Genomic DNA, 113,291 nt, shown 5'->3' on the forward strand with positions numbered 1-113,291 from the left:
ATACAGCTTCGACGAATGCCGCGTGATGCACACGCAGAATATCGTCCTGCCGCACGTGAGGATTGCCGATCTCCACGCCCTGTGGACCAGGCTGGAGGCGGCGGGCCTGGGAACGCCCAATCTCGACCAGGTCGGCGACATCATCGCCTGCCCGGGTCTCGATTATTGCAGCCTCGCCAATGCGCGCAGCATTCCCGTGGCGCAGAAGATTTCCGAACGCTTCGAGGCCAATGGCAAGGGCGATGCGCTCGGCCAGCTAAAGCTCAAGATTTCCGGCTGCATCAATGCCTGCGGGCATCACCACGCGGGCCACATCGGGATCCTCGGCGTCGACAAGAAAGGCGTCGAGAACTACCAGCTGCTGCTCGGCGGCAGCGAGGCCGAAGACGTGAGCCTCGGCAAGATCACCGGCCCGGGTTTCTCCGAGGACGGCATCGTCGACGCGGTCGAAACCGCCGCCGACGTCTACCTGCGCGAACGCCAGGATGGCGAACGCTTCCTCGACACTTACCGACGCATCGGCATGGAGCCGTTCAAGGAGGCGCTTTATGGCTGATATCCTGCGTTATCGCGACGACGAGCCGGTCGATCACCCGGCAGTGACCGTAGACAGCTTCGTCGGACAGACCAATGCCAGCGCGGTCCGCATCGAACCGGGCGACGATGCGCGCGAACTGATTGCGCATCTCGATCGGATCCAGCTGGTCGAGGTCAATTTTCCGGCATTCGGCGACGGCCGCGGCTACTCCTCCGCCCGCATCCTGCGCGAGGCCGGTTACGAAGGCGAATTGCGGGCGGTGGGCGACGTGCTCGTCGACCAGGTCGCCTATATGCGCCGCTGCGGCTTCGACGCTTTCGAACCGGACCAGCCGCTCGACAAGGCCGATGTCGAGGCCGCGCTCGACCGCTGGCCCGAAGTCTACCAGCAGGCCGCCGATTCGCGCGTGCCCATCTGGAACAAGAGGCACGCATGAACCAGATGCGCGCCATCGACCGGATCGACACCTCCCCGCGGTTCACGGACCACGACGCGATCCGTCTCAACCGGATGTTTCGCGGCAGCGAGACGGAAGAATGGCTGCGCGCGGTGATCGAGGGCAATCTGGCGGGCGACACCGCAGCCGTTTCGAGCTTCGGCGCGGAAAGCGCGGTGCTGCTGCACCTGATCGCGCAGATCGATCCGGCGACCCCTGTCCTCTTCCTCGAAACCGGCAAGCATTTCGCCGAAACGCTTGCCTATCGCGATGCGCTGGTCGAGCAGCTGGGGCTGACCAATCTCGTCAACCTGCATCCCGACCTCGAAGAGTTGCAGGCCAAGGACGAGACAGGGCTGCGCTGGTCTTACGATCCCGACGGCTGCTGCGAAATCCGCAAGGTCAAGCCGCTGGCCAAGGCGCTGGCTAATTACGATGCGAGCTTCACCGGTCGCAAGGCATTCCAGGCGGCAACGCGCGCCAACCTGCCGCGTTTCGAAATCGATACTTCCGACGACCAGGGGCGGCTGAAGATCAATCCGCTGATCGACTGGAGCGCCGAGGACATCGATGCCTATTTCGAAAAGCACGGCCTGCCGCGTCACCCGCTGATCGCGCAAGGCTATCCGTCGATCGGATGCTCGCCCTGCACGAGCAAGGTCGCGGCGGGGGAAGACCCGCGCTCCGGCCGCTGGAAGGGCTGGGACAAGACCGAATGCGGGATCCATACCCCGGGCGAGGAAGAGACCGACCTGCCCCCGGGCTACGAACCGTTCCTCTGAGCCGATAACGGAAAAGGGCACCGGGGCGCGAACCCCGATGCCCTTTCGCATGCGTGGCTGATTTACTCTGCCGCGGCAGGTTCTGCGGCGGGTGCCGCAGCATCCGCACGGGCTACGGTGACTGTCTCGCCCTTGGTGTTGGTCGAAGTCCAGACGCCGGCTTCATCGATGCCTTCGGTGCTGCACTCCATCTCGTCGCTATCGCCCTCTTCGCGGAACTGCTCGTCCTTGACCGAGCAGTATTGCTCGGGAGAACGCTGCTCCCACCTGCCGCTCTCGACCTGACCGTCGGGACCGGTCGATGTATAGGTTCCGTCGGGCGAGAGTACTTCGGTGTACTCGCTGCCATCGGCCAGAGTGATCTTGTAGGTCCCTACGGGCGACTGTCCGTCGGCGGCCATGACTTCGGTTTCCGCGACGGCTTCTTCGGTCGGCTCCGGCGCAGGCTCTGCCTGCGAACAGGCAGTAACAATCGCCAGCGTGGCGACAGCAATGATTTTCTTCATGATTTCCCCTTCACGGTATCGAGGGCAACGACCGTTCGCCGCGTGCCCGACTCGCGAACCCGGGGGGACAGTATTCGTGAAGCGTGGATTCACCAAATCGGCGGTGTCAGAGCCAACCTTGCTCGCGGTACCAGCGCGCCGTCGCAGCGAGGCCCTGTTCGCCGGAAATGCGCGGGGTCCAGACGGTTTCGGGCACGTCGCGGTCGAAGCGAGAGACCCAGTTGGGATGGACCATGTAGCCTACCCGGTCCTCGGTCAGCTTGGCCTTGTCGCCGCGAAATTTCCGGTCGAGCGCGGCGGCCTTGTAGAGCCAGCGTTCGGGGATGTGCGGTGCGAACACCGGCCGGCGAACCGCCTTGCCGATGGCCCGGGCCAGTTCCTTGTGCGCCCAGCCGCCCTCGCGCCCGTCGTCGGGTTCGAAAAGGCGCCGCCGTATGGTGTCCCCAGATTGCGAAGAGGCAGGACCGGCCAGGCAGACGAGGAGTTCCGCCAGGTCGTCCGCGTGGATGATCGACGTCGCGCCTCCCGGCGGCAGCGGTACGAAACCCCACTTCGCGCCGCGAAACAGTTCGAACATCTCGGTGTCGCGTGGGCCGTAGACAGCGGGTGGCCGCACGATGGTCCAGTCAAGCCCGCTTGCCTGCACGACTTCCTCCGCCTTCGCCTTGGAAGCGCCGTAGCGCGACAGTTCCGGCTTGCGGGCCGAAAGCGAGGATACCAGCACCAGTCGCTTCACGCCCGCCGCCTTGCACGCCGCGACGACATTGCGCGTGCCGTCCACGTTGACGGTATCGAACTGGGCCGGATCGGGCGTGTTGGTCAGCCCGGCGATGTGGATCACGCAGGCAGCGCCATCGATCAAGCGGGCGAGCGCATCACGATTGGCCAGGTCGCCCTGGACCCACTCGATGCCGGTCCGCCGATCATCGGGGATTCGCCGGGCCAGCGCCCGCGCCTCCAGTCCCTGCCGCTCGATCGCATCGCACACCGCCTGCCCGACGAAGCCGGTTCCGCCGGTGAAAGCGATAATTCCCGGCGCGGTCACAGCATGACCAGATGGTCGCGGTGGATCACCGCCGCCCGCGGGGCGTAGCCGAGAATCGTACGCAATTCGATGCCGCTGCGGCCCTTGATCACCTCGACCTCGTGCCATTCGTATTCGACCACGCCCTTGGCGATCATCCGACCGTCCGGCGCGTGGACGGGAATGACGTCGCCGCGTTCGAACTTGCCCTCGACCCCCGTGATCCCGGCGGCGAGCAGGCTCTTGTTCTCGCGCAGGGCATCGACGCACCCCTGGTCGACCGTGATCGATCCCGCAAAGCGCAAGCGCCCGCCGATCCATGCCTTGCGGGCGCTGTCGCCGCGCTTGGGCAAGAACAGCGTCGCGCTGTTGGCAGCCAGCGCGCGGCTCATCGGCACGTCCTCCGAGCCGTTCATGATGGCGAGCGCAATTCCCGCACGTTCGGCGATTTCGGCGGCGAGCAGCTTGGAGGTCATGCCGCCGGTCCCCACGCTCGATCCGCTTTCGGCGGAAGCCATGGCATGGATCTCGTCGGTCACGCCGCGCACCTGCGACAGGCGCTCGGCCCCCGGTTCGTTGGGATGGCGATCGTAGAGGCCGTCGACATCGGTCAACAGGATCACACCATCGGCAGTGCACGCCTGCGCGACGCGTGCCGCCAGCCGGTCGTTGTCGCCGAAGCGGATCTCGCTGACCGCGATCGTGTCGTTCTCGTTGACGACCGGGACGACCCCTTCAGACAACAGCCTGTCGAAAGTCGCCGAAGCATTGAGATAGCGCCGGCGGGATTCGAAATCGTCCAGCGTCAGCAGCATCTGCGCGGCGAGCAGGTCCTGCTCCGCCAGCAGGTCCGACCAGGCGCTGGCCAGGGCGATCTGCCCGACCGCGGCGCACGCCTGCGCTTCGGACAATGTGCTGCGTCCGCCGCCTTCGATGCCCATCTTCGCCGCACCCAGCGCGATCGCGCCCGAACTCACGATCACGACCTCCTGCCCGCGGTCGCGCGCAGTCTTGACCTCAAGAACGACCGTGCGCAGCCATTCGGTGCGCAACCGCCCCTCGCCATCGACCAGCAGGTTGCTGCCGATCTTGATGACGAGCCTCTTGCAGGTGTCGGGCGAGCGGAAGTCCAGAAGGGTTTCGATTGCCATGGGTGTGGCAGTTAGCCGTTGCAGGCCCGCTTTTGAAGGGTTCAGTCGAGGGGCGACCAGTCCGCCTCGGTTTCGCTGTCCTCGACTTCGGCGCCATGCGTTTCGGTGGAGGTCTTTTCCGGCAGGTAGCCGAGCACTGCATCGAGCAGCGGCTCGATCCCTTCGCCGGTCGCGCCGGAGATCGCGAAGACTTCGTCCGCACCCGCAGCGAGCAATTCGTCCGCGAAACCGGCCGCAAGCTCCTCGTCGGCAAGGTCGAGCTTGTTCAGCGCGACGAGCCGCGGCTTGTCCGAAAGACCCGCGCCATAGGCTTCGAGCTCGCCCTCGACGACCCGCATCGCTTCCACCGGATCGGCATCGCCGGTCCCGGAAATGTCGATCAAATGGATCAGCACCCGGCAGCGTTCGATATGGCCGAGGAAACGGTCGCCGATACCCGCGCCGTCGGCCGCGCCCTCGATCAACCCGGGAATGTCGGCCAGGACGAATTCGCGTCCCTTGTGCCGTACCACGCCCAGCTTGGGGATCAGCGTCGTGAACGCGTAGTCGCCGACCTTGGCCCGCGTGTTGGTGATCTGGTTGATGAAGGTCGACTTGCCCGCATTGGGTAGGCCGAGCAGGCCTACGTCCGCCAGCAGCTTCAGCCGCAGCCAGACCCACATTTCCTCGCCTGCTTCGCCCGGCTGGTGCTGGCGCGGGGCACGGTTGGTCGAGGACTTGTAGCTGGCGTTGCCGCGCCCGCCCATGCCGCCTTCGAGGAACACGATCCGCTGGCCGACCTCGGTGAAATCGGCGAGAACGTCTTCCTTGTCCTCGGACAGGATCTGCGTTCCCACGGGGACCTTGATCACCAGGTCGGGCGCACCCGCGCCCGTCTGGTCCCGGCCCTGGCCGTGATTGCCGCGCTTGGCCTTGAAATGCTGCGAATAGCGGAAATCGATGAGCGTATTGAGGCCCGCCACGGCTTCGATGACAATGTCGCCGCCCTTGCCGCCGTTACCGCCGTCGGGTCCGCCGTATTCGACGTACTTCTCGCGCCGGAAGCTGACGGCGCCGGGGCCGCCCGCGCCGGACTTGAGGAAGATCTTGGCTTGGTCGAGAAAATGCATGGGCGCCAGATAGGCATTCGCGCGCCGAAGCGCCAGCGGTGCGTGGTGATTGGCGCGATGGTGGAGCCGAGCGGGATCGAACCGCTGACCTCGTCATTGCGAACGACGCGCTCTCCCAACTGAGCTACGGCCCCGTTCCATCGTCAGGCGCGGCCCCTCGCGAGCCAGCGCGGATGCGCGCTTTAGCGAAGGCCCGTGGGCCTGCAAAGGACAAAGTGCAGCTACTGAGGATCCGGGCCTGCAGTCGGGCCGTAGGCCGCGCCGGTTTCGGGCTGCGGGGCAGTCGGATCGACCGTGCGCACGATCGGCCCGCTGACCGGTGCCTGCCCGGCGCTGGACGCGGCGGACTGCTGCACGCCGGTATTGACCACCGTCCCGGTCGCCGTCGACGGCGCGACAGGCACACTCACCACCGGTTGCGCGCCCGCGATCGGCTGGGTCGCTGGCATGGTCCCGACGGTCGTCGTTCCTGCCGGAATGTTGACGGCCGGGTCGAGCGGATTGACGTACCCGGTCGCGGTGGTGGTCACCACGGGCGGACCGTAACGTGAATCCCAAGCCGCGAGATCGACGCGGTACTGCTCGTAGGCGCGGAAGAAATTCTCGAACACGCCCTCGATACGCGGCAGCGCGATCGCCGAGAAACTGTCGAGATTACCCTTCTCGACCGCGAGAAGCTCGGTGCTGACGCTCAGGGCCACGTCGCAGAACGCATCCTGCGCGGGCGGCAGGGCGAAATAGTTGTAGACCTGCGTCATGTAGGAATCCTGCACGTCGCGGTAGGTCGCACCGTACTTCTGGCGGAACTCGCTCGCCAGCGCCCGATTGGCTGCCGACAGGGCGCTCGCATGGTTATCGAGCAAAGCCTTGTAGTTCGGCAGGATGGCGGCGTGCTGCGGGTCGAGGCAGTTGAGCGCCGCGACATTGAGCGCGCTGCGCAGGTTCCAGGTCATCTGGGCAGGCGTCAGATTGGCGTTGACCGTCTGGCGGACCCCGTCGAACCCGACGCGCGGTATGACCATCGTGCCGACTGCGCCCATCGGCGGCAGCGGACGCGGCGGGATCACGACCGGCGGGGGAGGAGGCGGCGGCGGAGGCGGAGGCGGAGGCGGCGGGGTTGCGCAGGCTGCGAGCGCAGCGACCGCCCCGGTTACCGCAGCGAAGCGAAAATGCTGCCGTGTGAATTTCATGTCGCGCCCCTGTTCTCTCTCATCTTTCGATCATCCACCAGAGAGCCTTTCTCTGGGATGAAGCATCCCGTTCCTAGCAGCGGCGCAGACAAAGAAAATGCCCGGAACGTCGGGGACGCTCCGGGCACGATAAGGTGAGTCTTTTGTGCGACTATTCGCGTGTTCGGGTTACTCCCGGCTGCCCATGAAGCGCAGCAGGAAGAGGAACATGTTGATGAAGTCGAGGTACAGGGTCAGCGCGCCCATGATGATGGACTTGCCGGCCCACTGGGTGCCCTGCACTGCCATGTACTCGCGCTTCAGGCGCTGCGTATCGTAAGCGGTGAGGCCTGCGAAGATCAGCACGCCGATGAAGCTGATCGCCAGGTCCAGGCCCGACGACTGCAGGAACATGTTGATCACCATCGCGATCAGCAGGCCGATCACGCCCATCACCAGGAAGGTGCCCATGGCGGACAGGTCTTTCTTGGTGGTGTAGCCGAACAGGCTCAGGCCAGCGAAAGCGCCCGCCGTGGCGAAGAATGTCGCCGCGATCGAGGAGCCGGTGTAGACGAGGAAGATCGTCGATAGCGACAGGCCCATGAGCACCGCGAAGGCCCAGAACATGATCTGGAGAGTGCCGGTGCTGAAGCGGTTTGCGCCGAAGCTCATCGCGAAGACGATGGCCAGCGGCGACAAGGCCACCAGCCACATCAGCGGACCGCTGGCAAAGCTCGCCGCGAGGCCCGATTGCGCGGTCAGCAACGCGACCACGCCGGTCAGCAGCACGCCGGACGTCATGTAATTGTAGATCGAGAGCATGTGCTTGCGCAGCCCTGCGTCGAACGTGACGCGGCCGGCAGCATCACCCGTGCGGGGCACGGAAGCCGAGCCGAAACCCTGCCGCTCCGTGCGCTGGGGTTCGTTCCAATTGGCCATGTTAGGTCAACTCCTGTTGCCGGCCTCCGAAAGCGGGGCCGATACAGGTGGCAATATCGGGAGAAACCCACGCGGTTTCAAGCTAAACCGGACTCAGTTGCGCCGATTGCAATTAACCGTCTTTCGAGGATTTCCCCGCCATTTCCACGCTGCGATCGCGGGCTGCCTGCAAACACTCGCGCATCAGAGTGCGCATCGCATCGCCATCGTCGAGCACGTCGAGGCCCGCCTGGGTCGTACCGCCGGGGCTCGCCACGCGCCGCGCCAGCTCGCCGGGCGAAGCCTTGGCACCCGCCGCCAGCCGCGCCGCGCCTTCGACCATCTGCACCGCCATCCGCTCCGCCTGTCCGGGATCGAGGCCCACGTCCGCTCCGGCCCGGGCGAGCGTCTCGATGAAGCGATAGACGTAACCCGGACCCGATCCGGCCAGCGCCGTGAACGGGTGAAACAGCTCCTCGCTCTCGAGCCATTCGGCACTGCCCAGCCGGTCCACGAGCCGGGTGATGCCAGCGCGCGTCTCATCGTCGAGATCGTCGGACCACAGCCCGCAGGGCGAGGCACCGATCGCGGCGGCCAGGTTGGGCATCAGCCTCACGAAAGCCCCGGCGCGCGGGAAGTGCTCGCGCAGCGTCGAAACCGGCGCTCCGGCCAGCATCGACATTAGCACCGTTTCGGGACCGACGACGTGTTCGACCGTGGGCGCGACGGCGTCGAGCAATTGCGGCTTCACGCCGAACATCACGAGGTCGAATTCGCCCTGTGCCGGTGCCTCGGGCAACAGGGTCACGCCGTCGGGTGCGCTCTCGCGGCCCGGATCGATCGCGCTGAAACGGCCAGGTTCCAGCCCGCTCGCCAGCCAGCCGTCGAGGATCGCTCCGGCCATGTTGCCGAGCCCCACGAACAGGATCGCGTCGATGGTCTTCATAGTTCCGCCTCTGTTGTCGAGGCGCGGGTTAGGCTTCGCCCGCCGCATCCACAAGGGCACTGTCGAGCGCCGCGCGAGGAGCCTTGTCGCCCCACATCACGAACTGGAATGCCGGGTAGAACCGATCGCATTCGTCGAGCGCCGTTTCCACCAGGGCCTGCGCCTGCGCGATGCTGAGCAGGCCATCGTCGCCCAGAATGGTCGCATTGCGGTACAGCAGGACGCTGCCATTCGACCAGATGTCGAAATGGCCGAGCCACAGCTGCTCGTTGACCAGCGAGAGCAATTCGTAGGCAGGTTTGCGCTTGGCTTCGGGCACGCGGATGTCGGGCAGGCAGATAACCTGCAGCACGTTGTCCTCGGTCCGCCAGATGCAGCGCAGCTGATATTTCGCCCAGCTACCCTGGATCTCGCCGAACACTTCCTCGTCCGATTCGCGCGTGAAACTCCACCCGCGCGCCTCGAACAGTGCCGCCAGCATGTCGAGCGGAGCCGCGTCGTCTCCAGGTGTGTAGGTATCTTCAGCGGCCCGCATTTTCTTTTCCCGTCACGTCCATCGAAATGGTGGATGCATCGTTAACCGGGCCGCTGGCAACGCACGGCCTCGATGCCGCTGTTGAGAAGTGACCTGCGCTGTTCAAACCCTGTGCAAAACGCCCCGGACGGCGCGTGTACTCACTTGAGTTCGGCAATCGCCTGACCTTCGGGGCTGGTGTAGGAGAAGGTCGAAATACCCTTTTCGTTCAGAGCCTTGATTGCCGCGCGTGCAGCGGCTTCGCTGGCATAGGGCCCGGCGAGCAGGCGATTCGCCTGGCCCCAGGTGACGGTGTGCGGCGTGAACTTGCCGAGCTCGTCCGGAGCCTGGCGCGCGAGCCGCCGCCAGTCGAACTTGAGCGCCGAGAGGTCCTTGCCGGTCGCAACCTGCACCCAGATCCGGCTCGGCTCGCTGGGCGGCGGCGGCGCGACGACCTCGCGCTTGGGCTTGATCGTGGTAATGTCCACCGCACCCTGCCCCGGGCGTGCCTGCGGTTGCGCAACGGTATCGAGGCCCGAAAACGCGATCGAGACGCTCGGTTTCGCGGTTTCGGGTTGCGGCCGGTTCGCGGCGGGAATGGCGGGCTGAGAAACGGGCGTCGCGGGCGCGACCGATTGTTGCGAGATGACCCGGTCGAGCTGCGTCGCCGACGGCGATGTCTGGACGGCTGGACCGGGCACGGGCGCGGCGGGCCGATCCGCCGGAACTGCGACCCGGCCGATCAGCGTGCTCGCCGGCTTGGGCTCGGCGATGGCGGCAGGACCGGCAGCAGGCGGAGACAGCGGCGGGCCGACCGGCGGCAATTCGGCGGATGGGTCGGGCCTGACCTGCGCGGTGCTCGCCGGGCTCGCCATCGGTGGCTGTGCGCTTGGCGTGCTGGCGGGTGCAGGCGCCGCGATCGGCGTGAAAGTGGGTGCGGTGGCCGGGCGATCGACCGGCGCAGGTGTGGCGGGCGTAGCCGTGCGCCGGGAGCGGGACTGTCGCTTTGCAGGAGCAGGCGCGGCGGTCGAGGCAACCCTTTGCGGAGCCGCGGCCGGAGCGGTCGGGCGCGCCGCGGGCGTGGCGGGCCGGTCGAGCGCAGGGCCTTGCGGCGTGAGGCTGGCATCGGCCTGTCGCCCGGGGCTCGTCGACGCCGCGCCGGCGGTGCGCGAGTAACGCATCAGGCGGGGATCGTCCTGGCCGATAAGACCGGCCTGCGGAAAACGTCCGAGATTGGCCGCGGCAGCCTGTTGCGATTTGGTCAGCTGCGGCATGAACTTGAAATAGGGTTCGAGCTGGCGGGCCATCGCCTGTGGCATGACCGCATCGACGATCTGCTGCGCCTGGTCGGGCTTGCCGAGAATCGCCAGGCCGAAGGCACGCGCGCGATAGGCACCGAGATCGCGCCGTTGCAGCAGCGGCAGCAAGGTCTTCTCGAAGCCCGCGGCATCTCCGCCGATCGCCTGGCTGATGGCCAGCCGCCGGGTGATGTCGTCGTTCGCTCCGCGCGCGAGAAGCTTGCGATATTCCTCCTGCGCGTGGGCGTTGTCGCCGACTAGGTCGTAGGCCAGCCCGCGATCGCCCGCGAGGGTATCCGAGGACACGCCGGCACGCTCCGCCTCGGCGAAGAGACGCAACGCCTCGACCGGCCTTTCCGATCGCATGAACCCGGCCGCCATGCCCAGCTTGGCGCGCGGATTGCCCGGCGAGAGTTCGTCGGCACGTCCGAAGAAGCCGATCGCTGCGTCGATGTCCCCGACCTGTAGCGACGCGTTGCCCGCTTCCAGCAGTGCCTCGACGCTCTGCGGGTTGGCCGCGAGGCGCTGGAGAGCGCGATTGAGATCGCCGACATTGCTCGAGCCCGTCGGTTGCACCACAGCGCTCGCCTGTGCCCACGCGTTTGCAGGCATGACGAGAGCGGCACCGGAAAGGGCGGCGGCAGACAGGAAAAACGCGTTACGCATCGTGAGGCATCTAGTTGCTCTGGCGGGCGTTCGCCACGGACGGCGAGACGCTCCGTTCACCAGGCTAGACGAGCGAAGCTGGCTGCCAGATTTACTGCCGCCTCGAGCCGCCCGACCCTACTGGTTGTTCTGCCGTCCGAGGAAACGCGGGATGGACAACGACGAACTGCTGTCGTCATCGTCATCATCCTCGTCGTCGCTTGGTGTCGAGCCGCGCGAAAGGTTGGCCATCCGTTCGAACAGCGTGCTGCCCTGTCCTGAACTGCCCGCCGGGGGACCGCCGGCACCCGCTGCCGGGCCCTCGCCGCCGCCAACTGCGCCCGAGCCACCGCCCAGGATGCCGCGGCGCCGTCCGGGCTGCTTGCTCTGGAGCAGGCCGTCGCTTTCGTCCATCTCGTCGGAGCCGAGCAGCAGTTCGTCGGAACCGCCGTCGGCGTCGGCAATCTGGCCCATGCCGTCGAGATCGAGCGTGTCGCGCTCGCCGCCCGGCTCACCGTTACCGAAGCCCGGAGCGGCGACGCCGCTCGCATGGCCGCTGTCATCGGCAGGGGGCGAAAGGCGGTCGGACTCGTCGAATTCTTCATCCGCATGGTTGCGCAGACCGGCCAGCGGATCGACGATATCGTCGACGTCGTCGAATTCGTCGCCTTCGTCGGTATAGTCCTCGGCAGAGCCCAGACCGAACGATCCACGTTCATTGTCGGCAAGCACGTCGCGACCCTCACCGTCACCCGCCCCGGCCTCCGCAGCGGCGCCCAGTTCCAGCGGTTCGTCGTCCGCGACCGTTTCCTGCTCCATCGAGAGGTCGAGCGCGGGGCGCTTGGGCACGCGGCCGCCGCTCAGCGTGAACGGACGCGCCGTCGCTTCGCCGGGGACGGCGGTGTGATCGATGCCGGTAGCCACGACCGAAACGCGGATCTTGCCCTCGAGGTCGGGATTGAATGCCGAGCCCCAGATAATGTTGGCATCGTCGTCGACCAGTTCACGGATGTGATTGGCGGCTTCGTCGACTTCGAGCAGGCGCATGTCCTCGCCGCCGATGATCGAGATGATGACGCCCTTGGCGCCGGCCATGCTGACACCGTCGAGCAGGGGATTGGCGATGGCCTGTTCGGCCGCCTGCAGCGCGCGGCTTTCGCCTTCCGCCTCGCCGGTGCCCATCATTGCCTTGCCCATCTCGCTCATCACCGAACGCACGTCGGCGAAATCGAGGTTGATGAGGCCCGGCATCACCATCAGGTCGGTGATCGAGCGGACGCCCTGCTGCAGCACCTCGTCGGCGAGCATGAAGGCTTCCTTGAACGTCGTTTCCGCCTTGGCGACGAGGAACAGGTTCTGGTTGGGAATGACGATCAGCGTATCGACGTGCTTCTGCAGTTCCTCGATGCCCGATTCCGCGGCCTTCATCCGGCGGGTACCTTCGAACAGGAACGGCTTGGTCACCACGCCGACGGTCAGAACGCCCATCCGGCGCGCGGCCTCGGCGATGACCGGTGCGGCGCCCGTGCCCGTGCCGCCGCCCATGCCTGCCGCGATGAAGCACATGTTGACGCCTTCGAGCGCCTTTTCGAGTTCCGCGACGGTTTCTTCCGCGGCAGCCTTGCCGACTTCGGGGCGTGCGCCAGCGCCAAGCCCGCCGGTGATGTCAGGGCCGAGCTGGATGCGCGCATCGGTCGCCGAATTGGACAGCGCCTGCGCATCGGTGTTGGCGACGAGGAACTCGACGCCCTCGATGCCGGCGTCGATCATGTTGGCGATGGCATTGCCGCCCGCGCCGCCGACACCGATCACGGTGATGCGGGGCTTCAGCTCGTCGTCGCTCTCAGCGGGGCCGATATTGATGCTCATTGGGTAATCCTTTGCGGAGCCTGGGGCACGGAATGCACGTGCTGCTTAACTTGGCACAAACGGTTAACGCTACGGATAGGACTTGCGCCCTTATCCACAAGCATCATCGTCAATTGCGCCTGTTTTGACACTCAGAAATACTCTCGAACGGCGCGCCAGACGCGCTGGGCCAGTTCGGCGCCCGAATAACGGTGGGTCGGCTGGTAACCCGAACCGATCGAGCGGATGTCCACCGGATCGTCGGCGGCGTAGAGACACAGCCCCGCCAGCGTCGCGAAACCGGGCACGGAATGGGCTTCGGGAAGCCCCCTCAACGCCGGCGGCTTGCCGATCCGGACCGAGCAGCCGAGCGCGCTCTGCGCGTATTCGGCGATTCCGGCGAGTTCGGCTCCGCCGCCGGTCAGGACGACCTGGCCGCCACGGCGCGAAGTGAAGCCCATCGCCTTGAGCGTACGGCCAACCTCGTCGGTCAGCTGCGACAATTGCGCGGTCACGATCGCGACCAGTTCTGCCCGCGGGATGCGATTGTTCTCGTCCGCGCCGCGCGCGTGCGGGCCGGTGCCCTCGTCTCCCGGCCCGTTGATCGGGATCATCTCCCGGTGGTCGGACGGGCTGGCGATGGCCGATCCCGCGACGCATTTCAGTCGCTCTGCCTGGAAGCGCCGGATCCCCAGCGCGGAGGCGATCGCATCGGTGATGTCGTTCGAGCCGAACTGCACCGTCTTGAGGCCGGCGAGCATCCCGCCCGCGTGGACCGAGACATTGGTGACCTCGCCGCCGATCTCGACCAGCCCGACACCCATTTCCCGCTCCTCGGCGGTGAGGCAGGCGTAGCTCGCCGCGAGCGGGGCCGCGACCACCGCCTCGACATCGAGATGGGCATTCTGGACCGCCTCGATGAGGTTCTTTACCGGTGCGCCTTCGGCCAGCATCACGTGGATATCGACGCCCAGCGCCTCGGCGTGGAGGCCCTTGGGATTGGCGACGCCGTGCGCTCCGTCTAGCGTGTAGTGCGCGGGCAGTGCGTGCAGCACCATGCGTCCGTCCGGGTGGATCGTCTCGCGCGCTGCGACCAGCAGGTGCTCGATGTCCTCCTGCTCGATCCGGCGTCCGCCGATGTCGATCTCTACCTTGCTGATGGAGCTCGAAAGGCCGGCACCCGCGCAGGCGATCCAGACGCTGGAAATGCTCGTTCCGGCGTTCTTTTCCGCCCGCTCGACAGCATCGCGAATGGCGTAGGTGGCTGCCGCAATGTCGGTGACATAGCCGCGCTTGATCCCGCGGCTGGCACGGTGGCCCGAGCCGAGCACGATCATCTCGCCCGTTTCGGACATCCCGAGGATCATGGCCGAGACGCGGAAGCTGCCGATGTTCACCGCGCCGAAGACGCGGGCGATGCGTGGATTGGCCATCAGCTGCCTCCTTCCTTCGCGGCGATCACCTGCTGAGCGCGCCCCGGCACCCGCATGTAGATCCGTTCGGGCACGCGCATGTCGAAGCTCGCGACCTTGCCGCCGATCAGCCTGTTCGTCCCGTCGAGCCGGGCGAATGAGACCAGTGCGGTTGCCGCCTTGTCCTCGCCATGCGGGAGAGCGAGCATCTGGCCGGTCTTGAAAGTCAGGTTCCAGCGGCGGTTGCCGACCCACTCGGCCTCGCTCACCTGCGGCTGGAGCGCCGGCGCGGCATCGAGCAGCTTGGCAAGATCGGGAACCTGGTTGGCAGCGCCGGGGCCGGAGAGGACCAGCATGTCCTTGGCCGCGGCCGGCTTGATCGGTTCGAGTTCGTTGCCTTCGAGGTCGATCAGCACCATCCGTCCCGGCTTCTTGAGCACGGCGTGTGGCACACGCTCGACGATGTCGATCGCCAGCATGTCGGGCAGCTGGCGCGAAACGCGCGCGTCCTTGACCCAGCTGAGCGCCAGCAATTCGCTGCGGAGCGTTTCGAGATCGACCAGCGGCATCGGCCGGTCGCGCTCGGCCAGCGCCCGCTCGTATACCTTGAGCTCGTTCATGCGCTCGACCCCGGTCACCCGGACCCGGCGCACTTCGAAGCCCGCATCCGATGCCAGCGAAGCGACCTGGTGCTGCGCCATCGCGGGGACGCCTGCCAGGCTCGCGACGAACCAGGCGAGCGCCACCGCGGCACCGATGATGATGGCGAAGAATATCCGCTGCATCTGCTCCTCGGTGAAGGGCAGCAATGCCATCGCCGAATCCATCATCGAGAAGGTTTTCGCCTTCGCCTTGCGGCGCGTATTCGAACGCCCACGCGCGGCGGCGGCTCGCCGAACGGTCTGCCCTCCGCGCTTTACCTTAGCCATTGCCCTTGCCCCCGGATCCTGCCCCATGATCGCGCAATGCGGCGGCGACGATCATTTCGACCAGCTCGCCATATTCGATGCCATTGTGTTTCGCCTGCTCGGGCACGAGGCTCAGCGGCGTCATACCCGGCTGCGTGTTCGTCTCGAGCACGAACAACCCGTCCTCGCCGCGCTCGTCGTCCCAGCGAAAATCCGTCCTGCTGGTCCCCTTGCAACCGAGCAGGCGATGCGCCTCCAGTGCATATTTGCAGCACAGGCGCTCGATCTCTTCGGGAATTTCCGCCGGATAGACGTGGGTCGTCACCCCGTCGGTGTACTTGTGTTCGAAATCGTAGAAGCCGGACTCGATGATGAGCTCGGTCACGCCGAGCGCTTTCGGACCTTCCGCCGTATCGATCACCGCCGCGGTCAGCTCGTGCCCGCGGATGAAGGGTTCGGCGAGCAACTGGTCGAATTTCTGCCACGGGCCTTCGGCATCGCGCATGATCGGATTGCCGACGTTGCTGTCTTCCGTGACGATCGCGACCCCGACCGAGGAACCTTCGTTCACCGGCTTGAGCACATAGGGGCGCTGCATCGGGTCGCGTTCGTAAAGCTCCGCGCTCTTCACGATCCGGCCGCCGGGCATCGGCACCCCATGCGGGACGAGCGCCTGCTTGGTCAGTTCCTTGTCGATCGCGATGACCGAGGTCGCAAGGCCCGAATGGGTATAGGGCACACCCATCAGGTCGAGCATTCCTTGCACCGTGCCGTCTTCGCCCGGCACGCCGTGGAGCGCGTTGAAGACGACGTCCGGCGCGGCCTCGGCGATGCGCGCGGCGACCTGCCGGTCCATGTCGATGCGGGTGACTTCATGGCCGCGTTCTTCCAGCGCCTTGGCGACGCCTTCGCCGCTCATGAGGCTGACGGGACGCTCGTTGGCCCAGCCGCCCATGAGGACGGCGACGTGGAGCTTGCGGTCGAGGATGTCGCTCACGGCCGGCCCACCCGCTGGATTTCCCAATGCAGCTCGATACCGGAATTCTCGTACACGCGGCGCTTCACTTCCTCGCCTAGCCCCTCGATATCGGCGCTGGTCGCATCGCCGGTGTTGATCAGGAAATTGGTGTGTTTCTCGCTCACCTGCGCACCGCCCACGGCGAGACCCCGACACCCGGCCTCGTCGATCAGCTTCCAGGCCTTGTGGCCCTCGGGATTCTTGAATGTCGAGCCGCCGGTCTTGGATCGCAGGGGCTGCGATTCCTCGCGCGCCTGCGCGATGCGATCCATCTCGCGGCCGATTTCCGCCGGATCGCCCGGTTCGCCCTGGAACCGCGCCGAGACGACCACCGCGCCCGCAGGCAGCGCCGAATGGCGGTAGGAATAGCGCAAGTCTTCGACCGGCAGGGTGACCAGGCTGCCGCCCGGCATGATCACGTCGCAATCGATAAGCACGTCGGAGACCTCGCGGCCATAGGCGCCGCCGTTCATCCGCACGAAACCGCCGACCGTGCCGGGGATGCCGCGCATGAATTCTAGGCCCGCCACGCCGCAATCGCGTGCCGCGCTGGCAACGAGGATGCCGTGTGCGCCAGCGCCGCATCGGACCACGCACGTCTCGTCGTCGATCGTCACGTCGGCAAAGCTCTTGCCGAGCTTGACCACCACGCCCGGCACGCCGCCGTCGCGCACGATCATGTTCGAACCGAGCCCCAGCGCCATGACCGGAACGTCGGGCGAGAGCTGGTTGAGGAAGGTTCTGAGATCGTCGAGGTCCGCAGGTTCGAACAGCCAGTCCGCCTTACCGCCAGCCTTGAACCAGACGAGCTTGGCGAGCGGTGCATTGGGCGTGATCGTCCCGCGAATGCCCGCGCTCGGGATATCGGCGGCCCACGCCTCCTCGACCTCGCAGTCGGGGGCCATGCCGTCGTCCCAGTTCCACACGTCGTCGGGCTGCTCCATGCTCATGCGGCCCCGGCAGCCTGTTCGATGGCCTTGGGCAGGCCCGCAGCCCATTTGGTGATGTCGCCAGCGCCGAGGCAGACCACGTAGTCGCCGTCGTGCAGGCTCCCGGCCAGTTGCTGCGCCAGTTCCTCGGGCCCGGCGACCTTGCTCGCCGCACGGTGACCGCGCGACTTGAGACCGGCGACCAGCGTGTCCGCATCCACGCCCTCGATCGGATCCTCGCCCGCTGCGTAGACCGGCGTCACATAGACCTGGTCGGCCTCGTTGAAGCAGCTCTGGAACTCGTCCATCAGGTCGCGCAGGCGGGTGTAGCGGTGCGGCTGGACGACCGCGATGACCCGGCCTTCGGTTGCCGAGGCAGCTTCGCGCGCCGCGCTCAGCACAGCGCGGATCTCGACCGGGTGGTGCGCGTAATCGTCGATCACCGTCGCACCCATGGCGGTGCCGACCCTGGTGAAGCGCCGTCGCACGCCGCCGAATTCGCCGAAGCCGCTGCAGATGACCTCGTTCGAACAGCCCATCTCGATCGCCACGGCAATCGCGGCGAGCGCGTTCTGGACGTTGTGGCGCCCCGGCATCGGCAGCCTGACGTTCTCGATCCGGCGGTCTTCCTCGCCGCGCTGGCGCACGATCACGTCGAAGGCGTTGCCGCCCGCTTCGGGCCGCACGTTCACGCCGCAGATGTCGGCCTGCAGGTTGAAGCCGTAGGTGACGACGCGCCGGTCGCGGACCTTGCCGATCACCGCCTGCACTTCGGGATGGTCGATGCACAGCACCGCCGCGCCATAGAACGGGACGTTGTGGATGAACTCGACGAAGGCGCTCTTCACCCCGTCGAAGTCGCCGTAATGATCGAGGTGTTCGGGATCGATATTGGTGACGACCGCGATCGTCCCGTCGAGGCGCAGGAAGCTGCCGTCGCTCTCGTCCGCCTCGACCACCATCCAGTCGCTGTCCCCGAGCCGCGCGTTCGAGCCGTATTGCTCGATGATGCCGCCGTTGATGACGGTCGGATCGACATGGCCTGCATCGAGCAGCGCCGCGATCATGCTGGTCGTCGTCGTCTTGCCGTGGGTTCCGGCCACGGCGACGGTGTTCTTCAGCCGCATCAGTTCGGCGAGCATTTCCGCGCGGCGCACCACCGGGATGCGGTTTTCGAGTGCATAGGCGACTTCGGGATTGGTCCGCTTGACCGCGGTGGAAGTCACGACGACGGCTGCGCCCTCGACGTTATCCTTCTCGTGCCCGATCATGACCGAGATGCCCTGCGACCGCAGCCGCTCGACGCTAGGGCCCTCGTTGAGGTCGGAGCCCTGAACCGTGTAGCCGAGGTTGTTCATCACCTCGGCGATGCCGGACATGCCGATCCCGCCGATGCCGACGAAGTGAATGGTCCCGATGTCGGTCCCCACGCCTTTCATGCCGCGTCCCCCGCGTATCGTTCCTCGCGCTCGCCGACCGGCTCGTCCGCCAGCCGGATCACGTCCATCAGTTCGCTGCCGCCGAAGCTCTCGACGAGGTCGGCCAGTTCCTCGACCGCCTTGGGCCGCCCGCAGTTCCACGCGGCATGGGCTGCATTGGCGAGCGTGCCGGGATCCTGCGCGATGGCCTGGATCTGCTTGGCGAGTTCCTTTGGCGTGAAGGCTTCCTGCCGGATGGCCCGCGCGCCGCCCGCCCTGGTCATCTCGCGCGTGTTGGCCGCTTGGTGATCGTCTGTCGCGATCGGCAGCGGGACGAGGATTGCGGGACGCCCGACGGCGGTCAGCTCGGCGATCGAAGAAGCGCCGGCGCGCCCGATGAATAGGTGGGCGTGGGCGAGCCGCGCGGCCATGTCCTCGAAATAGGTGCCGAGTTCGGCGGGAATGTCATGCGTGCGATAGCGTTCGCGCACCGCCTCGAGGTCTTCCGGGCGGCACTGCTGGGTGACCTGCAGTCGCTGGCGCAGCGCCGGCTGGAGCATGGAAAGGCCGTCCGGCACGACGAGGCTGAGAACGCTCGCGCCCTGGCTGCCGCCCGTGACCAGCACCCGCAGCAAGCCGTCCTCGGTGAACGGCGGGAACGGCTCGTCGCGCAGCGCGAGGACCTCGGCGCGAACCGGATTGCCGACGAGATGGACCTTGTCGCGGTGCTTGGCCTTCAGCCGGTCGATATCGGGATAGGCGGTCGCGATCGCATCCACCTGCCCCGCCAGCATCCGGTTGACGCGCCCGAGAACGGCGTTCTGTTCGTGAACCACGCTGCCGATCCCCGCCCCGGTCGAAGCGAGCAGCGCGGGAAAGGCAGGATAGCCGCCGAAGCCGACGACGGCGCTCGGCTGGAAACTGTCGAACAGGCGCAGCGCCATGCGCCGCCCCTCCATGATCGCAGCGGCCCCTTTGAACCAGCTCAGCGGGTTCCTGGTGATCCGGCCGGCGGGAAGAACATGCGCGGGCATGAAATCGGGTTTGCCGGGGATCTTCGCGCCGCGTTCGTCGGTGATGAGCGCAACGTGATGACCGCGCCGATCGAGTTCGGTTGCCAGCGCGAAGGCCGGGATGAGGTGCCCGCCCGTTCCGCCCGCCGCGAGAACGTAGTGCCGCGTCGCGCCGCTCATTTCCGCGCCACCTTCGCTTCGAGCAGGGCGACGAGGCCCGGCGTCTCGCGCCGCAGGAAGGGATTGCGCCGGGTCAGCGCCAGCAGCAGCCCCACCGCGAGGCAGACCGCGATCGTCGAGGATCCGCCGTAGCTTACCAGCGGCAGCGTCATGCCCTTGGACGGGAACAGCTGCAGGTTGACGAGGATGTTGATGAAGGCCTGGCCACCGATCTGCGTCGCAAGGCCCGCCGCCGCGAGAAGGGTGAACAGGTCTTCCTCGTCCACCAGCCGGATCAGCACGCGCATCAGGATGGCGAGATAGAGCAGCACCACCAGCGCGCAGACCAGCAGGCCGAATTCCTCGCCGATGACCGAGAAGATGTAGTCGGTATGCGCTTCGGGCAGGTTCATCTTGCGAATGCCCAGCCACATGCCGCTCCCGGTCCAGCCGCCGGCCAGCAGCGTGCGGCTGGCAAGGTCGACCTGGTCGAAGGCCGTGCCGCCGAACAGGAAGTCGTCGATACGATGGCGCGCGTTGTCGTAGATGAAATAGGTAACCGTCAGCAGCGCGAAGGTTCCGCCGATCAGCGCCGCCAGCCGCTTCACCGGCACGCCCGCGAGAAGCACCAGCACGAACCACACGCCGCCGAACAGGATGGTGTCGCCAAGGTTCGGCTGCAGCATCAGCAGCGCCGCGACGAGGCCCATGCAGGCCGTCGCCAGGCCGAGCACGGGGATGTTCGGATCGCGGTTCTTCCACGATATGACCCAGGCGAGGAAGATCGCGAAACCGGGCTTAAGGAACTCGGACGGCTGGAACCGGATGCCGAGATTGATCCAGCGCCGCGATCCGTTGACCTCGCTGCCGAGCACCGGGACCAGCAGCAGCGCGCAGAACATGGCGACTGCCAGCACGATGCCGAGGCGACGCGCGTTCTCGCGGCTGAGCATGGATGCGCCGATCATCGCGGCGATCGCCATCACCTGCCAGGCGATATGCTGCCAGTAGAAATAGAGATCGGGAAGCCGCTTGGCGGCAGTCGAGAGCCGGTCGGCACTGGCGGGCGAGGCGGCGGCGACCGCCACCGTGCCGATCGCCATCAGCGTCAGGATCAGACCGAGCAGCACACGATCGATCTCGCGCCACCAGATCTTGACTTCGGCCTTGCGCGAGCCGCGATAGGTCTCGATACGCGGGGCGCGCTCGCCGGAACGCGGGAGATAGGGCTGCTGCAGGCTCATGCGCCCACCTCGCAGCAGATCGCGTCGCCCGTTTCGTATTCGCCGCTGGTCAACGCCCTGACGATCGAGCGGAACTGGTCGCCGCGCGCCTCGTAATCCTTGAACTGGTCGAAGCTGGCACAGGCGGGCGACAGCAGCACGACTTCGCCGGGCCGGGCAGCGTCCATCGCCTGCTTGACCGCCTCGCACAGCATTTCGGATCGGCTGACCCTGGTGCCCTTGCCCTCGAGCTCGTCGGCGAAGGCGGGTCCGGCATCGCCGATGGTATATGCCGCCGCCACATTGCCGAGATGCGCTTCGCACTCCTGCAGGCCCGGCTCCTTGGGAAGTCCTCCGAGGATCCAGTGGATGCGCGCGCCCCCGCCGTTGATGCCGGGATCGGGCGGATAGGCGGCGAGAGCCGGCGCGGCGGAAGCCTGGTTGGTCGCCTTGCTATCGTTGATGAAGAGCACACCGCCGTGATCGGCGACCAGCTCCATGCGGTGCGGCAGGCCGGTGAAGGTTCGGAGGCTCTCGCGGATTTTCTCCAGCGTGACACCCAGGATGTCGCAAACCTCGATCGCCGCTGCCGCGTTTTCCAGATTGTGCGGTCCTTGAAGGGAGGGCCACTCGTCCTGTTCGCCTGCATCGACGCCGCGATGACGCAGTACATCTTCAAGGACGCTGGCGATCAAACCTTCGGCAAAGCGGCCAAGCGAGCGAGCGTCGGTGAAGCGCGCGATGGAATTGTGCCCTGCCGACTGCATTGCGAAAAGCCGCGCCTTGCTCGCCGCATATTTCTCGAAGCTGCCGTCGTAGCGATCGAGATGATCTGGCGTGATGTTGAGCAGCACCGCGACATCGCAATCGAGGCTCTGCGTCAGGTCGATCTGGTAGCTCGACAGCTCGAGGACGTAGACGCCACCTTCAGGCAGCGGCTCCTGCTCCATGATCGGGATGCCGATATTGCCGCCCATCAGCGTCGGCACGCCGGCTTCTTTCAGGATGTGATGCACCAGTGCGGTCGTGGTCGACTTGCCATTGGTCCCGGTAATGCCGACGACCTTGTGCGGAGGCAGGCTCGCGCGGGCCTGCGCGAACAATTCGATATCGCCGATCACCGGCACGCCATAGTTCGCGGCATGGGCGCTGATCGGATGGGTGTTGAGCGGCACTCCCGGCGACACGACCACGCCCGCATAGCCGGTAAGGTCCGTCTCCAGCGGGTCGGCCAGCTCTACCCGGCCCGCAACCTTGTCCCGCGCATTATCCTGCCGGTCCCACGCCGTGACCTCGGCCTCGCTCGCCAGCAGCGCATTGACCGTCGCCAGCCCCGAACGGGCTAGGCCCAGCACGGCATAGCGCTTCCCGGCAAAGGCGGGCGAGGTAATCACCGCAGCTTCAGCGTCGCGAGCCCGGCGATCGCCAGCACGATCGAGATGATCCAGAACCGGATCACGACCGTGCTCTCGCTCCAGCCGAGCTGTTCGAAATGGTGGTGGATCGGCGCCATGCGAAACACGCGCCTGCCGGTCCGCTTGAACCAGAAGACCTGGATGATGACCGACAGCGCCTCGAGCACGAACAGCCCGCCGACGATGGCGAGCACGATCTCGTGATGGCTTGCCACCGCGATCGCGCCGAGCGCCCCGCCCAGTGCCAGCGATCCGGTATCGCCCATGAAGACCGCGGCCGGCGGCGCGTTGAACCACAGGAAGGCAAGCCCCGCCCCCATGATCGCGCCGCCGAAGACGGCCAACTCGCCCGCACCCTCGACGTAGGGGATGCCGAGATATTCGGAGTAGTCGACGCGGCCGACGAGATACGCGATCAGCGCGAAGGTGCCCGCCGCGATGATCACCGGCATGGTGGCAAGCCCGTCGAGCCCGTCGGTCAGGTTCACCGCATTGCCCGCCCCGACGATCACGAAGGCGGCGAAGACGTAATAGAACCAGCCGAGTTCGACCCCGAGGAAGTTGAAGAACGGCACGTAGAGGAAGGTGCTGACCTGCCCGACGATGATCCAGGAAGCGATGCCCGCCACCACGAATTCCATCAGCAGGCGGACCTTGCCCGACACTCCCTTGTGGCTCGCCTTGGAAACCTTGTCGTAATCATCGAGGAAGCCGATCAGCCCGAACCCGCCCGTCACCGCGAGGCAGGCCCACATGAACGGGTTGGTGACGTCCATCCACAGCAGCAGCGAAATCGTCAGCGAGACGAGGATCATCAGCCCGCCCATGGTCGGCGTGCCGCGCTTGGCGAGATGCGTTTGCGGCCCGTCCTCGCGGATCGGCTGGCCCTTGCCCTGGCGCACGCGCAGCATGTTGATGAATCGCGGACCGATCAGCAGCCCGATGACGAGCGCCGTGATCAGCGTCGCGCCGACGCGGAAGGTCTGGTAGCGTATGAGGTTCAATACGCCTTCGAAACCCAGCCACTCGGCAATCAGATATAGCATCTCGTATTCCTAGCCCGCCCCGCGATCCGCAGCCTGCGCGAAATGGGCGACAACCTTGCCCAGCCCGACCGAGTTGGAGCCCTTGACCAGCACCGCGTCTCCCGCGGTCAGGCCGAAGTCCTCCAGCGCCTCGATAGCCGAAGCCGGATCATCGCAATGCGCGAAGCTCAGGGGGTTGCCAAGCGGATGGGCCGAGGGTTTCCCCAACTCGCGCGCGAGCGCCCGCATCTCCTCGCCGACCAGGATTGCGAAATCGACCTTCGCATCGTGGATCGGCTCTGCCAACTGGGCATGGAACCCGGCGGCGAAATCGCCCAGTTCCTTCATGCTGCCGAGCACCGCGACCCGGCGCGTGGCAGGCGTCTGGCCAAGCTGGCGCAGGGTCGCGCGCATGCTCGCGGGATTGGCATTGTAGCTTTCGTCGATCAGCAGCGCCGTGCCGCCCGGGGCAGGAACGCGATGGCGCGCGCCGCGGCCCTTGAGACCGCCCATCTCGGCCAGCGCCAGGCCCGCCGCACCCAGGTCACCGCCCGCAGCGCTCACCGCGGCGACAACGCACAGGGCATTGGAAATCCAGTGTTCGCCCGGCTCGGCGACAGTGAAGCACAGCCGCGCATCCGCCATCGCGGCTGTCACCAGCGTCCCGCCATGGCTGACCGGAATGGCATCGAGCAATCGCACGTCGGCGTGGTCGGCCTTGCCGAAGGACACGATCCGTGCACCGGCGGCCTCGGCATGGCGCTTCAGTCGCTCGAAATGCGGGCTGTCGGCGGGGATGACGGCCGTGCCGCCTTCGACCAGGCCGGAGAAGATCTCGCCCTTGGCATCGGCGATCGCTTCCTCGCTGCCAAGGTTCTCGATATGCGCGGGCGCGATGGTAGTGACGACCGCGACATGCGGGCGCGCCTGCACGGTCAGGCCGGCGATCTCGCCTGCGTGATTCATCCCCATCTCGAAAATGCCGAAGCGGCTGCGCACGGGCATCCGCGCCAGGCTCAACGGCACGCCGACATGGTTGTTGTAGCTGCGGACCGAGCGATGAGCCGCACCGCGGCTAGAGCGATCGAGCGCCGCGAAGATGGCTTCCTTGACGCCCGTCTTGCCGACCGAGCCAGTGACCGCGATCCGCACTGCCTGCGCCCGGTCGCGCGCCGCTGCGGCCAGCGCTTCCAGTGCGACGGTGGTGTCCGCGACCAGCACGTGCGGGCCATCGACCGGCCGATCGACGAGTGCGCCGGCAGCGCCCTTGCCGAATGCCATTTCGACGAAGCGGTGGCCGTCCATCGCCTCGCCCTTGAGCGCCACGAAAAGGTCGCCCGGACGCACGTCGCGCGAATCCATCTCTACATTGGCGACCTGGAATTCAACCGAAGCCGTGCCGCCGGTAACGCGTGCGATCTCGTCCGACGTCCATAGCGCCAGCGGCAGGCTGTCCTGCTCTGTAACCGGCCATTTGAGCAGTGCGCTCATGCATTTCCTCCCTGAGCGGCAGCACATTCGCGCGCCACCGCCACGTCGTCGAAGGGCAGGACTTTCATGTCCGCCGCGCGCCCGATGATCTGTCCCTGTTCGTGTCCCTTGCCCGCGACTAGGACGATGTCCTGTGGGCCTGCGTCGCGAATAGCCGCCTGGATCGCTTCTCGCCGGTCGCCGATCTCGAACAGCGCGTGCTCGCCCTTCGCCCCCTCGGCTCCGGCCATCACGGCCCGCCGGATCGCGGCGGCATCCTCGCCGCGCGGATTGTCGTCGGTGACGATGATGACGTCCGAATGGCGGGCAGCGGCGGCGCCCATCGGGGCGCGCTTGCCTGCATCGCGGTCCCCGCCCGCCCCGAATACCGTGATGAGCCGGGCGTTGGGATGCTCGGCGACATGCGGGCGCAAGGCTGCGATCGCGGCCTCTAGCGCATCCGGGGTGTGGGCGTAGTCGATGTAGACCGGCGCGCCGCTCTGCGCGATGGCTGCCCGTTCGAGCCGCCCGCGCACCGGCTGCAGCCGAGCGATGTTCGAAAGCGTCGTCAGCGGGTCGCCGCCGGTCGCGATGACCAGCGCTGCGGCGGTCAGTGCGTTCGCGGCCTGGTAGGCGCCGATCAGCGGCAATTGCAGCTTGCGCGTCTCGCCGTCGAATTCGACTTCCAGTTCCTGACCCAGCTGCGTCGGCGTGTGGGCGAGCAGGCGGATGAAGTCGCCCTGCTCGCCCACGGTCAGCACGCGCGCGCAGCAAGTGCGCGCATGCTCTGCAGCCATTGCCGTCCACTCGTCGCCGCCGGTCCACACGACGGCGGTCGCGTTCTCGTCGGTGACTTCGGAGAACAGCCGCATCTTGGCAGCGAAATAGTTCTCCATCGTCTCGTGGTAATCGAGGTGGTCGCGGCTGAAATTGGTGAACGCGGCGGCGCGCACTTTCACGCCCTCGTTGCGGTATTGCGACAGGCCGTGGCTCGATGCCTCGTACGCGACATGGGTAACGCCTTCGCGCGCGAGGCCGGTCAGGTTCGACAGGAAAGTGACGATGTCGGGCGTGGTCAGCCCGGTGGAGACGCTACCGTCGGGCGTGGTCACACCGAGCGTGCCGATGCTGGCAGCCCGCTCGCCAGCCATCCGCCACAACTTGCGCGTCATCTCGACGGTCGAGGTCTTGCCGTTGGTCCCGGTGACGGCGACGATGGTGTCGGGAACCGGCGTGAAGAATTGCGCGGCGAGATTGGCGAAGGCGCGGCGCGGCTCGGCATCTGCGATATGGAGCGCGCGTTCGACACGGGCTTCCGGCCGTGCGACCACGGCGACCGCGCCCGCTTCCACGGCAGCAGGAATGAAATCCTCGCCATTGACGCTCGCGCCCCGGAACGCGCCGAACACCGTGCCCGGCGCGACCTTGCGATGATCGATGGCGAAGCCGGTGACATTGGTGTCGCCTGCATCCACGCCCGTCATGCCCGCCCCCTCGAGGATGCGCGCCAACTTCAACTGTGGTCCCCGACCAGCGGCTTGAGGTCCGAAATGTCGACGTCACGGTGTTCATCGGGCTGCACACCGAGGATCGGCCCGATCCGCGGGACCAGCTTGCCGACGATTGGAGCCGCGTTCCAGGCGGCGGTGCGCTGGAAGGAACTGGCGACCGTGCCGCGCGGCTCGTCGAGCATGGCGATCACGACATAGCGCGGATTGTCCATCGGAAAGGCTGCGGCAAAGGTCGAGACGAGCGTGGTCTTGCGGTAGCCGCCCGCGCCCGGCTTTTCCGCCGAGCCGGTCTTACCGCCGACCCGGAAACCCGGTGCATCGGCGTTGCGGCCCGTGCCGTAGAGCGAAATCATCCGCAGCAACTGGCGCATGCGCGACGAAGTCGATTCCTTGAACACGCGGCTCCCGCGCACTTCCTTGCCTTCGGCGACCTTGTGCAGCGTCGCCGGACGCCAGATGCCGCCGTTGACCATTGCCGCATACGCGCTCGCAAGGTGCAGCGGGGTCACCGCGATACCGTGACCGTAGCCGACCGTCATCGCCCGCAGGCGGGGCCACTTGCCGCTCGCCCAGATGGGGAATCCACGCGCCGGCAGTTCGATGTAAGCGCGCTCGTTCATGTGCAGTCGGCGCATGTAGTCCTGCATGACCGCCGGGGTCATCTGGTCGACGATCTGCGCGGTGCCGACGTTGGAGGAATGAATCAGCACGTCCGGCACGTTGATCGACTGGCCGATCACGTGGCTGTCGCTGATCGTGAAGCCGCCGACACGCATCGGCAGGCCGGAATAGGTCTGGCTCATGCGGGTCAGCGCGCCGCTGTCGATCGCAGCGGCGACGGTCAGCGGCTTGAAGGTCGAGCCGAGTTCGTAGACCTGGTTGGTCACCCGGTTGAACATGAGCTTCTCGCCCTCGGCGTCGATCCGATTGGGATCGAATTCCGGAAGGCTTGCAAGGCCCATGACCTCACCGGTATCGACGTCCAGCACCACGCCTGCAGCACCGGTCGCATTGACCGCGAGCATGCCCTTGCGCAGTTCGTCCTCGAGCGCGCCCTGCACCCGCATGTCGATCGAAAGCGGTATGGGATCGCCGCGCGTGGCCGGATCGAGCAGCCGTTCATCGAGCACGGCTTCCATGCCTACGCGGCCGTGACCGTCGGCGGCAACGAAGCCGAGGACGTGCGCACCCATCGAACCTTGCGGATAATGCCGGTCCGTTTCCTGCGGCATTTCGAGGGCGATTTCGCCGATGCCCTGCACCAGGTTCGCCTCTTCGGGAAGTACCCGGCGGCGCAGATAGCCCGACCGGCCCGAGGCGAGCCGCTCGGCGATTTCGGCCTCGTCGAGATCGGGGAAGATGGCGACGAGTTCTGCCGCGACCTGCTGCGGCGTCTTGACCAGCGCCGCACCATCCTCGCCCAGCGCCTTGGGATTGAACCACAGTGCATAGGCGGGGAATGCGCGTGCAAGCGGCACGCCGTTGCGATCGGTGATCTCGCCACGCGGCGGCAGCAGGGCGTCATGGAGCGAGGTGGTGATGACCGCCTTGTCGCTCAGCCCGAGATAGAAGATGCGCGCCACCGCCAGCGATGCGACGAAGGCGAACAGCAGCGCGACCCACAGCACCCGCAGCCGCGCCGTATCGAGCGACTTCCTGCGTATGCTGACCAGCTGCACGCGACCGGTCGAGATCGCCGTGCTGACCGTTACCGCATTCATTCGACGACCTCTGCGACCCGGGCGACGAGGGGAGTGGCTTCACCGAAGGCGCGCGCGAAATCATCGGCGGCAGACGCCTTGATCTCCATCTGCCCCGGCTTCTTTGCCGAAGGCGATTGCACGCGGTCGGCCTGGGCGACGCGCTGGCCGCTGATGGGCGAAACCATTGCATCCAGCGCTTCCGGCGAAGGCGCGGCGTCGGGTGCACGCGCCACGCGGATCGGCGAGGGGGCGTTCATCCCGCGCGGCGCGCCGAGGCTGGCGAGCTGGCGCACTCCGGAAATATACTGGTCGGCGCGCGGGGCCTTGTAGCCGAATTCGATCGCGTTCCAGTCGGCAAGCTGCTGCTGGTTCGCGCGCGCCTGGAATTCGGTTTCGAGCAGCAGTTTCTCGCGTTCGAGCTGGACGATCTGCCGCTCGGCGAGGCGCACCTCGCTCTTCACCGAGTTGACTTGGAAGGTGAGCGCGATGAAGCAACCGAAGCTGATGCTCAGCGCAAACAGCCAGCCGATCTGGCGCAGCCGGGATCCGCGCGACATCATGCGGCAAGCTCCCGTGCGGGGGCGCCGGTGCGGACCGCGTGACGCAGGACCGCCGAGCGCGAGCGCGGGTTGCGCGCGATCTCGGCCTCGGTGGCTCGGACGGCCTTCGATACTTTCGTGAAAACCGCCGGGTCGTTCGCCACCACGGGCAAGTGGCGCGAACCGCCGGTGCTGGCGGATGCCTCTCGCAGGAAGCGCTTGACGATCCGGTCCTCGAGGCTGTGAAAGCTGACCACCGCGAGCTTGCCGCCCTCCCCCAGCAGCTGCTCGGCACCGGAAAGCCCCTCGCGCAGTTCGTCGAGCTCGCCGTTCACGTGGATGCGGATCGCCTGGAAGGTGCGGGTCGCCGGGTCCTTCTTGTCATGCGGCTTGTGGCCCAGCGCCCGGCGCACGATGCCAGCCAGTTCGCCAGTCGTCTCCAGCGGCCGCGCGGCGACGATGGCGCGCGCGACGCGGCGGGACTGGCGCTCCTCGCCATAGGTATAGAGCACGTCGGCGATCGCATCGGCATCCGCCGAGTTCAGGAAATCTGCCGCGCTGGTGCCATCCTGGCTCATCCGCATGTCGAGCGGGCCGTCGAGCGAAAAGGCGAAACCGCGCTCCGCCTGGTCGAGCTGCATGGAAGAAACCCCGATATCCATCACCACGCCGTCGACGCGGGACAATCCCGATTCGGCGAGCGCGTTAACCATTTCGGAGAATCGGCGCGGATGGAGAATGAGGCGCGGCGGGTTTTCCCCCGTCTCGCGCCACGTGCGACCCGAGGCAATTGCGTCGGGGTCTCTATCGAACGCGTGGACAGTCGCACCTGCATCGAGCAGGGCGCGCGTATATCCACCCGCGCCGAATGTCGCATCGACGATGACGTCGCCGGGCCGTGGGGCCAGCGCGGCGATCACCTCGTCGAGGAGAACGGGGATGTGGGGAGCGTTCACTTGCGCTTCCCCTTGGCTTCGGCCTCGGCCGTGAGACTGGCGCAGGCCGCCTGCGCGGCGGCCCATTCGGGACCCATCGCCTGCAACCTGGCAGGATTCCAGATCGTGAAAAACCGGCCCGCGCCCTGGAAATACAGCCCACCGTCGTCGATCCCGGCCAGATCGCGCAGGTGGTCGGGCAGGACGAAGCGGCCGCTGTCGTCGAAGGGAAGCTCGACGAAGCCGAACAGGTGCATGGCGCGCAGGTCGCGATCGAATTCAGCCTGCATGCGGATCGCGCGCTCTTCCTCGCGGTCAAGCTGCTCGTCGAGTTCGTTCTTGCGGGAGAGGCCGAAACCGGTGAGGCAATCCCAGCGATCGTGCTTGGCGAGACACAGGACCCGGCCGTCGCTCGATTCCTTGACCGCCTTGCGGAAGAGCGGGGGCAGCGTGAAGCGGCCCTTGTCGCCCGAGGGCGAAAAGGCCTGACCGCTATATCCTCCGAAAGACACTCCCGACACCTCGCCCCATCCCCTGTTTGGGCCGCATTTGCCGGACACAGCTTCCCCGCCGCCGCCCGCGCATGTTGACGGGAGGCCTGGCTCGCTTTCGCGAAGCCGGGCAGGAACACTCTGTCCGATGGAATATCTTGTTAACTCGGGAACTTCCGGGATGGAAGGGAAAATTGCGGGATTTCACGGGAAAACTCGGTAAATGTATGATTTACCGTGCTTTTCCTTATTAACCTTTGCTCCGCCTGCACGTGGCTAAGGCACGCAAATCCAAGCAATTGCGCGGGTATTTGCCAAGTCATCAAGCAGCGCACCGATCATTCCCGCGATTTCCCCGTTTTGCCCCGACTCGACTCGAAAGCCCGAACGACCAGCACGTCCAGTCCAGCGGTGCGTCCGCCTTCCTTCTCGCCGTTCTCGATCAGCGTCGCGTCTGCGACGATCAGCGCACGCCCGGCCCCGATGGCGCAATCCGCGACCAGGCCATCGGCAAGCAGCGCGCAGTCCGAAGGTTCGCCCCCGGCCGGTGCGCGCTTCACGAAATGCCCGGCAAGGCTGACCGGTATCGTGGCTTCGCCCAGCGAAACCGTCCGGATGCCGTCCGGCTGGTCCTCGTCGAACAGCAGTTCAAGGCCCCAGCGCGCGAGGATCGGCGAGATGAGCACCACGTCCTGCGGCCTGCGCCGGTCCCCGATATGGAAGCGTGATTCGGCCGAAAGATAGGGATCGGCGAACATCAGCAGTCGCCCGCCGTCCCGCACCCAGGCATCGAGCTCGACATTTTCCGCACCCGAGAGCGCGCGCGGTTGCGCGAGGATCGCCCGGTCCATTTCGGCAAGGCCGCGATCGCCATCGAGCGTGTCGAGCGGCACGAGCCGATAGTCACTTTCCAGTGCGGTGCGGACCCAGTGTGTTGCGGCGGCACCGGACAGCATCTCGTTCACGTCGGCGACTTCGCCCCAATAGATGGGCAGCGTGGCGAACAGGCCGAGTTGCGGCTTGCGCGCCTCCTCGGACACGACATCCACTTGCCCGTCCTCGACCTGGCCGAACATCCCGCCCGACCACCAGAGTGCACTTGCAAGAAGCGCGGCCAGCAGGGCCATCACGAGCGCCCTACTGCGCGGGAACGGCATCGCCCTGCTCCGGCATCACGGCGGTCTCCTGCTGGGCCGACGCGGTCGGCTCTGCGGGAAGGTCGGGCACGATGCCGGCATCGGCCAGCGGATCGTTCTTGGGCGTTCCGGTCGAAGGCTCGACGGTGGGTGCAGCCTGGGGCACGGCAGTCGCATCGATCTGGTTGGCGCGCTCGTAAATGAGCGTGGCAAGCCCGATCAGGATGACCATACCGAGCAGTCCGCCGACGCCGATCCGCAGGCGCTGCATCGATTCATCACGCGTGCCGGCAAGCGGCGCGATCTCGGCTGGACGCTGCATCGCATAGGGGTCGACGCGATTTTCGAAGGGATCTGTGGCCATCGCTGCAGGCTAGAGCCTGCGCCGCGCCTGTCAATTTTCGTGCAATCGGCTCGCAACCGGCAATCGCTCGAGGGCTGTCAGTCCCGCTCGAGCCAGTCGAACACCGGCAGGCCTTTTTCGCGCAGCCACGCAGCGTTGTAGAGCGTGGAGAGGTAGCGAAAGCCGGTGTCGCACAGGATCGTCGCCACGCGCGGGTTCTCGACGCCGTCGGCCTTGAGCTGCTTGGCGAGCGCGACCGCGCCCGCGACGTTGATCCCGCTCGACAGGCCGAGGCACAGGCCTTCTTCCTGCAGCAGGCGGGCGACCCATGCGAGACCTTCCTCGTCGGAGATGCGGAACTGCGTATCGATCGGCGCACCTTCGAGATTGGCGGTGATCCGCCCCTGTCCGATGCCCTCGGCGACCGAACTGCCTTCCGATTTCAGCTCGCCATGCGCGTAGTAATCGTAAAGCGCCGCACCATGAGGATCGGTCAGCGCGATCCGGATCTTCTCGTCGAATTCCTTGAGACCCATCCCCACGCCGGCGATCGTACCACCGGTGCCCGCAGCGCAGGTGAAGCCATCGACCCGGCCGTCCAGCTGCTCCCAGATTTCCTTCGCCGTGCCTTCGATATGCGCCTTGCGGTTGGCTGTGTTGTCGAACTGGTTGGCCCAGATCGCGCCGGCGGTTTCCTCGGCCAGCCGCCGCGAGACGTGCACGAAGTGGTTCTTGTCGGAATATTTGGTCGGCGGCACGGTGACCAGCTCCGCGCCGAGCGCACGCAGCGTCGCCATCTTCTCCTGGCTCTGGTTGTCCGGCATCACGATGATCGTGCGATAGCCCAGCGCATTGGCGACCAGCGCCAGGCCGATGCCGGTGTTTCCCGCCGTACCTTCGACGACGCAGCCGCCCGGCTTGAGCTCGCCGCGCGCTTCCGCGTCACGGATGATATAGAGCGCGGCGCGGTCCTTCACCGAAGCGCCGGGATTGGTGAATTCGCATTTGCCGTAGATTTCGCAGCCGGCCTCCGCGCTGGGTCCTTGCAGCAGGACGAGCGGGGTGTTGCCGATCAGGTCAAGCGTCGTTGTTGTCATGGCGGCTGGTTAGGCAGGGAGGACCGCACCGGCAACGCAGATGGCCTTTGCGCGGTAGAACTCAGTCTTCCGGCGCGATCGTGACCTTGAGACCGTCGAGCTCGTCACCGAACGGGATCTGGCACGAAAGGCGCGAGTTCTCGGTCCGGTGGTCGCTGCTTTCCAGCAGGTCGTCCTCGTCCTCGCTCATCGCCGGCAGCTTGTCCTTGAATGCCGGGTCCACATGGATGTGGCAGGTCGCGCACGAACAGCAGCCGCCGCACAGCGCCAGCAGCTCGTCGAAACCATTGTCGCGGATCGCTTCCATCACGGTCAGGCCGTCGTCGACATCGATCGCGGATTCCGTACCGTAGCGGTCAGTGACGATAAGCTTGGGCATCGAGGGTTTCCTGTGTTGCTGCGACCTCGCAGGTCTTGCGCGCGGCTGCTAAGGCGTGTCCGGCGATTTGGCAAGACAGCCAATATGAGAGGGAGCGGCACAGGATGGGCCTTTCACAAGCGCGCCTGAACGAGGGTATCGACCACGTAGCAGCCCAGGAGCCGAAGGTGGCCGCCGCGCTCGACCGGGTCGGCTATCCCGAACCGCGCATCCGCGAAACGGGCTACAAGACCTTGCTGCGCACGATCGTCGGCCAGCAGGTGAGCGTCGCGGCTGCAACATCGATGTGGAACAAGCTGGAAGCGGAACTGGGCGAAGACTTCACCCCGGCCTGCCTGCTCGGCCGCGACTTCGACACCTTGCGCGCATGCGGGCTCTCGCGCCAGAAACAGGGTTATGCGCGCTCCCTGTGCGAACTGGTCACGGCCGGCGCGGTCGATTTCGACGCGCTGCCGGCGGACGACGAGGAAGCCATTGCCGAACTGACCCAGATCAAGGGCATCGGCCGCTGGTCGGCGGAAATCTACCTCCTGTTCGCCGAAGGGCGCGGCGACATGTGGCCGGCCGGCGACCTGGCCGTGCAGGAAGGCCTGCGGCGTATCCTCGATCTCTCCGAGCGTCCGTCGGAAAAGGAAACCCGCGCGCTTGCCGAAGGGTGGAGCCCCCATCGCGGTGCAATGGCGATCTTCACCTGGCACGCCTATGCCAACCCGGCTCTCTGACCCGGCTGATTCTGCCTGCTGACATTGCTGTCAGTCGCGGCTAACCTGTCCGCCGAGGGAGAGACAGGCATGAGCGAACGCAAGGCAATTTTCATCACCGGCGGCGGGTCCGGCATCGGGCGCGCGACCGCGCTCTATTTCGCCAAGCGCGGCTGGTTTGTCGGCATCGGCGATATCGACGCGCTCGGCATGGAGGTCACGCTCGACCAGATCGGCAACGGCTTCAGCTACATGGTCGATCTTGATGTGCGCGACCGTGCTGCCTGGGACCGGGCACTGGACACCTTCTCCACTGCCACCGGCGGGCGGATCGATGTCATGTTCAACAACGCCGGCATCGGGATCGACGGTCCGATCGTCGACAACACCGTCGAGGAGATCGAGCGCTGCCTCGATATCAACCTCAAGGGCGTGATCTTCGGCGCGCAGGCCGCCTTCCCGCACCTGAGGAAAACGGCGCCCGGCTCGGCCCTCATCAATACCGCGAGCGCTGCCGCGATCTGGGGCGTGCCAAATCTTTCGGTCTATTCGGCGACGAAGTTCGGCGTGCGCTCGATCACCGAGGCGCTCGATATCGAGTGGGCGGAGAGCGGCATCAGGGTGGCCTCGCTCATGCCCGGCTTCATCGATACCCCGATCCTCGATTCGGTCACGTCCGACCAGTCGAACATGAGCGGCAAGCAGCAGTTGCTCGAAGCGGGCATGGAAGTGAACCCGGTCGAGGTCGTGCCCGAAGTCGTCTGGAACGCGGTTCATGGCAACGACGTGCATTATACCGTCGGCAAGATGGCGAAGCGGGTGCGCCGCGCGGCGCGCTGGTTCCCGAACCGCGTCCGCAAGGAGATGAAGGCCGCCGGCGCCTCAATGGGCAACTGACGGCGGCAGGGGTCAGAGCAGCGCGTCGATCGCGGAAGCCATATCCGCATCGCGCTGCGACAAGCCGCCCGCGTCATGCGTGGTCAGCGTGAGTTCGACCCGGTTGTAGACGTTGAACCATTCGGGATGGTGGTCGGCCTTGTCGGCCAGCAGCGCCACGCGGGTCATGAAGCCGAACGCCTCGTTGAAATCGGCGAATTCCAGCTTGCGCTCGATCGCCTTGCCGTCGCGCGCGAGACCCCACCCCGGGTGGTCGGCGAGCAGCTGGTCGCGTTGGGCCTGTGTCAGTTCGGCAATCGCCATCGGCTATCTTCCTCCGTTGGCTCGAGCAAGGCCCGGCGCTTGAGCACGAAGACATAGAGCACCCAGGCCGAGCCGACCACCACGAAGCCCGAAAATCCGTAGAACGGATCCTGCACGATGAAGATCACCATCAGCACCGTGTTCAGCGCCGCAGCGAGAACGATCGTCCACGGGTACCACGGCGTCCGGAAGGGACGCTCGAGATCGGGTTCCGCGCGGCGCAGGCCGATCACCGCGAGGATAGCGAGCACGGTTACGCCCTGGTTGATGGATACACCCATCGACAGGAGTTGATTGTACCCCCCGGCGAGAATGATGAGCGCCGCGGCGATAACTGTGAACAGCATCGCGGGCATCGGGGTGCCCCGCTTGTCGACGTGCGCCAGCAGTTCCGGCAGGACCTGCGCCCGCGCCAGCGCATAGACCAGACGGCTGCTCGTCATCGTCGAGAGGTTGCCGATCGCCCCGACAGAGAGCACGCCAAACAGCGTCAGCAGGTAATCCGCCCGCTCCCCGAAAACTATCCCGGCAGCATCTGCCGCCACGAGATTGGACCCTGCCATCGTGTCCGGCGTCATCACATGGAGCATCGCCAGGTTCACCAGCAGGTAGATCACTGCAACGCCGATGATACCGCCGAAGACCGCGCGCGGTATCTGCTTACCCGGATTCTCGATCTCTTCCCCGTAGAAGACGACATCCCACCATCCGTTGTAGGTTCCGATAACGACCAGCAATGCGGTACCGAGCGGCAACCAGCCGGCGCGCAGAAGCTCGGCTTGCGGCTCGGCGACCGTTTCGATCGGCGGGCCGGAAAACAGCGCCACGATAAGCCCCACGAGCATCGCGCCCTTCAGCGCGGAAAACAGGATCTGCGTGCCGCCGGTCGTTCGCGTTCCCAGCGCATTGAGCAGCGCGAACAGGGCGATTACGCCCACCCCCAGCTCGACCTCGGACCAGGCACCGCCGCCGATGCCGAGCCGCAACATGAACTCGCCCGTCACCAGTGCAAGGATCGAGATCGTCGCGATGAAGGTCAGCAGGAGCGTGAAGGCCGCCAGCACCGCCAGCCGTTCGCCGAACGCACGATAGATGAACGCGTACACGCCGCCCGCACGCGGTATTGCGGCGCCCAGTTCGGCGAATGCCGAGGCGGAGACGATCGCGATCAGCGCGCCCGTGACCCATATCGCGATGATCACCGACGCCGATCCCGTCGCCTCGGCGACTATGCCCGGCGTGCGCAAGATACCCTGGCCGATGACGCTGCCCACGACAGCGGCCACGCCGAACACCAGCCCGAGCACGCGCAGTAATTGATTGCCTGATTTTCGCATCGGGAGCCCCCTTCCCACGCGACCGCAGAGGAACCTGCACGGCCAGGACCCGGGCGGCAAGGCCAATCGCGCCTTGGCAGTGCCGCCATCCCCGCTTATCGCCCTTGCCCATGCAAGGGGCCTCGCTTTCCGTCACCGATCTCGCGTGCCGCAGGGGCGACCGCGTGCTGTTCGCAGGGCTGTCCTTCGCGCTCGATGCCGGCGAAGCCCTTCGTGTCGCCGGGCCGAACGGCACCGGCAAGACGAGCCTGCTGCGGATCGTCGCCGGACTGCTACGACCCATGCGAGGCGGCTTGCGCCGCGAAGGCGCCGTCGGGCTGGTGGACGAACGCCCCGCTCTCGACCCGGAGCTGCCGCTCGGCCGCGCGCTCGATTTCTGGGCGGGTATCGACGGGGCACGGGAAGCTGCGAGCGAGCGGCTGGGCCTTGCCGAGCTGCTCGACGTGCCGGTGCGCTATCTCTCCACCGGCCAGAAGAAGCGCGCGGCGCTTGCCCGCCTTCTGGCGCAGGATGCGCCGATCTGGTTGCTCGACGAGCCGCTGAACGGCCTCGATACGGACGGTGCTGCGCTGGTAGAGGAGTTGCTGCGCCAGCATTGCTCAGGCGGCGGGGTGGCGCTGGTCGCCTCGCACCAGCCGATTGCCATGCCGGGCGACGAAACCATCCGGATCGAGGATTTCCGGCCGTGAGCGCGCTCTGGCCGCTGCTCAGGCGCGACCTGCGCCAACTGCTGCTCGGGGGAACCCGCGGCGGGGCGATGCTCCCGCTCCTGTTCTTCCTCGCGGTGGCGATGCTCTATCCCTTCGCGGTCGGGCCCGATGCGCCTCTCCTGGCGCGGACCGGAGGCGGAGTGATCTGGGTCGCCGCGCTGCTTGCGAGCATATTGCCGCTCGACCGGCTGGTCGCGCCGGACCTCGAACTCGGCACCTTCGACCAGCTCGCGATCCGCGGCGTGTCGGAGGAAGCGGCGATGGCAGCGCGCCTGCTGGCACACTGGCTCAGCTTCGGCCCGCTCCTGTTGCTCGCGACCCTGCCCGCAGCAGCGCTCCTCAACCTCTCCGGCGACACCTTGCGTCTGTTGCTGCTCGGCTTGCTGGCCGGAACGCCGGGGCTGGCGGCGATCGGGCTGACGATCGCAGCGCTGACCGCCAGCCTGCGGGGAGGAGCCGCGCTCGCCGGACTGCTGCTGATCCCGCTCGCTGTGCCGCTGTTGATTTTCGGCGCGGGGAGCCTCGCGCGCGGGGATGTCTCGGGAGTGGCGCTATGCGGCGCGATCAGCCTGGTGCTGGTGGCGCTGACACCCTTTGCGGCCGGAGCGGCGATCAGGGCGGCGCGGGAAGGTTAGGCAATGTCCGGTAACAACCCAATTGCAGGCATACCGGTAGTGAAAAATCCGAGCATCTATCGGTATGTGCCGCAAGCAGCACAAAAGGCGGCTTGAGCAGTTCGCAACGGCTTACCGCAACTTTTGCAGGGTGGACCAAAATCGATCAGCCGGTGGTGAAGCACGGCATTGAAGTTTGTCTCGTCGAAATCGGTGATTTCATTATATTTGCGCAACATCTCATCATGGCTTGGCCCACATGCGATAATCTGTGCCCACTCTTGCTGTCCGACGACAGGGACTTCGAGCTTGCAGCGCCAGCAATAGAGTAACTTGACCAACAGATGACCCCCTTGCATCTTCCCATTTAGTCAATGTTCTCAGAAGGAACTAAAAGCAATGCCTGGGCCACGCATACCTTGTCGTGTTGGGGGTAAGACTTACCCAGCCGTCAATACTGCGCTCAAATCTTTGGCAGTCTTTCACAGGACGAAGCAGCAAGATCGCCAAGCCTTGCGTGAACGCTTGAAAGCGGGAGAGTCCGCAGATCTTGCTGGTCATACATTTGAGCCGGGCTAGCGATCAATTCAATGCGCTAGACGTCCGCTTTCCACCCGCAAGCGGACATAAGCCGTCCCGCTCAATACGGCGGTTTGTGCAGGCCCTTGGGACTTTCGGTAAAGATTTCGGCGCCGGTCTCGGTCAGGCCGATCGAGTGCTCGAACTGTGCCGAGAGGGACTTGTCGCGGGTCACCGCAGTCCAGCAGTCGTTGAGCAGCTTCACGTGCGGGCGGCCGAGGTTGATCATCGGTTCGATGGTGAAGAACATGCCGGGCTTCAGCTCCGGCCCCGTCCCCGCCTTTGCCGCGTGGACGACCTCGGGCGCATCATGGAACAGCCGGCCGAGGCCGTGGCCGCAGAAATCGCGCACCACGCCATAGCGGAACTGGCGCGCATGCGCCTCGATCGCAGCGCCGATGTCGCCCAGCCGCGCGCCGGGCTGCGAGGCTGCCTCGATCCCCAGCATAAGACATTCGTAGGTCACGTCGACCAGGCGCCGCGCCTTCAACGGCACGTCGCCGACGAGGAACATGCGGCTCGTGTCGCCGTGCCAGCCGTCGAGCAGCGGGGTCACGTCGATGTTGACGATGTCGCCGTCCTTCAGCGCCTTGTCCGACGGAATGCCGTGGCACACGACATGGTTGATCGAGATGCAGCAGCTGTGCTCGTACCCGCGATAGCCCATGGTCGCCGGCACCGCGCCGCCATCGAGAGTCATTTCGCGCACCTTGTCGTCGAGCGCACCGGTGGTGACGCCGGGTTCGACCATCGTGGTCAGCTCGTCGAGGATCTGCGCCGCCAGCCGTCCGGCCTTGCGCATTCCTTCGAAGCCCTCAGGCCCGTGGAGCTTGATGGTCCCGTCACGATAGACGGTCTGGTCGCTGTCGATTACCTGATATTCTGTCATGCGCGCCGATGTAGCGATTGCGGTCGCGAAATGCGAGCCGTCTGCGACGCCCGGCTATTTTCGAAGCGCGAATGCAGCGCGATATTCGGGCCTTACCGCGTCGAGCAGCGCTGTCGTGACCGGCAGCGTCACCTCGTAGCTCCCCTCCGCATAGGAGCCCGCGACGTAGGGATCGGCGATCAGCCCGATGCGGTCGAACGCCTTGCCGTCACTCGAGCCGAGCAGCACGCGCAATTCGTCGATCGAGGGGCAGCCGGAGAACATGTCGTCGCCATTCGGGTCGACCGGCATTCCGCGCTTCCTCTCGCGCTCCCGGTTGAGCGCCGGGCAGTAGCGGGCATGGACCGCGTTCTCGAGCGCAGGGGCGGAAGTGAAGAAATCCATCGGCCTGACCCGCGCTTCGGCCTGCCGGTCCCACACCACGCCGCGCGTCCCGCCATTGCCGTGCGCACCGCCGGTGTAGCCGTAGATCTGCATCGAGAGGCTGAGGAAGCGCGGCAGATCGGCGACCACCTCCCAGTCCCGGCTGAAGCCCCGGCTGCGGCAGGACACGCAATCGGCCGGTGCATCGGCGATCATCTTCTCCCATTCGGCGCGCTCGCTCGCCAGCGCCGAATCCATGTCCGACTTGAGCGCCGCCGCCAGCTTCGGTTCGGCGGAAACCTCGGCCGGCCAGCTGTAGGAAAAGTCGAAAGTGCCGCCGTCGCGTTTCTCGACCTTCTTGAATTCGACGCCCTCGACATCGCTGGCCGAACTGCTCGCGCTGGCGGAAGTGGACGCTTGCGAGACCGGCGTTGCCGATGCGCTCGCGGTCGTGTCGGCCGTGCTCTCGTCTCCTGCGCTGCACGCTGCCAGCCCGATCGGCATGGCCATGGCGAGGGTCGGGGCAAGAAATGCTGTTCGGAACGGGCGGTGTCTCATCGGATTGAAGGGTGACAGCCAGCAAGACGACAGGCAATAGCAAAGCATGAGCAAGTCCACCGACCTTATCCAGGCCGATCGCGGCCAGGACGCAATCTCCATCCACCTCGTCGACAAGAACGGCTTCGATGCCTGGGCCAAGACGCTCGGCGCAGGCCAGCGCGCGGCGCTCGCGGCGCAGAAGTTCGACGGCAGCGGCTACCAGACCGCGATCGTGCCGGACGGCGACGGCTGGTTCGCGGTGGGCGGTGTCGCCAACACCGAGAAGCTGTCGAGCTGGTGCATGGCCAAGCTGGCCGAAGTCCTGCCGGCCGGAACCTATCGCCGCGCCGAAGGCCAGCCCGGCCCGGCGGTTCACGGCTGGCAACTCGGCCAGTACAAGTTCACCCGCTATCGCGACGACAAGGACGCCGAAGGTCCGCGCATCCTGCTGACGCAGGAAGCCAAGGGCGTCGACATGGCACTGGCGGAAGCGCGCGCGGTGTGCCTCGTGCGCGACCTGGTGAACACCCCTGCCGAGGACATGGGCCCGGCCGCTCTGGAAACCGAGGTCGAGAAGCTCGCCAAGAAGTTCAATGCGAAAGTCTCGGTGACCAAGGGCGACCAGCTCGAACAGGAGTTCCCGATGGTTCACGCCGTCGGGCGGGCGGCGGCGCGCCACCACGCGCCGCGCCACATGCACCTCACCTGGGGCAAGGAAAGCGATCCGGTCGTCGCGATCGTCGGCAAGGGCGTATGCTTCGATTCGGGCGGGCTCGACGTCAAATCCTCTTCCGGGATGCTCAACATGAAAAAGGACATGGGCGGCGCGGCCCATGCGATCGCGCTTGCCGGGCTGATCATGGAAGCCGGGATTCCCATCCGCCTCCACTTGCTCGTCCCCGCGGTCGAGAACGCGATCTCGGGCAATGCCTTCCGCCCCGGCGACGTCCTCCAGAGCCGCAAGGGTCTCACGGTGGAAATCGGCAACACCGATGCCGAAGGACGCCTGATCCTCGGTGATGCCCTGACCCGCGCAAGCGAGGAAAACCCCGAGTTCATGATCGACTTCGCCACGCTGACCGGCGCGGCGCGGGTCGCGCTCGGCCCCGACCTGCCCGCGCTTATGGCGCGCAAGGATGCCAGCGCGCAGGCGCTGATCGATGCAGGGAAGGCGCATGACGACGAATGCTGGCGACTGCCGTTGCCCGAGGCGTATGGCGAATGGCTGAAATCCGACATCGCCGACACCAACAACGCGCACGGCAATGCCTTTGCCGGTGCGAGCGTCGCGGGCCTGTTCCTCGACAAGTTCGTCGCGGAAGGGATCGACTGGGCGCATTTCGACACCTTCGCATGGCGACCCGCGGCCAAGCCCGGACGGCCCAAGGGCGGCGAGGCGCTGGGCCTGCGCGCAGCCTTCCACATGTTGCGGGAACGCTTCGGCAAGGAATGAATGCTACGGGTGCGCTTGCGGGGGGAGCGGGCAGAAGCTAAGCGCGCCGCACGAAAAGCTGGGGCAAGACCTGACGTGACCAAGACTGCGGATTACGACCTGCCGAGCGGCGTGGTCGGGCTGACCGGCCCGATCGACAAGCCTGCGCCCGGCACGTTGCCGATCCGCGGCGACCTGGCGCACATCGCCCTCGCCCATCGCTACCTCGCCGCGCATTACGTCATCCCGCAGCTGCGCACCGTTGCCGAAGGCGGCGCGACCTTCCTGCTGCAGATGCGCGACAATGCCGATCCGGGTGTCGCGCTCGACGCGGGTACCGAGATCGAGGTACTCGACGTGGCGGGCGACTGGATCTGGGCGTGTTGCGGGCCGGAAGGTCCTTCGGGCTACCTGCGCTCCGCCTCGCTCGCTGCCTGAGCCCGCCATGGCGCAGAGTGTTTTCATCGATGGAGCCGCCGGGACCACCGGGCTTGAAATCCGCGAAAGACTGGCAGGCCGGACCGAATTCGAACTCGTCGTGCTCGGCGATGCGCAGCGCAAGGACCTGGCGGCTCGCCGTTCGGCGCTGAACGAGGCTGATTTCGCGATCCTCTGCCTGCCCGACGATGCGGCGCGCGAGGCCGTCGCGCTGATCGATCCCGCAAGCCGGACCCGCGTGATCGACGCGTCGAGCGCGCACCGTGTCGCGGACGGGTGGACGTACGGCTTTCCCGAGCTGGTCGGGCGCGACGCGGTCGCCGGCGCGCGGCTCGTGTCGAACCCCGGCTGCTACCCGACCGGATTTCTCGCGCTCGTCGCACCGCTCGTGAAGGCGGGTCTGCTGCCGGCCGAATGGCCGTACACCGTCAATGCCGTCAGTGGCTATTCGGGCGGCGGAAACGCACTGATCGCGCGGTTCGAGGCGGAGCCGGACATCGCATTTCGCGCTTACGGCCTGGGCCTGGCGCACAAGCATCTGCCCGAAATGCAGGCCTATGCAGGGCTTGCCCACCAGCCTGTCTTCTCGCCCAGCGTCGTTCCGGCGCATCGCGGGATGCTGGTCGACGTGCCCCTGCCGCTGTCGGCGATGTCGACCTCCGCCCGGCCCGATGCCCTGCGCGCCGAGCTGGCCGGTTTCTATGACGGCAGCCCGATCGTCGAAGTTCACGCGGACGTTCCGGACGAACTCCTTCTGCACCAGGGCAGCGCATCGTGGGACGGACTGGAACTGTGGGTTGCCAGCAATCCAGACGGTACGCAGGCCCGCCTCGTCGCGCGGCTCGACAACCTCGGCAAGGGCGCAAGCGGAGCGGCGGTGCAGAACCTCAATCTCATGGCCGGGCTCCCCGAAACTGCGGGACTCGGCCTCGCCCGCTGATCGGCTGCTTAAAAAATAGGCAGTTGCTGGATAGCTTTTGAGCAGACGAGCGCGTCAAGCGGCCCGACCGGGTCCGCAAACCGCGAAACTCTGCCAATCCCAAGCCGAAGTTTCTTGGCACGATTCTTGTTTTGCCTCATTCGTTAACTGTGCGCCGACCGGACGGGATGCTCCCGACGCGTCGGCTCATCGCGCAGGAGAGGGTCAGGATCCCGCAGGCATGAAGAAGATTGAAGCAATCATCAAACCGTTCAAGCTCGACGAGGTGAAGGAAGCGCTGCACGAGATCGGCGTGTCCGGCATCACCGTCACCGAAGCCAAGGGTTTCGGTCGCCAGAAGGGCCATACTGAACTCTATCGCGGCGCCGAATACGTCGTCGATTTCCTGCCCAAGGTGAAGCTCGAGGTGATCGTTGCCGACGCGATCGCCGAACAAACGGTGGAAGCGATCGCGGCCGCCGCGCAAACGGGGCGGATCGGCGATGGCAAGATCTTCGTCTCGCCGATCGAGAGCGCGCTGCGTATACGTACCGGCGAACGGGACGACGACGCGGTCTGAGCAACACCGGGGCGCACAACAAACCACATACCCGTCTGACAACCGGTCGACGGGCCTGAATTCAAGACCACAAGGCTGGAGTAAACACGACCATGGCGAAGGCAAAAGACCTCATCAAGCGCATCAAGGACGAAGAGATCGAGTGGGTGGACCTGCGCTTCACCGATCCCAAGGGCAAGTGGCAGCACCTGACCATGGTTTCGAGCGTCATGGGTGAAGACGAATTCGAAGACGGCCTGATGTTCGACGGCTCCTCCATCGCCGGCTGGAAGGCGATCAACGAATCGGACATGATCCTCAAGCCGGACCTCGACGCGACCTGGATCGATCCGTTCAGCGCGACCCCGATGCTGGTCGTCAACTGCGACATCGTCGAGCCGTCGACGGGCGACTGGTACAGCCGCGACCCGCGCACGACGGCCAAGCGCGCCGAGAACTACCTCAAGACGACCGGCATCGGCGACACGATCTATGTGGGCCCGGAAGCCGAGTTCTTCATGTTCGACGACGTCCGCTTCGAGGACGGCTATGCCGGTTCGGGCTACGCCATCGACGACATCGAACTGCCGACCAACAGCGGCAAGGAATACGAAGCCGGCAACATGGCGCACCGTCCGCGCGCAAAGGGCGGATACTTCCCGGTCGCCCCGATCGACAGCGCCGGCGACATCCGCGGTGAAATGGTCGCCACCATGCTCGAGATGGGCCTGCCGTGCGACAAGCACCACCACGAAGTCGCGGCCGCACAGCACGAGCTGGGCCTAACTTTCGGCACGCTCGTAGAAACCGCCGACCGCATGCAGGTTTACAAGTACGTCGTGCACCAGGTCGCCCACGCCTACGGCAAGACCGCGACCTTCATGCCCAAGCCGATCAAGGACGATAACGGATCGGGTATGCACACTCACATGTCGATCTGGGCCGACGGCAAGCCGACCTTCGCCGGAAACGAATATGCCGGCCTGTCGGAAAACTGCCTCTATTACATCGGCGGTGTCATCAAGCATGCCAAGGCGCTCAATGCCTTCACCAACCCGACGACCAACAGCTACAAGCGGCTGGTCCCGGGCTTCGAGGCACCGGTTCTGCTGGCCTATTCGGCCCGCAACCGCTCGGCTTCGTGCCGTATTCCCTATGGTTCGGGCGACAAGGCCAAGCGCGTCGAGTTCCGCTTCCCCGATGCGATGGCCAACCCTTATCTCGCCTATTCGGCACTGCTGATGGCCGGCCTCGATGGGATCCAGAACAAGATCCACCCTGGCGACGCCATGGACAAGAACCTCTACGATCTGCCGCCGGCGGAACTCGCCGAGGTTCCGACCGTGTGCGGATCCTTGCGCGAAGCGCTCGATGCGCTGGCCGAAGACCACGACTTCCTGCTCAAGGGCGACGTGTTCACCAAGGACCAGATCGAGGCCTACATGGACCTCAAGTGGGAAGAAGTGATGCGCGTCGAAACCACGCCCTGCCCGGCTGAGTTCGACCTCTACTACAGCATGTAATCGTCCCGCGCCGCGGCGACGCGGCAACGGCTGACAAACGAAAAAGGCCGCCCGGGAAACCGGGCGGCCTTTCACTTTGCCTTGCCGGAGGCAGACGGGCTCAGTTGAAGCCGTCGACGCTCTTCGAGACGAGGATGTTGACTGCCACGCGGCGGTTCTGCGCCCGGCCTTCTTCGGTCGAATTGTCGGCCAGCGGATCGCTCTCGGCCATGCCGGTCGGCGTGACCATGCGCCATGGCTTCCAGCCGCACTTCTGCTGGAGATAATTGACGACCTTGCCCGCACGGCGCTCGCTGAGCGTCTGGTTGTAATCTTCGTCACCGACGGAATCGGTATAGCCGACCACCAGCAGCAGCGCATTGTCCATGGCTTCCGCCTCGGCAGCGGCCTGGCACAACTCGTACTGGCCCGACTGGGTCAGGTTCCACTTGCCGGTGTCGAAATAGACGTTGGTCGTGCCCTTGATGTTGTACTTGTCGATATCGGCCATGCGGCTGCGCAGGGCTTCCGTAGCCGCTTCGTTCTTCGTGAAGCGCTGGTCGGTGCCGTTGTGGATCATCGCCGCGGTCTTGAAATCGCCGCCCTTGAACGTGATCTGCTTGGCGACCAGGCCGCCATCATACTTCAGCGTTTCGACCTTGACCGGCAGGCCGTTGAGCAGGGCATCCTCGCCCCGATCGGTCTTATTCATACCGAACAGGCCCTTCTTCGAGCGGATTTCGGTCGCTTCGTCGACGTAGATGACCGTCTTGGTGCCGTCTTCGGCAGTGATCTGGACGCGGTCGGTGTCGCGAGCCGAAATGATCCCGTCGATTTCCGGCCCTTCGCCGAGCGCGGTACCGTAGACCGTGGCAACGAGGTCTTCGCGCTCCTGCGCGTGCAGTCCGGCGGCCATTGGCGCGCTGAGCGAAGCCAGCAGGATCAGCGCCGTCGACCCGTTCTTGATCGTCTTCATAGTATACTCCTTCGTCTGTCCCTCCCCGATACGCCCGGCGAACACTGAAGGCCGCACAACTGCGATACGGAGTCGATGTATCTCGTAATGGTTGCCGACAGCCGACCGGTCCAACGGGCGGTCATCGGCACAATGGGTCTCCCGCATGGCCCCGTACTGCCTGTCTGCTATATGAATGCGGCGCGTCCAGCCAGCCCGGGAGGGGACGGTTGGAGACGAACTCGCGGCGAACCGTGCAGGCAGGTGCACGGATGCTTCGACGCGACGAAGGATTTTCCTACCCGTATTCTTTGTGCCTAATCCCTTCGCCTTCCATCATGACGAGGCGCAGACCATGACAGTAACATTCGACCGCAGACCCGTTTTCGATGCCGTACGACAGATTCTGGGGCGCGGTTTCAGCCAGCAGGAGGTCGAGCGGCTCGACGCGGTCCTCGACCGGATCGTGCCAGTGGTGGGCGAACCCGGCGAGGGCGGCGCTAGCAATACTTTCCCCGCAGCTGCTTCCCGGGAAATCGGCGAGGCCGGCATCGATCTGATAAAACGTTTCGAAGGATGCGCGCGCAAGAGGCCCGATGGCCTGTTCGAGTCATACCCGGACCCGGGGAGCGCGGACGGCCTGCCCTGGACGATCGGCTGGGGATCGACGGGTAAGGAGATCGGGCCCCGCACCGTGTGGACGCAGGCCCAGTGCGACGCGCGCCTCGCTACCGACCTGCGGCGCTATGCCGACGACGTTGCCGTGGCCATCGGCGAGGCAGCCACCACGCAGAACGAATTCGATGCGCTCGTTTCGTTTCATTACAATACTGGCGCGATCGGGCACGCGACACTGACGCGGCTTCACAGGCTCGGCGATCGTGTCGGGGCGGCTCGCGAGTTCATGCGCTGGGTCCATAGCGACGGCAAGGTGCTGCAGGGCCTGGTCAATCGCCGCCGGGCCGAAGCGGAGCTTTACGCCGGACCTGCCGATTGATGCCCGATTAACGACTGGTTTCTGCCGATCCTGAAGCACGTTCCAACCTGATATCCGGGAAAGATTCACATCGCCGGGCGTTCGGGTCGCAACAGGAGAATTCAGATGCGTAAGTTTATTGCAGGTGTCGCGGCAATCGCGATGGCCAGCTCTGTCGCCTACGCCCAGCCCGGGAAGGGCAACGGCAACGGCCAGGGGGACGGCAAGGACAAGGGTCAGGCGGCGCAGGTCGAGCGTGGCAATGGCAACGGTAACGGGAAAGCCGATCGCGGCAATCCCGGGAACGGCAACATGAAGGCAGCGGCCAAGCAGGATCGCGCGAACGGCAATGGTAACGGCAATCGAAATGCCGGTTACGAGCCCCGCGGCAACGGCAATGGCAATGGCAACGCCAAGGTCAAGTACGACAAGCCGGGCCAGGCAAACCGCGGAAACGGTCAGGGCAATGCCAAGGCCTATAAGGGTAACGATCGCTACGACGATGACTACCGTCGCAATGGCTATCGCGACCGCGACGGCAATATCGTCGATCGCATCGTGCGGTGGGGCGACGACCGCAATTACGGTCTCGTAGACGGGTGCCCGCCGGGCCTCGCGAAGAAGAACCCGCCTTGCGTGCCGCCCGGACTGGCGAAGCAGCAGGATGGCTATTTCTCGAGCGGCTATTATCGCCCGTCCTTCTTCGGCCTTGGCGGTATCGGCGACGGTCGGTACTATTACAACGACGGCTACCTGATGCGGATGGGTAGCAACAACCTGGTCGACGCCTTCATCCCGCTGCTCGGCGGCGCGCTGGGGATCGGCAACGTCTGGCCGAGCTACTACCAGCCGGTCGAGGTTCCGCGTTATTACCGCGATTATTACAATCTGAGCCCCAACGGGTACCGGTACGCGGACAATGTTCTCTATCGCGTCGACCCGGAAACGCAGGCGATCCAGTCGATCGCGGCACTGCTGACCGGTGACGACTTCCGTGTCGGTCAGCCCATGCCCGCCGGATACGACGTCTACAATGTACCCTACGGCTACCGGGACCGGTACTACGACCGTCCGGATGCCTATTATCGCTACGCGGACGGCTATGTTTACCAGGTCGACCCGGAAACACGACTGATCGCCTCTGCGATCGAACTGCTGATCTGATCGGAGCGACACCAATGAAAAATCTGACAAAGCGGCTTGCCGCTCCGCTTGCCCTCGCGCTCGCTACCGGTGGACTCGCAGCCTGCTCGCAGGATCCCGGGACGCCCGGTGTGACCGACGAGAGCGGCGTCGACGGAACTCTCGCCGATGCCATCGGCGGTGCAGCGGGAATGACTACCGTTGGTTCGGCGCTGGACGACAGCGGCCTCGATTCGGTGTTCGACGGGCCGGGCGCCTATACGATCTTCGCACCCAACGACGCAGCGTTCGAGGCGCTGGGTGACGATACCAAAACACTCACCGGTGAAGATCAGCGCCCGATCCTGGTCGCGATCCTGCGCGACCATGTGGTGCCCGGTGCCGTGACGCCGGAAGGTATTAACCAGGCGATCAAGGATGCCGGCGGCACGGTCAAGATGCGCACGCTCGGCGAAGGCTCGATCAGCTTTTCTGACGGGCCGGACGGTCTGCTGATTACGGGACCGGACGGTGCAAAAGCCACCCTCGCCGGCGAAGCGATCGCTGCCAGCAATGGCGTGCTCGTCCCGATCGACGGTGTCCTCGCAAGCGCTCCTGCGACCCAGTAAACCCACACGCTGCGTCGGACGCGGCGGTCAGTAATCCTTGCTGACTTCCGCGACCACGCTTTCGCGGCCTATGGTTGAGATGCTCGCGAGCAGCGAGAGCCAGGACGTTACCCGGAACTCGAGCTCGGTGGCACTGTAACCGCGCCCGTCGGTGATGATCTCGACATAGAACCGGCGGCCGAAATTCTTGCCCAGTGCCACGCCAGTGCCGCGATCGAGCGCGGGATCGGCGCCGACGATGCGCAGCCGGTCTAGGCCGATGGCCGTGCGCAGCTTGTTGATCGGATCCATCCCGCCTCCACCACGCAGCGATGCAACCGCCGCTCCGAGCTGGAGAGCATCGGTGGCCGACAATTCGGTGATCGAGCCGCCGAACAGCAGCCGCGCCAGGATTTCGTCTTCCGGTAGCGAGGGCACGGAAGTGAAACTGATCTCCGGCTGCGTTGCGCTGCCACCCACCCGGACCTCGACCGTCAGCCCGGTGGTATCGGTTTCGGCACGGATATCGAGGCGCGGGTCGATCGGCGTGTTCTCATCGAAATCGATCCGCCCGCGGGTAAGTTCGAAGCGGGTACCGGCGAAGGAATAGCTTCCGCGCACTACCCGCGCTTCCCCGCCGATCCGCGGCTCGTCGGTCGTTCCGCGCAGCAGGATGTCGGCACCCCATTCGCTGTCGAGGCCCATGCCGTCGACGTCGATCCGGGACGTTGCCTTGGCATCGATAAGGTAGCGCCACGGGATGCTGGCCGCCTGGCTCGGACGAACGTCGGCAGGCGTGTTGATCTCGCGGGTCGCGATCTGCGGAATACGCTCGGCTTCCTCGGCATTACTCAGGCCCCAGCTCGCCCGGTTGACGGACAGGCGACCGGCAATCGTGCCGCCCACTCCGCTCGAGACGATCCGCAACGGACCGGACACGGTCGCGGAAAGCCCGTTGGCATCGAGCAGAGCGGCATTCTTTGCCGCCAGCCGCAAGTCGAGCCGCGGACCCCGATAGATGTTGCTGTCGCCGACTTGCTCGCCGACCCCGGTCATGTCGACGATGCCGCTGCCGCTGACCGTCCCGCCGTTGGGCGTCTTGCCGCTCATGCGGGTGATCGTCAGCCGCGCGCCGTTGAAGCGGCCCCGAACCGTCGCGTTGCGGATGTCGGTCCCCGACAGGCCGCTCTGCAGCCGCAGGTCGTCGCTGGCGACGGCGCCGCGGATCCGGGGATTGGCGATCGAACCGGTGGCATCGGCGGTGATCTTCACCGGCCCGGTCAGGTCGAAGACGTCGATGGCAGCAAGCCGCCAGAGCGCCGCAGCCGGCCCGTCGTAGCGTGCCTGTGCGAACAGTCGCCCGGCGGCCATCCGATCATAGAACGCGCCGCTCGCCGGCATGCCGGTGATCTGCACCTGCAACCTGCCACGCCGCTGTCCGTCCTCGTCGATCGCTGCGCGCATCCTGAGGTTGCTCCGCCCCAGGTCGAGCGCCATCGCAAGGTCGATCGGTTTGGACGTGAGGACGAGGCCCGAGCGGGTCAGCCCGTCGACCTTCAGCTTCGCCGTTCCGACTGGCACGCCCCCGTCGACCGTCATGTCGATGACGCCCGATGCCTTGCCGCCCAGTCCCATGTCCGCGATGGCCACGTCGACCAGCGAGAGCGGCATGTCGACCAGGTGGAACTTGAAGGACGTACCCTCTGGTGTCCCGAAAGTGCCGCGCGCGATCGCCCGTCCCTCGCTGTAGTTGATCTGCGTCGGCGCGAGCTGCCAGCCGCCCCCGTCGAGCGCGGTCAGGACTGCGCGGCGCGGCATGGTGATTGGCTGGCCGGCGAACGATCCCTTGGCCGCCAGCGCGATGCGCCGCGGGGCTACGTCCGCATCGAGATTGATGTTGAACTGGCTGCCCCTGCGTCCGGAGACCGATGCGAGCACCTTGCCCGCGCCGTTGGTCAGATCGGCATCGGCTGCCAGGCGTCCGACGAACAGGCTGCCGTAGGTTATGCCCTGCGCCACCACTTCGGCGCTGATGGTGCTGTTACCGTCGGCGAAGGTCCCCCTCGCCTCGACATTGCCGCGCGCGATCGAAAGCGGTGTGGGCCCCGCAAATCGCGCGCCATTGGCCGAGATGCTCGCGTCGAACCCCTGCCCGCCGCCGCGCGGCAACAGGCGAATCGTTCCGTCCAGTCCGCCGCCGGCCAGCGCGAGCGAGCCGCGTACGCCGCCGTCGACCAGCACGAGATTGCCGGTCACGTCGGTCTTCCAGACCTTGAGTTCTTCCACCGCGATGCGCGTCGGCCCGTTGGCAGGGGCGACCAGTCCGAGCGTGCCGCTGAACGGCCCGAGCAGCGAACCGCCCTCGGTCTCGATCCGGAAGCCGTCTTGCGTCGGAGAGATCGCCACTCGCACGTTGGTCAGCCCGGCGGATGGCAGCGGGTTCGCGAAGACCAGTACCGCCTCCGGCCCGTTTGCCGCGACCCGCGCCTCGACCGTGAACGGGCCGTAATCGACATGGCGGCCGCGCCCGGCGACGGTCGTCGTGCCATCGACGATGCGCCCGTCCAGCGTCAGCGTCAGTTTCTGCGCCCGGACGTTGAAATTGCGGAAGGTGAGCGGCGCGGCCGAACCGATCCCGACCTGCCCCCTGAAGGCAATCTGCGGCCCGGCGAGATTGGCAAGCGTCGCGTTGCTGACGTTGCTGACCCTGCCATCGGTATCGGCCCTGAGAGTCCAGCCGGCTTCGTCGAGGCGGAAGTTGATCCGGGCATTCGCGCCCACGTTGCCGACATTGTCGAACTTCAGATTGGCAACGCGGACCGGGCCGGTAAGCTCGTAGCTTCCCGCCGACAGGTCGCCGCGCAGCGCCAGTGTGGCGTCCGCGCCGGGGAAGTTCACCTGCAACCGGTCGGAGAACAGGCGGCTGCCCGTGCTCTTCAGTTCGCCTTCGATACGCCCGTCGACCAACCGCGGATCGAGCCAGTCGCTGCCAGTCGTGATGCGCCCGACCTGCGCTGCCAGCGGCAGGACGAAGCCGTTCCCATCGTAGGTCGCGGTCCCCGCCTGGCGGATGTCGGCCACGCGCGTCTCGCCGGAAACGAGCTCGCGGACCTCTATGCGATGATCGATCGTCAGGTCGCGGAAATCGCCGTCCAGCGTCGCGGTTATGTTCGCGCCGTTCAGGGCGATATCGGGCGACAGCGCGTTGGGATCGCGCAATCGCGCGTAGAATTCGAAACCGTCGAAAGCGTTGCCGGCAAGATCGACCGCGCCTTCGCCGTTCGCGTCGAAACCGGCGGCCCGCATGTCGAACCTCCCGTCGAGCACGCTCTCGACCAGCGTGCCCGATGCAGCCAGCGAGACCTTCGCCCCGAGCAATTGCGCCGGCAATCCCTGGATCGCGCCGGTCGGATAGGCCCCGCCGAGGATGCCGTAACGCCCTGCCTTGTTGGTCAGCCGGAAGGCAGCGAAGCGTTCGCCGTTCCTGGTGACCAGCAGGCCACCCTTCCACGCAGACCATGTGCCATCGCCCTCGATCCGCGCTCGGTAACCGGCCTCGGCGCCAAGCAGCCCGGCGATGACGCCGCCTTCGGGCGCGTCGTAATCGAGATCGACGTCGAACCTGTCGCCGTCCGGCTCTGCATCGAGCAACAGCGCGAGCCTGTCGCGCGCGCCCAGCCGGCCGTCCGCCTTCACATATGCGCGGCCCTGCCGGATATCGACCTTTGCGAGCAGGTTGACCTTGTGGCTCTCGTCACCGACCAGGCCCGGCGCGATGGTCAGGTCGTCGATTTCGAAACGGTCGATGCGGATGTCGAAGTTGGGCAGGATCGGCGCGTCGGGATCGCCGGGATTGAGTTCGGGGACGCGCAGCAGCGTCCCGCGATGTGTAATCAGTTCGCGCACGTCGAGCCCGCGGGTGATCCACGAGAGCGGCCGCCAGTCGAGTTCGACCAGCGGGATGCGCATGAACGGGCCCTTGGGGTCGGACAGCACGACATCGTGCAGCTTGGCCTTGCCGTAGATGTCGCCTTCGATCCGGCCGATCTCGATCTTCAGGCCCGAGGCCGGAGCGACCTTCGCAATCTCGTTGGCGATGAAGCGCTGGCCGATCGGCGTGTTGAGCGTGATGATCGCCGCGCCGATGATCGCAACGATCGCCAGCAGGCCGGCCAGCACCCATTTGCGCCAGCCCGTCAGCCTCTTGCGGCTTGCAGGTGCTTCCGGCGCTTCGGCCACGTCGGCCGTCTCGGTCACTTCGGCCTCTGCCATCAGAAGGCCTGCCCGAGCGAAACGTAGACCGCCACGAAGCTGTCGTCGGGTCCGGGATTGAGCGGGAAGCCGACATCGACGCGCAAGGGTCCGAAGCCGGTGTAATAGCGCACGCCCACGCCCGCGCCGATCTTGATGCGATCGAGGTCGGGCATCGTACTGCGGCTGACCGATCCGGCATCGATGAAGGGTACGACGCCCAGCGCACCATCGAAGAAGCGCGTGCGGATACGCGCCTCGGCGGAAAGCTCGACCAGCGATCGTCCGCCATTGGGATCGCCCACGCCGTTGCGCGGTCCGATCTGCTGGTAGCCGTAACCGCGCACCGAACTGCCGCCACCGGCATACAGCCTGCGCGACGGGGCGATCTGGAACGTGTCGGCGCCCACGATCGTGCCGATGCGCGTTCGACCGGCCAGCACGATCCGTTCGTTGATCTGCTTGTAATAACTGCCGTCGACCTGCGCCGAGAGATAGGTCGACTGGCTGCCCGACACGCGCGAGACTTCCGGCGACAAGCGCGCCCCGATCCGGAAACCCTTGGTCGGATCAAGCAGATCGTCGCTGGCATCGACCAGAACCGACGCTGGCAGGGCCGCGATCAGATAGGTCTGGCGCGGGTTCTTGCCGCCCTTGACCTTCGCGTCACGCTCGTCGGTCGCGACCAGCTCCATGCCGATCGACCAGCTGAGCGGCTTCTGGAACAGAAGGGTTGAGGCCTGCTCGTAACTGCCGACCAGCGCGGCCGTATCGGCCTGGTACACGTCGTTGTCGAAGCTGCGGGCGTAGGCATCGATGTTCAGGACGCGGTCCCGCCCGCGGAAATTGTTGCGCCGATAGGTGATGCCGGCGAGCTGTTCCTGCGTCCCGGCGATGGCCCGCGCGCGGATCGCACCTTCGGGCGGGAAGAAATTGCGGTGCTCCCAGCTCGCCTGTAGCCGGAACCCTTCTTCCGAACCGTAGCCGATCGCGCCCGCGATGGTCCTCAGCTTGGCCTTGGTGATGGCGACATCCATCGCGACCACACCCGGCTCGTCGCCGACCGGCGGCGTAACCTCGCGCGGCGTAACCTCGACCGAGGAGACGAGGCCGGTCGCAGTCACCGCGCGGCGCAGGTCCATCTGCAGGCTACGCTGGAAAACGTCGCCCGGCTCGAACCGCGCGATGGTGCCGAAGTGCTTGCCCGAAAGGAAATCCGGCATCGAGCTGGTGACTTCACCGAATACGTACTTGCCCTTGGGCCGGACGGCCAGCGTGAGATCGCCTTCGTTACGATCGTGATCGACCAGCAGTTCGGGCGCGTCGATCTCGGCGAAGGGATAGCCGAATTCGCCGAGCGCGCGGTCGAGATCGAACTGTTCCTCGACGATCCGGAAGTTCGACATCTCGTCGCCGGAGCGAACCTCGAACGCCTGTCGCAAGGCGTCGGCATCGGGGGCACTGCCGAGATCGCCCAGGTCGATCGCACCGAACCGGTACCGCTCGCCGGGCACGATAGCGAAGCGCACCGTCGGGCGGACGGCGGCTGCCTCGTCGCCCGGCAGCGCGCCCGCAACCGAGCGCACGACCTGCGAATCGTAGTAACCGTACGCACGCAACAGCGTCGTCAGCAGTTCCTCGTCGGACTTTGCCCGAGCCGAGATCGTTGCGAGGTTCTTGTTGTCGGCGTCGAATTCCTCGACTGCGGACAGCGATTGGTAGCGGTCGATGAACTCGTCGCGAATCGGGAAGAGCGATCGATCCGTCGGGAAAGCGAGTTCCAGGAACGCGGACAGCCGCTCCACCTCGGCGTCTGCGAAGGGATCCTTCAGTTCTTCGCCGAGCTCCGCGAAATCGAAGTCTTCCGGGTCCAGTTCCTCGACCTGCGCCAGAGGGGTCTCGTCGGGAAGGTCGAGCGGTGGCGGCGGAAATTCCTCCAGCGGGCTGTCGAAATCTGGCTCGGGCAGATCGTCGGTTTCGATGTCCTCGGGCGGCGGCGCAGGTGCGACATCATCCCCCACCTGCTCGGCCCAGGCCTCCGGCGCATCGATCGCCGAATCCGGGATGAGATCTTCGAGCGATGGCGGTGCCTCGCGGTCCTGGGCGGCCGCGACGCTCGTGCCGGCACCGACCCAAGCAAGCGCGATCAGCGAGACGGCGAAACGCACATCCGATATCGGCAACCTATTCGACGAGATGGAACGGTTGCTGGGTCGCATCCTTGGCAGGCTTGTTGCCGGCCTTGAGCCCGCCTTCGCGAGGAGCCACGGCAGCAGCGATGAGAGCATCCTGCTCGGCTGGCGAGATTCGGACCCAGCCGTCGCGGGTAAGGCGTTCGAGCGGCCGGTAGCGGACCTTGTACTGCATCCGGTCGGAGCCCTCGACCCAGTAGCCGAGATAGACGTAAGGCAGTCCCTGTTCGGCCGCGCGCCGGATGTGTTCGAGGATGATGTAATTTCCAAGACCGGTCCGCGCCTCATGTTCCGGGTCGTAGAAACTGTAGATCATCGACAACCCGTCGCCCTGGACGTCGGTCAGGCACGCGCCGACTAGTCGGCCGGGCCGCGACCCCTCCCCGGGCTCCCTGTATTCAGTCACATAGCTGGATACGGGCGTGTGTTCCACCATATCCGCAAAGTCGGTTTCCTCCATCGTCGCCATGCCCCCGCCGGGATGGCGAACGCCGAGATAGCGCTGCAGCAGATCGAACTGCTCGCCGGTGGCCCAAGGGCGACATTCTGTGGTGACGAGGTCGCTGTTGCGCTTGAGAATGCGTTTCTGCGTGTTCGACGGCCGGAAATCCTCCACCGCCACGCGCACTGAAATGCAGGCCTGGCAATCGAGGCAGCTGGGACGGTAGGCGACCGTCTGGCTGCGCCGGAAACCGATCCTGCCGAGCGCCTCGTTGAGCTGCTCGGCATGGGGGCCCTTGAGTTCGGTGAACACCTTCCGCTCGGTCTTCCCGGGAAGGTAGGGACACGGCGCGGCGCTCGTCACGAAGAAGCGGGGAAAGCGTATCGGCGCCGTCACGGTCGTAGCTGGTCCTCTCTTCGCTCGTGGGCGAGCGCAGTGCGATCGAGACGCATCTATGCCAATTTCAGGGCCGCGATAAAAGGTTCTTAACCATACATCATGGTTAAACCTTTGTGAATTTGCACAATTCTCTTGGCAAATATCCGGTTAATTGAGCTCGACGAGACTCACTGCGTAGCCGCGCGCCTTGAGCGCCGCGATCAGCGAATCGAGTTGTTGCTTGTCGCGCGCCTCGCACTCGATGTCGGTGATGAGGCCCTTGGCCGGCAGGCTGGTGAAAATTCTTTGGTGATAGATCTCGATGATGTTGACGTTGTGATCGTCGAATTCCTTCATCACCTTGAACAGTGCGCCGGGCCGGTCCTGCAACGTGATCCTGAGGCGCGCGAGCCGGCCCTGGCGCGCCAGATCGCGCAGCAGCACGTTCGCGAGCAGCCGCGTGTCGATGTTGCCGCCGCACAGCACGAGGCCGATCGTCTTGCCGGCGAAGCGTTCGGGATTGGCCAGCACTGCCGCCAGCCCCGCCGCGCCCGCGCCTTCGACGACCGTCTTCTCGATCTGGAGCAGCAGCGATACCGCGCTCTCGAGCGAGTCTTCCTCGACCAGAAGGATTTCGTCGACCAGTTCGGCGATGACTTCTGAAGTAAACTCGCCGGGCGCCTTCACCGCTATCCCTTCGGCGAGCGTGTCACCACCGCAATCCATCGCGCGGCCGGCAATCTTCGCATACATCGAGGGGAACAGGGCGGCCTGCACGCCGACGATTTCGATCGCGGGGTTAAGCGCCTTGGCGACCGTGGCCATGCCCGAGATCAGACCGCCGCCGCCGATCGGCACGACAAGGCAGTCGAAATCGGGCTTGTCCTCGAGCATTTCGAGCGCGACCGTGCCCTGCCCCGCAGCGACGATCGGATCGTCGAAGGGATGGACGAACGTCAGCCCCATTTCCTGCTCCAGCTTGCGGGCGTGGGCATAGGCATCGTCGAAGGTTTCACCTTCGAGCACGACATTGCCGCCGACGCTTTCGGTCTGCATGACTTTCACCGTCGGGGTGGTGCGCGGCATCACGATCGTCACCGGCACGCCGAGGCGGGTGCCGTGATAGCTCAGCCCTTGCGAATGGTTGCCGGCCGAAGCGGCGATAACGCCCTTTGCGCGCTGCTCGTCGGTGAGGTTAAGCAGGGCATTGAGCGCGCCGCGTTCCTTGTAGGCGGCGGTGAACTGCAGGTTCTCGAACTTGAGCCAGATCTCCGCGCCCGCGATCGCGGACAGGGTCTGCGAATACATGAGCGGCGTTCTCACCACCGAATCGCCGATCCGCGCGGCAGCGGCACGCACGTCGTCAATCGTCAGGCTGGCCAGCGCGTCGGCGCTGTTTGCAGGCGTGCGGGGCTGGGCGGTGGACTGGGTCATTGCGGCGCATGACTAAGGGTCGGCGGCACGCATCGCAATCGCGAAAGCGTTTGCAAGCGCGATAGACTCGCTTAACCAGCCCGCAGTTTGGAAAGGACTTGCCTTGCTTCTGATACGGACCGCCCTCGCCCTCGGCCTCGCTGGTTTTGCCACGGCCGCGCACGCCGATGTGCTGATCGACAATGTTTCCGGGATCACCATCGGCGAGGATGGAGAGATCGATCGCTTCACCGGCCTGTGGATCGACGATGACGGCCGCATCAAGCAGGTCCTCGACAAGGGCGACAGGCGTCCAGCCAAGACCGACTTTCGCTACGACGGCGAAGGCCGCACCGTTATTCCCGGCATGATCGACGCCCATGCGCATGTCATGGGCCTGGGAATTGCCGAGCTGACGCTCGACCTGTCGAACACCCGCAGCCTCGATGACGCGCTGGCGGAAATCGCGCGTTTCGCGCGGGAGAATCCCTCGCGGCCCTGGATCCTCGGGCGCGGCTGGAACCAGGAGCAGTGGGGCCTCGGTCGTTTCCCGACCGCAGCCGAACTCGACCGGGCCGTGGCCGACCGGCCGGTCTATCTCGAGCGGGTCGACGGCCATGCAGGCTGGGCGAACAGCGAGGCGATCAAGCGCGCCGGCGTCACTGCCGCGACCAAGGATCCCGAGGGCGGCCGGATCGAACGTATCGCCGGCTCGAAAACGCCGTCCGGCGTATTCGTCGACCTGGCGAGCGAGCTGTTCATTCCGGTCATTCCGGCCCCGCGCCCGGCAGAGCGCGACCTCGCGCTGATGGAAGCGCAGGAGAAGCTGCTCTCCAACGGCATCACCGCAGTCGCCGACATGGGGACGACCATGGCCGACTGGCTCACCTTCCGCCGGGTCGCGGATCGCGGAAACCTGAAGGTCCGCATCATGTCCTACGCGAGCGATCCCGAGACGATGGAGATGATCGGCGGGGCGGGCGAGCGGCCGTGGCTCTATGGCGACCGGCTGCGCATGAACGGGCTCAAGATCTACCTCGACGGGGCCCTCGGTTCCCGCGGGGCATGGCTCAAGCGACCCTATGCCGACGACCCTGGCAACACCGGCCTACCGTTGATCGAGCCGACCCGGTTCCGCAACGTTCTGAGCCGTGCGGCTCTCGGCGGCTACCAGGTGGCAATCCACGCCATCGGGGACGCCGCCAACGGCGAGGCGCTTGCCGCCATGGCCGAACTGAAGGAAAGTTTCCCCGGCGATACGCGCTGGAGAATCGAGCACGCGCAGATCGTCGACCCGGCTGACCTTCCCGCCTTCGGAGCGAACGGCATCATTGCCTCGATGCAGCCGGTCCACCAAACGTCCGACCGCCTGATGGCCGAAAGCCGGCTCGACCCGGCCCGGCTCGAAGGGGCCTATGCGTGGCGCACGGTGCTCGACACCGGCGGCAAGCTGGCCTTCGGATCGGATGCGCCGGTCGAATCGCCCAATCCCTTTGCCGGACTGGCTGCGGCGATCTCGCGGACCGGGGCGGACGGCCAGCCCGAGGGCGGCTGGTATCCCCAGCAAGCGGTCTCGCGCAAGGAAGCGCTTGCCGGGTTCACGTCGGACGCAGCCTATGCCGGCTTTGCCGAGGGACGATTCGGCAAGCTGGTCGCGGGCGAGCGGGCCGATTTTGTCATCGTTGATCGCGATCCGCTTGCGGCTAATCCGCAGGACCTGCGTCAGACGCGGGTTATCCAGGTCTGGATGGATGGCGAACCTGTCTGGGGCTACACGGCGAAGTGACGGATTTGCGCGGTTAAAATGTCCGGCATTGTCGAATTTCTGCAATCATCGCGCGCCGTTACAAATTAATCATATCGTAACGATGGCGCTGCAATAGCGACTTCGTGTCGGTCGGCAGGGTCCGTCCGAGAAGCATGTTTACCGGCGATCCGATGTTTGCCGGACCAGGAGAAGACCAGAAATGTTCAGGAAAATTGCCTTCGCCGCTGCAGCTGCCTCGATGGTTGCCGCACCGCTTGCCGCCCAGGCGGCCCCGGTCGAAATCCAGCGCGAAGCCGCTCCGGTTTCGGAAGACAGCAAGCTTGCCGGCAACACGACGCTCTTCTTCGTGCTCGGCATCGCCGCCGTGGTTGCCGCGATCATTCTTCTTTCCGAAGATGACGAGGATCCGGTAAGCGCCTGAATTTAGGTGAGGCATTCTGGCAACGTTTCGGCGAGTATTCAAAAACTACGCTGATTTGGCCCATTTTTCGGACTTTGCGACCGTCAAAGGGGCTTGCCACGAAAGTTGACCTCCACTAGTAACCGACGACTAGATCAATCGCAGAGATCTCTAAAGGAGACGATGAAGATGAAGTTCCGTAACCTCGCAGCAGCTGCCGCTGCCGTATCGATGGCAACCGCTCCTGCTGTTGCTGCGCCTGTTTCGCGCGACGCTGCCCCGGCTGAAGCCGACAGCGAACTCGGCGGTTCGGGCGTCATCCTCGGCATTCTCGCCGCTGCTCTCGTCATTGCCGGCATCATCATTGCCGTCGACGGTGGCGACGACGATCCGATCAGCGCCTAAGCGCTTCGGACAACCGAACAAGAGAACGGGGCTTTGCGGCCCCGTTTTTTTGTGTCTTTTTTCCAGTCTCCGAGAGAGGCCAGCCGCGCACTTCGCCGGAGGGTGACCGGCCTCCTCAACCGGCTGGTTGCGAATCGTCCGCCAATTCCTTGTCGTCCTCGGCTTCCAAGGCCTTCCTTCTCTCGCCGAATCGCATGATGATCAGCGAGCCTTCGAAGAGCAACAGCAGCGGGACTGCCAGGATGAGCTGCGACCCCGGATCGGGCGGGGTGACGACTGCAGCGATAATCACGATACCGACGATCACGTAGCGACGCGCGCCGGCCAGTTGCTCGCGCGTCACGATGCCGGCGCGATTGAGCAACAGCAGCAGGACCGGCAAGAGGAAGCTGATTCCGAAAGCCAGAATGAACTGCATGACCAGGCCGAGGTAGTCGCCTGCCGTCGGCAAGGCCTGGATCTCCATTCCGCCCGCGGTTCCGCCGAAGCCGAGGAACCAGCGGAACGCGGTCGGCATGACCACGAAATAGGCCAGCGCCGCCCCCATCGTGAACAGCACGGGAGTAGCGATCAGGAACGGCAGGAAAGCCTTCTTCTCCTTGGCGTAGAGGCCCGGTGCCACGAAGGCCCAGAGCTGGTTCGCGATGACCGGGAAGCTGACAAAAAAGCCCGCGAAAAGGCCGACCTTCAACTCGACGAAGAACACTTCGTAGAGTTTGGTGAAGATCAGCTGGCCCTCGCCTTCAGGAAAAGCGTTCTTGAGCGGCTGGATCAGGAAACCCAGGATCGGATCGGCATAGTAGAAGCAGATCGCAAAGCCGACCACCAGTGCGGCTACGCACCGAACGAGCCGCGTGCGCAGTTCGATCAGATGGTCGAGCAGCGGGGCCTGCGTCTCGTCGATATCGCTTATCCTGAGCGGCACCGGTCAGCCCTCGCCTGCCGGTTTGCCTGCATCGACCGGTCGGTCGAACGGCAGGGACGGCTCGTCCGCCGAAGCGACGGCATTCTCTTCCGCAGGCTCGTCATCCGCGGCAGGCGGCATTCGCAAGGCATCGGGATCGGTGGTTCCCGGCGGCAGCGCCTCCATCATCGGCGCCGGCTCGGCAATGCCCTCGTCGGAGGGGTACTTGGCCATGATCCGCTCGTTCTGCTCTTTCCACTTGCGGTCCATCTCCTCGAGCTCCGCTTCGCGGATCATCGCGTCGAGGCCCGTGCGGAAATGGTTGGAGACGCGCCGAATCTTGCCGATCCAGCGTCCCGCGGTCCGCAGCGCGAGGGGCAGCTCCTTGGGACCGATCACGACGATCGCCACCACGACGATCACCAGCAATTCGGCGGCACCGATATCAAACATCGATCAGGCCCTCGGCGGACCGGTCAATTGGACCCGTCGGTCGTCTTCTCGGCCGGACGCGGATCTACCGCAGCCTGCGAGGCGGGCTTGGCCTCGTGCGAGGGGCCTTCAAGCCGCTGGCTCTCGCCCTTGGGGCGATCTTCCTCGGCCATGCCTTCCTTGAAGCTCTTGATGCCCTTGCCGAAGTCACCCATCATCTCGGAAATGCGGCCACGCCCGAACAGGACGAGGATCACGAGGGCGATTATGATTAGCTGCCAGGGGCCAAGGCTCATCGAAAGTCTCTCAATACATTGTGTGATCGCAATATAGGGGCTTGCCGGGGCAAGCGCCAGTCAGTCTTCACCGAGCTGATGGAAAGGCCGTCCCGGATCATCCGGATGCTCCGGCTCGAGCGGCTCGTCGTCGTCGAAGGCGTCGTCATCCTCGTCCTCGTGCTCGTCCGGGTTCTCGTCGACGCCGGTCAGCGCGTCATAGGCATCGTCGACCGGATCGAGCAGGCCGGCGGCACGCAATTCGTCGATCCCCGGGAGATCGCGACGCGATTCGAGGCCGAAATGCGCGAGGAAATCGGGGGTGGTCGCGTAAATGACGGGGCGGCCCGGCACTTCGCGCCGACCCGCGATCCTGACCCAGCCCGCCTCCATCAGCACGTCGAGCGTGCCCGCAGAAGTCTGCACGCCGCGGATCGATTCGATCTCCGCCCGGCTGACCGGCTCGTGATAGGCGATGATCGCGAGGACCTCGGTCGCCGCGCGGCTCAGCCGCCGGACCTGCTCGCGCTCGCGCCGCAAGAGATGCGCGAGATCGGGCGCGGTCTGGAAATGCCAGCGCTTGCCCCGTTCGACGAGCTCGATACCGCGCCCCGAATAGCGGTCGGCCAGGGCCTGCAGGGCATCGCGCACGGCGCGCGCATCCGCGTCGCCAAGGTGGCTTGCCAGCGCCTCGACGCTCATCGGTTCCTCGGCGGCGAACAGCGTCGCCTCGAGCGCCCGGGCCAGTTCGTCCTGCGGTTCGATCATCGGGCGATCCGTCGAAGCTTCATGGTGCCGAAGATCTCTTCCTGCGCGATCTCCGCCTTGCCCATGCGGGCGAGCTCGAGCGCGGCGACGAAGCTGGAAGCCAGCGCGGACTTGCGCAAGCGACGGTCGGCGTGCGGCGGAAGGAAGTCTTCCAGCGTAATCCAGTCGAGCGTCACGCCGAGCATCGCGGACACTCTTTCGAGCGCGCTTTCGAGCGTCATCACCGGGCGCTCGCGCACCATGTGTGTCGCGGGCGCAGTGCGCGCCTTGACCTGCCCGTACGCCTGGACGAGCGCGAACCAGTCGCAGGTCCACTGCGTCTTGCGGTCGATCCGCAGACCCTCCGGAGCGCCGCGCAGGAAAGCATCGCGCCCAATACGGTCGCGCGCCATCAGCCGGGCGCCCGCCTCGCGCATCGCACCGAGGCGCTGGAGCCGCAGCTGCAGCCGCAATGCCAGCTCCTCGGGGCTCGGATCCTCCTGCTCTTCTTTGGGCAGCAGCATCGCCGATTTGAGATATGCAAGCCAGGCGGCCATCACGAGATAGTCCGCCGCGACTTCGAGTTTGAGCGCTTCGGCCCGCTCGATGTAGCTCAGGTACTGGTCGACCAGCGAGAGGATCGAGATCTGGCGCAGGTCGACCTTCTGCCGCCGGGCCAAGTCGAGCAGCAGGTCGAGTGGCCCTTCCCATCCATCGAGTTCGAGATAGAGCGCGTCGTCGGCGTTTGCAGCGGCAGCGCCGACCCCGACCCAGCCCTCCTCGCGTTCGGCTGCGTCCGTATCGACCGCCTCGCCGAAGAGGAGGCCGTCGTCGGTCAAGCCTGTGCCCCGGCAAGCGCCAGCAACGCGTCGCGCCTGGCCAGCAGCTCGGCACGATCGGCTCCGTCGCAATCGAACATGCAGGCATCCATCGCCCGCGCCAGCCGGTCGCGGCTGACGTCGCGCATCGCCGGCGCGACCTTCGCGATGCCGATCATCTCGTCCATCTTCGCCCAGCAGTTGAGCACGAGGTCGCAGCCAGCTGCCAGCGCGCGCTCGGACCGTTCGGGGATCGTCCCGGACAGGGCCTGCATGTCGATGTCGTCGGTGAGCAGCAACCCGTCGAAGCCGATCTTCTTGCGGATGACCTGATTGATCACGAAGGGAGAAAGCGTTGCCGGATTCTCCTTGTCCCAGACCGTGAACAGCAAGTGTCCGGTCATCCCGATCGGCGCGTCGTGCAGGGCACGAAACGGAGCGAGATCGATCTCGAGTTCTTCCTCGCTCGCCGTAACGATCGGCATTTCCTTGTGCGTGTCGGTGTTCGAACGTCCGTGACCGGGCATGTGCTTGATGCAACCGGCCACTCCGGAACGGGCGAGACCGTCGAGAATCGCCCTGCCCAGCGCGGCGACCTGGAGAGGATCGCTACCCAGTGCGCGGTCGCCGATCACGTCGTGCGCGCCGGGCTGGCGCACATCGAGCGGAGGGTGACAATCGACCGTGATGCCCATGGCCGCCAGTTCGCGGCCCAGTGCCTCGGCATTGGCGCGCGCCGCCTCGATCGCGCTGGCGGGCGCCGTGCGATAAAGCCGGTCGAAAGCCTCTCCGCTAGGGTAATCTGTCCATTCGGGAGCGCGCAGCCGCGCGACCCGACCGCCTTCCTGGTCGATGCAGATGAACAGCCGGTCCCGCCCGTGCAGTTCGCGCAGGGAATCGGTCAGCGCCCGCAATTGTGCGGGGTCGATACAATTGCGACCGAACAGGATGTAACCTGCCGGATCGGCATCGGCGAAGAATGCGCGCTCGTCGGCCGTCAGTTCGGCCCCGGCCATTCCGAAGATCGCAGGCGTCATGGCGGGAAGATTCGCAGCAATACGCATGCCGCGCAAGCGATCGTCCGGTCGGCAGTGTGGAAAATGGCGCCCGCCGGCCTCGCTTCAGCGCTTTACCTGGCAGGCGACACCGTCCTGCTTGAGCCCGGCGCACAACGCCCGGGCGCTTTCCAGGCTGCCCGCGACCGCCTGCAGGCGGAATACAGTGCCGATATCGGCCTGTCCTTCGACGATCCGGTGCGAGACGCCGTTGAGCTTCTCGGTCTGGCGCATGAGCGTCTGCCAACCGCGCTCCGCATCGGACCTGCTGGCATAGGCACCGACCTGGACTGAAGGCCCTGCGGCCGGTGGCGCGGTTTCGGGGCTTTTCTCGGGCTCTGACGACGGCGACGGCGAGGCCCCGACGGCGGGAGAGGCTGCGGGTGCCGGCTTGGGCTGCGTGCGCGCGATCCTGCCTTCGCGCCGCTGGCCCTCGCCAACGGCGAAGCTGGTATCGCCCGTCCCTTCGAAAACCTTGCCGCCTTCCTCGCTCGGACGGACCTTGTACGGGCCCTGCGGCGCCGCGATCGTGGTGCCGACGGGCTGCAGATCGCCCGAAACCTTGGCCTTCGACAGATACCACCAGATGCCCGCCGCGGCAGCCAGCACGATGAGCAGAAGCAATCCGAAACCGGCCAGCCGCCCGAAATCGAGCCCGCGTTCGGGCTCGTCGTAATCGCTCGCCTCGAGCCAGGGCAACCGGTCGTCGTCGGGATCGGTCAAGACGAGCTGTTCGGAGGCGAACGGAGTGGTGCGACCGAAGCCGTCGTCGTCCTGTTCGTAACCGACCGGCCCGGCCATTTTTACATCTCCTCGACCGCCTCGACGCCCAGCACGTCGAGACCGTTGCTGATTACCTGCCCGATTTGCTGCGCGAGGAAAAGCCGTGCGCCGGTCAGTTCGGGATCTTCGGGCCGGATGATCCGCAGTTCCGGACGGTCGTTGCCCATGTTCCAGAAAGCGTGGAACTCGGCGGCAAGGTCGTAGAGGTAGAAAGCGATCCGGTGCGGCTCGCGCGCCTGCGCGGCGGCCTCGAGAAGGCGCGGGAACTGTGCCGCCTGCTTGACCAGCGTCAGTTCTTCCTCGCCCAGCCGGTCGAGCGCCGCATCGGACGGCTCCAGCCCCTCGGCCGCTCCCTTGCGCAGGGTCGAGCGGATACGCGCATGGGCGTACTGGACGTAGAAGACCGGGTTGTCCTTGGAAGCTTCGACCACTTTGGCGAAATCGAATTCCATCTGCGCTTCGGGCTTGCGGGTCAGCATGGTGAAGCGCACCACGTCCTTGCCGACTTCCTGCACGACATCGGCGAGCGTGACGAAAGTGCCCGAACGCTTGGACATCTTGACCGGCTCGCCATCGCGCAGCAGCTGGACCATCTGGACGAGCTTGACGTCGAAGGGGATCGGTTTGCCCTGCCCTTCGGATAGCGCGGCGACGGCAGCCTTGATCCGCTTGACGGTGCCGGCGTGATCCGCGCCCCAGATGTCGATCAGCTCGTCGGCATCCTCGGCCTTCTGCATATGATAGGCGAGATCGGCGCCGAAATAGGTCCACTTGCCGTCCGACTTGCGGATTGGCCGGTCCTGGTCGTCACCGAAGCGGGTGGACCGGAAGAGCGGCAGCTGGACCGGTTCCCAGTCGTCGACCACCTTGCCCTTGGGCTGTTCAAGCACGCCGTCGAACACCAGATCGTGTCCGCGCAGCCATTCTTCCGCCTGCGCCGGCTTCCCGGCCGCTTGCAACGCGGCTTCGGACGCGAATTCATCGTGTTCGATACCGAGCAGCGCGAGGTCCGACTTGATGAGGCCCATCATCTGCTCGACCGCTTCGGCGCGGAAGATCGGCAGCCATTCCGCTTCGGGCGCGTCCCTGTAGCGATCGCCCAGTTCCTCCGCGAGATACTCGCCGACCGGCACCAGGTAGTCGCCCGGGTAGAGGCCCTCGGGGATTTCGCCGATATCCTCGCCCAGCGCCTCGCGATACCGCAGGTGCGCCGAACGGGCGAGCACGTCGACCTGGCCGCCCGCGTCGTTCACGTAATACTCGCGGGTAACCGGATGGCCTGCCCATTCGAGCAGCCGCGCCAGCGCGTCCCCGACCACCGCGCCGCGGCAATGGCCCATGTGCATCGGCCCGGTCGGATTGGCGGAGACGTATTCGACATTCACCCGCACGCCTTCGCCGCGGGTCGACTTGCCGTAGGCCTTGCCGAGCGCGGCGATGCTGCGCAGCTCGTCGCGCCAGCTGTCGGATGAGATGCGCAGGTTGATGAAACCGGGTCCGGCGATGCTCGCCTCCTCGACCGAGGGGTCGGCGGCCAGCTTTTCCACGATCCTGCCCGCCAGGTCACGCGGATTGGTCGCGGCCGGTTTCGCGAGCACCATAGCGGCATTGGTCGCAAGGTCGCCATGGCTGGCGTCGCGCGGCGGCTCGACCGTCACGTTGCCGCGCGGCGCGCCCGCAGGCAGGGTGCCTTCCGCCTCGAGGGCGGAAAGGACGGCGTCGATCTTCGCCGCAAAGGCGGCGTGCAGGGTCTTGGTTTCGCTCACTTCGGACATGGCGCGCGCCTAGCCTGTTGCGCGGCGCAGCGCAAAGGGGTTGCGTCCTGTGCCGGCGAGTGCCGGATCAGCGGGTGGCGTTGTAGGCCAGCTGCGGCTCGGTCAGCTGGAAACCGACGAGCAGTTCGAAGGTCGCGCGGTTGAGCGCCGCCTTGACTTCGGGATCGGTCAGCGGGTCGAGCGCGGCATCGGGATCGCCCGGGCGGCGGCGGCGGGTGATCTTCTCGCGAATTTCTTCAGGAAGGGTCGCTTCGGCCCGGTCGATGAAGGCACCGGCCTGGCCGCTCGCACGCGCGCGCTCCTGCCCGTCCGCGAAATCGAGGACGACCGTGCCGATACGCTTGGTCACGACCTGCGAGTTGCCGCGCACGACCGTGCTGAAATAGGGCATCTCGACACGGCGGCTGCCGCGCACGTCGGTGCGCCGCGCCAGCACGTCGAAGGTGGCGTTCGCATAGACCTTCGCGCCGGTATCGTCGCAGGTGCTGCGCAGATTCGTGATGTTCGCGACCACGTCGATGTCGGATGCGGCGCGCGAAGCGGGCGTGCGGAACAAGGTGACGTTGCCGGTGTAGTCGGGAATTCCGACCGCCGGGCAGGCCGTGCGCACGGCGGTGATGCCGACGCCATCCTGGATGACCAGTTCGCCCTCGCGAGAGCATCCGGCGAGCGCGGCAGCGATTGCGAGACCGGAAAAGAGGCGAACGGACACTTTCATCGTGGGTCGATCCTTTGTGTTTTTGCTGCGGCTCGCCCTAGCGGCACGCGCGGCAAAGCGCTAGTGGGCGGCGTATGAATGCCGGATTGCAATCCCCGCCGGCGGTCGAAAACCGCCCAGTTCTCACCCTGCTGATCGCAGCTCCCCGGGGCTTTTGCGCCGGTGTCGACCGGGCGATCGAGATCGTCGAGCGCGCGCTCGAGCGCTATGGCGCGCCGGTCTATGTCCGGCACGAGATCGTCCACAACCGGTTCGTGGTCGAAGGGCTCGAAGCCAAGGGTGCGATCTTCGTCGAGGAGCTATACGAAGTTCCGGACGGTGCCCCGGTGGTCTTCAGCGCGCACGGCGTGCCCAAGTCGGTCCCGGCCGAGGCCGAGCGGCGCGAACTCTACTATCTCGACGCGACCTGTCCGCTGGTCAGCAAGGTCCACCGGCAGGCCGAACGCCAGCTGGAAAAAGGCCGCCATATCGTTTTTGTCGGCCATGCGGGCCATCCCGAAGTCGTCGGCACGATGGGGCAGGTGCCCGACGGCACCATGACGCTGGTCGAGACGGTCGACGATGTCGCCGCACTGCCGTTCGAATCCGATACCCCGCTCGCCTTCCTCACGCAGACGACGCTGTCGGTTGACGATACCGCCGACATCGTCGCGGCACTGCAGGCACGCTATCCCGATATCGAAGGCCCCAAGGGCGAGGACATCTGCTACGCGACCAGCAACCGGCAGACGGCGGTCAAGCAGATCGCCCCGGCAAGCGACCTGGTCCTGGTGATCGGCGCGCCGAACAGCTCCAACTCGGTCCGTCTCGTCGAAGTCGCCGAACGCTGCGGAACGAACGCCAGGCTGATCCAGCGCGCGAGCGACATCCAGCCGGAATGGCTCGAAGGAATCGGCACGATCGGCTTGACCGCCGGGGCTTCCGCGCCCGAAGTGCTGGTCCGCGAAGTGGTCGACCGGCTCGCCGAGTTCCGCACGATCGAGGAACGCACGATCGAAAGCGCGGTAGAGAAAATGGTCTTCAAGCTGCCCCGCCAGCTCGCCGACTGACTGCACCCGGGGAAGCCTCGTGGCCGTCTACACACACCTGTCCGCCGAGGATCTGGCCGAGCTGATCGCACAATACGATGTCGGCCGGCTGGTTTCGGCCAAGGGCATTGCCGAGGGCGTGTCCAACAGCAACTGGCTGGTCGAGACGACCGGCAGCGCGAGCGCAGGCACGCGGTTCATCCTGACGATGTACGAGCGCCGGATCGAGATCGAGGACTTGCCCTTCTTCCTCGCGCTGCTGGATTTCCTTTCGGCACACGACTGCCCGGTCCCGCGAACCATCCATGACCGGCAAGGCTCCGCCTTCCGCACGATCGACGGCAAGGCCGTGGCGCTGATCGAGTTCCTGCCCGGCGTGTCGGTCGATCACCCTACGGCTGCGCAGGCACGCGCGGTCGGGGTCGCACTGGCACGCGTTCATGTCGCGGCGCGGGACTTCGACGGAGCTCGCACCAACACGCTCGGTATTGCGGAAAGCCGCCGGGTTCTGGAGGCTTGCGGCGAGGTGGCTCTTGCCGCCATCGATCCGCGATTGCCCGCTGCCCTTGCACTCGCCGCTGACGTCGAGGCGCAGTGGCCTGGCGACTTGCCCGCCTCGGTGATCCATTCGGACCTGTTTCCCGACAACGTGCTGATGCTGGGTGCGGATGTCTCGGCGCTGATCGACTTCTATTTCGCCTGCACCGACGCCATGGCCTATGACCTCGCGGTTACGCACGCGGCGTGGAGTTTCGACAAGGCCGGCGAGACGTTCTCGGAAGATGTCGGCACGGCGCTGGTCGAGGGGTACGAGAGCATCCGGACCCTGTCAGCGCGCGAGCGCGCCTGCCTGCCGATCCTGGCGCAGGGAGCCTGCCTGCGCTTCGTCGCGAGCCGGGCCGAGGACTGGATCGGAACGCCGGCCGATGCGCTGGTCACGCGCAAGGACCCGATGGCGTTCCTGCGCCGGCTCGATTTCTATCGTGCGCAAGGGACAGCGGCCTTCGCATGAAACGAGTAGAGATTTTCACCGACGGCGCTTGCAAGGGAAATCCCGGCCCCGGCGGCTGGGGCGCGATCCTGCGCATGGGCGCGCACGAGAAGGAATTGTCCGGCAGCGAGCGCGAGACGACCAACAACCGCATGGAAATGACCGCGGTGATCGAAGCGCTGCGAGCCCTGCGGCACCCGTGCGAGATCGCGCTCCACACTGACAGCAAATACGTGATCGACGGGATCACCAAATGGATTCACGGCTGGCAGAAGCGGGGCTGGAAAACAGCCGGCAGGAAGCCCGTGCTCAACCAGGACCTCTGGGAGGCGATGGTCGAGGCGAGCGGGTCGCACCGGATCTCGTGGCACTGGATCAAGGGCCACAGCGGCCATCCCGAGAACGAGCGGGCCGACCGGCTTGCGAGCGACGAGGCGGACAAAATCGCCCGCGTCGGTTGATCAGCTCTCGTCTACGGTGTCCGCGCCGGGGCCGTTCTTCTTGATCGATTCGATCGCGTTCCGGGCGCTGGCCTTGGACGAATAGCCTTCGGTCCAGAACATCGTTTCGGAATTGTACATGAAGTAGGCGACGTACTCGCCCTTCTTGTTCTTCTTGATCTTGAAGTGATGAGCCACCTGCTTCTCCCTCGCGTTGCAGAGGGGGCAGTCTATCAAATGACGGGCGTTTGGCTAGGCCACCCGGTCCGGGGTGTAGAGCGCCGCATCGAGGCCGCTCGTCAATTCGTCGCGATCGGTCCCGAGGATCAGTTGCGAGGCGAGGCGGGCAGCAGCCGGCGCGGTCTGGATGCCATAGCCGCCCTGGCCTGCGAACCAGAAGAACCGCGGATTGGCCGGATCGAAGCCGTAAACCGGCAGGCGGTCGGGGGCGAAGCTCCTGAGCCCCGCCCATTTGTGCTCGACCGCCCTCACCTGCCAGTCGACGACTTTTTCGAAGCGGTCGATCGCCATGGCGACGTCGATTTCCTCGGCCGCCGCATCGACGGCGGGTGTCGGCGTCTCGTCGTGCGGACTGAGCCAGACGCTGCCACCCTCGGGCTTGAAATAGAACCGCCCGGAAATGTCGAGGCACAACGGAAGATCGCCGGGCGCGGCGGGATCGACGCGCAGCTGCGCCACCGTGCGGCGGTAGGGCTGGATGCCGAGCGGCTTGACGCCCGCCATCGTGGCGACCGGATCCGCCCAGGCGCCCGCCGCATCGACGAGGATGCTGGCGCCGAGCTCGGCCCCGCTCTCCAGCTTCAGCTCCCACCCGTCCGGTGTGCTGCGCGCTTCGGCGAGGCGCGCGCGCGTCACGAGGTCGACCCCGGCCTTGCGCGCCATTGCGAGGTAATGCTGGTGCAGGCCCGCCACGTCGATATCGGCGCAGGCCGGTTCCCACACGGCGCCGGTCCATTCGGGCCTCACGCCGGGGATATGCTCTGCCAGGGCCGCACGTCCCAGCCGGTGGATTGTCGCCCCGGTGTCGGCAAAGCCGTCCATGAAGGCATCGAGCGCGGCCCGGTCTTCCTCGCGCCCGAGGTAGAGCGCGCCGCGCTGCGTGAGAAAACCGTGTTCGCGCAAGTAGATACCCGATGCCAGGGTCAGCGGGACGAGCTCCGGCCCGCCGTAGCATTCCTCCCAGAAAGCAGCCGATCGCCCGGTGGAATGATACCCGGGCCGCTCCTCGGCCTCGAGCACGACGACCGATGTGGCTCCGGCGCTTGCACGCCCGATTTCGGCGGCAAGGCTCGCGCCGGCCATCCCCGCCCCGACGATCGCTATATCGTAAACTTGCTTCACCGTGCGGGCGCGACCTGGGCCAGGAAGTTGGCGACCGCATCCATCGCACGATCACGCACCGCGTCGACTTCGCGCAGGATCTCGTGATGCGCTTCCTCGCCGAACTCGACCAATTCGCCATGCGGCAAGCGGCGGGCAGCTTCGCGTATGGCCTTGATGTCGACCAGCTGATCGTTCGAAGTGGCGAGCAGCAGGACCGGGACTTTCACCCCTTCCAGGACTCCCGGCTCGAACAGGCCGCGCATCGAGGCGTAGGCACGCTCGACCCAGCCCCAGCTGCCCGGGCCCATGACGAGGTCCGGGCGATGCTCGCGCCACCAGGCCTCGTCCTCGTAACGATCCTGGTCATGCGTGAGCAGATTGGCCCGCGATGCCGGCATTTCGCCCGGCTTCTCGCTCCATTTCCAGGCCGGCCGGCGCGGATCGCCGATCCGTGCCATGCCCTTGGCGACGAGATGCATCAGCGCGACCGGCAGGTGCTGGTTGGTGAAGCCGAGCATGGGCGCAGACAGCACCATGGCATCGGGATCGACGCGGCGCTCGGCCGCGGCGCGAAGGACGAGGTGCCCTCCCATCGAATGGCCTGCGAGAACATGGGGCCCCGGCGTTTCGGCCTTCCACCTCTCCCAGAGAAACGCGAGGTCGTCGATCCAGCGCGAGAAATCCGAGATGTGGCCCGTCACCGCGTCCGCGCCGAGCCGCCCCGAAGCCCCTTGGCCGCGCCAGTCAGATGACGTAACCCGCCAGCCGTCGCGGTGCCATTCCTCGAGCGTTTCGAGGTACTTCTCGTAGTGATCCCCCCGTCCCTGCAGGAACAGGATCGAGCCGCGTCGCTCTTCGCCGGCGCCCGGCCAGTCGATCCGCCGGATCGAATGACCGTCTGCGGCCTGCCAATGTGCCTCGCGCGCCATGGCCGGAATGCGGCGCCGATCGATGGGCTGCACCGGGGTTTCGTCTGCTTGGCTAATACCATCCTCCTGCGGGTGGTTACTTTTTGGTAAGCACTATTCTGTAGCCATGCCTCCCAAGGGGAATTCGGGGGGTTTCATGCAGGGCGGTGTTTTCCACTACGGACTGCTGGTGTTGTTGGCAATCGCGCTGCTTTACGCGGCCGCGACCGACATTCGCCGTCGCCAGATCGACAACTGGCTGACCGCAGGGATCGCCCTCACCGCACCCCTCTTCTGGTGGGCCAGCGGATTGTCGCTGTGGCCGGGAGTGGCGATCCAGCTGGGCGTGGCAACGGGCGTGTTCGCGCTTCTCGCCGGGCTGTTCGCGCTGCGCATGATGGGTGGCGGCGACGTCAAGCTGCTCACCGCGCTGGCGCTGTGGATCGTGCCGGCGGATTTTCTCAAGCTCGTGATCGTGATGGCCATCTTCGGCGGCGTGCTGACGGTGATCGTCGGCGGCTGGCACGTCATCCGCCGCGAGCGCGACCGGATCGCAATTCCATACGGCGTCGCCATCGCAATCGGCGGCCTGTGGGTGCTGGGAACCCAGTACCTGCCGCAAGCCGGTCAACAAATGGGAATGGGCTGACAACCCGATCTTAACCAATTCGGGCCTAGTTCCGAAAACTATGATCGCCCGGAACAGGCCGGGTCAATGAGGGGGCTTTAGAGCCATGGACAGGAAGAAGCTGGTTCTGCTGCTGGGCGCGCTGATCGTTGCGATCGGCACGGCTTTGGTAGCGCGCAACATGTTCGCAGGTGCCTCGGCTCCGCAGGCGGAAGCCGCAGCGGTACCCGCAGGTCCCAAGGTCCTCGTCGCGCAGCGCACGCTGCCGACCGGCACGATCATCACCGCCGACGCACTGGGTTTCCAGCCGTGGCCCAAGGATCTCGTGCAGGATGCCTACTTCATCGACGGCGAGGCCGACATGACCAAGCTGCTCGGCACCGTGGTACGTCACCCGGTCACGGCCGGCGAACCTGTCACCCAGGGCTCGCTCGTCGCGCCTGGCGATCGTGGCTTCCTTGCTGCGGCGCTCGGCCCCGGCATGCGGGCAGTAACCATTCCCGTTTCCGCTAAGGCCGGTGTTGCCGGCTTCGTCTTCCCGGGCGACCGGGTCGACCTGCTGCTTTCGCAGACGGTCAAGGGCGACGGCCCGGCGCTGAAAACGACCGAGACGATCCTGCGCAACCTCCGCATTCTCGCGACCGACCAGCGCACGTCGCAGGAAACCGTCGATGGCAAGACCCGCGTTCGCAAGTTCCGCACCGTTACCGTCGAAGCGACGCCCAAGATCGCCGAAAAGATCGCAGTCGCCCAGACGCTCGGCCGCCTGACGCTGACCCTGCGCTCGATCGCAGACAGCCAGGGCGAACTCGAACGCGCGCTCGCCAACGGCGATGTCACCGTTCCCGAGGGCGCGACACCCGAAGAAGAGGAAGCGATCCTGCGCGAAGCGATGAGCCGCCCGGACGATGGCTCCTCCACCTTCGTCACCGGTGGCGACGTCTCGCGCTTCCAGCGTGCTTCGGTTCCGCCGCGCACCAGCGGTGGCGGCAATGGCGGCGGCGGTTCGTCGAACGACGGCGGCGCGCAGATCGCGCAGGCCTTCTTCGGTGGCCCGGCCAAGGCCCCGTCCGGCCCGGTCGTCCGCGTCACTCGCGGCAAGAGCACCAGCTCGGTCAAGATCGGCGCCAACGGTTCGGCCAATCCGGAAGAAGCGGCTCAGGCATCGATGTTCGAGCAGATGATGGAAGCCGCCGTGAAGGCCCAGGGCATGGCTGCCCAGTCCGACGCGAACGAAGAATAAGAGAAAGACGCGACATGACGATCGCTTTCAACAGGGAATCCAACGTGAGGGGCACAACCATGAAACGCCGTCTTACTTCCAAGCTGCTGCTTGCCAGCCTGGCGCTCGCGCCGCTGGCAGGACTGCCGACCACCACCGCGACCGCCCAGTCGGTCGTCCGCCCGGCGCAGGACATCGTCCTCTCGATCGGTCGCGGCGAACTGGTCACCGTTCCGGGATCGATGACCGACGTGTTCATCGCCAACGACAAGATTGCCGACGTCCAGGTGAAGTCGCGCAACCAGCTGTATGTGTTCGGCAAGTCGGGCGGTGTCACCACCGTCTATGCCAGCAACGCGGCGGGCGACGTGATCTGGGCGGCAAACATCCGCGTCGGGTCGAACATCGACAGCATCGACCAGATGCTCGCTCTCGCGATGCCTGAGGCGAAGGTTAATGTCGCTACAATGGGGACCAACACGGTCCTGCTGACCGGCACGGTCGCAGCGCCGGAAGACGCTGCCGAGGCCGAGCGGCTGGTCCAGGCGTTCACCGGCGAAGGCATGAACGTCATCAGCCGTCTCAAGATGGCGACGCCGCTGCAGGTCAATCTGCAGGTGAAGTTCGCCGAAGTCAGCCGCACGCTGGTCCGCGCCCTTGGTGCGAACCTCGCCACGGTCGACACGACCGGCGGCTTCAAGTTCGGGATCACCAACGGTCGTGCGGCTATTCCGCAGTATACGCCGGGCAGCCCCGGTGGCCTCGGCGTGGGCTTCAGCTCCGCACCGAGCGGTGCCAGCCGTGTCGCCGGCAACGGCCAGGGTTCCACCCTCGGCCTGTTCGGAAGCCTCCTCGGCCTCGACATCGCCAGCGCCTTCGATCTTGCGGAAACGCAGGGCCTCGTCTCGACGCTGTCGCAGCCGAACCTGACCGCGCTGTCGGGCGAAACCGCAGACTTCCTTGCGGGGGGCGAATTCCCGATCCCGCAGAGCGGCGGTCTGGGGACCACCACCGTCCAGTACAAGAAGTACGGTGTCAGCCTGTCCTACACGCCGACCGTGCTGGCCAATGGCCGCATCTCGATGCGCGTGCGGCCCGAAGTATCGGAGCTGACCAGCCAGGGCGCGGTGCAGGTCGATGGGTTCACCATTCCTGCGCTCACCGTTCGCCGTGCGGAAACGACGATCGAGCTCGGCTCCGGCCAGAGCTTCATGATCGCTGGTCTGCTGTCGAACGCCTCGAACAACGCGATTGAGAAGGCACCGGGCCTGGGCGACATCCCGATCCTCGGCAATCTGTTCCGCTCGACCGAGTTCCGCAAGGGCGAAACCGAGCTGGTGATCGTGGTCACGCCGTACCTGGTCACGCCGGCAGATGCGAACGACATCCGCCTGCCGACCGATGGCTACCGCGCACCCAACGTGGCGCAGCAGGTGCTGGGTTACTTCGACAACGACGGCGTCAGCGGCGGAGGCCGACCGGTCCCCACCGCGCGCGACAACGGCGGGGCGGCTCCGGCCATCTCCTATGCGCCGCCGAGCGGCGTGCCCGGCGAAAATCGCCCGGCGCAGGCCGCAGCCGACGTCAAGACCCGTCCCGAGCAGGCTGGCGATGCTGCCAAGCCCGGCTTCAGCCTGAACTGAGAAAGGTGAGAACGATGCCCATTGCATTCAAAAGCAAACTGGCCAAGGCGCCCGCAATCGCCCTCGCCATCTCGACCAGCCTGGCGCTGACCGCCTGCGGCGGGATGCCGGAAAATGGCTCGGTCTATTCGACCAAGCAGCCGGTCGTCGAACGGACCAACTACGTCCTCGATGTTAAAACCAGCGCCGATGGCCTGTCGTTCGCAGAACAGCGGCGGCTCGCCGACTGGTTCGAGACGATGGATCTTCGCTTCGGCGACCGCGTCTCGATCGACGACCCAATGGCCAGCGCCGCGACCTACGACGCGATCAACCAGATCGCGGGCCGTGACGGCATCATCGTCAGCCGCGGTGCTCCGGTGACGGAGGGGATCGTCCCTGCCGGCCAGGCGCGCGTGGTCATCACCCGCTCGCTCGCATCGGTTCCGGGCTGCCCCGACTGGTCGGTCAAGTCGGAGATGAACTACACCAACGGCACCCACCCCGGACACGGCTGCGCCATCAACGGCAACCTGGCGGCAATGGTCGCCAATCCGGAAGACCTCATCACCGGCCAGAAGGGCACGGGCGAGACGGTCGTGATGAGCTCGACCAAGGCAATCCGGAGCTATCGCTCGGACAAGTCCGAATAACGCAGGGGAACACGACGATGAATGCTCCTTTCAAACCCGCAGGCAATCGCGACCCGTTTGCCGCCTATATCTGCGACGAGACATCGCTCGACGTGTTGCGCCCGGTGGCGATCGAACTCGGCTGGCAGCCCGAGAAGTGCAACAAGGGTGGCCTTCGCAACGCCATCCAGTCGCTCTCGGTGTCGGCGAGTCCGAACATCCTGATGGTCGACCTGTCGGAAAGCGGCGACCCGCTGAACGACATCAACGCTCTTGCCGAGGTTTGCGAGCCCGGCACCGTCGTTGTCGCGATCGGCCAGGTGAACGACGTGCGTCTCTATCGTGACCTGCTCGCGAGCGGCATCCACGACTACCTGCTCAAGCCCTTGTCGGCGAGCGCGGTGCGCGATGCCCTCAACCAGGCACAGGCGGTCTTCGCCGCGCCCAAGTCGAACGATCCGGACTCGGCCAAGCACCACATCTCGACCGCGATCATTGGCACGCGCGGCGGCGTCGGTGCCTCCACGCTGGCGACCTCGCTGGCCTGGATGTTCGGCGACAAGCACAATCTGCCGACGGCCCTGCTCGACCTCGACATCCACTTCGGGACCGGCGCGCTCGCGCTCGACCTCGAGCCGGGTCGCGGGCTGACCGACGCGATCGACAATCCGAGCCGGATCGACGGCCTGTTCATCGAACGCGCGATGATCCGGGCGAACGACAATTTGGCGATCCTGTCCGCAGAAGCGCCGATCAACGCGCCGCTGATGACCGACGGGGCTGCCTTCCTGCAACTGGAGGAAGAGTTCCGCCAGGCGTTCTCGATGACCGTCATCGACATGCCGCGCAACATGCTGATCAACTTCCCGCATCTGCTGTCCGACGTGAACGTCGTGGTGGTGACAACGGAAATGACGCTGGCCGCGGCCCGCGACACGATCCGCATCCTCTCGTGGCTGAAGACCAATGCGATGCACGCGATACCGATCGTCGTCGCCAACAAGGTCCAGTCCGGCGCAGGCGAGATCAGCAAGGCCGACTTCGAAGCCTCCATCGAGCGCGATATCGACTTCGTGATGCCTTACGACATCAAGGCCGCGACCAATGCTGCCAAGCTCGGCCAGACTTTTGCCGAAGCCAATTCGGGCAGCAAGGCGACTGCGGTGCTGCGCCAGATCGCCGACCGCATCATCGGTGCGGGCGACGGCGAAGGCGACAGCGAGCCGGCCAAGAAATCGCTGCTCGGCAGTTTCGACATCAAGTCGCTGCTGGCGAAGAAGGACAAGGGCGCGAGCGAAGCCGCTCACGCCGAGTAAGTCGCCGAGTGCCGGAGGGCAGCGATGCTCTCCGGCCAACCGGCAGAACGAATGTGTAGGAAAGGCGGGACGACGGCATGAGCATTACCCAGCTGCTGCTCCTCGTGGGTGGTTTGACGACCCTGATTTTCGTGGGCTACCTGGCCTACGCCGGCCCGTCGGCTGCCAAGGAAAGCCAGCGGCGCTTGCAGGCGCTGCGCTATCGCCATTCCGAAAGCACCAGCACCAAGGTCGAATCGCAGCTCAAGAAGGCGATCGCCGCCCGCAAGCCCAAGATGCACCGCATCGCCGGGTCGGGTTCGCGGCTGGAAGCGCTCGAAGGGCGCCTCGACCGGACCGGCAAGAGCTGGACCGTACAGCAGTACATCTACGTGTCGCTCGGCATCGCGCTGTTCATCACGCTGGTGGTGTTCCTGCGCACCAACGCCCTGCTGATGTCGCTGGTCGTCGGCCTGTTCGTCGGCGTGGGCCTGCCCCACTTCATCGTCGGCCGCTTCATCAAGAAGCGGACCGAGGCGTTCAACACCAAGTTTCCCGACGCGATCGAACTGCTCGTGCGCGGCCTTCGCTCGGGTCTGCCGGTGACGGAAACCCTCGCCGTCGTGGCGCAGGAAGTCCCGGGTCCGGTGGGCCAGGAATTCAAGGCCGTCGTCGACCGCATCAAGGTCGGCCGCACGATGGAGGAATCTCTGCAGGAAACCGCCGACAGGCTGGCGATCGCGGAATTCAACTTCTTCACGATCACGCTCGCCATCCAGCGCGAGACCGGCGGCAATCTGGCCGAGACGCTGTCCAACCTATCGGACGTGCTGCGTAAGCGCGCCCAGATGAAGCTGAAGATCCGCGCCATGAGCTCGGAATCGAAAGCATCGGCCTACATCGTCGGCGCGCTGCCGTTCATCGTCTTCGGCCTGGTCTGGTGGATCAACCCCAAATACCTCGCCGGGTTCTTCACCGACGATCGCCTGATCGTGACCGGCCTCGGCGGCCTCGTATGGATGAGCATCGGCGCCTTCATCATGGCCAAGATGGTCAGCTTCGAAATCTGAGCAGGACGGACGCAAGACAATGATCGACAATCCAGCCGGCCCCACGCTCCTAGGCTTCGACGTCATTCTCGTCGGCACGATCCTTGCCGGGATCGCCGCCTTCGCGATGATCATGGCGGTCTATGCCGCCATCACCGTGAAGGACCCGATGGCCAAGCGCGTCAAGTCGCTCAATGCGCGGCGCGACGAGCTCAAGGCGGGCATCGTCACCGCCAACGCCAAGAAGCGCCAGAGCCTCGTTCGTCGCACCGACACGACCGACAAGATCAAGGAAGCGCTGAACAGCATGAAAGTGCTGCAGCCGAGCCAGATCGAGGCCGTGCAGCAGAAGCTCGCCCATGCCGGTATCCGCAACAAGGAACTGGCGGTCTTCGTCATCATGGCGCGCCTGGTGTTGCCGATCGTCTTCGGCCTGCTCGGATTCTACTTGTTTTACATGTCCGACATGTTCCCCAAGTGGGGCGACTTCAAGCGGTTCGGCGGCCTCGCCGGCACGGTGATCCTGGGCTACAAGGCACCCGAGCTGTTCCTTTCGAACCTTTCGACGAAGCGATCCGACGCGATCCGCAAGGGCCTGCCCGACGCACTCGACCTCTTGGTCATTTGCGCCGAAGCGGGTCTCACCGTCGATGCCGCATTCAACCGCGTCGCCAAGGAACTCGGCCGCGCCTATCCCGAACTGGGCGACGAATTCGCGCTGACCGCGATCGAGCTGTCGTTCCTCAACGAACGGCGCAAGGCGTTCAACAACCTCGCCTATCGTGTCGATCTCGAAGCGGTGCGGGGCGTCGTGACCACGATGATCCAGACCGAACGCTACGGTACGCCGCTCGCCTCGGCGCTGCGCGTGCTGTCGGCGGAATTCCGCAACGAGCGCATGATGCGCGCCGAGGAAAAGGCTGCGCGCCTGCCCGCGATCATGACCGTGCCGCTGATCCTGTTCATCCTGCCGGTGCTGTTCATCGTCATTCTCGGCCCGGCGGCCTGTTCGATCGCGGATGCCTTCTCGGCCAAGCCCGGACGCGGCTAGGCGGGGGTCCGACAGCGACAAAAAAGGGGTCGGGACGCAGATGCGTTCCGGCCCCTTTTTTCTGTCGGAAGGTCACGTCATTCGGGCGCGAAGTCGTCCAGGCTATCGCAATCCAGTTCGCCGGCGCTTTTGCGCACGCGCGCGAGGAAGGTGCAGAACTGGGTCAGTTCCTCGTCCGTGAAGCCCGACACGATCTCCGCCTCCATCGCGCGTGCCAGCGGCATGATCCCGCCATGCATCGCGCGCCCTTCTTCGGTCAGCTCGAGGTGATGCGATCGGCCGTCATCCTTGTTGGGCTTGCGCACGGCAAGCCCACGATCCTCGAGAACCTTGCACGCGCGATTGACCGCCACCTTGTCCATCAGCGTCGCCGCCGTCAGGTCGCGCTGCGTGAGATGTCCCGCATCGCCGAGCACGGCCATGATCCGCCATTCCGGTACCTTGAGACCGAAACGCGCGCGATACTGCTCCGAAATCCGGCTGCTGACCGCGTTGGAAGCGATCGACAGCTGGTACGGCAGGAAGTCCGCAAGCGGCTGGTTCAGAGTGTCTTTCGCTCCCATCGAAAGCAAGCTTACTGGCGGTCCTGTCGCGCACAAGCCTCTTGTTTCAAATGAAATCTTTTCACTCGTAAACGGGCTCGTCCCACCACGGGTAGAAGTCGGGCATGTCGCCGCTGACCGTATCCGGATAGGCGGGCGCGCGCTTCTCGAGGAAGCTCGCGATGCCTTCCTTCGCATCCGCGCTGCGGCTCAGGCGGTAGATTGCCCTGCTGTCGATCCTGTGGCCGTCCATCGGGTGGCCGCCACCGCCGATCCGCCACAGCATCGCCCGGGTCATCGCGACCGATACGGCCGAGGTGTTGTCGGCGATCTCGCGAGCGATACCGATCGCTGCGTCCATCAGCTCGCCTTGCGGGTGGACCGAGCGCACGAGCCCGCGCTCCTTCGCCTCTGCCGCGTCGAAGATCCGTCCGGTGAAGCACCATTCCAGCGCGGTCTGCATTCCGACGAGCCGCGGCAGGAACCAGCTCGATGCGGCTTCGGGCACGATGCCGCGCCGGGCGAAGACGAAGCCGTAGCGCGCATTGTCGCTCGCAAGCCGGATGTCGAACGGCAGTTGCATCGTCGCGCCCACGCCCACGGCCACGCCGTTGCAGGCGCCGATCAGCGGTTTCTTCGACTTGAACAGCCGCAATGTGAGCCGACCACCGCCATCACGCACGCGCTCGTCCGACAGGTCATCGACCGGGTTCGGGTCGGAAAAGACGTGGCCGCCGCCCTCGGGCGTCAGGTCCGCACCGGCGCAGAAGGCGCGCTCGCCCTCGCCCGTGATGATGACCGCGCGAACCGAATCGTCGGCATCGGTTTCGTCCATCGCCGCGATCATCTCGTTCATCATCGTGCCGGTGAAGGCGTTCATCTTCTCCGGACGGTACAGGGTCAGCGTGGCAATCCCGTTGGCCTTCTCGAGCCTGATCTGGGTGTAATCGGTCATTTGGAATCTCTCCCGGTCGTTCCGTAGCGGTGGAGCACATCACGCATGGTGCTGGCAAGAAGTTGCCCGTCAGACACGGCGGGCTCGCGAGCGATCTGCATAAGCGGCAGTGGCAGGCTTGATCATTCGGTCATTTCGATAGGCGCGGGCGAGACTGCAGGCAAATGACAGGAACGACACCCAGCGTCGCACCGTTAGTGAAGCGAACCCCCTCTCCCAAAGAAACGAAAAGGCAGCCCTTCATGGCTCAGATCACCACCAATAACCCCGCGACGCGCGAAGATATCGAGACCTACGACCTCATGTCGAAGGACGAAGCTTTTTCCAAGATCGAGGCTGCGCACGAGGCTTTCCTCGAATGGCGCACACGCAGCCACGAAGAACGCGGCGAGGTGCTGCGCAAGATCGCCAAGGTGCTCCGCGACAATGCGGACCGGATCAGCGCGATGATGACCCGCGAGATGGGCAAGCTGCTGAAGGACGGGCAGACCGAGGTCGAGATCTGCGCCCGCATCTTCGAGTACACCGCCGACGAGGGTCCGTCCAAGCTCGCCGACGAGGAGCGCACCCACTCCGGCGGCAAGAAGCGCGGCATCGTCACCTATTCGCCGATCGGCGTCATCTACTCGATCCAGCCGTGGAATTTCCCGCTCTACCAGCCGGTGCGGGTGCTGGCAGCCAATGCGATGGCGGGCAACGCCTGCATCCTCAAACATGCCTCGATCTGCACCGGCAGCGGCCTCTTGCTGCGCGACCTGTGTCTCGAGGCCGGCCTGCCCGAAGGCCTGTTCGACGTGGTGCTGGTCGATCATGACGTTTCGGATGCGATCATCCAGCACGACAAGGTGCGCGCCGTTACCATGACCGGCAGCGACGGGGCCGGGAGCCACATCGGCAAGACCGCTGCGGAAGCGCTGAAGAAGACAGTGCTCGAGCTGGGTTCGAACGATGCCTATCTCGTCCTGGAAGACGCCGACATCGATCTGGCGGTGAAGACGTGCGTGATGGGCCGCCTCTACAACAATGGCGAGACCTGCGTGTCGGCCAAGCGCTTCATCGTGACCGACGTGGTCTACGACGAATTCGTCGAGGCCTTCGTCGAGCGGATGAAAGCCGCCAAGATGGGCGACCCCACGAGCGAGGATACCCAGCTTGGCCCCGTGTCGAGCAAGGAACAGTTCGATACGCTGGTTAAGCAGGTCCGGAAGAGCCTAGATGGCGGCTGCACGCTCCTGTGCGGCGGCGATCCGGAAGACGATCCGGACGGCTGGTACTACCCCGCTACCGTGCTCGCCGACTGCAAGCCGGGTACACCCGCCTACGACGACGAATTGTTCGGCCCCGTCGCTTCGATCATCCGTGCCAAGGACGACGAGGATGCCATGCGCATCGCCAATGACAGCCGCTATGGCCTCGGCGGCGGCATCTTCACCAAGGACGAAGACAAAGCGATCAGGCTTGCACGCGACCACTTCGACACCGGCATGATCCGCATCAACTCCTTCGGTGCGGCCGATCCCAACATGCCCTTCGGCGGCGTGAAGGACAGCGGGTACGGCCGCGAACACGGTGGCTTCGGCATGAAGGAATTCGTCAATGCGAAAGCCATCTTCCTTCCCTCGTGAAGCGATCCAGAAAGGACATCTCGATGAAAATTCTCGTCGCCGGTGCAACCGGCAACACCGGCACGCGCCTGGTCAAGGAACTGTGCGAGCGCGGTCAGCAGCCGGTCGCGCTCGTGCGCAAATCGTCGGACACCGACAAGCTCCCCGACGGCGTTACGCTGCGCCAGGGTGACCTGACCGACCTGCAGGACGACGTCGCCGAGGGCTGCGAAGTGGTCGTCTTCGCAGCCGGCTCGGGCGGCGACACCGGCGCGGAGATGACCGACAAGGTCGACCGCGACGGTGCGATCAGGCTCGTCGACATTGCCGCGCAAAGCGGCGTTCGCCGGTTCGTCATGCTGAGCTCGGTCGGCGCAGACGATCCAGATCCCGAGAGCGAACTCGCGCATTACCTGCAGGCAAAACACGATGCGGACGAGCATCTGAAGGCCAGCGGTCTTGAATATGCGATCCTGCGCCCTGTTGCTCTGACCGACGATGGACCGACGGGGTCCGTCATCCTCGGCGATGACGTCGATCCGAAGGGCAAGGCAGCGCGCGGCGATGCCGCCGTGTTGCTTGCCGATGCCGCCGAACAGGATGACTGGGCCGGCACGATCAGGCTGATGCAGACCGACTACTGATCGTTCACCTGCACCAATGAAAAGCGCCGCCCGCTCCACGATGGAGCAGGCGGCGCTTTCGTTTTCTGCGGCAGCTGCGATTAACGCGGCGCCATGCGGATCGCACCGTCGAGGCGCACGTCCTCGCCGTTGAAGTAGCCGTTCTCGATCATGGTCATGGCGAGATGGGCATATTCCTCGGCATTGCCGAGGCGCTTGGGGAACGGGACGCTGGCGGCGAGCGCTTCCTTCACCTGCGGCGGGGCAGCATTCATCAGCGGGGTGTTGAAGATGCCGGGAAGGATCGTGTTCACCCGGATTCCTTCGCTCATCAGGTCGCGCGCGATCGGCAGGGTCATGCCGATAACGCCGCCCTTGGACGCCGAATAGGCCGCCTGACCGATCTGGCCGTCCTCGCCCGCGACGCTCGCGGTGTTGACGATCGCACCGCGATCACCGTCTTCCGACAGCGGATCGAGGGTCATCATGCCGGCCGCCGACTTGGCGATGCAACGGAAAGTCCCGACCAGGTTGATCTGGATGATCCAGTTGAACGCGTCGAGCGGGAAGTGGCTGATTTCACCCGTGTTGCGGTCGCGCTTGGCGGTCTTGATGGCATTGCCCGTACCGGCGCAATTGACCAGGATCCGCTCCTGCCCGTGGGCTTCGCGTGCCTTGGCGAAACCGGCATCCACGCTGGCTTCGTCGGTCACGTTCACTTCGCAGAAGATGCCGCCGATCTCTTCGGCGACCTTCTTGCCCTTTTCTTCCTGCAGGTCGAAAATCGCGACCTTGGCACCCTTGGCTGCGAGCGCACGCGCGGTCGCTTCGCCGAGGCCGGATGCACCACCGGTCACGACGGCCGGGGTCTTGCTGCTTACTTCCATGAATTCTCTCTCCGTTTCAGATAAATCAAAGGGCTTCGACGATGGTGACGTTGGCGACGCCGCCGCCTTCGCACATCGTTTGCAGGCCGTATTTGAGGCCGCGCGCCTTGAGCGCGTGGATGAGCGTTGCCATGAGCTTCGTCCCGCTCGCACCGAGCGGGTGGCCGAGCGCGATCGCACCGCCGTTGACGTTCAGCTTGTCCGGGTCGGCGCCGGTGTGCTTGAGCCAGGCGAGCGGCACCGAAGCGAAGGCCTCGTTCACCTCGTACAAGTCGATGTCGCCGATCTTCATCCCGGCACGCTCGAGCGCGCGGTCGGTCGCGAACAGCGGCTCCTCGAGCATGATGACCGGATCGCCCGCAGTCACCGTAAGGTTGTGGATGCGCGCCATCGGCGTCAGGCCATAGGTCTTGAGCGCCTCTTCCGAGACGATCAGGGCAGCCGAAGAGCCGTCGCAGATCTGGCTCGATGTCGCCGCGGTCAGCGCGCCATCCTCGGTCAGGCGCTTGACGCCGGCAATGCCTTCGAGCGTGGCATCGAAACGGATGCCTTCATCGACCGTGTGCATGGCATCGCCATCGGGCGTTTCGATCTCGACCGGGACGATCTCGGCTTCGAATGCGGCCGACTTGGTCGCTGCAATCGCCTTTTCGTGGCTAGCGAGCGCGAAACGATCGAGGTCGTCCTTGGTGAAGCCGTGCTTCTTGACGATCATCTCGGCGCCCATGAACTGCGACCACATGATGCCGGGATACTTTTCCTCGAGACCGGGCGATTTGTAGTTTCCGAGGCCTTCCTTCATGTGGAACATGGCGGTCGAGCCCATCGGCACGCGGCTCATGCTCTCGATACCGCTGGCGATGACGACGTCCTGCGTCCCGCTCATGACGGCCTGCGCGGCGAACTGGATGGCCTGCTGGGACGATCCGCACTGGCGGTCGATCGTAACGGCGGGTGTCGATTCGGGCAGCGTCTTGCTCGCGAGCACCGCGTTGCGGCCGACCTGCATCGACTGCTCGCCGCCCTGGCTGACACAACCCATGATGACGTCCTCGACGGCATTGGGGTCGATCCCGGTGCGGTTGACGATCGCGTCGAGCGACTTGGCGGCGAGATCGACCGGGTGCACGCCGGCGAGGCGACCGCCGCGGCGGCCTCCGGCTGTACGGACTGCGTCGACGATATAGGCTGCTGGCATCGAATAAGTCTCCAATTGCAATCTTGTTTACCTGCATGTCGCTATGGTCGCCACGGCGGCGGGTCAAGCGGAGTCGGCAGATTTGCAGTCGACCAGAGCGAAAAGCGCGCCCTTCGGCGGCTGTCAGAAGTGATGGTCAGTCGGCAAAGTAGCTTTCGCGAAACGGTTCGAGATAGTCGGAATAGGGGTCTGACAGGCCGACGGCCTGCGTCCCGATCGGCTCGCGCACCTGCATGACGCTGGCCGTGGTGACGAGCCTGCGGTTCTCGTGGGGAGCGAACACCGCGTCTTCATGCGGCAGTCCGCAGAAGTCGAGGATCCGCTCGATCTGCGGGCGCGGGTCCGCGACCAGGGCCTCGTATTCGACCGGCAGGATGGTGTCGGGAAGCGCCTTGCTCCAGTGTTCGAACAGGCGATCTTCGATGCGCAGGTAGGCGGCGATATCCTCCTGCTTCCAGCTGAAATCCTGCCCCTTGACGAAATAGGTCCGGAAGATCGACCAGGCACAATCCATCGGGTTGCGGCGCAGCCAGACGACTTTCGCCTGCGGCAGGATCGAGGCGAGCAATCCGATATAGCGGCTGGTGTTGAGTGCCTTGTCGACGAACTTGCCTTCGCCGGGGAAACGCTCCCTACCGAGATGGAGGAACAGTTCCGAGAGAGTATCGGGCGACTTGCGGGCGGAATAATCCTGCAACGCCTGTGCCGAGTTGTTCGCAAGATCACGCGCGACCAGCGGCAGCCGGCCAAGTTCTTCGCCACCGCGCACGGCCGAATGGCTGGCAAGGATCTGCTCGACCAGCGTGGTGCCGGATCGCGGTGCACCCGTCACGAACAGCGCCTCGGACGTATCGACTCCGATCCCCTGAGGTGCCTTGGCGATGGCATCGAGCGGCCAGTTGTCGATCGTCGCCTGCGCGACTTCGGCGTCCCTGCCTGCGTCGTACTTGCGCTCGAGCGAGGCGAGCATGGCTCCGCGGGCCAGATGGCGAAAAGCGCGATCGGTCTCGCGCCGGTCGAAATGGACCCGGCCCGCCGCGTAATGGAACTGCGCCTGTTCGATCAACGGCGCGCCGGCTACGCGGTTGACGCCGGCCACGATCTCGTCACCGATCGGATCGCCCTGCTTGCGCTTGCGAGAATTGGCGAGGACCAGCATCGCCTGGCCCGATGCAGGATCCGCCTGCAACGCCTTGCGCAGGAAGTGTTCCGCCTGCTCGAGCTTGTTCAGATTGACCGACATCGTGCCCATGATGAAGGCGTGGCCGGCAGGGGTCGGAAATTCTTCCGGCAGCTTGCGCATGACGTCGACAGCATCGGCAATCCGGCCGGTCTGGGCCAGCATCGCGGACTGTTCGAAGCGCATGGCCGGGGAACGCCCGGTTTGCGCCACGGCGAGCCGCATGGCTTTGTTGGCAGAGGTCAGCTCGCCATTGGTCTGGAGCACTTTGGCGACCTGATGCCATTTCTTGCCGAGTTCGGCTTCCATGGCTAGAAGCGCAAAAGCCGCCTCGTTCGAACCTTCACGGTCGTTACGACCCAGAGCGGCAACAAATTGTTTCAAAAGGGCGACGGCATCCTGGCTCATCGGATCAGGCCTCCCGACCTTGCCGGGCGAGGGCGTCGGTGAACTCGCCGAGCATTTCGCGATAGGGTTCCGCGACACCGATGCCGGCCCTGTTGATCGGGCGGCGAACCTGCTGGGCGCTGGCGGTCAGCACCGATCCTCCCTGTTCGTGGAAACGCAGCTGCGCCTCCTCCGGCTCGAGCCCGCAATGCCGGGTAATCCGGTCGATCCAGCGGTCAGGGTCGGCAACGAGATCGGCGTAGGACACCGCCAGCATCCGGTCTCCGAGCACCTTCGACCAGTGATCGAACAACTCGTCTTCGACCGACATGTGGTCGACGATATCGGCAGGGGCCCACCCGCTAATGACGTTCCGGGGCAGCCAAGTACGGTAGATGGACCAGGCATTGTCGAGCGGGTCGCGGCGCATCCACACGACCGGGGAATCGGGAAACAGCGCCGAGAGCGGGCCGAGCGCGCGGCCGTGGTTGAGAGACTTGTCGACGAACTTGCCGCTGCCGGGAATGCGCTCTGCAGCGAGCCGCAGGTAGATGTCGCGCAGCGATTCCGGCGTACCCCCGCCGGCGACGAACCGTTCGAAATCGTGCGGGGCAAAGCCGCCGACCGTCGCCTCGAGCTGCCGGGAGAGGCCGAGCTCGGCGCCACCATCGACTGCCGAGTGGGCTGACAAAATCTGGGAAACCAGCGTCGTGCCGCTGCGCGGCAAGCCGGCGACGAAGATCGGCTGGCGGGGCCTCTCGTCGGAAATCACCGAATGCTGGGCGATCGAGGCGCGGTTCCAGCTTGCCGAAATTCGCGCCGACTCCCGGTTCTCCGCCGGGTCGTAGTGGTAGGATTGCGCCGAGACCTCGTGCGACTTGCGGTAATGCTCGAAAGCCCGCTCGAAATCCTTGAGCGAATGGTAATAGCTGCCCAGAGCGCTGTGCGCCGCCGCGAGGTCGAGGTCCTCCCCGACGAATGGCTGGGTATAGTCGCGCAGGATTTGTGCCGCGTCGTCGCCGGTCAGCCGGCCGAGATCGGCAAGAGCGACCCAGACCCGCCCGAAGCGGGGCTGGATCGCGATGGCATCGCGAAAATGCTTTTCGGCCCTGTCGGGTTGATCGAGATTGGAGCACAGCGCGCCGCGGAAATGCGCGTTGGCGAGAGGATCGGGCACATTGTCGGGCACTTGCCGCATCAATACGGCGGCTTCGTTTGTGCGGCCGACCTGTGCGAGGATGACTGCCTTTTCGTAGGCCACCTGATCGCGCGGGCCGCCTTGACGACCCCATTCCTCGATGGCGGAAATGGCGAGATCCATTTCGCCCCAGGTGACGAGTTCGGACCACAAGTTCGGCCACTGGTCGCCGATCGGTGCGCGTTCCGAGATCAGGACGCGGGCGGAATCGATCAGTGGCAAGCGGTCGCCACGCTGGCGCGCCTCGCGGAACCCGGCGACCGCGCGTTTGACCGCTTCGATATTCATGACAGCTCTTGGTCTCCGGAAACGAAAAGGGGCGGCACGAGGCCGCCCCTTCCCTAGTGTTCGAACTAACCGTTTACAACGATCAGCGGCCACCGCCGAAGCGCATGGTCCAGTTCAGACGAACCGAACGCGGCTGCTGGTACCCACGGACCTTGCCGTAGTTCGGGTTCGCGCCACCGAAGTCGATGTCGCCGAACTCGTTGTAGTCGAGCTCCTGCTTCCAGTTGAAGACGTTGAACACGTCGACACGGAAGAAGACATCGCGGTTCTCGGCGAACGGCATCAGCTTCACGCCGAGGTCGATCGATTTGTTCCACTCCGACTTGAACGCAGTGCCGCGCGGGACGAGAACCGAACCGGTACCTTCGCCATCTGCAACACCGTTCGGCAGACCGTCGCCACCGAAGCGTGCCTGGCGGCAGTAGAACGAGGCAGCACCGTACGAGTACTCGAAGGTGCTCGAATCGTTCTTGTAGTTACCGATACAGCTGAACTTGCGCGGCGATTCCACGACGGCGTTAAAGCCGAGGTCGAGCCATTCGGTGGGCTGGACGTGACCGAACAGCTTGAACGAGTGGCGACGACCGTTGGCGAGATCGCCATTGGCACCGTCGAGGAAGCCCGGCTGGTCGAAGTCCTGCGTAAGGCCGGTGTCGGTCTGGTTGTTGTCCGACTTCACGCCACCTTCGAAGTTACCCCGAAGCTTGGTGTAGGTGTAGTTGAACGTGAACCCGTAGAGACCGTTGAACGCCTTCGCGAGTTCGAACTGGACCGCGTCGTACTTACGGACGGCCTTCGGATAACCGAGCGATTCGCCCGACAACGTAACGACCTGGCAGGTATCCGGGTTGTAATCGCAATCGCCATCGAGACGAATGGTCATGTCTTCACCCGGATTGGTCAGCACGTACTGGTGGAAGCCCGACCAGATGGGCGAACCCGAAGAGGTCGTGCAGTCGATGCCGTTGTCATCGCAGTACTGGTTGACCGCCTTGTCGATCGCCACGTCTTCCAGCGTCTCGCCGAGACGACGGTTGATGTAGTTCAGGCTGACAGTCCAGTCACCGAAGCGATGCGACGCGCCGATGAGCCACTCGTCCGTGCTCGACGGCTTGAGGTTCGCGTTGACCAGCGTATCCGTCGGACCGAGCGTACCATCTGCAAAGATGATGGCGCAGCGGTTACCCGCATCGGGGCTCCCGGTCGGGCAGGAACCACCCGAGTTCGGGACGAAGTTGTTGATGTTGCCGTTATCGTCGAACGTGAAGAAGTCCGGCACGCCGTCGTTGTTGGCGTCGGCACCCGAAACGCCAGCGGTCGAGTAGATCATCCGCTGTTCGTAATAGGTTTCGGCACCAGCCAGGCGGATGTTGGTGTTGGTAGCGATCGGAAGGAAGTAACGGCCCCAGAAGGCGTTGATCTTCGTCGCACCGTCACCGAACACGTCGAACGAACCACCGATACGCGGACCGTAGTTGTAGCCACTATCGTAATAGAGCTCACCCGCCTGCGTGTAGTTCTTGAACTTGTCAGCGCGGAGGCCGAGCTGCAGGTTCAGACGATCATCCATGAGCGACCAAGCGTCCTGGATGTAGAACGCCTGCATCTTGGTGTTGAACTCGCCTTCATTGAAGTAAAGGCGACGACGGGTTTGCGTGGTGCGGAAATCGTAGCGGTATCCATCACCGGTGTAGCGCGTGAGTTCGCCAGCCGTCAGGTCTTCGTAATCGAAGCCTGCGCGGATGTGGTGCTCACCCAGAGCCGAGAAGTAGAGGTCGGCGTCGGCCCGGTAGAACTTACGATCGTTCCGGTCCTGCAGGTCGCCAATCACCGTGCCGTAAGCGTCACGCGTCGGCCCGATGCGGGTGATCGCGTACTGACGGTCGGGCGAAGCGAACTGGATCGACTTGTCCTTGTTGCGGCCATACGAAGCAGACAGCGTCAGGAAGTCGGTGAACGACCCGGTGTAGGTAAGGATGTAGTTGTCGCCACCGAACTGGTTGACGACCGTACCACGCTTACCGACGATTTCGCCGATGCGGTTCGGATCCGAGTTCGGCAGACGGCCGTTCTCGTAAACCAGGTAATCGGTTTCGCGGGTCTGCTTGTCGCTCCAGTAGGTACCTTCGAGACGGTGACCGTTAGCGATCACGAAGTCGACCTTGCCGCCGAAGAAGGGCGAATCGTTGGTCGACCGGGTGCGCAGCGCGTTCGAGAACGACGTGCTGCCCGTCTCGGAGTAACGCGGCTGATAGATGCCGTAGAAGAACAGGCGGTCCTTGATGATCGGGCCCGACAGGTAGAACGCAGCATCTACAGAGTTGCTGTAGTCGTCTTCATTCAGTGCGAGCACGATATCACCGTCGGTCGTCGGATCGCTGTCCGCATCGGTGAAGGTGTTGGGCGAGGTCGAACGCAGGAAGTTCGGGTTGTAGTTGATAACCGCACCCGCTTCGAACTCGTTCGAACCCGACTTGGTGACCGCCGAGGTCACACCACCGAGAGCGCGACCGTATTCGGCCGGATAACCGCCGGTCTTGATATCGATCGTACGGTAGAACTCGAAGGGAATGATCGAACCGCCGAGGAAGTTACGGAAGTTCGTGATGTTCATGCCGTTGACGTAGTAGGCGTTCTCGGCGACCGTCGCACCCGAGATCGAGGTCAGGTTACCGAAGCCGGTGTCACCTGCTGTCGTACCCGGCGCGAGCTGGATGAGCGAGTCGAGATCGCGACCGACAGGAACGGTTTCAGCAAGTTCCTGAACGTCCAGCGTCAGACCGGTCTGGGTCGACTGGAAGTCGTTCGCAATGACGCGCGTACCGGTAACGACGATCGCGTCGCCGACGTAATCGTCGGAAACCGCGGTCGGGCCCGAAGCAGCGACATAGCGATAGTTGGCGTTCTGACCGGCGACGACGTTGGCGCCACGGTCTTCGACGACCGTCTGGCCACCGGACGTCACGACAACGGTATAGCTACCGGTCGGAAGGGCGGTGACACGGAAAGAACCGGACGAATCGGTAGTGGTGGTGTTGGTGAAGCCCTGCTCGTTCGACGTGACGCGAACTTCGGCGCCCGCAACCGGAGCGCCGGCATCGTCGACGATGGTCCCAACGAGGTTACCACGGGTGTAGTCCTGCGCGGCAGCAGGCGCAGCACCAACGGCCAGAAGGCCGGCTCCTGCCCCCGCAAAAGCGAGGACTTGCAGAGCGCTGCTCGCTTCGAGCACGCGCTTGCGTAGGTTCTTGCTGTGCATAAATTTTCAGTCCCTAATTAATGAGGAGGCACCATTCCCGGTAAAGGCAGCACCTCTTTAATTTCCCACACCCCGACCGGCTTGCGCTCCGAAGGGCTGGAGAAGGGTGCCAGATGGACGAGGGCCAGTCCCACTGTAAAGGTGTTTGGTAGCACTTGAAACGATCGCTCGGGCGTTGTTGCAATTGCGCCACGGTGCTCGCAACTGGCCCAGTTCGCTCTGGCATGGCGCCAGGGAGAGTTGCTATCAGGCCGAGCAATACCCGTGATGGCCTGCGAATTCAGTTGCCTGCTGAATTGCTCGACGCATTCAGGATGGATTGTCGGTTGCGGTGCTCGCGCCTACGAAACACCGCCCCCTTCGATCCTCGAGCAGCCATTTCAAGGTCGGCGGTTTCGGGGCGGCGCATAGCTTAAGTTGTTGCGCAACCGCCACAGTCTCGCGTCACCTGTCCGAAATCATTCGAATCTGATTGCGATTCCACCCCCGCTCACACAGAGAAACAGCTGCAGAGCCGTGCCGGGCGCATGGCCGCAGTCACCATAGAAAACTCGAACTGTTCGACCGACTTCGTCGGCCGAAAAAGAGGGACAAAAAAATGAACAAGATGAGCTTTATCGGGCGCGCCTCGAAGACTCGCCTTTTCGCCACGACCGGCCTTGCGGCCGCTCTGGCGGGTTTGGCCGCAACGCCTGCATACGCGCAGGACGAGGAAGCAGCTCCGGAAATCGTGGACGCTAGCGACGCCGTCGCTCCTGAAGCGGCAACCAGCGAAGAAAACTACATCGTCGTGACCGGATCGCGTATCCGCCGCTCCGAGATCGTCGGCACCGAACCGGTCAGCTCGATCTCCGACCAGTACTACGCCGAGCGTAACATCACCAACGCCGCCGACGCGCTCAACGAACTGCCGCAGTTCCGTGGCAGCGTGACTCAGCGTGGCGACCAGGCGAGCTATGGTGCCGGCGTCAACTTCGTCAACACCTTCGGCCTCGGCTCGAACCGCACACTCAGCCTCGTCAACGGCCGCCGCGTCGTTTCGTCGAACCTGCCCTCGCTGTTCTCCGCCGGCGGCCCCGGCGTTCAGGTCGACCTCAACATCATCCCGACCATCCTGATCGAGCGTATCGACAACGTCTTCGTCGGAGGCGCTCCGGTTTACGGTTCGGACGCCATCGCAGGCACCGTCAACATCATCCTGAAGGATCGCTTCGACGGTATGGAACTGTCGGGCACCACCGGCATCAGCGATCGCGGCGACGCGTTCAACTACAACGTGTCGGGCGTTTTCGGCACCAACTTCAACGAGAACCGCGGCAATGTGACGCTGGCCCTGTCCTACGACAAGGCAGAGGGCGTTCGCGGCGTCGATCGCAAGCACGTTCGTGACAACCTCGGCACGCTCAACAACCTTTGCGCTCCGGGCACGACCGTTCCGGCCGATGACGGCCGCGTCAACCCGAACATCGGCTGCAACACCGGCCCGGACGATGGCGTTCCGGCCCGCATCCTGTTCCCGAACGTCCTGTCGCCGTACCTGTCGACCGGCGGTGTCATCCTCGACACGGGTCTGCAGTATGCCTTCGGCCCGACCGGCGACCTGATCCCGAACATCTTCCCGGGCACCAACCTGACCGGGTTCTTCGGCACCGGCCTCAGCCCGTCGGCCTACAACACCGCCGACCAGACCAGCCTCACGGCGACCCTGGAACGCTTCACGGCCAACGCATTCGCAAGCTACGAGCTGGTCGAAGGCGTCGAGCTGTATGGTGAAGCGCTGTACTACAACGCCCGCTCGCTCGAGGAAGGCAACAACCCCTCGTTCAACACCTTCGTGTTCGACCCGGACGTCAGCGGCGGCCTGAACTACGACGTGGCCACCAACCCGTTCCTGACCGACCAGGCTCGCGGTATCCTGACCGGACTCGGCATCACCGAGTTCAACGTCTCGCGTTCGAACGAGGACCTGTTCGACAACGGCTCGCTCACCGAGAGCGAGCTGAAGCGCGGCGTGCTCGGCGTGCGGGGCGACTTCGGTGGTCTCAGCGGCAATCGCTGGAACTACGACGTCAGCTTCAACTACGGCGAGAACCTGATCGAGAACTTCAGCCAGGAGATCAACCAGCAGCGCTTCATCAACGCCGTCAGCTATGAAGCTGCGGCCGATGGCAGCGCCGTCTGCACGATCACTCCGGCGGTTCCGGTTGCGCCCGGTCAGCCGGTTCAGCCGGTTGCCGATCCGAACTGCGTGCCGCTGAACCTCCTGGGTGTCGGCGTCGCCAGCCAGGAAGCGCTGAACTACATCCGTGAAGACGTCCGTGACGTGGCCAAGCTGCGCCAGATCGTCGTCAACGCAAACGTCGGCGGCGACCTGTTCGACCTGTGGGCCGGCCCTGTCGCGTTCAACGTCGGTGGCGAATATCGCGAGGAGAAGGCTTCCTTCACCCCGTCGAGCTTCGTCCAGAACGGCGAAGGCCGTGGCGCTCCGGTTACCCCGATTTCGGGTAGCTACAACGTTAAGGAAGCGTTCGGCGAAATTCTCGTTCCGCTGATCAGCCCGGAAAACAACTTCCCGGTCCTGTACAGCGCCGAAGTCTTCGGCCGCGTTCGCTACGTCGACAACAGCGTGAACGGTGGTTTCACCTCCTACGCTGTCGGCGGCACGATCCAGCCGATCCGGGACATCAAGCTGCGTGGTAACTTCACCCGCTCGTTCCGTGCTCCGGCCATCACCGAGCTGTTCCTGCCGCAGAGCCCGACCTTCGAACGGCCGAGCGACCTGTGTACCGCGCAGGCTCGTAATGCCGGTCCGGTGCCCGAGACCCGCGCTGCAAACTGCGCCGCGTTCCTTCAGGCAACCGGCAACGATCCGGCTACCTACACCCTGCTTGCAGCCCAAGCATCGGTGGCTGGTATCTCGGGCGGCAACCCGGACCTCCAGAATGAAAAGGCCGACAGCTACACCTTCGGTGCAGTCCTGCAGCCGCGCTTCATTCCGGGTCTGACGATCACGGCCGACTACATCGACATCAAGATCGAAGGTCCGATCGCGTCGCTCGACTCGGCTGACCTAGCTGCTGGTTGCTTCGACAACACCGACTTCAACACCGCAGACCCGATCAACGGCAACAACTTCTGCTCGCAGCTCGGCTTCGGTGCTGATGGCCAGATTCCGAACACGCCGTCCAATCCGGCGGTGCGGACCGGTTTCGTCAACGGCCAGGAAGAAAGCTTCAGCGGGATCGTCAGCGCACTCGACTACGTGACTCAGCTGAACGGCCTGGGCCTGCCCGGCTCGATCCGTCTCGGCGGTGACCTGCTCTACGTGCGTCGCCGCGTTGTCGACATCACGGGTGTCGCTCCGCAGCGTTCGGACGGCGTCCGCGGCGACCCGGAATTCTCGGGTCAGGCGCGCGTTGTCTATGACAACGACAGCTGGGGCGTGGGCGTTTACGCGAACTACATCGGCGAGCAGCTCTATTCGCGCTTCGATCGCGGCGACAGCCCGAACGACACGCGTGAAATCGACGAGCTCGACGATTACGTGACCGTCAACGCGAACATCTTCTTCGAAACGGAGAACGATTTCCGCTTCAACTTCTCGGTCACCAATCTCTTCGATCGGATCGGCCAGAAGTACTACGGTTACATCATCCCGGGTTCGGAGAACGACGACATCGGTCGCCGGTTCAACGTCTCGGTTACCAAGCGCTTCTGATCTTGGCCGGGTGCGGTTCGCCGCACCCGACCTGCTACGGAACAAGAAAGGGCGGCTCCCTCGCGGGGGCCGCCCTTTTCTTTTGTCCGCGCGATGCGCAGGACGCGCGGGTCAGTTGATCTCGATCTGCAGCTCGCCGTCGCCTTCGTCGACCTTGACCGTGCTCCCATCGGGAACCTCGCCCGCCAGCAACTTCTCCGCCAGCGGGTCCTGCAGGTAACGCTGGACCGCGCGCTTCAGCGGCCTTGCGCCATAGACCGGGTCATAGCCGACCCGCCCCAGCCAGCGCCGCGCCGCGTCGGTCAGGTCGAGCTCGATCTTGCGATCCCTGAGCAACTTCTGGACCCGCGCGACCTGGATATCGACGATCGGGGCCATGTGCTCCTCGCCCAGGCGATGGAAGAGGATGATCTCGTCCAGCCGGTTGAGGAACTCGGGCCGGAAATGGGCCCGGACCACGTCCATCACCTGCGGCTCGACACTGTCGACGTCCTTGCCGTCCTCGATCTGGGTGAGGAACTGGCTGCCGAGATTGCTGGTCAGGATGATCAGCGTGTTTGAGAAGTCGACCACCCGGCCCTGCCCGTCGGTCAAACGCCCGTCGTCAAGCACCTGGAGCAGCACGTTGAAGACATCGGAATGCGCCTTCTCGACCTCGTCGAACAGCACCACCTGGTAAGGCCTGCGCCGCACGGCCTCGGTCAGCACCCCGCCCTCGTCGTAGCCGACGTAGCCCGGAGGCGCACCGATCAGCCGGGCAACCGCGTGCTTCTCCATGAACTCGCTCATGTCGATGCGAACCATCGCGTCGTCGTCGTCGAACAGGAATGACGCGAGCGCCTTCGTGAGCTCGGTCTTGCCGACGCCCGTCGGGCCCAGGAACAAGAAGCTGCCGAGCGGCCGGTTCGGGTCCTGCAAGCCTGCCCGCGCACGGCGCACCGCCTTGGACACGGCCTGGATCGCCTGCGACTGGCCGATCACCCGCTTGCCGAGCAATTGCTCCATCTGCAGCAGCTTCTCGCGCTCGCCCTCCATCATGCGGTCGACCGGCACGCCGGTCCAGCGGCTGACCACGCCGGCGATATCGTCTTCGGTCACTTCCTCGCGCAGCAATGCGTTCTCGGTCTCGCTGCCGGCTTCCGCCAGTCGCTTCTCCAGCTGTGGGATCGTGCCGTATTGCAGCTCGCCCGCCTTCGCGAGATCGCCCGCGCGCTGCGCCTGCTCGAGTTCGAGCCGGGCGGCATCGAGATCTTCCTTGATCCGCGCCTCGGCATGGATCTTGTCACGCTCGTTCTGCCAGCGCGTCGTCAGTTCCGACGACTGCTGCTCGAGTTCGGACAGTTCCTTGCGCAACGCCTCGAGCCGGTCCTTCGAAGCCTGGTCGCTTTCCTTTTGCAGCGCCTGCTCCTCGATCCGCAGCTGGATGATCCGCCGGTCGAGACTCTCGATCTCTTCCGGCTTGGATTCGACTTCCATGCGGATGCGGCTCGCGGCCTCGTCCATCAGATCGATCGCCTTGTCGGGCAGGAAGCGGTTCTGGATGTAGCGGTTGGACAGCTGCGCGGCGGCAACGATCGCGCCGTCGGTGATGCGGACGCCGTGATGCAACTCGTACTTGTCCTTGATCCCGCGCAGGATCGAGATCGTATCCTCGACACTCGGCTCGTCGATGTAGACGGGCTGGAAGCGCCGCTGCAGCGCCGGGTCCTTCTCGACATACTTCTGGTATTCGTCGAGCGTGGTCGCGCCGATGCAATGCAGGTCCCCGCGACTGAGGGCGGGCTTCAGCAGGTTGCTCGCATCCATGCTGCCTTCGGACGCGCCTGCGCCGATCAGCGTGTGCATCTCGTCGATGAACAGGATGATCTGGCCCTCGGCGCCCTTCACTTCGTCGAGCACGGCTTTCAGCCGTTCCTCGAACTCGCCCCGGTATTTCGCACCCGCGATCAGCGCGCCCATGTCGAGCGCCATCAGCGTGCGGCCCTTGAGACTGTCGGGCACGTCGCCGTTGGCGATGCGCAGCGCGAGGCCTTCGGCGATCGCGGTCTTGCCGGTGCCGGGCTCGCCGATGAGCGCCGGATTGTTTTTGGTCCGCCGGGCGAGGATCTGCACCGTCCGGCGGATTTCCTCGTCGCGGCCGATGACGGGATCGAGCTTGCCGTCGCGCGCCGCCTGGGTGAGGTCGCGGGCGTATTTCTTCATCGCGTCGTAGGCTTCTTCCGCGCCCGAACTGTCGGCGGTGCGCCCGCCGGTCACGTCCTGGATCGCGGCCTCGAGCGACTTCGCATCGACACCGGCGGCCTTGATCGCTTTTCCGGCAGGACCGTCGGTCAGCGCGAGCGCCTGCAACAGCCGCTGGACGGGCACGAAGCTGTCGCCGGCCTTCTCGGCCAGCTGTTCGGCCTGGTCGAGCGCACGTACGGCATCGTTGTCGAGGCCCGGCGTCGCTTGCGCCCCGCCACCCGACACGGCCGGGATCTTCGCCAGCGCATTGTCGACTTCAGTGATCGCCACGCCGGGATTGCCCCCTGCCCGCTGGATCAGCTGTGCCGCCATGCCCTGGTCGTCCTCGAGCAAAGCCTTCAGGACATGGGCAGGGGTTATCCGCTGGTGAGACATGCGGATGGCGACGGTCTGTGCGCTCTGCAGGAAGCCCTTGGCGCGATCGGTGAATTTTTCGAGATTCATTCGGAAACCCTCATCAGAACTGACCTCCGATATAGTGTTGCATTTGGGCAACACAAGCATCGCCGTGCAGGAAATCTGCAAGGTGTGTTAGTCCGATATAGGACTGCCGATCGCCAGTGCGAGGGGGCAACCCGGAATCGCCCGGTTTTTACTGCGCGCCGACGCCCTCGAGCCCGGGGACGAGCACGGTGCGATCGCCGCCGAAATCCTCGCGCACTACGATCAGTCCCTGCCGCTCGAGATGCTCGAGCAGACGCCGGACCCGCCCGGGAGAGCTGGTGCCATAGGCGCGTGCGAGCGCGTCCTCGTCGACGGTGCTTTCACCCGCATGGCAGGCCTTGGCGATCACGAAGAAGGGGCCGAGCAGGTCGTCTTCCACCGCCTGCGCCAATTGCATGATCCGCGCGAGCGAGCCGTCCGGCAGCGCGTCGAGCCCGGCGGACCGTTGCGCAAGCTCGCGTCGGAAAGCCGCCATGTCGGGCATCGGACCAATCAGCCGCTCCCGCCTGCAGCGGGCGAGGAAGGTCTGGTACTGGCTGCTCGCGGACTTGAACGCGACCGCCTCTTCCGCTGCCATTGCGCCGATGATCGCATCGATCCGCGCGGCAAATTCGGTATTGTCCGGCTGCTCGGCAGAATCGACCTGCGCGCGCTCGGCGCTCTCGATCGAGCGGGCCACGTCCTCCACCCTCGGCGCAGGCCGTGGCGGCGCCGGCGGGCTGGCCTTCGCGGCATCGGCGGCAAGATCGAGCGTCAGCAGGCTCGCCATGTCTTCCGGCGAGGTCTCGGGTAGGGCGATCAGCCCTTCGGCGCGCGCTTTCAGGCCGGAGCGGACCGGGCCGATCCTGACCGCGACCGGCTCGCGCGAGATGGCCGGACCGAGCGCCAGGAAATGCCCGCGTTCGAGCTCGCGAATCCGCTCGGCCTGGCGCCGGTCCATGCCCAGGAGGTCGGCTGCCCGGACCATGTCGATGTCGAGGAAAGTGCGCCCCATCAGGAAGTTCGAAGCCTCGGCAGCGACGTTCTTGGCGAGCTTGGCCAGCCGCTGGGTCGCGACGATCCCGGCAAGCCCGCGCTTGCGCCCGCGGCACATGAGATTGGTCATCGCCGACAGCGTCATCCGGCGCGTGTCCTCCGCGATCTCGCCCGCGACCGAGGGGGCGAACATCTGCGCCTCGTCGACTACGACCAGTGCAGGATACCAATGCTCGCGCGGGGCATCGAACAGCGCGGTCAGGAACTGCGCGGCGCAGCGGATCTGCTGTTCGACTTCCAGTTCCTCAAGCGCCAGCACAACGCTCGCGCGGTGCTCGCGGATGCGGCGGGCGAGCGCCTCGATCTCGGCCGGAGAATATGCCGCGCCGTCGATCACGACGTGGCCGAATTCGTCCGCGAGCGAGGTGAAATCTCCTTCCGGGTCGATCACCACCTGCTGCACCATGCGCGCGCTTTCCTCGAGCAGGCGGCGCAGCAGGTGCGACTTGCCACTGCCCGAATTGCCCTGGACGAGCAGCCGCGTCGCGAGCAGCTCCTCGACGTCGAATTCGACCGGCCTCTCGCCCCTGGCGTGCCCTATGGTGATTGCTGCCCTCACGATTCGCTCAAGGCTAGCGATCCGCGCCGCCCGAGAGGAAGGGCAGGCCGGCAGGTTTTGCCCAGCCGCCCCGCTCCATCCGTCGCATTGCGTGTGTGACCCGGGGTCGCTACCGACGGCGGCCAAGGAGAGGTTGCATGTGGAAATGGGTCGGGCGGATCGCCTTGGTGGCGGTCGTGCTGCTGGTCGTCGCTTTCGTGGCGCTGGCGAGCTGGGAGCCGTTCTGGGCGAAGCGCGACGCCCAGGCAGGACCGCAGGGCAGCTATCGGGCCGAGATCGTGCGCGACGACTACGGCGTGCCGCATATCTTAGGCAAGACCGATGCGGACGTCGCCTACGGGGTCGCGATCGCCCATGCGGAAGATGATTTCACCACCTTGCAGGACGTGATCGCCATGAGCCGCGGGCGCTATGGCGCAATCGCCGGGCAGGAAGGCGCTGCGGCCGACTACGTCTATCACCTGCTCGACGCGCGCGGCACGGCGGAGCGCGAGTTCCCCAGGCTACCCGCCGATACCCAAGCCCTGTTCCAAGCCTACGCCGCCGGCCTCAACCGCTTTGCCGAGGACCATCCGGACGAGATCAAGCTGGCCAACCTCTTCCCGGTCGACGGGAAGGACGTGGCGGCCGGCTTCGCCCTGCGCCAGCCGTTCTTCTTCGGCCTCAACAACGTCATCCAGCCGCTCGTCGAGGGGACCGAGCTCCGGCGCGAGTTCGGCCCCGACATTCCCGGTTTCGAACGTCCGCCTTCGGGTGACGTCGGCGCCCGCCCGGGCCAGGTCGAAGAAGGCATGGAAGGCAGCGAGGCCGCGCCGCGAGCGGCCTTTTCCCCCTTCGGGAGCGACGGCGCGCTCAACGGATCCAACGCCTTTGCCGTCAGCGCGGAAAAATCCGGCGGGCCCGTGACGCTGATCTCGAACAGCCATCAGCCGTTGCGAGGCGGCGTCGCCTGGTACGAACTGGTCGTCGAGAGCGGCGAAGGCTGGCACTTCGCCGGCGCGAATTTCCCCGGCAGCCCCTTCCCCTTCCTCGGACACAACGAGGAACTCGGCTGGACCAATACGGTCAACCGGCCCGACATGGTGGATGTCTACAAGCTCGAGGTGAATGCGGACGGCACGCAATATCGCTTCGGCGGCGAATGGCGGCCACTCGAGCGCAAGACGGTAACGCTCCCGGTCAAGCTGGGCCCGGTTACCTTGCCGATCCGGCGCGACGTGCTGCGCAGTATCCACGGCCCGGTGATCCAGAACGACCAGGGCTATTTCGCGATCCGCTATGGGGGGATGGGCAACCTCGGCCAGCTCGATGCCTATTACCGGCTCAACAAGGCGAAGACCTACGACGAGTGGGAAGCGATCATCGCCCGGCTCGATATCCCGAGCACCAATTTCCTTTACGCCGACAAGGCCGGCAACATCGCCTATGTCTACAACGCCGCCCTCCCCAACCGCCCGGCCGAGGTCGACGGCAAGCGGGTCGACTGGCGTGGTATCCTCGACGGCAGCAACCCGAAGCTGCTGACACGCGGGACGGTCGATTTCGACAAGCTGCCCCGCTATCTCAACCCGGGGAGCGGCTGGCTCTACAATTCCAACAACGAGCCCTATACCGCCGCAGGCGCTGGCGACGATCTCTCGCCGGACGAATACGCGCCAGAGCTCGGCATCGAATTGAAGCAGACCAATCGTTCGCGCCGGGCCTGGACGCTGATGTGCGAGACGGAGGTGCTCGACCGCGCCAATCTGGAGCGGATCAAGTACGACACGGCCTATTCGCGCACCGGTTATGTCGCAAAATTGTGGGCCGCGCTGGAGCGGCTCGACCTGTCGGGCGATGCCGGACTTGACCGGGCGCGCGACCTGCTGCTGGCATGGGATTTCAAGGCGGACAATATCGGCACCGGCGATGCGCTCGCGCTGCTGATGATCCGCGATTTCATGTCGGCCGAATACCAGAACAAGCCCGAAGCGCCGGACGTGCGCGACATGCTGGAACAATCCGTCGCGCACCTGGAAGAGCATTTCGGGCGGATCGACCCGCCGATGTCGGATCTGCTCCGGCTGAGGTTGGGCGATGTCGACCTGCCGCTGGATGGCGGGTCGGACACGCTGCGGGCCTCGACGACCTGGACCGTGGACGACGACGGTCGTCTGCGGCTGGTCCACGGCGACAGCTTCATCCAGTGGGTCGAGTGGAACCCGGGCGAGCGTGTCTTCTCGCGCTCGATCCAGCCCTTCGGCGCGGCCAACGGGCGCGAGGAAAGTCCGCATTACACCGACCAGATGCAGCTGTTCGTCGATCACAAGCTCAAGCCGGTCCATTTCTGGCGCGACGACGTGCTCCGCAACGCCGCACGGCGATATACGGTTGAGTCCCACTGACACGCGTGTAAGTTGCACCGCGCGAGTCCGGCCAAACCACCGGACGCAAAGCATTCTTGAGGAGAATTCGATGTCTGTTGCCGGAACCTATGATTGCGTGACCAAGAGCCCAATGGGCGACCAGAAGGGCACATTCACCGTCGTCCCGGGCGACGACGGCAACACCTTCACCGGCACGATGGCTGGCGCGAACGGCCAGATGGATGTCGAAGACGGCAAGATCGACGGCAACTCGCTCAGCTGGAAGATGAAGATGACCGTGCCGATGCCGATGACCCTCGATTGCGAAGCGACGGTCGACGGCGACCAGCTGACCGGCACCGTGGGTGCTGGCGCATTCGGCAAGATGCCGCTGACCGGCGAACGCCAGGGCTGACGCTGCCTTCACCGATCGAACACGCGAAGAGGCGTCGGGAGCGATCCCGGCGCCTTTCGTTTTGCCCGGCCAGTTTGCGACGACCGGTTAACATGCCGGTTTTGAGATTCCGGCGAAGTATGTTTCTATTCGCGTACCTATTACGCGATTCGATGACCGAATCGCACCTTGCGGACTGGGAGTAGAACATGACGTCAATGAAAGCTTGGATGATTGCGGGTACCGCACTCATCGCCACGACTGCAACGCCCGTACTGGCGGAAAAAGCCGCCCAGCTGGTCGACATAAACGGATCGCGCGGCCGCGATGCGGAATCCGCCCTCCAGGCACGCGGTTTCGCCCATATCTCCACCAACAAGAACGACATGGGCTATGTCTACAGCTACTGGTGGGACGAAGCGGACGACGACTGCGTCCAGGTCGAAGTATTCGACGGCCGGGTCGAAACGATCTCGGATGCGAGCGATCAGGATTGCGGCCATCACAAGGGGAACGCAACCGCTGCTGTCGGCGCCGTGGCGGGTGCTGCCATCCTGGGCGCGCTGCTGAGCCACAAGTCGCACCACCATGAAGACAACCAGCACATGAGCGACCAGAAGGCGGAAGCCGACTACGAGCGTGGTTACACCGACGGGCTGCACAACGCGTCCTATCACAACTACGATCGCTCGGACGCCTATTCGAGCGGCTACACCGCAGGCGTCGACGAGCGCAACGCCAACCTGTCGCACCATCACGGTCGGGGCGGCTATGCGCCTGCAGTTTCCTACATGGACCTCAAGGGCGCCCGGGCTTCCGCGATCGATACCATGTCCAGCCGCGGTTTCCGCCAGGTTGACAATTTCACCAGCGGCAACACCCGCTATTCGATCCAGTACAACGCCAGGACGAACCAGTGCGTGCAGGTCACCGTCGCCGACGGCCGCCTGTACGACCTGCGTGACATCGGCAGCCATCCGAAGTGCCGGTGAGCGGCCGAACCATGCGTAAACCGATGAAACTGGTGGGGGCTGCGGCCCCCACCCTCGCGCTCCTGCTCGGCCTCGCCGCCTGCGGCGACCAGGCGCAGGATACCTCCGAACCCGACATGACGGTGACCGAGGACATCGCCATCATCCCCGAAAGCCTCGCGCCCTTCGGTGGCGGATATCCCAATACGGGCGATCCGTGTCGCACGCTCGGCGAGAGCCCGGCCACGGCGAACTATCTCGACGACAGCGCCCGGCTGGTCGGTTGCCCGACCGAGGCATCGGCCGAAGCCCTTGGTGGAAACATCGTCGGCAATGTCGACGGCGTTCGGCTCGTCAGCGTGCCGATGGGCGATGCCAACGCAGGGATGGGAGAGAACGGACCCGTCGAAGCGACTGCCGCTGCGACAACTAGCGCTCCGGCCAAGACTGCACAGGTAAAGGTGCGCGGCGCCAACAGCCTCGAAACGCGGTGCGCAACGCGTGTCGCCAGCGAAACCGGCGCCCGTGTGATCGGCACCAACCGGATCGAGGAATCCGAAGCCGCGGTCGATATCTACATCAACGTGGAAGGTGCCCAGGCACCCTGGCGCTGCCTCGCCAACAGGGACGGTTCGATCGCCGAAGTGTCCTATTCGGGCAGCGAAGGCGATCTCTAACGCAAAGGGAAAGACGTGATGCTCAAGTTCATCGTTGCGGGCGCACTCGCCGCGTCGCTGGCCGCCTGCGGGTCCCAGGAGGCGGGCGAGCCGACTGCCGCTGACAATTCCGCCGATACGACTGCGATGCCCGAGGCTTCCGCCTCTCCCGCCCAGATGGGAGTGGAAGACGCGCTCGTCGCCGGGACGGAATACAATGCCACCGCCCAAGTCCAGTGCGGCGTTGGCGGAGCGGAACCGACGCAGACTTGCCAAGCCGGGGTCAAGCGCAACTGGGGGGACACACCGGGCGAGAACCTCGTCGAGGTCACCAAGCCCGATGGCACCAAGCGCGCGATCTTCTTCAAGGGACTGACGCCCTATGGCGCCGATAGCGCGCAGGCCGACGGATCTGCCGGTTGGGATTTCGAGACCAGCCGCGATGGCGACCGGGTGACGGTCACTTTCGGCCCGGAAACCTACGTCATCGTCGACGCGCTGGTCGAAGGCGGCTGACGGAAAGCCGGTTTCAGATGTGCGCTCGCACAGCCTGGTAAGCCGCGGCGGCTACCGTATTTGCCAGGTTGAGCGAGCGTACCTTGTCCGATCGCATCGGCAGGCCCACCAGCTGCGAGCGGTGCGCCTCGACGATTGCTTCGGGAAGGCCCTTCGTTTCCTGCCCGAATACGAGATAGGCATCGCCCGGGTACTCCGGCTCGTAGAAACTGCGCTGCGCGTATTCCTCGAACAGGTAGAGCTGGTCGCCACGCGGCGCGCGTTCGGAGATGAAGGCATCCCAGCTGGCAAATTCGACGAGCCGGATGTGCGGCCAGTAATCGAGGCCCGAGCGCTTTACCCGCTTGTCCGATATCTCAAACCCCAGCGGGTGAATCAGCACGAGGTCCATGTCGAGCGCCACGCAGGTGCGCCCCACGGCCCCGGTATTGCCGGGTATCTCCGGCTGGACGAGGACGATGGAGGTCATTGGTTGACCGTCCCGCCCTCGCCTAGCCCAGCTTGGCCTTCAGGATCTGGTTGACCACTGCCGGATTGGCCTTGCCCTGCATTGCCTTCATCGTCTGGCCGACGAAGAAGCCGAACAGCTTGTCCTTGCCCCCGCGATATTCCTCGACCTTGTCGCCGTTGCTGGCGATGATCTGGTCGATCGCGCCCTCGATCGCGCCGGTATCCGAAACCTGCTTGAGGCCTTCGCTATCGGCCACCTCTTCCGGATCGCGGCCGGTCTTGAGGACGATCTCGTAGATTTCCTTGGCCTGGCCGCCCGAAATCTCGCCCTTGTCCTGCATCGCGAGAATGGCAGCCTGCGCCTCGGCGTTGGCGTTGGCCGGATCGGCTTCGTCCCCGAGCGATTTCATCACGCCCGGAGCGACCGATAGCGCCCAGTTGGCAACCTGCGTGGCGACATCCTTCTCCGCCTTGCCGATCTTCGCGGCAGTTGCCGCCAGCAGCGTTTCGAACCGGCCGAAAGTTTCGACCTCGGCGGTCAGTTCCCGGGCGTTGTAAGGCGTTAGGCCCAGCTCGTTTTCATAGCGCGCGCGTTTCGCGTCCGGCAATTCGGGCAGCGAGGCGCGGCATTCGGCGAGGAAACTGTCGTCTAGCACGACCGGCAGCAGGTCGGGATCGGGGAAGTAGCGATAGTCATGCGCGTCTTCCTTGCTGCGCATGGTCCGCGTGGTGCCGGTACCCGGATCGAACAGGCGGGTTTCCTGGTCGACCGTGCCACCGTTCTCGAGCACGTCGACCTGACGGTTCGCCTCATATTCGATGACCTGCATCACGAAGCGCACCGAGTTGACGTTCTTCGTCTCGGTCCGCGTGCCGAATTCCTCGCCCGGCTTGCGCACGCTGACATTGACGTCGGCACGCATCGAGCCTTCTTCCATGTTCCCGTCGCACGATCCGACATAGCGCAGGATCGAGCGCAGCTTGCGCACGTAAGCGCCGGCTTCGGCGGGCGAGCGCATATCGGGCTTGGAGACGATCTCCATCAGCGCCACGCCGCTCCGGTTCAAATCGACGTAGGACATGGTCGGGTGCTGGTCGTGCATCAGCTTGCCCGCGTCCTGCTCGACATGGATGCGCTCGATCCCGATGACCTTGTCTTCAGGTATCCCGGCCTTCTCGTCGGCATCGATGGTCAGCGAGCCCTCGCCCACGATCGGATGATAGAGCTGGCTGATCTGGTAGCCCTGCGGCAGGTCGGCATAGAAGTAGTTCTTGCGGTCGAACCGGCTCCACGCATTGATCTGCGCCTCGATCGCCATGCCGGTGCGCACCGCCTGCCGGATGCACTCGCGGTTGGGCACGGGCAGCATCCCCGGCATCGCCGCATCGACGAGGGAGACCTGCGTGTTCGGCTCCGCCCCGAATGCGGTAGAGGCGCCGGAGAACAGCTTGGCCTTGCTGGTGACCTGCGCATGGACTTCGAGGCCGATCACGACCTCCCATTCGCCCGTTGCTCCGTGGATGCGGTAAATGCTCATGCCCACCACCTTTCCGGTTTAGCACTAAACATTGCGCGCTGCTCAATCGCCAGCCCGGCATTGAGCACGCCTTGCTCGTCGAAGGGCTTGCCGACGATCTGCAGGCCCAGCGGCAGACCGTCCGAGTTGAGCCCAGCGGGCACGCTCATCGCCGGGAGGCCCGCGAGCGAGGCGGGCACGGCGAAGACGTCGTTCAAATACATCGTCAGCGGATCGTCGCTCAGCGAGCCGAGCGGGAAGCTTGCGGTGGGCGTTGTCGGCGCGAGGATGACGTCGCAATGCTCCCAGGCCTGCTCGAAATCGCGGGCGACCAGTGCGCGCACCTTCTGCGCCTGGTTGTAATAGGCGTCGTAGAAGCCCGCCGAGAGCACGTATGTGCCGATCAGGATGCGGCGCTTGACCTCGTCGCCGAAGCCTTCAGCGCGGGTGGCGGCATACATGTCCTGCAGCCCTGCCCCGTCCGGCAGATCGCGCAGGCCGTAACGCACGCCGTCATAGCGCGCGAGGTTCGACGAGGCCTCTGCCGGCGCGATGATGTAATACGCGGGCAGCGCGTACTTCGTGTGCGGAAGCGAGATATCGACGATCTCGGCCCCGGCATCGCGCAGCCATTCCTTGCCGCGTTCCCAGCTGTCGAGGATCTCCTGGTCGGTGCCCTCCATGCGGTATTCGCGCGGTATGCCGATGCGCTTGCCGGCGAGATCGGCGTTCAGACCGGCCTCCCACTGCGGCACCGGCATGTCGAGGCTGGTCGCATCCTTGGGATCGAAGCCCGCCATCGCTTCCAGCATGATCGCGCAATCGGTGACGTCGCGCGCCATCGGCCCGGCCTGGTCGAGGCTGCTGGCGAAGGCGACGACGCCCCAGCGGCTGCAGCGACCATAGGTCGGCTTGATGCCGGTGATGCCGGCAAAGGCGCTCGGCTGGCGGATCGATCCGCCGGTGTCCGTGCCGGTCGCTGCCGGAGCGAGCCGCGCCGCGACCGCGCTTGACGAGCCGCCCGAACTGCCGCCCGGGCTCATCGCCGCATTGCCGCCGCCTGCCTTGCGCCACGGGTTGACGACATTGCCGAAGTAACTCGTCTCGTTCGAGGAGCCCATCGCGAACTGATCGAGGTTCAGCTTGCCGAGCATCCCCGCGCCCGCGTTCCACAGGTTCTGCGACACGGTGCTTTCGTATTGCGGCACGAAGCCTTCGAGGATGTGGCTCGCAGCGGTGGTCTGCACGCCCCTGGTGGCGAACAGGTCCTTCATGCCGATCGGCACGCCGCCCATGATGCCCAGATCCTCGCCCTTTGCGCGCTTCGCATCGGTCTTATCGGCGGCCTCGAGCGCCTTTTCCGGCGTCGGCACGATGAAGGCGTTCAGTTGCGCATTGGCGGCAGCGACGTTGGCATTGAAGGCTTCGGCTACTTCGCGCGCGGTGAAATCACCGCCGGCGACACCGTCGCGGATCGCCTTGATCCCGAGTTCGGTCAGGTCGGTCATTTATTCGATCACCTTGGGTACGCCGAAGAAGCCATGTTCTGCAGCGGGAGCATTGGCCAGCACGTCTTCACGCCGCCCGCCCGCGGTTTCGGGGATCGCATCGACAACGTCGTCGCGCAGCCGCAGCGTGTTGGGGATGACGGCGGTCATCGGCTCGATGCCGGAGCAGTCGACCTCGCCCAGTTGCTCGACCCACGCGAGGATGCCGTTCAGTTCCGGCACCATGCGTTCGAGTTCTTCGTCACCCATCTTTATACGGGCCAGCGAGGCGATCTTCGCCACGGTGGATTTGTCGACGGACATACCTCGTCCTTCGTCTGGTGTGGTGGGAAATCCCTTGCCGCCGCGCTAGCAGCGGCCCGGTTTTGCTTCAAGCGGAGAGCGGCGCAACCGCCCCGTTTACTGGCCCGGTTGCGGCGGCATTTCGCCCGGAACGCCCGGGACCCGAGGAGGAGCGCCGGCGCCTTGCTGCTGCTGCTGTTGCATGGCCATCATCTGCTGCAACTGCTGCACCCGCCGTTCGAAATCCTCGCGGCTCATGAAATCGACGAGCTCGACTTCGAAGGTGAGGTCGGCGTTGGGCGGGATCGGGGCGCCTTCGGGCGGATTGGCGCCGTAGGCCTGGTCCGCCGGGATCACCATGCGGTACTTGCCGCCCTTGTTCATCTGCTGCGCACCCTGGCTGAAGCCGGGAAGCATCTGCTCGAGCGGCAGGGGGCTGCCCTTGGGGAAAATCCCCTCGACGGGCAGCGGCAGGTCCTGCGACTGGTCGAACACCGTCCCGTCGTCGAGCATGCCCTTGTAGCGCACGAAGACGACACTGTCGGCTGCCGGGCTCGGCCCGGTGCCTTCGCTCAGCGTCTCGACCTCCACCCCTTGCGGCATGGATGCCCAGGCAAGGCCGGCGGCGACAAGCACGGCAGCGGCGATCGCCAGCCAGAGCTTGGTCAGCGAGCCCTTGGCGATGGGCTGGAGGGGAACGCGGGTGACTTCGGCCATGTGCGGCAATCCTGACTGAAATAGCAAAAGGGCGCGGAATTCGCTTCCACGCCCCTTTGGCTTAACGCTGCTGCGGGTTCAAGCGGGAAGCCCCGCCTGGAAAGTACGGCTTACTTGACGCCGTCGCGTTCCATCCGCTTGCGCTCGAGCTTGCGGGCGCGACGAACGGCCGCAGCCTTTTCACGGGCGCGCTTCTCGCTCGGCTTTTCGTAGTGACGACGCAGCTTCATCTCGCGATACACGCCTTCGCGCTGCAGCTTCTTCTTGAGCGCGCGCAGGGCCTGGTCGACATTGTTATCGCGAACGATGATCTGCATAAATTCAAACACCTCACAGCAATCGGCAAGAGCCCGCGACACGCGCGGGATATACCGCTATAAATCAACGAAACGTGGGCCGAATCCACACGGGTTCAGCCAAAGCTGAGGCGCACATAACCTCCGATTCGGCAATTTGCAAGGCTCGCGGCGGGTTTCCACGAGCCAGTCGAGCGCCTAAGAGCGGCCCCATGGCAACACTCTCACCCTTTTTCGCGAGCATGCACGTCGCGCTCGGCGGCGCGATCGGCGCGCTGCTGCGCTACCAGCTCGGCCGCGGGCTGACGCACTGGCTCGGGCCGCAGGCGGTCAGCAGCTTTCCCTATGCGACGCTCGCCGTAAACGTGATCGGAAGCCTTGCGATGGGCCTGCTGTTCGGCTGGCTGGCGAAGCACGACGTCGGCCAGGGAGAGCAGTTCCGCTTGTTCGTGGGTGTCGGCCTGCTGGGCGGCTTCACGACTTTCAGCGCCTTCAGCCTCGAGATGATGCTGCTGGTGGAGCGCGGCCAGCCGACAACGGCGATCACCTATGCCGCCGTCTCGATACTCGCCGGCCTGACCGCGCTTTACGTCGGTCTCATCGCCATGAGGCTCGCGTGATGGAGGCCAAGGCAGCAACTCAGGTCCGCCAGTTCACCGTGGCGGAGGATGACGACGGCATCCGGCTCGATCGCTGGTTCAAGCGCCATCTGCCCGAAGTGCCGTTCGGCACCGTGTCCAAATGGGCGCGCACCGGCCAGGTCCGCGTGGATGGCGCGCGCGCGAAGCCGGAAGACCGGCTGGCTAAAGGACAGGTGCTGCGGGTACCGCCCGGCGGCGATGCGCCTCACAGGAAGACAAAGCCGAAGCGCGAGCTGAGCGAGGAGGAAATCTCCGAAGCGCGCGACATGGTGATCCTCGAGAACAAGGCGGCGATCGTGCTCAACAAGCCGCCGGGCCTTGCCACTCAGGGTGGAACCAAGACGACCCGCCACGTCGACGGGCTGCTCGATGCGTTCGTCGAAGGGGAGGACGACCCGCGCCCGCGTCTCGTTCACCGCCTCGACAAGGATACCAGTGGCGTGCTGTTGGTGGCGAAAACCGCGGGCAGCGCGGCGTTCTTCTCGAAGCGTTTCGCCGGGCGCAGTGCCCGCAAGGTCTACTGGGCGCTGGTCGTCGGGGTGCCGGACGTCAAGGAGGGCACGATCGATGCCCCACTCGCCAAGCAGCCGGGGACCGGCGGCGAGAAGATGCATGTCGACATGGAGAACGGCCAGCGCGCCGTGACCCGCTACCGCGTGGTCGACAAGGCGGGGCAGAAGACCGCGTGGCTCGAGCTCGAGCCGCTGACCGGACGCACGCACCAGCTGCGCGTCCACTGCGAGGCGATCGGCCACCCGATCGTCGGCGATGGGAAGTATGGCGGCCAGGATGCCTTCCTCACCGGAAGCATCAGCCGCAAGATGCACCTCCACGCGCGCCGGCTCATCATCGACGCGCCGGCAGGTTCTGGAATCGACGGCAAGATCGACGCGACTGCCGAACTGCCCGAGCATTTCGCGGGCAGCATGGAGCAACTCGGATTCGACCTGGCGTTGAGCGATGCCGAGCCGCTGAAGGGCGACGGTCCGCCCGAAAAGACCAAGGCGGAAAAGAAGCAGGCCGCGCGCCAGCACGCCAAGCAGGCGCGCAAGGCAAAGCCTTCGCGGCGCGGACGCGGCGAGGCGAAGAAGGCCGCGCCGAAGAAGCCCATGGCCGGGAAGACGGGACCGACCAGGAAACCGGGCGGGAAGAAGCGCTGATGCATCCCAATCCGGTGTTCCGCATCGATGATCGCGCGAAGCTGCGCAAATTCGTCGAGAGGATCGGCTTCGGAAAGATTTTTGCGATGACGCCGGACGGGCCGCGCGTGGCGCACACTCCGCTGGTCTGGGCGGGCGAGGAGCGACTGCAGTTCCATCTCTCCGACCGCAACGCCCTGTGCAACCAGATAGCCGGAACTGCCGCGCTGGCCGTTGTCGACGGGCCGCACGGCTACGTGAGTCCGCGCTGGTACGCGGTGCGGGACACCGTTCCGACATGGGACTACGCTACGCTGGAACTGGAAGGCGAGGTCCGGACACTAGCCGATGACGAGCTCGAAGCGTTCCTGCACCGGCTGATCGAACGCGAGGAAACGCGCCTCGGCGACGACCGGTGGCATGCCGCGGAAGCGAGCGAGAAACTCTGGGAGAGCCAGTTCCGGGCGATCACCGGCTTCGAACTGGCGATTACCGACTGGCGAGAGACCTTCAAGCTGTCGCAGAAGAAATCCGCCGAGGAACGCGGCGTCATCGCACGGGGCCACGAAGGGGCGGGCAACACGGCGCTTGCCGCAGCCATGCGGGACGGCCCGGCATGACCCGGCTCGCAGTATTTGATTGCGACGGCACGCTGGTCGACGGGCAGGCCGAGGTCTGCGACGCGATGGATCGCGCTTTCGCCGCCGCCGCGCTGGCCCCGCCCGATCGCAACGCCACGCGCCGCATGGTCGGGCTGAGCCTGCCGGTCGCCGTCCGCAAGCTCGCGCCCGATATTTCCGACAGGCAGGCCGGCGATGTGGTCGATGCCTACAAGTCGGCATTCCGTTCACGCCGGCTGGACGGCGACTTGCGCGAGCCGCTCTACGAAGGGATCGAGAGCCTGCTGCGCGCGCTGCGTGCCGACGGCTGGCAGCTCGCCGTGGCAACCGGCAAGTCCGATCGCGGCCTGATCTCCTGCCTCGAAACCCACGGCATCCGCGATCTCTTCGTCTCGCTCCAGACAGCGGACCGCCACCCGTCGAAGCCGCATCCAGCCATGCTCGAGGCGGCCCTGTTCGAAGCAGGCGCGAGCGCGCAGGACAGCGTGATGATCGGAGACACCAGTTTCGACATGGCCATGGCCGTCAATGCGGGCGTGCGCGCCCTGGGCGTCGCCTGGGGCTACCACGAGCACGGAGAATTGATCGAGGCAGGCGCCGACCGCGTGTGTGCGACACCGGCCGATCTCGGGGAAGCACTGCGATGAGCGGGCCAGAGAAAGACCCGGCAGCCAGTCGCTTTGCGATCATCACCCTGGCAAGGCTGGCGGGCGCCCTGTGTGTCGTGTTCGGAATGCCGATGGTGTCGGGCAGGATCGGCGATTCACCGGCGCTCGGCATCGCGCTGATCCTCGTCGGTCTTGCCGGGTTCTTCTTCCTGCCAAAATATCTCGCGAGGCGCTGGCGGAGCCCCAAGGCATGAAGCGGTTCTACAAGGACGTCGCGGTCGAAAAGGTCGCGGATGGATGGCACATAACGCTCGATGGCAGACCGATCCGGACGCAGATGGGCAACCCGCAGGTCGTGCCCACGTCCATCCTCGCGGGCGTGATGCAGCAGGAATGGGCAGACCAGGGCGACAGAATCGATCCGAAGGCGTTCCTGTTCCGCGACCATGCCGATTTCGCGATCGACGTTGTGAGGCCGGATCGCGAAGCAGCGATCGCGAAGCTGCTCTCCTTCGCGCAGACCGACACGCTATGTTATCGGGCGGACCCCGAGGATGCCCTCTACCGCGAGCAGCTCGACCGGTGGGAACCCCTGCTCGAACATCTCGAAGCCAAACACGCGATCCGGTACCAGCGGATCAGCGGCGTGATGCATCGTCCCCAGCCTGACGATACGATCGCGACCCTGCAATCGCACCTGGCAACGCTCGACGATTTCCACCTTGCCGGGCTGAGTGCGATGGCTTCTCTCTCCGCCTCGCTGGCGATCGCGCTGCTCGCCAACGACGAGGCGATCAACGATCCGATGCTGCTTTGGCGCGACGCCAATCTGGAAGAAGACTGGCAAGCCGAGCACTGGGGCAACGATCCCGAAGCGCAGGCCGTTCGCGACAAGCGGGCCGAGGATTTCAGCGCCGCGCAGGTCTTCACGATGCTGGCACTGACGCGCGACTAAGCGCGATCAGCCGACCCAGTCGGCGACTTCCGAAGCGACCTGGTTGGCCGCCTGGTTGAGAGCCGGACCAACCGAAGCGGTGTCGGCGGCGATGCCCGGAACACGGGCTTCGAAGCGGCGCGTCTGCACCGCGCTGC

The 113,291-nt window shown here is 65.3% G+C and carries 108 protein-coding genes and 1 tRNA gene (2 of these 109 only partly in view); 42 read left to right on the forward strand and 67 right to left on the reverse strand.

Features of this window, described 5'->3' with window-relative positions:
- The 3 genes in view from GRI48_RS04950 to GRI48_RS04960 are tightly spaced (each overlapping or abutting the next) and all read left to right on the forward strand, a layout consistent with a single transcriptional unit that may run on beyond the window.
- On the forward strand, positions 1-556 hold the final stretch of the coding sequence (locus GRI48_RS04950; protein ID WP_160672254.1) for a nitrite/sulfite reductase. It extends 1,079 nt beyond the left edge of the window; only the last 556 of its 1,635 coding nucleotides appear in the window; the start codon falls outside the window, past its left edge; the stop codon is at positions 554-556.
- Complete coding sequence (locus tag GRI48_RS04955; protein WP_160672257.1) at positions 549-974, forward strand: DUF934 domain-containing protein; 426 nt, start codon at positions 549-551, stop codon at positions 972-974. The genes GRI48_RS04950 and GRI48_RS04955 overlap by 8 nt, the downstream gene beginning before the upstream one ends.
- The gene (locus GRI48_RS04960) at positions 971-1,756 is read left to right on the forward strand and encodes a phosphoadenylyl-sulfate reductase (protein ID WP_160672260.1); all 786 of its coding nucleotides are present in this window, start codon (positions 971-973) and stop codon (positions 1,754-1,756) included. Before GRI48_RS04955 ends, GRI48_RS04960 begins: the two co-directional genes overlap by 4 nt.
- A 62-nt stretch (positions 1,757-1,818) precedes the next feature.
- Here the strand turns inward: GRI48_RS04960 and GRI48_RS04965 are convergent, their stop codons facing one another.
- From GRI48_RS04965 to GRI48_RS05110, 30 genes are all read right to left on the reverse strand, one after another.
- On the reverse strand, positions 1,819-2,262 hold the full coding sequence (locus tag GRI48_RS04965) for a hypothetical protein (protein WP_160672263.1): 444 nt from the start codon (positions 2,260-2,262) through the stop codon (positions 1,819-1,821).
- Between the two features lie 106 nt (positions 2,263-2,368).
- The gene (locus tag GRI48_RS04970; protein ID WP_337190770.1) at positions 2,369-3,307 is read right to left on the reverse strand and encodes an NAD-dependent epimerase/dehydratase family protein; all 939 of its coding nucleotides are present in this window, start codon (positions 3,305-3,307) and stop codon (positions 2,369-2,371) included.
- The gene (gene proB / locus GRI48_RS04975; RefSeq protein WP_160672269.1) at positions 3,304-4,437 is read right to left on the reverse strand and encodes a glutamate 5-kinase; all 1,134 of its coding nucleotides are present in this window, start codon (positions 4,435-4,437) and stop codon (positions 3,304-3,306) included. Before proB ends, GRI48_RS04970 begins: the two co-directional genes overlap by 4 nt.
- Before the next feature lie 41 nt (positions 4,438-4,478).
- Entirely contained in the window at positions 4,479-5,546 is a 1,068-nt protein-coding gene (gene cgtA, locus GRI48_RS04980; RefSeq protein WP_160672272.1) for an Obg family GTPase CgtA, read from the reverse strand.
- Between the two features lie 58 nt (positions 5,547-5,604).
- Positions 5,605-5,680, reverse strand: a tRNA-Ala gene (locus tag GRI48_RS04985).
- A gap of 87 nt (positions 5,681-5,767) precedes the next feature.
- Positions 5,768-6,736 carry a hypothetical protein gene (locus GRI48_RS04990; RefSeq protein ID WP_202389182.1) on the reverse strand — a complete coding sequence of 323 codons (969 nt, stop codon included), beginning with the start codon at positions 6,734-6,736 and terminating at the stop codon, positions 5,768-5,770.
- A gap of 168 nt (positions 6,737-6,904) precedes the next feature.
- Positions 6,905-7,654: a Bax inhibitor-1/YccA family protein gene (locus tag GRI48_RS04995; protein WP_160672278.1), complete on the reverse strand. Its 750-nt coding sequence runs from the start codon at positions 7,652-7,654 to the stop codon at positions 6,905-6,907.
- Positions 7,655-7,766: 112 nt separating this feature from the next.
- On the reverse strand, positions 7,767-8,579 hold the full coding sequence (locus GRI48_RS05000) for a pyrroline-5-carboxylate reductase family protein (RefSeq protein WP_160672281.1): 813 nt from the start codon (positions 8,577-8,579) through the stop codon (positions 7,767-7,769).
- Between the two features lie 28 nt (positions 8,580-8,607).
- The gene (locus tag GRI48_RS05005; RefSeq protein ID WP_160672284.1) at positions 8,608-9,114 is read right to left on the reverse strand and encodes a type III secretion system chaperone family protein; all 507 of its coding nucleotides are present in this window, start codon (positions 9,112-9,114) and stop codon (positions 8,608-8,610) included.
- Between the two features lie 140 nt (positions 9,115-9,254).
- Positions 9,255-11,057 (reverse strand): tetratricopeptide repeat protein, encoded by a 1,803-nt coding sequence (locus tag GRI48_RS05010; protein ID WP_160672287.1) that lies wholly within the window; start codon positions 11,055-11,057, stop codon positions 9,255-9,257.
- Between the two features lie 117 nt (positions 11,058-11,174).
- Positions 11,175-12,905 (reverse strand): cell division protein FtsZ, encoded by a 1,731-nt coding sequence (ftsZ, locus tag GRI48_RS05015; protein WP_160672290.1) that lies wholly within the window; start codon positions 12,903-12,905, stop codon positions 11,175-11,177.
- 131 nt (positions 12,906-13,036) lie between these two features.
- Positions 13,037-14,317, reverse strand: coding sequence for a cell division protein FtsA (gene ftsA, locus GRI48_RS05020; protein ID WP_160672293.1), 1,281 nt, complete (start codon positions 14,315-14,317; stop codon positions 13,037-13,039).
- Entirely contained in the window at positions 14,317-15,225 is a 909-nt protein-coding gene (locus GRI48_RS05025; protein WP_160672296.1) for a cell division protein FtsQ/DivIB, read from the reverse strand. The genes ftsA and GRI48_RS05025 overlap by 1 nt, the downstream gene beginning before the upstream one ends.
- Entirely contained in the window at positions 15,218-16,201 is a 984-nt protein-coding gene (locus GRI48_RS05030) for a D-alanine--D-alanine ligase (protein ID WP_419956944.1), read from the reverse strand. The genes GRI48_RS05025 and GRI48_RS05030 overlap by 8 nt, the downstream gene beginning before the upstream one ends.
- Complete coding sequence (gene murB / locus GRI48_RS05035) at positions 16,198-17,172, reverse strand: UDP-N-acetylmuramate dehydrogenase (RefSeq protein ID WP_160672299.1); 975 nt, start codon at positions 17,170-17,172, stop codon at positions 16,198-16,200. The genes GRI48_RS05030 and murB overlap by 4 nt, the downstream gene beginning before the upstream one ends.
- Positions 17,169-18,590 carry a UDP-N-acetylmuramate--L-alanine ligase gene (murC, locus tag GRI48_RS05040; protein ID WP_160672302.1) on the reverse strand — a complete coding sequence of 474 codons (1,422 nt, stop codon included), beginning with the start codon at positions 18,588-18,590 and terminating at the stop codon, positions 17,169-17,171. Before murC ends, murB begins: the two co-directional genes overlap by 4 nt.
- Positions 18,587-19,762, reverse strand: a complete 1,176-nt coding sequence (gene murG, locus GRI48_RS05045) for an undecaprenyldiphospho-muramoylpentapeptide beta-N-acetylglucosaminyltransferase (protein ID WP_160672307.1) — start codon at positions 19,760-19,762, stop codon at positions 18,587-18,589. The genes murC and murG overlap by 4 nt, the downstream gene beginning before the upstream one ends.
- Positions 19,759-20,985: an FtsW/RodA/SpoVE family cell cycle protein gene (locus tag GRI48_RS05050; RefSeq protein WP_160672310.1), complete on the reverse strand. Its 1,227-nt coding sequence runs from the start codon at positions 20,983-20,985 to the stop codon at positions 19,759-19,761. Before GRI48_RS05050 ends, murG begins: the two co-directional genes overlap by 4 nt.
- Positions 20,982-22,358: a UDP-N-acetylmuramoyl-L-alanine--D-glutamate ligase gene (murD, locus tag GRI48_RS05055; protein ID WP_160672313.1), complete on the reverse strand. Its 1,377-nt coding sequence runs from the start codon at positions 22,356-22,358 to the stop codon at positions 20,982-20,984. The genes GRI48_RS05050 and murD overlap by 4 nt, the downstream gene beginning before the upstream one ends.
- The gene (gene mraY / locus GRI48_RS05060; protein ID WP_160672316.1) at positions 22,355-23,425 is read right to left on the reverse strand and encodes a phospho-N-acetylmuramoyl-pentapeptide-transferase; all 1,071 of its coding nucleotides are present in this window, start codon (positions 23,423-23,425) and stop codon (positions 22,355-22,357) included. Before mraY ends, murD begins: the two co-directional genes overlap by 4 nt.
- Before the next feature lie 9 nt (positions 23,426-23,434).
- On the reverse strand, positions 23,435-24,895 hold the full coding sequence (locus GRI48_RS05065; protein WP_160672319.1) for a UDP-N-acetylmuramoyl-tripeptide--D-alanyl-D-alanine ligase: 1,461 nt from the start codon (positions 24,893-24,895) through the stop codon (positions 23,435-23,437).
- Positions 24,892-26,391, reverse strand: a complete 1,500-nt coding sequence (locus GRI48_RS05070; RefSeq protein WP_160672322.1) for a UDP-N-acetylmuramoyl-L-alanyl-D-glutamate--2,6-diaminopimelate ligase — start codon at positions 26,389-26,391, stop codon at positions 24,892-24,894. The genes GRI48_RS05065 and GRI48_RS05070 overlap by 4 nt, the downstream gene beginning before the upstream one ends.
- Positions 26,388-28,106 carry a peptidoglycan D,D-transpeptidase FtsI family protein gene (locus tag GRI48_RS05075; RefSeq protein WP_160672325.1) on the reverse strand — a complete coding sequence of 573 codons (1,719 nt, stop codon included), beginning with the start codon at positions 28,104-28,106 and terminating at the stop codon, positions 26,388-26,390. The genes GRI48_RS05070 and GRI48_RS05075 overlap by 4 nt, the downstream gene beginning before the upstream one ends.
- Positions 28,103-28,648: a hypothetical protein gene (locus GRI48_RS05080; protein WP_160672328.1), complete on the reverse strand. Its 546-nt coding sequence runs from the start codon at positions 28,646-28,648 to the stop codon at positions 28,103-28,105. Before GRI48_RS05080 ends, GRI48_RS05075 begins: the two co-directional genes overlap by 4 nt.
- The gene (rsmH, locus tag GRI48_RS05085; protein WP_337190771.1) at positions 28,645-29,583 is read right to left on the reverse strand and encodes a 16S rRNA (cytosine(1402)-N(4))-methyltransferase RsmH; all 939 of its coding nucleotides are present in this window, start codon (positions 29,581-29,583) and stop codon (positions 28,645-28,647) included. The genes GRI48_RS05080 and rsmH overlap by 4 nt, the downstream gene beginning before the upstream one ends.
- Entirely contained in the window at positions 29,580-30,083 is a 504-nt protein-coding gene (locus tag GRI48_RS05090; RefSeq protein WP_337190772.1) for a division/cell wall cluster transcriptional repressor MraZ, read from the reverse strand. The genes rsmH and GRI48_RS05090 overlap by 4 nt, the downstream gene beginning before the upstream one ends.
- A gap of 308 nt (positions 30,084-30,391) precedes the next feature.
- Positions 30,392-31,180, reverse strand: coding sequence for a motility-associated ABC transporter substrate-binding family protein (locus GRI48_RS05095; RefSeq protein ID WP_160672334.1), 789 nt, complete (start codon positions 31,178-31,180; stop codon positions 30,392-30,394).
- Between the two features lie 10 nt (positions 31,181-31,190).
- Entirely contained in the window at positions 31,191-31,553 is a 363-nt protein-coding gene (locus tag GRI48_RS05100) for a hypothetical protein (protein ID WP_237451733.1), read from the reverse strand.
- A 77-nt stretch (positions 31,554-31,630) separates the two neighbouring features.
- The gene (locus tag GRI48_RS05105; protein WP_160672337.1) at positions 31,631-32,629 is read right to left on the reverse strand and encodes a cysteine synthase A; all 999 of its coding nucleotides are present in this window, start codon (positions 32,627-32,629) and stop codon (positions 31,631-31,633) included.
- Between the two features lie 61 nt (positions 32,630-32,690).
- Positions 32,691-33,008: a 2Fe-2S iron-sulfur cluster-binding protein gene (locus tag GRI48_RS05110; protein ID WP_160672340.1), complete on the reverse strand. Its 318-nt coding sequence runs from the start codon at positions 33,006-33,008 to the stop codon at positions 32,691-32,693.
- Between the two features lie 104 nt (positions 33,009-33,112).
- Between GRI48_RS05110 and GRI48_RS05115 the strand changes: the two genes are divergently transcribed.
- Together GRI48_RS05115 and GRI48_RS05120 are read left to right on the forward strand one after the other, a co-directional pair.
- Positions 33,113-33,730, forward strand: a complete 618-nt coding sequence (locus tag GRI48_RS05115; RefSeq protein ID WP_160672343.1) for a DNA-3-methyladenine glycosylase family protein — start codon at positions 33,113-33,115, stop codon at positions 33,728-33,730.
- Between the two features lie 69 nt (positions 33,731-33,799).
- Positions 33,800-34,606, forward strand: a complete 807-nt coding sequence (locus GRI48_RS05120; protein ID WP_160672346.1) for an SDR family oxidoreductase — start codon at positions 33,800-33,802, stop codon at positions 34,604-34,606.
- Positions 34,607-34,618: 12 nt separating this feature from the next.
- Here the strand turns inward: GRI48_RS05120 and GRI48_RS05125 are convergent, their stop codons facing one another.
- Together GRI48_RS05125 and GRI48_RS05130 are read right to left on the reverse strand one after the other, a co-directional pair.
- Positions 34,619-34,909: a 4a-hydroxytetrahydrobiopterin dehydratase gene (locus tag GRI48_RS05125; protein WP_160672349.1), complete on the reverse strand. Its 291-nt coding sequence runs from the start codon at positions 34,907-34,909 to the stop codon at positions 34,619-34,621.
- Positions 34,891-36,246, reverse strand: a complete 1,356-nt coding sequence (locus GRI48_RS05130) for an APC family permease (protein WP_160672352.1) — start codon at positions 36,244-36,246, stop codon at positions 34,891-34,893. The genes GRI48_RS05125 and GRI48_RS05130 overlap by 19 nt, the downstream gene beginning before the upstream one ends.
- 110 nt (positions 36,247-36,356) lie before the next feature.
- Here GRI48_RS05130 and ccmA point away from each other — a divergent pair, with 110 nt between their 5' ends.
- Both ccmA and GRI48_RS05140 read left to right on the forward strand, forming a co-directional pair.
- Positions 36,357-36,935, forward strand: coding sequence for a heme ABC exporter ATP-binding protein CcmA (gene ccmA / locus GRI48_RS05135; protein ID WP_160672355.1), 579 nt, complete (start codon positions 36,357-36,359; stop codon positions 36,933-36,935).
- Positions 36,932-37,591: a heme exporter protein CcmB gene (locus GRI48_RS05140; protein ID WP_160672358.1), complete on the forward strand. Its 660-nt coding sequence runs from the start codon at positions 36,932-36,934 to the stop codon at positions 37,589-37,591. Before ccmA ends, GRI48_RS05140 begins: the two co-directional genes overlap by 4 nt.
- A gap of 619 nt (positions 37,592-38,210) precedes the next feature.
- Here GRI48_RS05140 and map read toward each other — a convergent pair.
- Both map and GRI48_RS05150 read right to left on the reverse strand, forming a co-directional pair.
- Complete coding sequence (gene map, locus GRI48_RS05145; RefSeq protein WP_160672361.1) at positions 38,211-39,038, reverse strand: type I methionyl aminopeptidase; 828 nt, start codon at positions 39,036-39,038, stop codon at positions 38,211-38,213.
- Between the two features lie 54 nt (positions 39,039-39,092).
- The gene (locus tag GRI48_RS05150; protein WP_160672364.1) at positions 39,093-39,959 is read right to left on the reverse strand and encodes a PdaC/SigV domain-containing protein; all 867 of its coding nucleotides are present in this window, start codon (positions 39,957-39,959) and stop codon (positions 39,093-39,095) included.
- Positions 39,960-40,005: 46 nt separating this feature from the next.
- On the opposite strand from GRI48_RS05150, the gene GRI48_RS05155 reads away from it, so the two are divergent.
- From GRI48_RS05155 to glnA, 5 genes are all read left to right on the forward strand, one after another.
- Positions 40,006-41,394, forward strand: a complete 1,389-nt coding sequence (locus tag GRI48_RS05155; protein ID WP_160672367.1) for a leucyl aminopeptidase family protein — start codon at positions 40,006-40,008, stop codon at positions 41,392-41,394.
- A gap of 75 nt (positions 41,395-41,469) precedes the next feature.
- Positions 41,470-41,811: a hypothetical protein gene (locus GRI48_RS05160; protein WP_160672370.1), complete on the forward strand. Its 342-nt coding sequence runs from the start codon at positions 41,470-41,472 to the stop codon at positions 41,809-41,811.
- A 7-nt stretch (positions 41,812-41,818) separates the two neighbouring features.
- Positions 41,819-42,751 carry an N-acetyl-gamma-glutamyl-phosphate reductase gene (gene argC, locus GRI48_RS05165; RefSeq protein WP_160672373.1) on the forward strand — a complete coding sequence of 311 codons (933 nt, stop codon included), beginning with the start codon at positions 41,819-41,821 and terminating at the stop codon, positions 42,749-42,751.
- Positions 42,752-42,971: 220 nt separating this feature from the next.
- Entirely contained in the window at positions 42,972-43,310 is a 339-nt protein-coding gene (locus GRI48_RS05170) for a P-II family nitrogen regulator (RefSeq protein WP_160672376.1), read from the forward strand.
- 92 nt (positions 43,311-43,402) lie between these two features.
- Entirely contained in the window at positions 43,403-44,812 is a 1,410-nt protein-coding gene (gene glnA / locus GRI48_RS05175) for a type I glutamate--ammonia ligase (protein ID WP_160672379.1), read from the forward strand.
- 100 nt (positions 44,813-44,912) lie between these two features.
- On the opposite strand, the gene GRI48_RS05180 is transcribed toward glnA, so the two are convergent.
- Entirely contained in the window at positions 44,913-45,767 is an 855-nt protein-coding gene (locus GRI48_RS05180) for an OmpA family protein (RefSeq protein ID WP_160672382.1), read from the reverse strand.
- Between the two features lie 334 nt (positions 45,768-46,101).
- Here GRI48_RS05180 and GRI48_RS05185 point away from each other — a divergent pair, with 334 nt between their 5' ends.
- The 3 genes from GRI48_RS05185 to GRI48_RS05195 all read left to right on the forward strand — a co-directional run bounded on the left by GRI48_RS05185 (position 46,102) and on the right by GRI48_RS05195 (position 48,473).
- Positions 46,102-46,743, forward strand: a complete 642-nt coding sequence (locus tag GRI48_RS05185) for a lysozyme (protein ID WP_160672385.1) — start codon at positions 46,102-46,104, stop codon at positions 46,741-46,743.
- A gap of 105 nt (positions 46,744-46,848) precedes the next feature.
- Positions 46,849-47,886 carry a hypothetical protein gene (locus tag GRI48_RS05190; RefSeq protein WP_160672388.1) on the forward strand — a complete coding sequence of 346 codons (1,038 nt, stop codon included), beginning with the start codon at positions 46,849-46,851 and terminating at the stop codon, positions 47,884-47,886.
- A gap of 14 nt (positions 47,887-47,900) precedes the next feature.
- Positions 47,901-48,473 (forward strand): fasciclin domain-containing protein, encoded by a 573-nt coding sequence (locus GRI48_RS05195; protein WP_160672391.1) that lies wholly within the window; start codon positions 47,901-47,903, stop codon positions 48,471-48,473.
- Positions 48,474-48,500: 27 nt separating this feature from the next.
- Here GRI48_RS05195 and GRI48_RS05200 read toward each other — a convergent pair whose 3' ends face one another.
- The 4 genes from GRI48_RS05200 to GRI48_RS05215 form a co-directional block, all read right to left on the reverse strand.
- The gene (locus tag GRI48_RS05200; protein WP_160672394.1) at positions 48,501-52,724 is read right to left on the reverse strand and encodes a translocation/assembly module TamB domain-containing protein; all 4,224 of its coding nucleotides are present in this window, start codon (positions 52,722-52,724) and stop codon (positions 48,501-48,503) included.
- Positions 52,724-54,871: an autotransporter assembly complex protein TamA gene (locus GRI48_RS05205; protein WP_337190773.1), complete on the reverse strand. Its 2,148-nt coding sequence runs from the start codon at positions 54,869-54,871 to the stop codon at positions 52,724-52,726. The genes GRI48_RS05200 and GRI48_RS05205 overlap by 1 nt, the downstream gene beginning before the upstream one ends.
- A gap of 16 nt (positions 54,872-54,887) precedes the next feature.
- Positions 54,888-55,733: an arginyltransferase gene (locus tag GRI48_RS05210; RefSeq protein WP_160672400.1), complete on the reverse strand. Its 846-nt coding sequence runs from the start codon at positions 55,731-55,733 to the stop codon at positions 54,888-54,890.
- A 150-nt stretch (positions 55,734-55,883) separates the two neighbouring features.
- Entirely contained in the window at positions 55,884-57,149 is a 1,266-nt protein-coding gene (locus tag GRI48_RS05215; RefSeq protein ID WP_160672403.1) for a threonine ammonia-lyase, read from the reverse strand.
- A 109-nt stretch (positions 57,150-57,258) separates the two neighbouring features.
- Between GRI48_RS05215 and GRI48_RS05220 the strand changes: the two genes are divergently transcribed.
- The 3 genes from GRI48_RS05220 (at position 57,259) to GRI48_RS05230 (ending at position 59,701) form a co-directional block, all read left to right on the forward strand.
- Positions 57,259-58,914, forward strand: coding sequence for an amidohydrolase (locus GRI48_RS05220; RefSeq protein ID WP_160675411.1), 1,656 nt, complete (start codon positions 57,259-57,261; stop codon positions 58,912-58,914).
- A gap of 181 nt (positions 58,915-59,095) precedes the next feature.
- Positions 59,096-59,317: a hypothetical protein gene (locus GRI48_RS05225; protein WP_160672406.1), complete on the forward strand. Its 222-nt coding sequence runs from the start codon at positions 59,096-59,098 to the stop codon at positions 59,315-59,317.
- Positions 59,318-59,485: 168 nt separating this feature from the next.
- Positions 59,486-59,701: a hypothetical protein gene (locus GRI48_RS05230; RefSeq protein ID WP_160672409.1), complete on the forward strand. Its 216-nt coding sequence runs from the start codon at positions 59,486-59,488 to the stop codon at positions 59,699-59,701.
- A 115-nt stretch (positions 59,702-59,816) separates the two neighbouring features.
- On the opposite strand, the gene tatC is transcribed toward GRI48_RS05230, so the two are convergent.
- From tatC to GRI48_RS05275, 9 genes are all read right to left on the reverse strand, one after another.
- Complete coding sequence (gene tatC, locus GRI48_RS05235) at positions 59,817-60,626, reverse strand: twin-arginine translocase subunit TatC (protein ID WP_160672412.1); 810 nt, start codon at positions 60,624-60,626, stop codon at positions 59,817-59,819.
- 3 nt (positions 60,627-60,629) lie between these two features.
- Entirely contained in the window at positions 60,630-61,058 is a 429-nt protein-coding gene (gene tatB, locus GRI48_RS05240; RefSeq protein WP_160672415.1) for a Sec-independent protein translocase protein TatB, read from the reverse strand.
- Between the two features lie 23 nt (positions 61,059-61,081).
- The gene (gene tatA, locus GRI48_RS05245; protein WP_160672418.1) at positions 61,082-61,333 is read right to left on the reverse strand and encodes a twin-arginine translocase TatA/TatE family subunit; all 252 of its coding nucleotides are present in this window, start codon (positions 61,331-61,333) and stop codon (positions 61,082-61,084) included.
- 60 nt (positions 61,334-61,393) lie between these two features.
- Positions 61,394-62,080 (reverse strand): SMC-Scp complex subunit ScpB, encoded by a 687-nt coding sequence (scpB, locus tag GRI48_RS05250; protein WP_160672421.1) that lies wholly within the window; start codon positions 62,078-62,080, stop codon positions 61,394-61,396.
- Positions 62,077-62,898, reverse strand: a complete 822-nt coding sequence (locus tag GRI48_RS05255) for a segregation and condensation protein A (RefSeq protein ID WP_160672424.1) — start codon at positions 62,896-62,898, stop codon at positions 62,077-62,079. Before GRI48_RS05255 ends, scpB begins: the two co-directional genes overlap by 4 nt.
- Positions 62,895-63,914 (reverse strand): beta-N-acetylhexosaminidase, encoded by a 1,020-nt coding sequence (gene nagZ, locus GRI48_RS05260; RefSeq protein WP_160675414.1) that lies wholly within the window; start codon positions 63,912-63,914, stop codon positions 62,895-62,897. The genes GRI48_RS05255 and nagZ overlap by 4 nt, the downstream gene beginning before the upstream one ends.
- Before the next feature lie 84 nt (positions 63,915-63,998).
- Positions 63,999-64,733 (reverse strand): SPOR domain-containing protein, encoded by a 735-nt coding sequence (locus GRI48_RS05265; RefSeq protein ID WP_160672427.1) that lies wholly within the window; start codon positions 64,731-64,733, stop codon positions 63,999-64,001.
- A 2-nt stretch (positions 64,734-64,735) separates the two neighbouring features.
- Positions 64,736-66,490 carry an arginine--tRNA ligase gene (argS, locus tag GRI48_RS05270; RefSeq protein ID WP_160672430.1) on the reverse strand — a complete coding sequence of 585 codons (1,755 nt, stop codon included), beginning with the start codon at positions 66,488-66,490 and terminating at the stop codon, positions 64,736-64,738.
- A gap of 67 nt (positions 66,491-66,557) precedes the next feature.
- Entirely contained in the window at positions 66,558-67,208 is a 651-nt protein-coding gene (locus GRI48_RS05275) for a hypothetical protein (protein ID WP_160672433.1), read from the reverse strand.
- Positions 67,209-67,282: 74 nt separating this feature from the next.
- Between GRI48_RS05275 and ispH the strand changes: the two genes are divergently transcribed.
- From ispH to rnhA, 3 genes are read left to right on the forward strand one after another with little or no spacing between them, the layout of a single operon-like run.
- Complete coding sequence (ispH, locus tag GRI48_RS05280) at positions 67,283-68,257, forward strand: 4-hydroxy-3-methylbut-2-enyl diphosphate reductase (RefSeq protein ID WP_160672436.1); 975 nt, start codon at positions 67,283-67,285, stop codon at positions 68,255-68,257.
- A gap of 19 nt (positions 68,258-68,276) precedes the next feature.
- Positions 68,277-69,248, forward strand: coding sequence for a homoserine kinase (gene thrB, locus GRI48_RS05285; RefSeq protein ID WP_160672439.1), 972 nt, complete (start codon positions 68,277-68,279; stop codon positions 69,246-69,248).
- Positions 69,245-69,688, forward strand: a complete 444-nt coding sequence (gene rnhA / locus GRI48_RS05290) for a ribonuclease HI (protein WP_160672442.1) — start codon at positions 69,245-69,247, stop codon at positions 69,686-69,688. Before thrB ends, rnhA begins: the two co-directional genes overlap by 4 nt.
- Here the strand turns inward: rnhA and GRI48_RS05295 are convergent, their stop codons facing one another.
- Genes GRI48_RS05295 through GRI48_RS05305 form a run of 3 tightly spaced genes read right to left on the reverse strand, consistent with a single transcriptional unit; the run spans position 69,689 to position 71,973 of the window.
- The gene (locus GRI48_RS05295) at positions 69,689-69,865 is read right to left on the reverse strand and encodes a DUF1508 domain-containing protein (RefSeq protein ID WP_160672445.1); all 177 of its coding nucleotides are present in this window, start codon (positions 69,863-69,865) and stop codon (positions 69,689-69,691) included.
- A gap of 54 nt (positions 69,866-69,919) precedes the next feature.
- Positions 69,920-71,029, reverse strand: a complete 1,110-nt coding sequence (locus tag GRI48_RS05300) for an FAD-dependent oxidoreductase (RefSeq protein WP_160672448.1) — start codon at positions 71,027-71,029, stop codon at positions 69,920-69,922.
- The gene (locus GRI48_RS05305; RefSeq protein WP_419956945.1) at positions 71,026-71,973 is read right to left on the reverse strand and encodes an alpha/beta fold hydrolase; all 948 of its coding nucleotides are present in this window, start codon (positions 71,971-71,973) and stop codon (positions 71,026-71,028) included. The genes GRI48_RS05300 and GRI48_RS05305 overlap by 4 nt, the downstream gene beginning before the upstream one ends.
- Positions 71,974-72,076: 103 nt before the next feature.
- Between GRI48_RS05305 and GRI48_RS05310 the strand changes: the two genes are divergently transcribed.
- From GRI48_RS05310 to GRI48_RS05340, 7 genes are all read left to right on the forward strand, one after another.
- Positions 72,077-72,568 carry an A24 family peptidase gene (locus tag GRI48_RS05310; protein ID WP_160672451.1) on the forward strand — a complete coding sequence of 164 codons (492 nt, stop codon included), beginning with the start codon at positions 72,077-72,079 and terminating at the stop codon, positions 72,566-72,568.
- An 85-nt stretch (positions 72,569-72,653) separates the two neighbouring features.
- Complete coding sequence (gene cpaB / locus GRI48_RS05315) at positions 72,654-73,790, forward strand: Flp pilus assembly protein CpaB (RefSeq protein WP_160672453.1); 1,137 nt, start codon at positions 72,654-72,656, stop codon at positions 73,788-73,790.
- 59 nt (positions 73,791-73,849) lie between these two features.
- Entirely contained in the window at positions 73,850-75,412 is a 1,563-nt protein-coding gene (locus tag GRI48_RS05320) for a type II and III secretion system protein family protein (protein ID WP_160672456.1), read from the forward strand.
- A 14-nt stretch (positions 75,413-75,426) separates the two neighbouring features.
- A complete protein-coding gene (locus GRI48_RS05325) occupies positions 75,427-76,044 on the forward strand; it encodes a CpaD family pilus assembly protein (protein WP_160672459.1) in 618 nt (205 codons plus the stop codon).
- 17 nt (positions 76,045-76,061) lie between these two features.
- Positions 76,062-77,339: a CpaE/TadZ family protein gene (locus GRI48_RS05330; RefSeq protein ID WP_160672461.1), complete on the forward strand. Its 1,278-nt coding sequence runs from the start codon at positions 76,062-76,064 to the stop codon at positions 77,337-77,339.
- Between the two features lie 77 nt (positions 77,340-77,416).
- Entirely contained in the window at positions 77,417-78,388 is a 972-nt protein-coding gene (locus GRI48_RS05335) for a type II secretion system F family protein (protein ID WP_160672464.1), read from the forward strand.
- A 19-nt stretch (positions 78,389-78,407) separates the two neighbouring features.
- Positions 78,408-79,418, forward strand: coding sequence for a type II secretion system F family protein (locus tag GRI48_RS05340; protein ID WP_160672467.1), 1,011 nt, complete (start codon positions 78,408-78,410; stop codon positions 79,416-79,418).
- 77 nt (positions 79,419-79,495) lie between these two features.
- Here GRI48_RS05340 and GRI48_RS05345 read toward each other — a convergent pair whose 3' ends face one another.
- Positions 79,496-79,981 (reverse strand): MarR family winged helix-turn-helix transcriptional regulator, encoded by a 486-nt coding sequence (locus GRI48_RS05345; protein ID WP_160672470.1) that lies wholly within the window; start codon positions 79,979-79,981, stop codon positions 79,496-79,498.
- A gap of 61 nt (positions 79,982-80,042) precedes the next feature.
- Positions 80,043-80,915: a crotonase/enoyl-CoA hydratase family protein gene (locus GRI48_RS05350; RefSeq protein WP_160672473.1), complete on the reverse strand. Its 873-nt coding sequence runs from the start codon at positions 80,913-80,915 to the stop codon at positions 80,043-80,045.
- A gap of 242 nt (positions 80,916-81,157) precedes the next feature.
- On the opposite strand from GRI48_RS05350, the gene GRI48_RS05355 reads away from it, so the two are divergent.
- Positions 81,158-82,540, forward strand: a complete 1,383-nt coding sequence (locus GRI48_RS05355; protein ID WP_160672476.1) for an NAD-dependent succinate-semialdehyde dehydrogenase — start codon at positions 81,158-81,160, stop codon at positions 82,538-82,540.
- Positions 82,541-82,563: 23 nt separating this feature from the next.
- Positions 82,564-83,163 (forward strand): SDR family oxidoreductase, encoded by a 600-nt coding sequence (locus GRI48_RS05360; RefSeq protein WP_160672479.1) that lies wholly within the window; start codon positions 82,564-82,566, stop codon positions 83,161-83,163.
- 80 nt (positions 83,164-83,243) lie between these two features.
- Here the strand turns inward: GRI48_RS05360 and GRI48_RS05365 are convergent, their stop codons facing one another.
- From GRI48_RS05365 to GRI48_RS05385, 5 genes are all read right to left on the reverse strand, one after another.
- On the reverse strand, positions 83,244-84,029 hold the full coding sequence (locus tag GRI48_RS05365) for an SDR family NAD(P)-dependent oxidoreductase (protein ID WP_160672482.1): 786 nt from the start codon (positions 84,027-84,029) through the stop codon (positions 83,244-83,246).
- 25 nt (positions 84,030-84,054) lie between these two features.
- Positions 84,055-85,227: an acetyl-CoA C-acetyltransferase gene (locus GRI48_RS05370; protein WP_160672485.1), complete on the reverse strand. Its 1,173-nt coding sequence runs from the start codon at positions 85,225-85,227 to the stop codon at positions 84,055-84,057.
- A 136-nt stretch (positions 85,228-85,363) separates the two neighbouring features.
- Positions 85,364-86,815: a tetratricopeptide repeat-containing sulfotransferase family protein gene (locus GRI48_RS05375; RefSeq protein WP_160672488.1), complete on the reverse strand. Its 1,452-nt coding sequence runs from the start codon at positions 86,813-86,815 to the stop codon at positions 85,364-85,366.
- Positions 86,816-86,819: 4 nt separating this feature from the next.
- On the reverse strand, positions 86,820-88,280 hold the full coding sequence (locus GRI48_RS05380; RefSeq protein WP_160672491.1) for a tetratricopeptide repeat-containing sulfotransferase family protein: 1,461 nt from the start codon (positions 88,278-88,280) through the stop codon (positions 86,820-86,822).
- Positions 88,281-88,362: 82 nt separating this feature from the next.
- Positions 88,363-91,539: a TonB-dependent receptor gene (locus GRI48_RS05385; protein WP_160672494.1), complete on the reverse strand. Its 3,177-nt coding sequence runs from the start codon at positions 91,537-91,539 to the stop codon at positions 88,363-88,365.
- Positions 91,540-92,137: 598 nt separating this feature from the next.
- On the opposite strand from GRI48_RS05385, the gene GRI48_RS05390 reads away from it, so the two are divergent.
- Positions 92,138-95,257, forward strand: a complete 3,120-nt coding sequence (locus GRI48_RS05390) for a TonB-dependent receptor domain-containing protein (protein ID WP_237451734.1) — start codon at positions 92,138-92,140, stop codon at positions 95,255-95,257.
- Positions 95,258-95,368: 111 nt separating this feature from the next.
- Here GRI48_RS05390 and clpB read toward each other — a convergent pair whose 3' ends face one another.
- Positions 95,369-97,945 (reverse strand): ATP-dependent chaperone ClpB, encoded by a 2,577-nt coding sequence (gene clpB / locus GRI48_RS05395; protein ID WP_160672497.1) that lies wholly within the window; start codon positions 97,943-97,945, stop codon positions 95,369-95,371.
- Between the two features lie 148 nt (positions 97,946-98,093).
- Positions 98,094-99,539 (reverse strand): helicase HerA domain-containing protein, encoded by a 1,446-nt coding sequence (locus tag GRI48_RS05400; RefSeq protein ID WP_160672500.1) that lies wholly within the window; start codon positions 99,537-99,539, stop codon positions 98,094-98,096.
- Positions 99,540-99,676: 137 nt separating this feature from the next.
- Here GRI48_RS05400 and GRI48_RS05405 point away from each other — a divergent pair, with 137 nt between their 5' ends.
- From GRI48_RS05405 to GRI48_RS05425, 5 genes are all read left to right on the forward strand, one after another.
- Positions 99,677-101,923: an acylase gene (locus tag GRI48_RS05405; protein ID WP_160672503.1), complete on the forward strand. Its 2,247-nt coding sequence runs from the start codon at positions 99,677-99,679 to the stop codon at positions 101,921-101,923.
- A 70-nt stretch (positions 101,924-101,993) separates the two neighbouring features.
- Positions 101,994-102,299, forward strand: coding sequence for a hypothetical protein (locus GRI48_RS05410; RefSeq protein ID WP_160672506.1), 306 nt, complete (start codon positions 101,994-101,996; stop codon positions 102,297-102,299).
- Between the two features lie 188 nt (positions 102,300-102,487).
- Positions 102,488-103,270: a hypothetical protein gene (locus tag GRI48_RS05415; protein ID WP_160672509.1), complete on the forward strand. Its 783-nt coding sequence runs from the start codon at positions 102,488-102,490 to the stop codon at positions 103,268-103,270.
- A gap of 23 nt (positions 103,271-103,293) precedes the next feature.
- On the forward strand, positions 103,294-103,926 hold the full coding sequence (locus GRI48_RS14165) for a hypothetical protein (protein ID WP_202389184.1): 633 nt from the start codon (positions 103,294-103,296) through the stop codon (positions 103,924-103,926).
- 18 nt (positions 103,927-103,944) lie between these two features.
- On the forward strand, positions 103,945-104,421 hold the full coding sequence (locus GRI48_RS05425) for a hypothetical protein (RefSeq protein WP_237451735.1): 477 nt from the start codon (positions 103,945-103,947) through the stop codon (positions 104,419-104,421).
- A 13-nt stretch (positions 104,422-104,434) separates the two neighbouring features.
- Here the strand turns inward: GRI48_RS05425 and GRI48_RS05430 are convergent, their stop codons facing one another.
- From GRI48_RS05430 to rpsU, 6 genes are all read right to left on the reverse strand, one after another.
- Positions 104,435-104,890, reverse strand: coding sequence for a tRNA (cytidine(34)-2'-O)-methyltransferase (locus GRI48_RS05430; protein ID WP_160672512.1), 456 nt, complete (start codon positions 104,888-104,890; stop codon positions 104,435-104,437).
- A gap of 22 nt (positions 104,891-104,912) precedes the next feature.
- Positions 104,913-106,409, reverse strand: coding sequence for an Asp-tRNA(Asn)/Glu-tRNA(Gln) amidotransferase subunit GatB (gatB, locus tag GRI48_RS05435; protein ID WP_160672515.1), 1,497 nt, complete (start codon positions 106,407-106,409; stop codon positions 104,913-104,915).
- Positions 106,406-107,896 carry an Asp-tRNA(Asn)/Glu-tRNA(Gln) amidotransferase subunit GatA gene (gene gatA, locus GRI48_RS05440; RefSeq protein WP_160672518.1) on the reverse strand — a complete coding sequence of 497 codons (1,491 nt, stop codon included), beginning with the start codon at positions 107,894-107,896 and terminating at the stop codon, positions 106,406-106,408. The genes gatB and gatA overlap by 4 nt, the downstream gene beginning before the upstream one ends.
- A complete protein-coding gene (gene gatC / locus GRI48_RS05445) occupies positions 107,897-108,199 on the reverse strand; it encodes an Asp-tRNA(Asn)/Glu-tRNA(Gln) amidotransferase subunit GatC (RefSeq protein ID WP_160672521.1) in 303 nt (100 codons plus the stop codon).
- Positions 108,200-108,295: 96 nt separating this feature from the next.
- Complete coding sequence (locus GRI48_RS05450; protein ID WP_160672524.1) at positions 108,296-108,895, reverse strand: FKBP-type peptidyl-prolyl cis-trans isomerase; 600 nt, start codon at positions 108,893-108,895, stop codon at positions 108,296-108,298.
- A 110-nt stretch (positions 108,896-109,005) separates the two neighbouring features.
- Complete coding sequence (gene rpsU, locus GRI48_RS05455) at positions 109,006-109,212, reverse strand: 30S ribosomal protein S21 (protein WP_066772550.1); 207 nt, start codon at positions 109,210-109,212, stop codon at positions 109,006-109,008.
- A 191-nt stretch (positions 109,213-109,403) separates the two neighbouring features.
- On the opposite strand from rpsU, the gene crcB reads away from it, so the two are divergent.
- From crcB to GRI48_RS05485, 6 genes are read left to right on the forward strand one after another with little or no spacing between them, the layout of a single operon-like run.
- Positions 109,404-109,811: a fluoride efflux transporter CrcB gene (gene crcB, locus GRI48_RS05460; protein WP_160672527.1), complete on the forward strand. Its 408-nt coding sequence runs from the start codon at positions 109,404-109,406 to the stop codon at positions 109,809-109,811.
- A complete protein-coding gene (locus GRI48_RS05465; RefSeq protein ID WP_160672530.1) occupies positions 109,811-110,992 on the forward strand; it encodes an RluA family pseudouridine synthase in 1,182 nt (393 codons plus the stop codon). Before crcB ends, GRI48_RS05465 begins: the two co-directional genes overlap by 1 nt.
- Positions 110,992-111,591, forward strand: a complete 600-nt coding sequence (locus GRI48_RS05470) for an FMN-binding negative transcriptional regulator (protein ID WP_160672533.1) — start codon at positions 110,992-110,994, stop codon at positions 111,589-111,591. The genes GRI48_RS05465 and GRI48_RS05470 overlap by 1 nt, the downstream gene beginning before the upstream one ends.
- Complete coding sequence (locus tag GRI48_RS05475; protein WP_160672537.1) at positions 111,588-112,238, forward strand: HAD-IA family hydrolase; 651 nt, start codon at positions 111,588-111,590, stop codon at positions 112,236-112,238. The genes GRI48_RS05470 and GRI48_RS05475 overlap by 4 nt, the downstream gene beginning before the upstream one ends.
- Complete coding sequence (locus GRI48_RS05480) at positions 112,235-112,453, forward strand: hypothetical protein (protein ID WP_160672540.1); 219 nt, start codon at positions 112,235-112,237, stop codon at positions 112,451-112,453. The genes GRI48_RS05475 and GRI48_RS05480 overlap by 4 nt, the downstream gene beginning before the upstream one ends.
- On the forward strand, positions 112,450-113,154 hold the full coding sequence (locus GRI48_RS05485; protein ID WP_160672543.1) for an ATP12 family chaperone protein: 705 nt from the start codon (positions 112,450-112,452) through the stop codon (positions 113,152-113,154). Before GRI48_RS05480 ends, GRI48_RS05485 begins: the two co-directional genes overlap by 4 nt.
- Positions 113,155-113,160: 6 nt before the next feature.
- On the opposite strand, the gene GRI48_RS05490 is transcribed toward GRI48_RS05485, so the two are convergent.
- A protein-coding gene (locus tag GRI48_RS05490) for an ABC-type transport auxiliary lipoprotein family protein (protein ID WP_160672546.1) crosses the window boundary here: on the reverse strand, positions 113,161-113,291 show its end. The gene runs 466 nt beyond the window's last position; 131 of the gene's 597 nt are visible here — the last part of the coding sequence; its start codon lies off the right edge, out of view; its stop codon occupies positions 113,161-113,163.

It is taken from the genome of Qipengyuania oceanensis (assembly GCF_009827535.1).
In the GTDB taxonomy this organism is placed as follows: Bacteria; Pseudomonadota; Alphaproteobacteria; order Sphingomonadales; family Sphingomonadaceae; genus Qipengyuania_C; species Qipengyuania_C oceanensis.

What these genes read in the sequence shown, in the direction of transcription:
- GRI48_RS05100 (WP_237451733.1), bottom strand. Translation starts at nt 31,553, where the DNA reads ATGGCCACAGATCCCTTCGAAAATCGCGTCGACCCCTATGCGATGCAG.
- GRI48_RS05065 (WP_160672319.1), bottom strand. Translation starts at nt 24,895, where the DNA reads ATGAGCGCACTGCTCAAATGGCCGGTTACAGAGCAGGACAGCCTGCCG.
- GRI48_RS05335 (WP_160672464.1), top strand. Translation starts at nt 77,417, where the DNA reads ATGAGCATTACCCAGCTGCTGCTCCTCGTGGGTGGTTTGACGACCCTG.
- murC (WP_160672302.1), bottom strand. Translation starts at nt 18,590, where the DNA reads ATGAAAGGCGTGGGGACCGACATCGGGACCATTCACTTCGTCGGCATC.
- GRI48_RS05120 (WP_160672346.1), top strand. Translation starts at nt 33,800, where the DNA reads ATGAGCGAACGCAAGGCAATTTTCATCACCGGCGGCGGGTCCGGCATC.
- GRI48_RS05425 (WP_237451735.1), top strand. Translation starts at nt 103,945, where the DNA reads ATGCTCAAGTTCATCGTTGCGGGCGCACTCGCCGCGTCGCTGGCCGCC.
- nagZ (WP_160675414.1), bottom strand. Translation starts at nt 63,914, where the DNA reads ATGACGCCTGCGATCTTCGGAATGGCCGGGGCCGAACTGACGGCCGAC.
- GRI48_RS05310 (WP_160672451.1), top strand. Translation starts at nt 72,077, where the DNA reads ATGCAGGGCGGTGTTTTCCACTACGGACTGCTGGTGTTGTTGGCAATC.
- cgtA (WP_160672272.1), bottom strand. Translation starts at nt 5,546, where the DNA reads ATGCATTTTCTCGACCAAGCCAAGATCTTCCTCAAGTCCGGCGCGGGC.
- GRI48_RS05405 (WP_160672503.1), top strand. Translation starts at nt 99,677, where the DNA reads ATGTGGAAATGGGTCGGGCGGATCGCCTTGGTGGCGGTCGTGCTGCTG.
- GRI48_RS05170 (WP_160672376.1), top strand. Translation starts at nt 42,972, where the DNA reads ATGAAGAAGATTGAAGCAATCATCAAACCGTTCAAGCTCGACGAGGTG.
- GRI48_RS05075 (WP_160672325.1), bottom strand. Translation starts at nt 28,106, where the DNA reads ATGAATGCGGTAACGGTCAGCACGGCGATCTCGACCGGTCGCGTGCAG.
- GRI48_RS05010 (WP_160672287.1), bottom strand. Translation starts at nt 11,057, where the DNA reads ATGCGTAACGCGTTTTTCCTGTCTGCCGCCGCCCTTTCCGGTGCCGCT.
- GRI48_RS05230 (WP_160672409.1), top strand. Translation starts at nt 59,486, where the DNA reads ATGAAGTTCCGTAACCTCGCAGCAGCTGCCGCTGCCGTATCGATGGCA.
- GRI48_RS14165 (WP_202389184.1), top strand. Translation starts at nt 103,294, where the DNA reads ATGAAACTGGTGGGGGCTGCGGCCCCCACCCTCGCGCTCCTGCTCGGC.
- ftsZ (WP_160672290.1), bottom strand. Translation starts at nt 12,905, where the DNA reads ATGAGCATCAATATCGGCCCCGCTGAGAGCGACGACGAGCTGAAGCCC.
- argC (WP_160672373.1), top strand. Translation starts at nt 41,819, where the DNA reads ATGGCGCAGAGTGTTTTCATCGATGGAGCCGCCGGGACCACCGGGCTT.
- murB (WP_160672299.1), bottom strand. Translation starts at nt 17,172, where the DNA reads ATGAGCATGGAGCAGCCCGACGACGTGTGGAACTGGGACGACGGCATG.
- GRI48_RS05000 (WP_160672281.1), bottom strand. Translation starts at nt 8,579, where the DNA reads ATGAAGACCATCGACGCGATCCTGTTCGTGGGGCTCGGCAACATGGCC.
- GRI48_RS05325 (WP_160672459.1), top strand. Translation starts at nt 75,427, where the DNA reads ATGCCCATTGCATTCAAAAGCAAACTGGCCAAGGCGCCCGCAATCGCC.
- gatC (WP_160672521.1), bottom strand. Translation starts at nt 108,199, where the DNA reads ATGTCCGTCGACAAATCCACCGTGGCGAAGATCGCCTCGCTGGCCCGT.
- GRI48_RS05185 (WP_160672385.1), top strand. Translation starts at nt 46,102, where the DNA reads ATGACAGTAACATTCGACCGCAGACCCGTTTTCGATGCCGTACGACAG.
- GRI48_RS05225 (WP_160672406.1), top strand. Translation starts at nt 59,096, where the DNA reads ATGTTCAGGAAAATTGCCTTCGCCGCTGCAGCTGCCTCGATGGTTGCC.
- GRI48_RS05105 (WP_160672337.1), bottom strand. Translation starts at nt 32,629, where the DNA reads ATGACAACAACGACGCTTGACCTGATCGGCAACACCCCGCTCGTCCTG.
- GRI48_RS05050 (WP_160672310.1), bottom strand. Translation starts at nt 20,985, where the DNA reads ATGAGCCTGCAGCAGCCCTATCTCCCGCGTTCCGGCGAGCGCGCCCCG.
- cpaB (WP_160672453.1), top strand. Translation starts at nt 72,654, where the DNA reads ATGGACAGGAAGAAGCTGGTTCTGCTGCTGGGCGCGCTGATCGTTGCG.
- murG (WP_160672307.1), bottom strand. Translation starts at nt 19,762, where the DNA reads ATGAGCGGCGCGACGCGGCACTACGTTCTCGCGGCGGGCGGAACGGGC.
- ispH (WP_160672436.1), top strand. Translation starts at nt 67,283, where the DNA reads ATGAATGCCGGATTGCAATCCCCGCCGGCGGTCGAAAACCGCCCAGTT.
- GRI48_RS05195 (WP_160672391.1), top strand. Translation starts at nt 47,901, where the DNA reads ATGAAAAATCTGACAAAGCGGCTTGCCGCTCCGCTTGCCCTCGCGCTC.
- GRI48_RS05025 (WP_160672296.1), bottom strand. Translation starts at nt 15,225, where the DNA reads ATGGCTAAGGTAAAGCGCGGAGGGCAGACCGTTCGGCGAGCCGCCGCC.
- GRI48_RS05190 (WP_160672388.1), top strand. Translation starts at nt 46,849, where the DNA reads ATGCGTAAGTTTATTGCAGGTGTCGCGGCAATCGCGATGGCCAGCTCT.
- GRI48_RS05200 (WP_160672394.1), bottom strand. Translation starts at nt 52,724, where the DNA reads ATGGCAGAGGCCGAAGTGACCGAGACGGCCGACGTGGCCGAAGCGCCG.
- GRI48_RS05320 (WP_160672456.1), top strand. Translation starts at nt 73,850, where the DNA reads ATGAAACGCCGTCTTACTTCCAAGCTGCTGCTTGCCAGCCTGGCGCTC.
- clpB (WP_160672497.1), bottom strand. Translation starts at nt 97,945, where the DNA reads ATGAATCTCGAAAAATTCACCGATCGCGCCAAGGGCTTCCTGCAGAGC.
- GRI48_RS05485 (WP_160672543.1), top strand. Translation starts at nt 112,450, where the DNA reads ATGAAGCGGTTCTACAAGGACGTCGCGGTCGAAAAGGTCGCGGATGGA.
- argS (WP_160672430.1), bottom strand. Translation starts at nt 66,490, where the DNA reads ATGTCCGAAGTGAGCGAAACCAAGACCCTGCACGCCGCCTTTGCGGCG.
- ftsA (WP_160672293.1), bottom strand. Translation starts at nt 14,317, where the DNA reads ATGGCCAATCCACGCATCGCCCGCGTCTTCGGCGCGGTGAACATCGGC.
- GRI48_RS05155 (WP_160672367.1), top strand. Translation starts at nt 40,006, where the DNA reads ATGAGCAAGTCCACCGACCTTATCCAGGCCGATCGCGGCCAGGACGCA.
- GRI48_RS05180 (WP_160672382.1), bottom strand. Translation starts at nt 45,767, where the DNA reads ATGAAGACGATCAAGAACGGGTCGACGGCGCTGATCCTGCTGGCTTCG.
- GRI48_RS05330 (WP_160672461.1), top strand. Translation starts at nt 76,062, where the DNA reads ATGAATGCTCCTTTCAAACCCGCAGGCAATCGCGACCCGTTTGCCGCC.
- GRI48_RS05480 (WP_160672540.1), top strand. Translation starts at nt 112,235, where the DNA reads ATGAGCGGGCCAGAGAAAGACCCGGCAGCCAGTCGCTTTGCGATCATC.
- tatB (WP_160672415.1), bottom strand. Translation starts at nt 61,058, where the DNA reads ATGTTTGATATCGGTGCCGCCGAATTGCTGGTGATCGTCGTGGTGGCG.
- glnA (WP_160672379.1), top strand. Translation starts at nt 43,403, where the DNA reads ATGGCGAAGGCAAAAGACCTCATCAAGCGCATCAAGGACGAAGAGATC.
- GRI48_RS05215 (WP_160672403.1), bottom strand. Translation starts at nt 57,149, where the DNA reads ATGACCCAGTCCACCGCCCAGCCCCGCACGCCTGCAAACAGCGCCGAC.
- GRI48_RS05365 (WP_160672482.1), bottom strand. Translation starts at nt 84,029, where the DNA reads ATGGAAGTAAGCAGCAAGACCCCGGCCGTCGTGACCGGTGGTGCATCC.
- rnhA (WP_160672442.1), top strand. Translation starts at nt 69,245, where the DNA reads ATGAAACGAGTAGAGATTTTCACCGACGGCGCTTGCAAGGGAAATCCC.
- GRI48_RS05150 (WP_160672364.1), bottom strand. Translation starts at nt 39,959, where the DNA reads ATGAGACACCGCCCGTTCCGAACAGCATTTCTTGCCCCGACCCTCGCC.
- GRI48_RS05110 (WP_160672340.1), bottom strand. Translation starts at nt 33,008, where the DNA reads ATGCCCAAGCTTATCGTCACTGACCGCTACGGTACGGAATCCGCGATC.
- GRI48_RS05475 (WP_160672537.1), top strand. Translation starts at nt 111,588, where the DNA reads ATGACCCGGCTCGCAGTATTTGATTGCGACGGCACGCTGGTCGACGGG.
- tatA (WP_160672418.1), bottom strand. Translation starts at nt 61,333, where the DNA reads ATGAGCCTTGGCCCCTGGCAGCTAATCATAATCGCCCTCGTGATCCTC.
- GRI48_RS05375 (WP_160672488.1), bottom strand. Translation starts at nt 86,815, where the DNA reads ATGAGCCAGGATGCCGTCGCCCTTTTGAAACAATTTGTTGCCGCTCTG.
- GRI48_RS05430 (WP_160672512.1), bottom strand. Translation starts at nt 104,890, where the DNA reads ATGACCTCCATCGTCCTCGTCCAGCCGGAGATACCCGGCAATACCGGG.
- GRI48_RS05095 (WP_160672334.1), bottom strand. Translation starts at nt 31,180, where the DNA reads ATGGCCCTGCTGGCCGCGCTTCTTGCAAGTGCACTCTGGTGGTCGGGC.
- GRI48_RS05465 (WP_160672530.1), top strand. Translation starts at nt 109,811, where the DNA reads ATGGAGGCCAAGGCAGCAACTCAGGTCCGCCAGTTCACCGTGGCGGAG.
- GRI48_RS04955 (WP_160672257.1), top strand. Translation starts at nt 549, where the DNA reads ATGGCTGATATCCTGCGTTATCGCGACGACGAGCCGGTCGATCACCCG.
- crcB (WP_160672527.1), top strand. Translation starts at nt 109,404, where the DNA reads ATGGCAACACTCTCACCCTTTTTCGCGAGCATGCACGTCGCGCTCGGC.
- GRI48_RS05390 (WP_237451734.1), top strand. Translation starts at nt 92,138, where the DNA reads ATGAACAAGATGAGCTTTATCGGGCGCGCCTCGAAGACTCGCCTTTTC.
- rpsU (WP_066772550.1), bottom strand. Translation starts at nt 109,212, where the DNA reads ATGCAGATCATCGTTCGCGATAACAATGTCGACCAGGCCCTGCGCGCG.
- GRI48_RS05450 (WP_160672524.1), bottom strand. Translation starts at nt 108,895, where the DNA reads ATGGCCGAAGTCACCCGCGTTCCCCTCCAGCCCATCGCCAAGGGCTCG.
- GRI48_RS04990 (WP_202389182.1), bottom strand. Translation starts at nt 6,736, where the DNA reads ATGAAATTCACACGGCAGCATTTTCGCTTCGCTGCGGTAACCGGGGCG.
- GRI48_RS04995 (WP_160672278.1), bottom strand. Translation starts at nt 7,654, where the DNA reads ATGGCCAATTGGAACGAACCCCAGCGCACGGAGCGGCAGGGTTTCGGC.
- ccmA (WP_160672355.1), top strand. Translation starts at nt 36,357, where the DNA reads ATGCAAGGGGCCTCGCTTTCCGTCACCGATCTCGCGTGCCGCAGGGGC.
- GRI48_RS04965 (WP_160672263.1), bottom strand. Translation starts at nt 2,262, where the DNA reads ATGAAGAAAATCATTGCTGTCGCCACGCTGGCGATTGTTACTGCCTGT.
- proB (WP_160672269.1), bottom strand. Translation starts at nt 4,437, where the DNA reads ATGGCAATCGAAACCCTTCTGGACTTCCGCTCGCCCGACACCTGCAAG.
- GRI48_RS05355 (WP_160672476.1), top strand. Translation starts at nt 81,158, where the DNA reads ATGGCTCAGATCACCACCAATAACCCCGCGACGCGCGAAGATATCGAG.
- map (WP_160672361.1), bottom strand. Translation starts at nt 39,038, where the DNA reads ATGACAGAATATCAGGTAATCGACAGCGACCAGACCGTCTATCGTGAC.
- GRI48_RS05080 (WP_160672328.1), bottom strand. Translation starts at nt 28,648, where the DNA reads ATGATGTCGCGCGGATCCCGGCTGCGCCAGATCGGCTGGCTGTTTGCG.
- GRI48_RS05360 (WP_160672479.1), top strand. Translation starts at nt 82,564, where the DNA reads ATGAAAATTCTCGTCGCCGGTGCAACCGGCAACACCGGCACGCGCCTG.
- gatB (WP_160672515.1), bottom strand. Translation starts at nt 106,409, where the DNA reads ATGAGCATTTACCGCATCCACGGAGCAACGGGCGAATGGGAGGTCGTG.
- GRI48_RS05385 (WP_160672494.1), bottom strand. Translation starts at nt 91,539, where the DNA reads ATGCACAGCAAGAACCTACGCAAGCGCGTGCTCGAAGCGAGCAGCGCT.
- GRI48_RS05410 (WP_160672506.1), top strand. Translation starts at nt 101,994, where the DNA reads ATGTCTGTTGCCGGAACCTATGATTGCGTGACCAAGAGCCCAATGGGC.
- gatA (WP_160672518.1), bottom strand. Translation starts at nt 107,896, where the DNA reads ATGACCGACCTGACCGAACTCGGGATCAAGGCGATCCGCGACGGTGTC.
- GRI48_RS05130 (WP_160672352.1), bottom strand. Translation starts at nt 36,246, where the DNA reads ATGCGAAAATCAGGCAATCAATTACTGCGCGTGCTCGGGCTGGTGTTC.
- GRI48_RS04960 (WP_160672260.1), top strand. Translation starts at nt 971, where the DNA reads ATGAACCAGATGCGCGCCATCGACCGGATCGACACCTCCCCGCGGTTC.
- GRI48_RS05370 (WP_160672485.1), bottom strand. Translation starts at nt 85,227, where the DNA reads ATGCCAGCAGCCTATATCGTCGACGCAGTCCGTACAGCCGGAGGCCGC.
- GRI48_RS05275 (WP_160672433.1), bottom strand. Translation starts at nt 67,208, where the DNA reads ATGAAAGTGTCCGTTCGCCTCTTTTCCGGTCTCGCAATCGCTGCCGCG.
- GRI48_RS05115 (WP_160672343.1), top strand. Translation starts at nt 33,113, where the DNA reads ATGGGCCTTTCACAAGCGCGCCTGAACGAGGGTATCGACCACGTAGCA.
- scpB (WP_160672421.1), bottom strand. Translation starts at nt 62,080, where the DNA reads ATGATCGAACCGCAGGACGAACTGGCCCGGGCGCTCGAGGCGACGCTG.
- mraY (WP_160672316.1), bottom strand. Translation starts at nt 23,425, where the DNA reads ATGCTATATCTGATTGCCGAGTGGCTGGGTTTCGAAGGCGTATTGAAC.
- GRI48_RS05380 (WP_160672491.1), bottom strand. Translation starts at nt 88,280, where the DNA reads ATGAATATCGAAGCGGTCAAACGCGCGGTCGCCGGGTTCCGCGAGGCG.
- GRI48_RS05005 (WP_160672284.1), bottom strand. Translation starts at nt 9,114, where the DNA reads ATGCGGGCCGCTGAAGATACCTACACACCTGGAGACGACGCGGCTCCG.
- GRI48_RS05470 (WP_160672533.1), top strand. Translation starts at nt 110,992, where the DNA reads ATGCATCCCAATCCGGTGTTCCGCATCGATGATCGCGCGAAGCTGCGC.
- GRI48_RS05265 (WP_160672427.1), bottom strand. Translation starts at nt 64,733, where the DNA reads ATGGCCGGGCCGGTCGGTTACGAACAGGACGACGACGGCTTCGGTCGC.
- GRI48_RS05415 (WP_160672509.1), top strand. Translation starts at nt 102,488, where the DNA reads ATGACGTCAATGAAAGCTTGGATGATTGCGGGTACCGCACTCATCGCC.
- GRI48_RS05125 (WP_160672349.1), bottom strand. Translation starts at nt 34,909, where the DNA reads ATGGCGATTGCCGAACTGACACAGGCCCAACGCGACCAGCTGCTCGCC.
- GRI48_RS05350 (WP_160672473.1), bottom strand. Translation starts at nt 80,915, where the DNA reads ATGACCGATTACACCCAGATCAGGCTCGAGAAGGCCAACGGGATTGCC.
- GRI48_RS05345 (WP_160672470.1), bottom strand. Translation starts at nt 79,981, where the DNA reads ATGGGAGCGAAAGACACTCTGAACCAGCCGCTTGCGGACTTCCTGCCG.
- GRI48_RS05340 (WP_160672467.1), top strand. Translation starts at nt 78,408, where the DNA reads ATGATCGACAATCCAGCCGGCCCCACGCTCCTAGGCTTCGACGTCATT.